The following is a 95,728-nucleotide window of genomic DNA, read 5'->3' on the forward strand; positions in this document are numbered from 1 at the left end:
GTCACTTTGAGTGCCCACACAGATTGTCTGATAAATTGTTAAAGAGCAGCTGCAACGCGGCTTTCAGCTCACCGTTGCGAGGTCCCGTATAATACGTTTTCCTCATGCAGAGTCAAGCGCTTATTTTGCTTTTCTCTGTCGGTTTTCAGCGTTGAACTTCATCACCGAAACCCTGCTGACCCGGCGGCTTGCTTGCCGTTGTTCCGTGTCAGTGGAGGCGCATTATAGGGAGTTCTGAGACGTTGACAAGCCCTGTTTTCAAAAAATTATTCAACCGTCTCTTTTTTGTGCAAAACGCCCTTAAAGCGGTAATTTTTCCAGCGTTGGGAAACCATAGCGATGCAGAACGGGTAAAAGTTGTTCTGTTTCTGCCGTCAGCGCCATGCAGAATGCTTTATTCTCGTCACTGGACTTCGCATCCGGCGCTTCATGCTCTAACAGCCAGGCGGTGCGGCGGGCAATCGCCGCGCCAGAATCGATAAGCCGCGTGCCCTCCGGCAGAACGCGCTGCAGCTCCTCCTGTAAAAGAGGAAAGTGGGTGCAGCCCAGCACCACCGTATCCGGCGGCTCCTGCATCCGCAGCCACGGGCGCAGGATACGGCGCAGCTCTTCTAACGGCACAGGCTCGCCATGCAGCTTCGCTTCCGCCAGCTCCACCAGCTCCGCCGACCCCAGCATCTCAATCCGACATTCATTGGCAAAGCGGTCAATCAGCTCACGGGTATAAGGACGCTTAACGGTACCGCGCGTCGCCAGCAGGCCAACAATACCGTTCGCCGTTAAGCGGGCGGCGGGCTTGATCGCCGGCACCACGCCAACGACGGGGAAAGCGAACTTTTCACGCAGGGCAGGCAGTGAGACGGTACTGGCGGTGTTACAGGCGATGACGGCCAGCGCCAGTGGATAGCGTTGCTGAACGGCAGTCACGATTTCCACAACGCGCTCAACGATAAACTCCTCGCTCTTCTCACCGTACGGGAAAGCGACGTTATCAAAAGCATAGATGTAATGCAGATTCGGCAGCAGCTGCCGAATCTCATTATAAACCGACAACCCACCGACGCCGGAATCAAACACCAGCACGGTGGGACGTGGATCAGAAGGTGTAGCTGCCAGACAAGGTGTATTCCCGTCCTGCAGATTGGTAGCCATAAACTGTCTCGTAATCTTTATCGAACAGATTGGCTATTTTACCACGAACTGTCAGGTGTGAGGTGACGGGATACGATAAACCGACATCCCAGAGGCTCAGACCGCCCATTTTGACATCGCGCCCATTGTCGTAGTCATCATCGTAACGCTTGCCGAGGTACTGATACATCACGTTCCAGTCAAGATCGTAGATCTGTCCGGTCAGTTCATACTTCACTTGTTGCTTCGCGCGGCGATAGAGTACCTTGCCAGTATCATCATCACGCGGATCGACATACTGCAACGTCAGATGATGCTCCACCGGGCCAGTCGTCACGTTCCCCGTCCACTCCAGACCTTTAATCGTGGCTGACTTCACGTTGATATATTGATTGTTTTTATAGTCGATCAGGTTTTGAATCTCATAATGATATGCTGAGATTCGCCAATCCAGCGGCCCCGTTAGCCCGTCAATTCCGGCTTCCCACTGTTTAGATTCTTCCGGCTTCAGGTTTGGGTTGGAAGCAATGCCAGGCCCATAAAACGAAGCAAAACGCGTCGCGCCATATTGCTGACCCAGTGACGGCGCCAGGAATCCGGTACCGTAAGAGAGCGTAGCCCGGTAGCCATCAATAAACTCCCAGCCTGCCGCAGTCTGCCAAGTACCGTGCCATCCGAACTGCTCGTCATGATCCTCACGTCCGGATGCTTCCAGGGTCACACTGTCAATCTGCTGCTGCCCGGTCAGGTAAAGACCGGTGGTATCGCGTTTGTAGGCATCAGACAATGTTGTGCTACTGGAGGTGAGCTTTTCTTGCTTCCAGTCGACGCCGCCACTAATCGCCCCGTGCCCAACCTCAATGTTATTACCCCACTGGATATAGCGCTGTTCCATATCATCCAGGGTGGTGCCCGCGGCATAGCGGCCAGCGTCGCTGCTGTAGTTGTAATCTTTGATGCGCTGATAGTTAGCAATCAGCTGGGAGGAATAGATACCGGAGCTGTAACGCAGACCCGTGTCCCAGGACTGCGTGTAATTCTGTCGTTCATCATTGCCGCCAACATAGCCATACGAGCCCTGATCGTAGTCAGTATTGGCTGTGTAACCATAGCCCCGGAAGAAACCAGAGAAGTTATCGTCAAACTTATGTTGCACACCGCCCAGGAAAAGCTTGTTACGATAGCCATCACGATCGCTGTCGCCGCTGTACGGCGAATTCGGCTGGACGTTAAAACCTTTTGTGGTCTGATAAGCACCAGCTGCAGTCACTACGGTATCGCCAAAACGTTTATTAATGGCGCCGTCATAAGTCTGATAACCGTTACTCCCCATTCCGACGTTAACCTGTGAACGGTCTGAATCGGTCATGGTGATAATGTTCACCACCCCACCGATCGCTCCGGAGCCGTAGACTGCGGAGCGCGGGCCACGGATGTATTCCACCCGCTGGACCAGCGAGATAGGGATCTGACTGATATCTACGCCATTGGAGATCCCCGGACGCGCCATCGGCACACCGTCGATCAGCACCAGCACGTGACGAGCCTCCGTCCCCCGAACATACAGCGAAGCGCTCTGCCCCATGCCGCCGTTGCGGGCAATATCGACCCCAGGAAGACGACGCATGACATCGTTTAAATCTTTGGACTGCCAGCGGTCGATATCATCGCGCGTCACAATGTCGGTCGGCGCCAGCACGGTATTGACCGGCTGTTGAAAACGGTTTGCTGTCACCACTAACGTATCTGAATTGCTATCCTGCGCCCAGCCGGAAAATGCCGTGACGGATAAAGCCGTCATCAGCGAAGCTTTTTTAATCATTGTAAAAGCATCCGAAACAGAAAAAGGATGCCGCTGGTTTTATCAGTTGCTCGCGACGATAAAACCCAGTGCGACGTATTCCGGCAGGTCTTCGGGCTTGGAGGCTGTTTCAAGAAATAATGACTTCCCACGGCTAGCCGCAGTGTCTGCACCGAGTGCGCTCATTTCTCACCTTCCTTACCGCTGCGCGTCAGCCCCAGATTTCCACTGGGTTCCCTTTTAACTCACAGGACCGGTAGGCGAATGCTACAATTAGAATCATATAGATGTCCAGACTGCTAATTATATTTCCCGCCACATTCGAAGCTGGACATCCCCAGCGCTTTCCCTACAATCCCCGCGTACTTATTTTATTCAGGATGCATCATGACCCCCGAACACCTTCCTACCGAACAATACGAAGCGCAGCTGGCAGAAAAAGTCGTCCGTTTGCAAACCATGATGGCGCCTTTTGCCGCGCCGGTTCCGGAAGTGTTTCGTTCGCCGGTCAGCCACTACCGGATGCGCGCCGAGTTCCGTCTGTGGCACGATGGCGACGATCTGTACCATATTATTTTCGATCAGCAGACCCGGTCGCGGATTCGCGTTGACAGCTTTCCGGCCGCCAGCGCGCTTATCAATCAGCTGATGACCGCCATGCTGGAGGGCGTGCGCAACAATCCCGTGCTGCGCCATAAGCTGTTCCAGATTGACTATCTGACCACCCTCAGCAACCAGGCGGTCGTTTCGCTGCTGTATCATAAAAAACTCGATGATACCTGGCGTGAGCAAGCGGAGGCGCTGCGTGACGCCCTGCGAGCCCAGGGACTCAATGTGCATCTGATTGGACGGGCGACCAAAACCAAAATCGAGCTCGATCAGGACTATATAGATGAACGTCTGCCAGTTGGCGGGCGAGAGATGATCTACCGTCAGGTGGAAAACAGCTTTACCCAGCCGAACGCGGCCATGAACATTCAGATGCTGGAGTGGGCGCTGGATGTCACCAAAGGGGCGACCGGTGACCTGCTGGAATTGTACTGCGGCAACGGTAACTTCTCGCTGGCGCTGGCGCGTAATTTTGATCGCGTGCTGGCCACCGAAATCGCCAAACCGTCGGTGGCTGCGGCGCAGTACAACATCGCCGCTAACCATATCGACAACGTGCAGATTATCCGCATGGCGGCGGAAGAGTTTACTCAGGCGATGAATGGCGTGCGGGAGTTCAACCGTCTGCAGGGTATCGATCTGCAGAGCTATCAGTGCGAGACCATTTTCGTCGATCCGCCGCGCAGCGGACTGGACAGCGAAACGGAAAAAATGGTGCAGGCCTATCCGCGCATTCTGTACATTTCGTGCAACCCGGAAACGCTGTGCCGCAATCTGGAGACGTTAAGCCAGACGCACAACGTCACCCGGCTGGCGCTGTTCGACCAGTTCCCGTACACCCATCATATGGAATGCGGCGTTCTGCTGACCCGGAAATAGGCCCAAAAAAACCGGCAATGTCATATTGCCGGTTTTTTTTACACCACTGGCGGCTTACTCGGCTGCCGTATTTTTGCGGTTACGCATCTTGTAGCCGATCCAGAAGACCATCGCGACGGACAGAACGGCCGGGAAGAAGTTAGAGCCGATATCCGGGTACTCCGCACGCACGACGGTGCTGTACAACAGTACCCCGAGAATAAAAAAGGCGGCGGCCAGGCCCGGAAGCCCAACGGGCATACTGCGATTCTGATAGCGCTGATGCAGACAGTAGACCGTCAGCAGCAGGGATAAAATCGGGAAGACGGAAAACGGAACTATCGAACTGAACAGCGCCGCAAAGGCGCCATTAATGGATAACCCGGCAATCAGCGCCAGCAGCAGCGTACCTTTATCTTGAACTGAGTGTTTCATTGCTCGTCCTTCACGTTATTCGGAATGATGTGACATTTTTTCTTGTTCACGGCGATACCAGTAATACGCGCCTTTCGAGATCATTCTGAGCTGCAGCACCAACCGTTCTTCCAGCTGCCGGCGCTGTTCAGGGCCGACATCCAGCGCTTCCGCGCCAGCGCTAAAGACGATGGTGACCATAGCTTCAGCCTGCGCTTCGGTGAAGGCGCGCGGCATATGGTTTTCGAGTTCTAAATAGTCGGCGAGTTCCGCGATAAAGTGCTGGATCTCGCGCGCGACGGCGGCGCGAAACGCCGCAGAGGTTCCCGAGCGCTCTCGCAACAGCAAGCGGAAGGCGTTCGGGTTGTTACCGATAAACTCCATAAAGGTGGAGACCGAGGTACGGATCACGCTGCCGCCTTTAGCAATTCTCTGGCGCGCCTGGCGCATCAGTTGGCGCAGCATCAGTCCGCTCTCATCGACCATCGTCAGGCCTAACTCATCGACATCGCGAAAATGACGATAAAAGGACGTCGGCGCGATCCCAGCTTCCCGCGCCACTTCGCGCAAGCTCAGGCTGGCGAAACTCCGCTCAGCGCTAAGTTGGCTGAATGCTGCTTCCACCAGCGAACGGCGGGTTTTTTCTTTTTGTTGTGCTCTTACGCCCATCACGATGTATGAATCCTTCCAATAGCCCTGCTGGCACTATACCAGAGATTAAAACTAATCGGTTTGCACTGGATTGTGAATGATTGTTTACGAGCCGTTTCTGCTTTTATGCCGCAAAAAAGCACAACGATAATTGGGTTAAAGCGCAGCGAATGTTATCATCGTGTTTATTTTATGTATAAAACAGGTGAGTAATGCCATGTCACACTCTTGGGATTATGATGCAATAGTGATTGGTTCCGGTCCTGGCGGCGAAGGCGCCGCAATGGGACTGGTGAAACAGGGAGTACGCGTTGCCGTCATTGAGCGCTACCATAATGTCGGCGGCGGTTGCACCCACTGGGGCACCATCCCGTCGAAAGCCCTCCGCCATGCCGTCAGCCGTATTATCGAGTTTAACCAAAACCCCCTCTACAGCGACCACTCCCGCCTTCTTCGCTCTTCTTTCGCCGACATCCTCAACCATGCCGACAGCGTCATCAACCAGCAGACTCATATGCGCCAGGGATTCTATGAGCGCAACCACTGTGAAATTCTGCAGGGCAATGCGCACTTCGTTGATGAACATACTCTGGCGCTGGAATGCCATGACGGCACGGTCGAGACGGTGACTGCGGAGAAATTCGTTATCGCCTGCGGGTCACGTCCCTACCATCCGGCCGATGTCGATTTCCACCACCCGCGCATCTATGACAGCGATTCGATTCTCAGCCTGCAGCATGAGCCGCGCCACGTGATCATTTACGGCGCCGGGGTGATCGGTTGCGAATACGCCTCGATCTTCCGCGGCATGGAGGTGAAGGTCGATCTGATCAACACCCGCGATCGTCTGCTGGCCTTCCTCGATCAGGAGATGTCAGACTCGCTCTCTTATCACTTCTGGAACAGCGGCGTGGTCATTCGCCACAATGAGGAGTATGAGAAAATTGAGGGGGTGGATGACGGCGTGATCATGCACCTGAAGTCCGGCAAAAAGCTGAAGGCCGATTGCCTGCTGTACGCCAACGGCCGCACCGGCAATACCGACACCCTGGCGCTGGAAAACATCGGTCTGCAGACTGACAGCCGCGGCCAGCTGAAGGTCAACAGCATGTACCAGACCGCCCTCCCGCACGTCTATGCGGTTGGCGATGTCATCGGCTATCCAAGTCTGGCTTCTGCCGCCTACGATCAAGGGCGCATTGCCGCCCAGGCGCTGGTGAAAGGCGAAGCCTCGGCGCATCTGATTGAAGATATCCCAACCGGGATCTACACCATTCCGGAAATCAGCTCCGTCGGGAAAACCGAGCAGCAACTGACGGCGATGAAAGTGCCGTATGAGGTGGGTCGCGCCCAGTTTAAACACCTGGCGCGGGCGCAAATCGTTGGCATGAGCGTGGGAACCCTGAAGATCCTGTTCCATCGGGAGACCAAGGAGATCCTCGGCATTCACTGCTTTGGCGAACGCGCAGCCGAAATCATTCACATCGGCCAGGCGATCATGGAGCAGAAAGGTGGTGGTAACACCATTGAGTACTTCGTCAACACCACCTTTAACTACCCGACCATGGCGGAAGCGTATCGGGTTGCCGCGCTGAACGGCTTAAACCGCCTGTTTTAACGCCTTGTCGAAATGGCCATCCATCGTACCGCGGATGGCCTCCGCCAGATGTTCATAGCGGCTGCGCAGCGGGGAGCCGGGACGGTAAACCAGGCCGATGGTTCGTCTTGGCTCTGGCTTAATGCACGGCAGATAGACCACGCCATCGCGTTTTCTTTCCTGCGGTACCGCCAGCGCAGGCAGCAAGGTAATGCCGCTGCCTGCCGCCACCATATTGCGTAGCGTTTCCAGACTGGTCGCCCGGAAGTGGGTATCTTCATCCGCTCCCGCTTCAAAGCAAAAGCCCATCGCCTGATCGCGCAGACAGTGGCCATCCTCCAGCATCAGCAGCTTTTCACCAGCCAGATCCGACATCGGCACGCGGTCGCGGTTCGCCCACGGGTGATCCTCATAGATAGCCAGCATCATCGGCTCATCAAACAGCGGCACCTCGATAAAGGCCTCGCTCTCTTTGACCAGCGCCAGAATGGCGCAGTCGAGCTTACCGCTGTCGAGCTGGGCCAGCAGCTGATGGGTCTGCGCTTCGTGCAGGTACATTTCCAGCTTCGGAAAGGTTTGGTGCAGCATCGGAATGATCTGCGGCAGCAGATACGGGCCAATTGTCGGGATCAAGCCGATGTGCAGCGGCCCGGACATGGTTTCCCCTTGTTGGCTTGCCATCTCCTTGAGCACTTTTACTTCGCGTAACACGGTACGCGCCTGATCCACCAGCAACAGCCCCGCCTGGGTAAACAGAACCTTACGGCTGGTGCGCTCCAGCAGCATGACGCCAAGTTCATCCTCGAGCTTGCGGATCTGTCCGCTGAGCGTCGGTTGGCTCACGTGGCATGAGTCAGCCGCCCGCCGGAAGTGGCGGTGTTCGGCGAGCGCTACCAGGTATTCAAGATCGCGAATATTCATTATTCATCCTCCATCGCCACGATAGTCCATGGCGATAGATAGCATAGCAACGAACGATTATCCCTATCAAGCTTTCTGTTCAATAATACGCCCATAGAGACGGTATACCTGTGAAAATCATTGGCCCGTCACACTGTTTCTCTACCCGAACAACTAAAGCCAACGTGAACTTTTGCGGACCTTGTGTCCGCTTTTTTTTTGCATAAAAAACCCGGCGTCATCAGGCTCGGCCGGGTTCAGAGAGGCGGATGCCAGAGAATTAGCTCAGGCGCGCTTTTGCGTCGCTGATAGCCTGCGCCACCTGCTGCGGCGAAACGCCGCCTTTCGCTGCGCGTTTATCGAGGCAGGACTGCAGAGACAGAATCGGATAAACATCGTCTGCGATGACCGGACTGAATTTCTGCAGATCGACCAGGGGCAGCGCTTCCAGCTGTTTCCCTTGCGCAATGGCTTCGACTACCGCCTCACCAACAATATGGTGCGCTTCACGGAACGGAACGCCTTTCGCCACCAGATAATCTGCCAGTTCTGTGGCGTTGGCATAGCCCTGCTGCGCCGCTTCCGCACAGCGCGGGCGCTTCACCTGGATGCCATCCAGCACCAGGGTCGCCATATGCAGACAGTCGAGCCAGGTATCCAGAGCGTCGAAAAGCCCCTCTTTATCTTCCTGCATGTCTTTGTTGTAGGCCAGCGGCAGGCCTTTCAGCGTCATCATCATGCCGGTCAACGCGCCCTGCACGCGGCCGCATTTACCACGAATTAATTCCAGCGCGTCCGGGTTTTTCTTCTGCGGCATCAGCGAGGAGCCGGAGGTCACGCGATCAGAAAGTTCGACGAAGTTCGCCTCGCCGGAGTTAAAGAAAATCAGATCTTCAGCAAAGCGCGACAGATGCACCATGCCGATAGACGCATCGGAAAGCAGCTCCAGAACATGGTCGCGATCGGAAACGCTGTCGAGGCTGTTGCGGGTGGCAGAGGCAAAGCCCAGCCAGCCGGCCAGCTGCTCGCGGTCGATTTCATACGCCGTCCCCGCCAGCGCGCCGCAGCCCAGCGGGCTAACGTCGAGGCGCTTCAGCGCGTCCTGCAGGCGGCTTTCGTCACGCGCCAGCATTTCAACATAGGCCAGACACCAGTGTGCGAACGTCACTGGCTGGGCACGCTGCAGGTGAGTGTACCCCGGCATCACCGCGTCCTGGTTATGCTGGGCTGTCTCCACCAGCGCGCTCTGCAGCTGGCGGTTCGCCGACAGCAGTTCGACAACGGTATCTTTGCACCATAGTTTAAGATCGGTGGCGACCTGGTCGTTACGGCTGCGCCCGGTGTGCAGTTTCTTGCCCAACTGGCCCACTTTATCGATCAGCTTGCCTTCCACCCAGCTGTGAATATCTTCGGCATCGCTGGCGAGGATTTGCTGCGGATTGGCGCGCACCTCTTCCAGCAGCACGTTCAGCGCTTCTTCCAGCTGCTGCTGTTCAGCGGCACTCAGAACGCCGACCGTTACCAGCGCTTTCGACCAGGCGACAGAGCCAACGATATCCTGCTCCGCCAGACGATAGTCGAAGCGCAACGAGTCGTTGAACTGTTTGAACCGTTGATCTGCTGCCTGTGTAAAACGCCCGCCCCAAAGTGCCATAACATGCTTCCTTTATTCGTTAGTTCTGCCGGCGGCATTGTGCCGCCCGGCCTACAGTCTGTAAGCCCGGCAGACGACGCGCCGCCGGGCATGAAATCTTAAGCCAGAATACGTGTGCCGATCGGCGTGCCGTTAAATAACGCTGGCAGCTGCTCGGCGTGACGCCAGGAGGCGATATCCACCGGACGGCCCAGGGCACGTGCGGCGTCAAGGGCCGCATTCACTTTAACAATCATGCCGTCAGTGATAATGCCCTGCTCGATCAGCTGCTCCGCTTTCTCGGCGGTCATCTCGGCAATGCGCTGTCCTTTACCGTCGAGGATACCGCTGACATCAGACAGCAGGATCAGATCCGCCCCCAGGGTGGCCGCCAGCGCTGTCGCCGCCTGGTCAGCATTGACGTTCATCAGCTGGCCTTCATCAGTCACCCCGATAGAGCTCACCACCGGCAGGTAACCGCCCGCCAGCAGGGTGTTGATCAGCGCCGGGGAGCCCGGCTGCGCCAGCCCGACATGGCCCAGCTCGGCATCCAGTTGCGTGACCTTCACGCTATCGCCATCGCCGAGGAACAGGCCTACCGAGGAAATACCATGTTTTTTCGCCCATGCCAGCAGCGTTTTGTTGGCGGTTCCCGCCAGCGCGCCGGTAATGATGTCAATCTGATCGGCAGGCGTAACCCGCAGGCCATTTTTCTTTTTCACTGGCAGATTAAGCTGCTTCATCAGCTCATCCACCACGCAGCCGCCGCCATGGACGATAATCAGCGGGCGCTGGTGCGCTTCACGGTAGTTAACCAGCGCGGTAAACAGGCGCTCCAGCGCCTCTTCGCTATCGAGTAATACGCCGCCGAGTTTGATAATTAATGGGTTCATCATCACACCTTAAATAAGAGACTGCGTCTCAGCGAAGCCGAAACGAATATTCGCGCACTGCACTGCCTGCGCTGCGGCGCCTTTCAGCAGGTTATCTTCAACCGCGACGACGATGAGATGGTCGTCCTGCACGGCAAAACCGATATCACAGAATGGCAGACCCTCGACGCTTTTCAATGCGGGTACGCCTTTATCATATAAACGTACCAGCGGTTTATCGGCGTAAGCTTTCTGGTAAACCGCTGCGATCTGCGCGTGGCCAACGCCCGGCTTCAGGCGGCAGGTAATGGTTTCAAGGATGCCGCGCTTAAAATTACCCAGGTGCGGGGTAAAAATCACCTTTGCCCCGAGGTGGCTGGCAATCTCCGGCTGATGGCGATGGTTAAATATGCCGTATGGCTGCAGGCTCACTTCACAGAAGCTATTGCCGATCGCGGCTTTACGACCCGCGCCGCTCACCCCGCTGGTGGCGTTGATCACCGGCCACTGGTTCAGATCCAGCAGATTGGCCTCAATCAGCGGCTTCAGCGACAGCTGCGCCGCCGTCGGATAGCAGCCAGGCACCGCGATTAACTGCGCTTCTTTAAGCGCATCCGCGCTCCACTCCGCCAGACCATACACCGCCTGTTTGAGCAGGTCGGGATGTTGATGAGTGAAACCGTAATATTTTTCGTAGAACGCCCCATCGTTAACGCGGAAGGCACCGGAAAGATCGAACACCACGCAGCCGGCGGCAAGGAACTGCGGCGCCAGGTCGTGACTCACTTCGTGCGCGGTGGCGAGAAACACCACGTCCACGCCAGCGCTGAATTCGCTGATATCGGACATCGGCTGCAGCGGCATATCGACAATGCCTTTGAGCTGCGGATGCAGGTCGGAAATTAATTTTCCCGCATCATTGCTTTGCGCGGAGACCGTCAAAGCGGTTATGTTCATATGCGGATGACGATTGATATAGGTCACCAGCTCTGCGCCGGCATAACCACTGGCACCCACAATCAGCGTATTTAACATTGGAAGCGCATCTCCTTACATTCGATGGGTTTTCTTACGCTCAACGATACTGTATTTTTATTCACAATAAATGCATGAATATTGATACTATCACGACCCAAGGTGTGTCAACAATGAAAAACAATTTACCGCCCTTTATCGAGATTTACCGCGCGTTGATCGCCACACCGTCCATCAGCGCGACCGAAGAGGCTCTCGATCAAAGCAATGAGTCTTTAATCAATTTGCTGGCAGGCTGGTTCCGCGATCTCGGCTTCAATGTTGAGATACAGCCGGTGCCGGATACGCGCCATAAATTCAACCTGCTGGCCAGCACCGGACACGGCGCCGGCGGCCTGCTGCTCGCCGGGCATACCGATACCGTGCCATTCGATGATGGCCGCTGGACGCGGGATCCGTTCACCCTCACCGAACACGATAACAAGCTCTACGGCCTCGGCACGGCTGACATGAAAGGCTTCTTCGCCTTTATTCTCGACGCCCTGCGCGATGTCGACGTCACCACGCTGAAAAAACCGCTGTATATTCTGGCCACCGCCGACGAAGAGACCAGCATGGCCGGCGCGCGCTATTTTGCCGAAACCACCCAGCTGCGCCCGGACTGCGCCATCATCGGCGAGCCCACCTCCCTGCAGCCGATCCGCGCCCACAAAGGACATATGTCCAACGCGATCCGTATTCAGGGCCAGTCCGGCCACTCCAGCGATCCGGCACGCGGAGTTAACGCGATTGAGCTTATGCACGACGCCATCGGCCGCATTATGCAGCTGCGCGATCTGCTAAAAGAGCGCTACCACTTCGAGGCGTTCACGGTCCCTTACCCAACCCTCAACCTGGGCGCTATCCATGGCGGCGATGCCTCAAACCGCATCTGCGCCTGCTGTGAACTGCATATGGATATCCGCCCGCTGCCGGGGATGACCCTCAACGATCTTAATGGTCTGTTGGGCGAGGCGCTGGCGCCCGTCAGTGAGCGCTGGCCGGGCCGCCTGACGGTCTCAGAGCTGCACCCGCCGATCCCCGGCTACGAATGCCCGCCGGACCATAAGCTGGTACAGGTGGTTGAGAAACTGCTCGGCGCGCAGACCGACGTGGTGAACTACTGCACCGAAGCGCCGTTTATCCAGACGCTATGTCCGACGCTGGTTCTTGGCCCAGGCTCCATCAACCAGGCCCATCAGCCTGACGAGTATCTGGAGACGCGCTTTATCAAGCCGACCCGGGAGCTGATTAGCCAGGTCGTCCACCACTTCTGCTGGCACTAAAATCGCCCTCTTTTTCCGCCCCGTTCTCCCGGGGCGGAACGGTGACGATCGTCACATTTCCATAAGCGATGCTTATCCAGCGCCCCCTGAATTAAATTTCGCAAATTACGGCGATTTACTCGTTTGCTGAAGCGATTTCGCAGTAATTGACGTGGGGGTATTTACGTGGCTTTATAAAAGACGGGTTGCTTATCCGTTGCTCACGTTCCAGCGCAGCGGATATAACAAAATAAAATGAGATGGGGTGTCTGGGGTAACATGAACGAACAATATTCCGCATTGCGTAGTAATGTCAGTATGCTCGGCAAGGTGCTGGGCGATACCATCAAGGATGCATTGGGAGAAAATATTCTTGATCGTGTCGAAACTATCCGTAAGTTGTCCAAATCTTCACGCGCCGGCAACGAAGCTAACCGCCAGGAGCTGCTGACCACGCTGCAGAATTTGTCTAACGACGAACTGCTGCCGGTTGCCCGTGCCTTCAGCCAGTTTCTGAATCTGGCGAACACCGCTGAGCAGTACCACAGCATTTCGCCGAATGGCGAAGCGGCCAGCAATCCGGAAGTCATTGCGCGTACCCTGAGAAAGCTCAAAGACCAACCCAATCTCAACGAAGACACCATCAAAAAAGCGGTGGAATCTCTGTCTCTGGAGCTGGTATTAACCGCCCACCCGACCGAGATCACCCGCCGGACGCTGATCCATAAAATGGTGGAAGTGAACAGCTGCCTCAAGCAACTGGACAATAAAGACATCGCCGACTACGAACACCATCAGCTGATGCGCCGTCTGCGCCAGCTGATCGCCCAGTCCTGGCATACTGACGAGATCCGTAAATACCGCCCGTCTCCGGTCGACGAAGCCAAATGGGGCTTCGCGGTGGTGGAAAATAGCCTGTGGGAAGGGGTGCCTAACTATCTGCGCGAGCTGAACGAACAGCTGGAAGCCAACCTTGGCTATCAGCTGCCGGTGGACTTCGTCCCGGTGCGTTTCACCTCGTGGATGGGCGGCGACCGCGACGGCAACCCGAACGTGACCGCTGACATCACCCGCCACGTGCTGCTGCTCAGCCGCTGGAAAGCCACCGATCTGTTCCTCAAAGACGTGCAGGTGCTGATCTCCGAGCTGTCGATGGTGGAGTGTACCGACGAACTTCGCGCGCTGGCTGGCGCCGAGGGTGCTCAGGAACCGTACCGTTATCTGATGAAGAAACTGCGCACTCAGCTGATGGAGACCCAGGCCTGGCTGGAAGCGCGCCTGAAAGGTCAGAAGCTGCCGAAACCGGCAGGACTGATCACTCAGAACGAGCAGCTGTGGGAGCCGCTGTACGCCTGCTATAAATCGCTGCAGGCCTGCGGCATGGGCATTATCGCCAACGGCGAACTGCTCGACACCCTGCGCCGCGTGAAGTCTTTCGGCGTACCGCTGGTGCGTATTGATATCCGTCAGGAAAGCACTCGCCATACCGAAGCGCTGGGCGAAATGACCCGTTACCTCGGGATCGGCGATTACGAAAGCTGGTCAGAAGCCGACAAACAGGCTTTCCTGATCCGCGAACTGAACTCCAAACGTCCGCTGCTGCCGCGTCAGTGGGAGCCAAGCGAAGAGACGCGCGAAGTCCTCGATACCTGCAAAGTGATCGCCGAGGCGCCGCGCGGATCGATCGCCGCCTACGTGATCTCGATGGCCAAAACGCCGTCCGACGTGCTGGCGGTTCATCTGCTGCTGAAAGAGGCCGGGATTGGTTTTGCTCTGCCGGTGGCCCCGCTGTTCGAAACGCTGGACGACCTGAACAACGCCAACGATGTCATGACTCAGCTGCTGAATATCGACTGGTACCGCGGCTTTATCCAGGGCAAGCAGATGGTCATGATTGGCTATTCTGACTCCGCCAAAGATGCTGGCGTGATGGCCGCCTCCTGGGCGCAGTACCAGGCGCAGGACGCGCTGATCAAAACCTGTGAGAAAGCCGGTATCGAACTGACGCTGTTCCACGGACGCGGCGGTTCCATCGGCCGCGGCGGCGCGCCAGCCCACGCGGCGCTGCTCTCGCAGCCGCCGGGAAGCCTGAAAGGCGGCCTGCGCGTCACAGAGCAGGGCGAGATGATCCGCTTTAAGTACGGCCTGCCGGAAGTGACCATCAGCAGTCTGTCGCTATATACCAGCGCCATTCTGGAAGCCAACCTGCTGCCGCCGCCGGAACCGAAAGCCGAATGGCGCGACATCATGGCTGAGCTGTCCGACGTCTCCTGCAAGATGTATCGCGGCTACGTACGTGAAAACAAAGATTTCGTGCCTTACTTCCGCTCTGCGACTCCGGAGCAGGAGCTGGGCAAACTGCCACTGGGTTCGCGTCCGGCAAAACGTCGCCCGACCGGCGGCGTCGAGTCGCTGCGCGCCATTCCGTGGATCTTCGCCTGGACCCAGAACCGCCTGATGCTACCGGCCTGGCTGGGCGCTGGCGCCGCGCTGCAGAAGGTGGTCGAAGGTGGAAAACAGAGTGAACTGGAAGCGATGTGTCGCGACTGGCCGTTCTTCTCCACCCGCCTTGGCATGCTGGAGATGGTTTACTCGAAGGCCGACCTGTGGCTGGCGGAGTACTACGATCAGCGCCTGGTGAAGCCGGAGCTGTGGGCGCTGGGTACCGAGCTGCGTAAGCTGCTGGCTGCCGACATCAACGTCGTGTTGGCCATCGCCAATGACTCCCATCTGATGGCCGACCTGCCGTGGATCGCCGAGTCTATCCAGCTGCGTAATATCTATACCGACCCGCTGAACGTCCTGCAGGCGGAACTGCTGCACCGTTCACGCCAGGCCGAAGAAGCAGGCAAGGACCCGGATCCGCGCGTTGAACAAGCGCTGATGGTCACCATCGCCGGCGTTGCCGCCGGTATGCGTAACACCGGCTAATCGAAGCCTCTCTCCCCCGGCCGCCCGGTCGGGGGATTTTCACCTGTTCTAGTGGTGCAGCATCTCATCAACGATCTGCTCTTTATGCAGCGCATATGGATAATAGGTCGGCCAGTTATCCATCTCTTTCAGCAACACCTCCTGTGATTCATTGCCCATGAAAATATGGAAATGCTGCGATTTACGCGGGCCAATAATATGGTCGCTGAACTGCACAAATTTCGGCGCGTTGGCATCGCCCTGCTGGCACTCAAACAGGTAACGTACGCCCTTCTTGCCGGAGGCGTAATGCAGAATTTTGTAGCCTGAATAGCGGTATTTGCAGCTGTTGACGGTCTCGCCAACGTGGAACTCAATCACATCATTTTCAATGCCAATCTGCTCCACATCGGTGGCGTAGCCCTTCTTATAATAAGCGCGATACTCCTCGACGCTCTTGCCGCCGGGCTTTTTCGCCTTCTGCTCCAGCACCGGATCGAGGTCGCCATTGAGCAGATACGGGTTTACCGACTGCCAGACGCCCTCCCAGTCGCTCAGCGCGCGGTCCTGCACATTTTTATCGGCAAAAATGCCTTCGCTGGCCTGACGCTCGATGTCGGTTAACGCCGGGCCATGGTTATGATTGCCGTGGGCAAACGCCTGGGCGCTGGCTAACGCCATGCCGAATCCAAAGGCCAGCAGGGGGATCTTTCTGGTCATTACTCTCTCCTGAGTTTGCTATCAATGGCGACAAATTGTTACGATATAACATATCTTATCTGAGAAGCAAGCGTGACTGGCAAGCGCTTTTACCGCTGGAAAAATGTCCGGTATGATGAAAGAGGTGATGCGCTGAACGGAAGAATGATGGACAACGATATCAATCAACTTATTGATTCATTCCTAAAAAAGCAGAATGGTATCGGCCGGGTCTATTTTGCCGGCGAGATGCGCTCGCCTGCTGAGCCGGTAGTGCAGGTTGATTTTCCCCGTCTGAACATCATCCTCAATGGGCAGTTGCCCGACCGGGCACTCGGCAAAAACGCCAGCCCTCTTGAGGCGAACGACGTGCTCTATATCCCTGGCGATAGCTGGAACTGCCCCCAGTGGCAGGCGCCCTGCCTGCTGTTAAGTCTCCTGTTCGATAAGCAGCGGCTGGAGTGCTCGCTGCAGCACTGGAATGGCAAGGCGATAACCGTTGTCGAAAAGCGGCAGGCGCTGCGCCGCGGGCCGCGCGTCGGTTCATTTCTGCTGCAGGCGCTCAATGAGCTCCGGATGCAGCCGCAGGAGCAGCGAACCGCCCGCAGCATTGTCGTCAGCCTGCTCAGCCACTGCCATGACCTTCTCGGCAGCCAGGCGCAAACCTCCTCGCGCAGCCAGGCGCTGTTTGAGGCGATCCGCCAGTACATGGACGCCCATTATGCAGAGCCGCTGAGCCGGGAATCGGTGGCCCAGGCGTTCTATCTCTCCCCCAACTATCTTTCTCACCTGTTCCAGAAATGCGGGCCAATGGGCTTCAATGAATATCTGAACCATATTCGTCTTGAACAGGCCCGTATGCTGCTGAAGGGCCACGATATGAAAGTGAAAGATATCGCCCACGCCTGCGGCTTCGCCGACAGCAATTATTTCTGCCGCCTGTTTCGCAAAACCACCGAGCGCTCGCCGTCTGAATACCGCCGTCAGTATCATAGCCAGTTAACGGAAATATCTTCTCCGGCCAAAAACTAGATTTTTGTGTGTTAAACCTGACTTTTGTGCGCGCTTTTATTGCTGCCCAACCCCACCATCGCCGATAAATGTGATCTAAATCATCCTTAATCGTGATGCGTACATTTATCCAGTTTTTGGCAAATTTGTCATCTGGCGGTCCTTCGAACGAAAGCCGTATGCTTACCTCAACGACAATATCGAATTAAGCATTGAGGAAAACACGATGGAACTCTATCTGGATACCGCCAACGTCGCCGAAGTGGAACGCCTGGCCCGTATTTACCCGCTGGCCGGGGTAACCACCAACCCGAGCATTATCGCCGCCGGTAAAACCCCGGTATGGGACGTGCTCCCACGCCTGCAGAAAGCCATCGGTCCGGAGGGCACCCTCTTCGCGCAGACCATGAGCCGCGATGCGCTGGGCATGGTGGAAGAAGCTAAACGCCTGAGCAACGCCGTGCCGGGCATCGTGGTCAAAATCCCGGTGACCGCCGAAGGCCTCGCCGCTATCAAAATGCTGAAGAAGGAAGGCATCCCGACTCTTGGCACCGCCGTCTACAGCGCTTCGCAAGGCCTGCTGGCCGCACTGGCCGGCGCAAAGTACGTCGCGCCTTACGTTAACCGCGTTGACGCCCAGGGCGGGGACGGCATCCGCATGGTGCAGGAGCTGCAATCACTGCTGGAAATGCATGCGCCCGAGAGCAAAGTGCTGGCGGCGAGCTTCAAAACGCCCCGTCAGGCGCTGGATTGCCTGCTGGCCGGTTGCGAAGCCATCACCCTTCCATTAGATGTAGCGCAACAAATGCTCGGCACCCCTGCGGTAGAGTCAGCCATAGAGAAGTTTGAACAGGACTGGAATAACGCCTTTGGCACGCTGAACCTGTAACCGGACCTGCGAGTCGCCTGCGGGCGGCAGCACGGTCATCGAGGAGGAATCGAAATGGATCGCATTATTCAATCACCAGGCAAATACATTCAGGGCGCAGGCGCCATCAAGCGCCTCGGCGACTATCTGAAGCCGCTGGCCGAACGCTGGCTGGTAGTCGGCGATAAGTTCGTACTGGGGTTTGCGGAAGAGATGCTGCGTAAAAGCCTGGCCGACGCTGGCCTGGCGGCCGAAATCGCGCCGTTTGGCGGTGAGTGTTCGCATAATGAAATCAATCGCCTGCGCGATATCGCCGGCAGCGCGAAGTGCACCGCCGTGCTGGGGATCGGCGGTGGTAAAACGCTGGATACCGCAAAAGCATTGGCTCACTTTATGAATGTGCCGGTGGCGATCGCCCCCACCATCGCCTCCACCGATGCGCCGTGTAGTGCGCTGTCGGTGATTTACACCGACGAAGGGGAGTTCGACAGCTACCTGATGCTGCCGCACAACCCCAACATGGTCATTGTCGATACGCAGATTGTTGCCGGTGCACCGGCCCGCCTGCTGGCTGCCGGGATTGGCGATGCGCTGGCCACCTGGTTCGAAGCCCGCGCCTGCTCCCGTAGCGGCGCCACCACCATGGCGGGCGGGAAATGCACTCAGGCGGCGCTGGCGCTGGCCGAGCTGTGTTACAACACCTTACTCGAAGAGGGTGAAAAAGCGATGCTGGCCGCCGAACAGCACGTGGTCACCCCGGCGCTGGAGCGAGTGGTGGAAGCCAACACCTACCTGAGCGGCGTGGGTTTCGAAAGCGGCGGCCTGGCGGCGGCGCACGCGATTCATAACGGCATGACGGCCATCCCTGACGCCCACCACTATTATCACGGGGAAAAAGTGGCGTTCGGTACCCTGACGCAGCTGGTGCTGGAAAATGCGCCGGTGGACGAAATAGAGACCGTCGCCGCGCTGTGCCACAGCGTTGGGCTGCCGATCACCCTGGCGCAGCTGGATATCAAAGGTGATATCCCGACCAAAATGCGCCTGGTGGCGGAAGCCGCCTGCGCTGAAGGCGAAACCATTCATAATATGCCGGGCGGCGTCGATTCAGACCAGGTCTACGCCGCGCTGTTGGTGGCCGACCAATACGGCCAGCGCTTCCTGCAGGAATGGGAATAAACCAGAGCAAAACACCCGGCATCAGCCGGGTGTTTTTTTATATTTATCTGCCGGACGCGTCGTCCACAGGCTGCGCGAAACGGCAAGCACTCAGGCCGGACGCACGCCCAGCGTATGGCAGATGGCGTAGCTCATCTCGGCGCGGTTCAGGGTATAGAAGTGGAAGTCTTTTACCCCTTCCCGGCTTAAAATCTTCACCATGTCCATGGCGATATTCGCCCCCACCAGCTGACGGGTTTCGGCGTCGTTATCCAGCCCTTCGAACATTTTCGACATCCACACCGGGATACGGACGTTGGTCATATCCGCAAACTTTTTCGCCTGTTTAAAGTTGGAGACCGGCAGGATACCCGGAATGATTTCCACGTCGATGCCCGCCGAGACGCAGCGATCGCGAAAACGCAGGTAGCTTTCCACATCGAAGAAGAACTGGGTGATCGCGCGGTTGGCGCCCGCCTCGACTTTACGCTTCAGGTTCAGCAAATCCGCCTGTGCGCTTTTCGCTTCCGGATGCACTTCAGGATACGCGGCGACAGAGATATCAAAATCGCCCACCTCTTTCAGCAGCGTCACCAGATCGGCGGCATACATATCCGGTTTACCGCTGCCCGGCGGCAGGTCGCCGCGCAGGGCGACGATATGGCGAATACCGTTGTTCCAGTAATCCTGAGCGATAGTACGCAGCTCATCACGAGTGGCATCGATACAGGTCAGGTGCGGCGCGGCTTCCAGACCAGTTCGCTCTTTAATGCCTTTGATGATGCTGTGCGTGCGATCGCGCTCGCCAGAGTTCGCGCCATAGGTTACCGAAACAAACTTCGGTTTCAGACTGCTCAGGCGATCGATGGATTTCCACAGGGTTTGCTCCATTTCACTGGTGCGCGGCGGAAAGAATTCAAAAGACACATTAATCTGGCCCTGGACTTCCGCCAGGCTCTGATTCAGGGCTTCCCGCTGATTGGCGTGAAAAAAGCTCATACCTTACCTCATCAATCGCATGTAATGGCTGTTATATTGCGAACTTCTATACGTTTAGACGTCCAGATGTAAAAATGACGGAAAAGCGCGCGGGCGTCAATAGAAAAATCTGCGTAAAGAGTGAGGAATAAGCCTCAAAAATGAAAAAATTCATCTTCCGCCGCTTTGCCAGCCGAAAGAGCTCGCTCTGCAGTCAATATGGGGTAGCACAATGTTCAGCCTGAGACTAGCGAGTCGTCAGGTGATCATCCAGCAGTGAGAGCCATTGCTGCACGGATTCCGCATGGTGAGGCGCATAGACTACCCCAAGGCTTAACGGCATGTTGTCGCCTTCAGCGACAGGACAGAACACCACCCCCTGACGCTGGATCGCGGAAAAGGACGCCGGCAGGAGGATCATGCCTTCCCCACGCGCAATACGCGCCAGCAGCACATCATGTTCGGCAGGCTCTTCCACGTAAGCGGGGGTATAGCCAGCCCGGTCAAAAATACGTCGCGTGTAGTCAAAGAAATCGGGATTGCGCTCGCGTTTAAACCAGAACAGCGGCCGATGATTGAGCGCGCGTAGCGTTAACGCTGGTCTGGCGGCTTCCGGCCAGGAGGCAGGCAATGCCGCGATGAGCGGCTCCTGATACGGCAAAGGATGTAGGTGCAGCCCTTCGGTATTCAGCGGCAGCGCGACCAGCGCCGCATCGAGTTTGCCTTTGCGTACCTGCTGAGCCAGCGCCGGTGAGGCGTGGCGGGTAATATGCAACGCGCGGGTATGATCGCTCAGCGCAGATTCAACGGCGGCGAAAATGCCCTGTTCGAAGGCCGTCGTCACGCCCAGACGCAGAGACGGCGGCGAGTGGGCGGCGAGCTCACTCAATGCCGCCAGCGTGCGTTCCTGGAGCGTCAGCAGAGGTTGAATCATCTCCAGCACCTCTCTACCCGCGTCGGTCAGGATCAAGCCTTTGCTGTGGCGCTGAAACAGCGTCACCCCCAGCTGCGCTTCCAGATGGCGGATATGGCAGGTCAGCGGCGGCTGCGAGATAAATAACCGCTGCGCCGCCCGGCTGATGTTATTTTCCTCCGCCACCACGGCAAAGGCGCGCAGCAGGCGAATATCCAGGGAATGTAATCGCGAAGTTGTCATACTGAAAAGGTATCACGAAAAGGGTATTACTCAAGTCCGGCACACTTCCCTACCCTTCCTCTCAACGCTTCATCACAGAGAGGAAAAAATGATGTCCAGCGAACGTTATATCACCGGTCAGGAAATGCTGCAGCGGGTGGATGGCCACGGCGGGGAAGCCGTCGTCGACAGCCTGCAGGATATCGCCCCCGATTTCGCCCGCTATCTGATTGAGTTCCCCTTCGGCGATATTTACGCCCGGCCGGGGCTCGATTTACGCAGCCGGGAAATCGCTACTATTGCCGCGCTCACCGCGCTGGGTAACGCCGCGCCACAGCTGAAAGTACACATTGCCGCAGGATTAAATGTCGGCCTGACACAAGAGGAGATTACGGAAGTGATCATGCAGATGGCGGTCTACGCCGGATTCCCGGCGGCGCTCAACGGCCTGTTTGCCGCCAAGGCGGTGTTTGCGGCGCACTAACAAAAAAGACCAGGCAGCGCCTGGTCTTTTTCTCGGAACTACAGCAGCTGTGCCAGACGGTTAATATCCGACTGGATCGCTCCGGCGGTCACATCGCGCCCGGCGCCGGGTCCGCGGATCACCAGCGGGTTATCGCGATACCAGCGGCTTTCGATGGCGAACACGTTATCGCACGGCAGCAGCGCCGCCAGCGGGTGCTCTTCACGTACCGCTTCCACGCCGACGCGTGCTTTGCCGTTAGCATCAAAGCGCGCCACGTAGCGTAGCACCAGCCCCATTTCGCGGGCCGCCTCCAGGCGCTGCAGCATTTGCTCGTTCAGCTCTTCGCCATTTTCAAAGAAGTGATCGACCGACCCCTCTTCGCAGTGGGCAGGGACCAGTGATTCCACACGGACCTGATCCGGTTCGATGTCATAACCCGCTTCCCGCGCGAGGATCACCAGCTTACGCATCACATCCTTACCGGACAGATCGACGCGCGGATCCGGCTCGGTCAGCCCCTGCTGCCAGGCCTGATCCACCAGGTCGGTGAACGGCACGGTGCCATCAAACTGCAGGAACAGCCAGGAGAGCGTTCCCGAGAAGATACCGCTCAGACCGAGGATGGTGTCGCCGCTGTCGATCAGATCGCGCACGGTATGGTTCACCGGCAAACCCGCGCCAACCGTAGCGTTATACAGCCAGTGGCGACCCGTCTTCTCAAACGCGTCGTGGATCTGGCGATATTTATCACTGCTGCTGGCGCCCGCCAGCTTGTTGGCGCTGATCACGTGGAAGCCATGGCTGGCGAAATCAAGGTACTGGTCGGCCAGCTGTTCGCTGGCGGTGACGTCCAGTACCACTAAATCATCGTACGGATGCGCGCGCATCCACAGGAACAGCGACTCTTCATCCTGCTCCACCGCTTCATCGTTGAAGAAGGCCAGCGCCCGGCTGGCATCCAGCCCGTCGTAGTTCAGCAGGCTGCGTTTACTGTCGACTACGCCGGCGAGAACAAACTCGAAGCCAGTGCGCGCCGACAGCGTAGTTTGTTCACGGGCAAACAGCTCCAGCCAGCGGGAGCCAATGTTCCCTTTGCCGAACAGCATCAGGCCAATACGCTTCTCTGCACGAAACAAGGTCTGATGCAGACCCTGGATCAGGCTTTCCGTTGGTCCGGCGCGCAACACGGCTACCAGACTGATCCCCTCTTCGGACTGCCAGGTGAACTCCACCGGTTGCCCTTTCAGTTGCTGCCAGAAACGATGGCAGTGCAGTGGGTTACGGGTGACACCCGCGCCCACCATCGCCACCAGCGCCAGCTTCTGACGCAGACACAGCTCGCCCGGCAGACCCGCTTCATCGAGCAGCTTCAGCGCGCTGTCGGCGACCTCGGAGGTATAGCAGAACTGCAGCAGCTTACGGTCGGCATGGACGCCAACGGCTAACGGGCGCAGCTGGGCGCGTTTGAGCAGGGCGTCCAGCTCTTTATGCGCCAGTTTGAAATCATGGCTGGCCGGCACCTGGAACTCCACCAGACAGACGTCATCATGGCTGGTGACAATCCGCGCGCCAGTACCCGAAGCCAGCACGCGCTCAATGCGCGTAGAACCCTGTTCCGGCGTATAGCTGCAACGTAACTGCAGATCGATATCGCTGGCGGACACCGGCTGCAGCGTGCGGGCGTGGAGCACTGGAGCGGCCAGACGCGCCAGCTCGCTGGCTTCATCCAGACGCAGCAGCGGCAGCAGACAGGCATCTTTGACCTTACGCGGATCCGCGCTGTACACCCCGGCGACATCACTCCAGATGGTGACGCGAGAGGCGCCCGCCAGCGCACCGATCTGCGTGGCGGAGTAGTCAGACCCGTTACGGCCCAGCAGGACGGTTTCCCCGGCCTGGTTGCGGGAGATAAAGCCGGTCACCACCAGACGCTTATTAGGATGTTGCGCCATCAGCTGTTGCAGCAGTGGATAAGATAATCCTTCATCCACCTGCGGCTGCGCGGCGCGTTCCGCACGCAGGAAAGCGCGCGCGTCCAGCCAGGCCGCTTCCATACCCAGTTGGTTAAGAACCGCCGCCATCAGGCGTGCGGACCAGACTTCACCATGGCCGACCACTTCCGCATAAACCGCTTCGGTAACCCCGCCATCAAGCAGCCCTGCCAGACGCTCAAGGTCATGGATGAAGGCGGCAATTAACGTGTCAGCCGCCGCCGGCTCCACCAGACCGCCAATCAGCTCGGTCTGATAACGGCGAAGCGACTGCTGAACCTGATGCGCAGCAAGGCGATCGCTCTGGCTAAGTTTAAGCCAGCTGATCAGCTGGTTGGTGGTGCTGCCAGCGGCGGAGACAACCATCATGTCGCCCGCCTGCGAATATTCCTTCATGATCCCCGCGACGCGCAGGTAACATTTCGCATCCGCTAAACTACTCCCACCAAATTTGTGCAGCTGACGACCCTTCGCCCCTGCCTGCGCAATCACACTCATTTTTATTCCTCGTTTGCTGCCCGGAAGCCATTTTCCAGGTCGGCAATTAAATCTTCACCATCTTCAATACCGGTTGAAATACGCAGAAGCGTTTCTGAAATTCCGGCGGCGGCACGCGCTTCAGGCGCCATGCCGGCATGCGTCATCGTTGCCGCATGGGAAATCAGGCTTTCAACGCCCCCCAGCGATTCCGCCAGTGTAAACAGCGACAGCCCGCTCAGGAAACGGCGCAGCGTCTGCTCGTCACCGTCCAGCTCGAAGCTTAACATTGCGCCAAAACCTTTTTGCTGACGCGCCGCAATTTCATGCCCCTGGTTTTCCGGCAGCGACGGATGATACAGCTTTTTCACCAGCGGCTGGGTTTTCAGATACTCAACAATCGCCAGGGCATTACGCTGCGCCACTTCCATACGCGGAGACAGCGTCCGCAGACCGCGCAGCAACAAATAGCTGTCGAAGGCGCCGCCGGTGACGCCAATATTATTCGCCCACCATGCCAGTTCGGTGACAGTCGCCGGATCGTTGGCAATCACCACCCCGGCAACCACATCGGAGTGGCCATTCAGGTATTTAGTACAGGAATGCAACACCAGATCGGCACCCAGCGCCAGCGGGTTTTGCAGCGCCGGGCTCAGGAAGGTGTTGTCCACCACGCTCACCGCGCCTGCCTCACGCGCCAGACCACAGATTTTCGCAATATCCACCACCCGCAGCAATGGATTACTTGGGCTTTCGACCAGCACCAGCTTCGGTTTTTCCGCCAACGCCGCCCGCAGCGCCTGCTCATCATTTTGATCGACGAACTGGACGCGATAACAGCCGCGCTTCGCCAGGCTGTCGAACAGACGGTAGCTGCCGCCGTAGCAGTCGTGCGGCGCCACCAGCAGATCGCCCGGCTTAAGGAACACCGTCGTCACCAGCAGGATCGCCGACATACCGGTATTGGTCAGCACCGCGCCGGCGCCACCTTCCAGCTCCGCTAAGGCGCGCTGCACCACATCACGCGTCGGGTTGCCGCGGCGGGAGTAGTCGTGGGCGCGAGGTTCATTAAAGCCGGTAAAGTTATAGGTACTGGAAAGGTGGATCGGCGGGACAACGCAACCGTACTGCTCGTCGTCATTTAAACCGCTACGCACTGCGATGGTGGCCTGTTTACGCGTCATGTTGGGAAGTTCCTGGGCTGAATCGGTGAAAAGTCAGGCTCCAGAGTAAACATTGTCACAATAGACGTCAATACATCTGGACATCTAAACTTCTTTGCGTATAGATTGAGCAAAGTGCAAATAGCCGTTAAAATTATATGCATTAGCGCACGTCGGTAGCGGCTTATCTCATGTTAGAAAGCGCGCTCATACGGTAAACTACGCGCAATTATAGCCCGGGCGGAATATTCTGGCCCTTCACTAATAAACAGAGGATTAAGGTATCTCATGGCTGAATGGAGCGGCGAATATATCAGCCCATACGCTGAGCACGGTAAGAAGAGTGAGCAAGTAAAGAAAATTACGGTTTCCATTCCTCTGAAGGTGTTAAAAATCCTCACCGATGAACGCACGCGTCGTCAGGTGAACAACCTGCGTCACGCGACCAACAGCGAGCTGCTGTGCGAAGCGTTCCTGCATGCCTTTACCGGACAACCGTTGCCTAACGATGAAGACCTGCGTAAAGAGCGCAGCGATGAGATCCCGGAAGCGGCGAAAGAGATTATGCGTGAACTGGGGATCGACCCGGATACGTGGGAATACTGAGTTGATAAAAAGGGCGGAAGCAATTTTCCGCCCTTTTTTGTGTCCCGCCCAGGCTGGCGAGAGGCACAAAAAAGCCGCCCTGAGGCGGCTTCTTCTGGCAACTTACTTGCTGCCCGGGATGCTGAAGCGCTTGTTGAAGCGGTCAACACGGCCACCGGTAGCAACATCACGCTGTTTGCCGGTGAAGAACGGGTGGCATTTACCGCACACGTCGAGGTTCAGGTCGTGACCAACGGTGGAACGGATTTTCATGACATTACCGCAAGAACAGGTAGCAGTAATTTCTTCGTATTTTGGGTGAATACCTTTTTTCATGGGAGAACCTCAGTTAAGGCCGCGTCGCTCTTCCAGCCCTAACGCCAGACACCACGCGATATTAATAATTTCCCGTCGTCTTCCACGCTGCTGACAGCGCGAAGCGTACGGTAATGGTCAATCTCCAATGCGGTATAAAGTGCATTGAAGGCGGCGAATCATACAGAATTTGACCAGCATATGCAAACTGATCCGCGCCGCCTTATCGTAATGTGTATACTATCCCGCCAGATTTCAAGTCAGGAAGATGACATGCCCGTCGCCCACGTTGCCCTACCCGTTCCGCTACCGCGCACCTTTGACTATCTGCTGCCTGATGGCATGACGGTCAAAGCGGGCTGTCGGGTGCGGGTGCCGTTCGGCAAACAGGAGCGGATCGGCATTGTCGCGGCGGTGAGCGAGCGCAGCGAGCTGCCGCTGGATGAACTCAAACCGGTCGCCGAAGCGCTGGACGACGAGCCGGTCTTCTCTGGCACCGTCTGGCGACTGCTGATGTGGGCGGCTGAGTATTACCATCATCCGATTGGCGATGTGCTGTTCCATGCGCTGCCCATTCTGCTGCGCCAGGGCAAACCCGCCAGCGCGACGCCGCTGTGGTACTGGTTCGCCACCGAGCAGGGGCAGGCTGTCGACCTCAACGGTCTGAAACGCTCCCCAAAGCAGCAGCAGGCGCTGGCGGCGCTGCGCCAGGGAAAGATCTGGCGTCATCAGGTTAGCGAACTGGAATTTAATGAAGCGGCGCTGCAGGCGCTGCGTGGCAAAGGGCTGGCGGAGCTGGCCTGTGAAGCGCCCGTCCTCACCGACTGGCGCAGCACGTATTCGGTTGCCGGCGAGCGCCTGCGTCTGAATACCGAACAGGCCACCGCCGTCGGGGCGATCCACAGCGCTGCCGATCGCTTCTCCGCCTGGCTACTGGCAGGCATCACAGGCTCAGGGAAAACGGAAGTCTACTTGAGCGTGCTGGAGAATGTACTGGCGCAGGGGCGCCAGGCGCTGGTGATGGTGCCGGAGATCGGCCTGACGCCGCAAACTATCGCCCGTTTTCGCCAGCGCTTTAATGCGCCGGTGGAAGTGCTGCACTCCGGACTCAATGACAGCGAACGTCTCTCGGCCTGGCTGAAGGCGAAAAACGGCGAAGCGGCCATTGTGATAGGCACTCGCTCCTCGCTGTTTACCCCGTTTAAAGATCTCGGCGTCATCGTCATCGACGAAGAGCATGACAGCTCCTACAAACAGCAGGAAGGCTGGCGCTACCACGCCCGCGACCTGGCGGTATGGCGCGCTCACAGCGAACAGATCCCGATTATTCTCGGCTCGGCGACGCCGGCGCTGGAGACCCTGCACAACGTCCGCCAGGGCAAATATCGGCAGTTAACCTTAAGCAAACGCGCGGGCAACGCGCGTCCAGCCCAGCAGCACGTGCTCGACCTGAAAGGACAGGTGCTGCAGGCGGGTCTGTCACCCGCGCTGATCAACCGCATGCGCCAGCATCTGCAGGCGGATAACCAGGTGATCCTGTTTCTTAACCGCCGCGGCTTTGCGCCGGCGCTACTGTGCCACGACTGCGGCTGGATCGCGGAGTGCCCGCGCTGCGACAGCTACTATACGTTGCACCAGGCGCAGCACCATCTGCGCTGCCACCATTGCGACAGTCAGCGCCCTATCCCGCGCCAGTGCCCTTCCTGCGGTTCCACACATCTGGTGCCGGTGGGTATCGGCACCGAGCAACTGGAGCAGTCCCTGACGCCGCTGTTCCCTGGCGTGCCTATCTCGCGTATCGACCGCGATACCACCAGCCGTAAAGGGGCGCTTGAGGAACATCTCGCCGCAGTCCACCGCGGCGGCGCGCGCATTTTGATCGGCACCCAAATGCTGGCCAAAGGCCACCACTTTCCGGACGTGACCCTCGTCTCCCTGCTGGACGTCGACGGGGCGCTATTTTCCGCTGATTTCCGCTCCGCAGAGCGTTTCGCTCAGCTCTATACCCAGGTCTCCGGACGAGCGGGCCGGGCAGGAAAACAGGGCGAAGTGATCCTGCAAACCCACCATCCGGAGCATCCTCTGCTGCAGACCCTGCTGTATAAAGGCTACGACGCCTTTGCCGAGCAGGCGCTGGCCGAACGCCAGACGATGCAGCTACCGCCGTGGACCAGTCACGTGTTGATACGTGCTGAAGACCATAACAACCAGCAGGCGCCGCTTTTTTTACAGCAGTTACGTAATCTCTTGCAGGCCAGCCCGCTGGCCGACGATAAACTGTGGGTGCTCGGTCCGGTTCCGGCGCTGGCGCCGAAGCGCGGCGGCCGCTGGCGCTGGCAAATATTGCTGCAGCACCCTTCGCGGGTGCGCCTGCAGCACATCGTCAGCGGTACGCTGGCGTTAATCAATACGCTACCGGAGGCGAGAAAAGTGAAATGGGTGCTGGATGTCGATCCTATTGAAGGGTAAGGCTTCTCTTGCGAGCCGGATCGAAAAATTCAACAAGCATCACGTTTTTCATGAAAATTCTGTAACTCACTGCCGCGACTATCTGATAAAAATGATGCAGCAGTTAGCGCGCAAGGGAAATGTCAGCGCCATTCAGCGAGGAGAAACCAGGTGAAGCCCAAAAAACAAGTGGTTGCCGCCACCATGAAAGACGTCGCCCTCAAGGCAAACGTTTCCACGGCAACCGTGTCCCGAGCGTTGATGAACCCTGATAAGGTGTCGCAAGCCACCCGTAACCGGGTCGAGCAGGCGGCGCTGGAAGTCGGCTATTTACCCCAGTCGCTCGGGCGAAATATGAAGCGCAACGAATCGCGGACGATCCTCGTGATCGTGCCGGATATCTGCGATCCCTTTTTTAGTGAAGTCATCCGCGGAATTGAAGTCACGGCCGCCGAGCACGGCTATCTGGTGTTAATCGGCGATTGCGCCCACCAGAACCAGAAAGAAAAAACCTTTATCGACCTTATTATCACCAAGCAGATCGACGGTATGGTGCTGCTCAGCTCGCGCCTGCCGTTCGACGCCAGCGTGGAAGAGCAGCGCAATTTGCCGCCGATGGTCATGTCGAACGAATTCGCGCCGGAGCTGGAGTTACCCACCGTCCACATCGATAACCTGACGGCGGCCTTTAACGCGGTGAACTATCTCCACGAACTGGGACACCAGCGTATTGGCTGTATAGCTGGCCCGGAAGATATGCCGCTGTGCCATTATCGTCTGCAGGGTTACGTGCAGGCGCTGCGTCGCAGTGGCATCACCGTCGATCCGCACTATATCGCTCGCGGCAACTTTACTTTCGAAGCCGGCGCCAATGCGCTGGAGCAGCTGCTGTCACAGCCGGTGCCGCCCACCGCGGTCTTCTGCCATAGTGATGTGATGGCGCTGGGCGCCTTGTCGCTGGCGAAACGCCGCGGCCTGAAGGTGCCGGACGACCTGTCGATTGTCGGCTTCGATAACATCGCGTTGTCTGAATTTTGCGATCCGCCGTTGACTACCGTTTCACAGCCGCGTTTTGATATCGGCCGTGAAGGAATGCTGCTATTACTTGAGCAAATGCAGGGTCATAATGTGAACAGCGGCTCGCGTCTGCTCGATTGCGAACTGATCGTTCGCGGCAGTACGCAAAAAATCAGACGATAACCATCAGGCTTTCGGGCCTGCTCTTCTGGTCAAAGGCCCGCCGCTTAAGTAACATGGCGGGCTGACGAACAAATATAAGACAGCGAAACGATAGTGGCACAACGAGATTATGTACGCCGCAGCCAACCGGCTTCTTCGCGGCGCAAAAAGAGCACTACCCGAAGCTCAAGGAATAAGCAAAGCAGCCTTCCGGCGATTTCACCGGCTATGGTGGCGATCGCGGCGGCGGTGCTGGTGGCCTTTATCGGTGGACTTTATTTCATTACGCACCATAAGAAAGAAGAAGCGGAAGCGATGCAAAATCGCCAGGCCGCCGGTAACGGCTTGCCGCCAAAACCGGAAGAGCGCTGGCGCTATATCAAAGAGCTGGAAAGCCGCCAGCCTGGCGTCCGCGCGCCGACCGAACCGACCGCCGGTGGCGAGGTGATGAAACCGGAACAGCTGACCGACGAGCAGCGCCAGCTGCTCGCCCAGATGCAGGCCGATATGCGCCAGCAGCCGACCCAGCTGACCGAAGTGCCGTGGAACGAACAAACCCCGGCACAGCGCCAGCAGACGTTGCAGCGTCAGCGTTTAGCACAGCAGCAACAGCAGGCGCAACAGCAGCAGTGGGCGCAAACTCAGCCGCAGGCCGTGCAGCAGCAGCCGCGCGTCCAGCAGCCGAAGCCGGTGCAACAGCAACAGCCGAAGCAGACCGCGTCGAACCAGCAGCCGTACCAGGATCTGCTGCAGACGCCGGCGCATACCAATACCACGCAGCCACGTACGCAGGCCGCCGCGCCGGTAACCCGCGTGGAGGAAGCGCCGAAAGCCGCCGAGAAGAAAGACGATCGTAGCTGGATGATCCAGTGTGGCTCCTTTAAAGGCGCCGAGCAGGCCGAAACCGTCCGCGCTCAGCTGGCTTTTGAAGGGTTTGCTTCACATATCACCACCAACAACGGCTGGAACCGCGTAGTCATTGGCCCGCTGAAAGGCAAAGAAAGCGCCAACGAGATGATCACCCGTCTGAAGATGGCCGGACACGCGAACTGCATTCGTCTCGCCGCCAGGGGTTGAAACCCTCAAAATCCCCCCCATCTATAATTGCATTCGGCCCCGCGGACAGCGCGGGGCCCCTGTTCCGCTTTTGCAACCAAGGGGTCTGCTCGTGACTACAATTGTAAGTGTTCGCCGTAACGGCCATGTTGTTATTGCCGGTGATGGCCAGGCCACGCTGGGCAACACCGTGATGAAGGGCAACGTGAAGAAAGTGCGTCGTCTGTATAACGACAAAGTGATTGCCGGTTTTGCTGGCGGCACCGCTGACGCCTTCACGCTGTTCGAACTGTTTGAACGTAAACTGGAAATGCACCAGGGCCATCTGGTGAAGGCCGCCGTTGAGCTGGCCAAAGACTGGCGAACCGATCGGATGTTGCGCAAGCTGGAAGCGCTGCTGGCCGTCGCGGACGAAAACGCGTCGCTTATCATCACCGGTAACGGCGACGTGGTACAGCCAGAAAACGATTTGATTGCTATCGGCTCCGGCGGTCCTTACGCCCAGGCCGCGGCCCGCGCGCTGTTGGAAAACACCGATATGGGCGCGCGCGACATCGCCGAGAAAGCGTTGGATATTGCAGGTGATATCTGCATCTATACCAACCATTTCCACACCATCGAAGAATTACCTTCTAAAGCGTAAGGATCTCCCATGTCTGAAATGACCCCACGCGAAATTGTCAGCGAACTGGACAAACACATTATCGGCCAGGACGCCGCCAAGCGTTCTGTTGCTATCGCCCTGCGTAACCGCTGGCGCCGGATGCAGCTTAACGAAGAGCTGCGTCATGAAGTCACGCCGAAAAACATTCTGATGATCGGCCCAACCGGCGTCGGTAAAACCGAGATTGCCCGTCGTCTGGCGAAACTGGCCAACGCGCCGTTTATTAAAGTTGAAGCGACCAAGTTCACCGAAGTGGGCTATGTTGGTAAAGAAGTAGACTCGATCATCCGCGATCTGACCGATGCGGCGATCAAAATGGTTCGCATGCAGTCCATCGATAAGAACCGTTACCGCGCGGAAGAGCTGGCGGAAGAGCGCGTGCTTGACGTGCTGATCCCACCGGCGAAAAACAACTGGGGCCAGGCTGAACAGCCGCAGGAACCCTCTGCTGCGCGCCAGGCGTTCCGCAAGAAACTGCGTGAAGGCCAGCTGGACGATAAAGAGATTGAAATCGATCTCGCTGCGGCGCCGATGGGCGTTGAAATCATGTCCCCTCCGGGCATGGAAGAGATGACCAGCCAGCTGCAGTCCATGTTCCAGAACCTCGGCGGTCAGAAGCAGAAACCGCGTAAGCTGAAAATCAAAGACGCGATGAAGCTGCTGATTGAAGAAGAAGCGGCCAAGCTGGTCAACCCGGAAGAGCTGAAGCAGGAAGCCATCGACGCTGTAGAACAGCACGGTATCGTCTTTATCGACGAAATCGACAAAATCTGTAAGCGCGGCGGCAACTCCTCCGGCCCGGACGTGTCTCGCGAAGGCGTACAGCGCGACCTGCTGCCGCTGGTTGAAGGCTGCACCGTCTCCACCAAGCACGGGATGGTTAAGACCGACCACATTCTGTTTATCGCCTCCGGCGCGTTCCAGGTGGCCAGTCCGTCCGATCTGATCCCTGAGCTGCAGGGGCGTCTGCCGATCCGCGTTGAGCTGAAAGCGCTGACCACCCATGACTTCGAGCGCATCCTGATCGAGCCGAATGCCTCCATCACCGTGCAGTATAAAGCGCTGATGGCGACCGAAGGGGTGAATATCGAATTCACCGAAGACGGTATCAAGCGTATCGCCCAGGCCGCGTGGCAGGTAAACGAAACCACCGAGAACATCGGTGCGCGTCGCCTGCACACCGTGCTGGAGCGTCTGGTGGAAGATATTTCCTATGATGCCAGCGAGATGAACGGCCAGACCGTCATTATCGATGCCGAATATGTGAGTAACCACCTGGATGTTCTGGTGGCAGATGAAGATCTGAGCCGTTTTATCCTATAATCCGGTGCAATGCATTTTCATCACTGTTGATGGGGGCTATAGCCCCCATTTTTATTGGCTAAAATAACTATGACTGATATCAGCCGTTCTCGGGCATGGCTGGAAAGCCTGCGTCCTAAAACGTTACCGCTGGCGTTTGCCGCGATTATTGTTGGCACCACCCTTGCCTGGCAGCAGGGCCATTTTGATCCCTGGGTTGCTCTGCTGGCGCTGATCACCGCTGGCTTGCTGCAAATTCTTTCTAACCTGGCGAATGACTATGGCGACGCAGTCAAAGGGAGCGATAAACCCGATCGCATCGGGCCGCTGCGCGGCATGCAGAAAGGGGTGATTACCCCCCAGCAGATGAAGCGCGCTCTCATCGTCACCGTCGCGCTGATCTGTCTGTTTGGTCTGGCGCTGCTGTGCGCCGCCTGGCAGAGTGTCGGCGATTTTATCGGCTTCCTTGTGCTGGGTGGCCTGTCCATCGTGGCCGCCATCACCTACACGGTGGGCACCCGCCCGTATGGATATATTGGCCTGGGTGATATCTCGGTACTCATTTTCTTCGGCTGGTTGAGCGTCCTTGGCAGCTGGTATCTGCAAGCGCACAATGTGGAAGCGGCCATTTTTCTGCCGGCGACGGCCTGCGGTCTGCTGGCGACCGCCGTGCTGAACATCAATAATCTGCGGGATATTGATAGCGACCGGCAGAACGGGAAGAACACCCTCGCCGTGCGCCTGGGCCCGGTCAATGCCCGCCGCTATCATGCCTGCCTGCTGTTCGGCGCCCTGCTGTGTCTGGCGCTGTTTAATCTGCTGGCGCTGCATTCAGCCTGGGGCTGGCTGTTTATTCTCGCCACGCCGCTGCTGGTGAAACAGGCGCGCTACGTCCTGCGCGAATCCGATCCGCTGGCGATGCGGCCGATGCTCGAAAAGACGGTTAAAGGGGCCTTACTGACCAACCTGCTGTTTGTCATCGGAATTATTGCCAGTAAGCTGATGGCTTAACTGACAAATATCAATTAACAATTGATGATTTTGCCAACAATGGGATTCGCGGGATATACTAAAAACTCTCGCAGCAACTGAACGTTAAGCCTATGAAATACGATACTTCCGAGCTTTGTGACATCTACCAGGAAGATGTCAACGTCGTGGAACCGCTGTTCTCTAACTTTGGAGGACGGTCGTCGTTTGGTGGACAAATCATTACGGTAAAATGTTTCGAGGATAACGGGTTGCTCTATGATCTGCTCGAGCAGAACGGCCGTGGTCATATTCTCCTGATCGACGGCGGCGGCTCAGTACGACGCGCGTTAATTGACGCCGACCTGGCGCGTCTGGCCGTACAGAATGAATGGGAAGGGTTAGTGGTCTATGGCGCGGTGCGCCAGGTTGACGACCTTGAGGAACTGGACATCGGCATCCAGGCGCTGGCGGCTATTCCGGTCGGCGCGGCTGGCGAAGGCATCGGCGAAAGCGACGTGCGCGTCAATTTCGGCGGGGTGACCTTCTTCTCCGGCGACCATCTGTATGCCGATAACACCGGGATGATCCTGTCGGAAGACCCGCTGGATATCGAATAAACCCTCCGCCATAAAAAAGGCCTTCTCCATGAGAAGGCCTTTTGTTTATCCGACGCGCAACTTAGTACAGTTTCTTCGCGCAATCCAGCCAGTCGTTCTTGAACGGACGCTTCATGTTCTCGATGGCATCGATGATGTCGTGGTGCACCAGCTTCTCGTTCTGGATGCCGACGCAACGGCCGCCATGGCCTTGCAGCAGCAGCTCAATTGCATAGGCGCCCATGCGGGAAGCCAGGATGCGGTCGTAAGGAACCGGGGAACCGCCGCGTTGAATGTGGCCGAGGACGGTGGCGCGAGTTTCACGCCCGGTTTCTTTCTCGATGTAGCTTGCCAGCTCGTCAACGTCGCACATGTGCTCGGTGATCGCCACGATAGCGTGTTTCTTACCTTTCGCGATACCGGCTTTGATTTCGGCCACCAGATCGTCACGGGTGTATTCCACTTCCGGCACCATGATGAACTCACAGCCGCCGGCAATCGCCGCCGCCAGGGTCAGGTCGCCGCAGTAACGGCCCATCACTTCCACCACGGAGATGCGCTGGTGTGAAGAAGAGGTGTCGCGCAGACGGTCAATCGCTTCCACCACGGTGCTCAGGGCGGTGAAAAAGCCGATGGTGTAGTCAGTGCCTTTGATATCGTTGTCGATGGTGCCCGGCAGACCGATGCACGGGAAGCCCATCTCGGTCAGGCGCATTGCCCCCATATAGGACCCGTCACCACCGATAACCACCAGCGCATCCAGGCCGCGCTTCTTCATGTTTTCGATAGCCACAGCGCGAATGTGTTCTTCGCGGAATTCCGGGAAGCGAGCGGAGCCCAGGAAGGTGCCGCCGCGGTTGATCATGTCGGAAACGCTGTAACGGTCGAGCTGAACCATACGGTCTTCATACAATCCGAGGTAACCGTCATAGATTCCAAAAACTTCCAGACCTTCCGTTAATGCCGCGCGCACAACGCCACGAATTGCTGCGTTCATGCCCGGCGCATCACCGCCACTTGTCAACACACCGATTTTCTTAATCATGACTACCTCTGAACTTAGGAAGCAAAAAATAATTCTGTTGCCTGAAGCGCTCCCTCACCAGGAGTGCACGACGCTAATGACAATAGTATATCAAACGCCTCAAGCTGAATTGATTCAGGTCAGACCAAACGGCGGTAATTTATACAAAAAATGCCGATCTGCCCCACATTTTTACATCGAGTTTACAGACTATAACCTAACGCTCAAAAAAGCCCTGCTGCGCCGCTGGCACCACAGAACTGGGATCCTGATGGATAATGACATCGGAACCCGGGAAACGGCGCAGAATCGCCTGCTCCACCTGGTCTGCAATCACGTGGGCTTGCACCAGCGGGAGGTTATCTTCCATTTCCAAATGAATCTGAATAAAGCGGGTCGGCCCTGACTGCCGCGTTCGTAGATCGTGCGCCCCGCGGATGCCGGGCCATGCGGTCACGATGGTGATAATGTCCTGACGCTCCTCGTCAGGCAAGGCGCGGTCGAGTAGTGACTGAACCGCCTCATAGCCCATCCGCAGCGCGCTATATAAAATATAGATGCCAATTCCTAAGGCAAACAACGCATCGGCGCGATGCCAGCCGTACCAGGAAAGGCCCAGCGCCACCAGAATAGCGCCGTTCATCATAACATCAGACTGATAATGAAGCATATCCGCCCGCACCGCCTGGCTCTGGGTTTTTCGCACCACCCAGCGCTGGAAGGTCACCAGCGCCAGCGTGCTGAACAGGGCGATCAACGTGACGACGACCCCGACGCCAGCGGCCTGCAGCGGCTCCGGACGCACCAGGTGCTGGATGCCGGTGAGAAACAGAAACAACGCCGAGCCGGAGATAAACATGCTTTGCGCCAGCGCCGCCAGCGATTCCGCTTTGCCGTGGCCAAAGGTATGCTCTTCATCAGCAGGTTGCAGCGAATAGCGAACCACCAGCAGGTTGGTCAGCGAGGCGGCAATATCCACCAGCGAATCCACCAGCGCAGCCAGAATACTGACTGAACCGGTATACCACCACGCAAAAATTTTGATCAAAAGTAACGCGGAGGCCATGGCCGTCGCGGCGATAGCGGCGCGGCTGACCAACCGGCCATAAGATTGATTCATATAGGCTCCTTCTCCTGCAATGCGCTTAGTATAACCTGAACTTGTGACGCTCACGGGATACGCGAAGAAGTTGATTTGCCGAAAAAAGGGCAAAAAAAACCCCCACATCATGTGGGGGAAGACAGGGATGGTGTCTATGGCAAGGAAAACAGGGTTTGTTACTGGGGTTGCAGGGTGTTGCTACTACTCGAAAGCATCATTGCTGAGCCTTTCTGCATCCTTGCAACCTCACGCAACTGATCCATACGTTGCTGGTGCTTAGCATTTAAAACCGCTTGCTGCTCTGGCGTAAGCAGGTGGTACATCTGGTTGCGGACCTTAGCCATTTCAACCTGGCGAGCAACCTGTTCCTGCGCCATCTTTTCTGCCTGAGCGCGCACAGCGTTTTCATCAAAATTTTCTGCGGTGACAAGGCGATGCATTGTCTCCATTTCGCTAACATTAACGGGGAGCCTGTCGTGGCGTGCCCGTTGCATAAGATCCCGTAACTGCTGACGTTGCTGCTCGGTTAAACTTATGCCGTCAAACATATGGCTCTGGCTACCGCGCTGTCCCCCTTCGTCTCCGGGGAGCCAGTTAACGCTGGTAACGACTTCAGCGGCCTGGCTATATGCACTTAGCGCCAGCGTTGAGGCCATGACGGCAGCGATAACATTGCGCATCACATACTCCCAAAACGTTTGTGTCGCGATTCAACGAGAGACAGTCTACGATTCAGGCTGCAAACATGCGTCAGGGGGTGTAAAACAACGTAAAGTCATGGATTAGCGGGCCTTGATGACGTAATTTCTGCCTCGGAGGTATTTAAAAGATGAATAAAATCCTGTTAGTTGATGATGACCGGGAGCTCACCTCCCTGTTAAAAGAGCTGCTCGATATGGAAGGTTTTAACGTGCTGGTGGCCCATGATGGGGAACAGGCGCTGGCCCTTCTGGACGACAGCGTTGATTTATTGCTGCTCGACGTAATGATGCCGAAGAAAAACGGTATCGATACGCTGAAAGAGCTGCGTCAGACACACCAGACCCCGGTTATCATGCTAACAGCGCGCGGGAGCGAGCTGGATCGCGTTCTCGGCCTTGAGCTGGGCGCGGATGACTATTTGCCTAAGCCGTTCAACGATCGTGAACTGGTGGCCCGTATACGCGCGATTCTGCGCCGTTCCCACTGGAGCGAGCAGCAGCAGACGACCGAAGCCGGATCGCCAACGCTGGAAGTGGATGCCTTAAGCCTGAACCCGGGCCGCCAGGAAGCCAATTTCGATGGTCAGACGCTGGAGCTCACCGGTACCGAGTTCACCCTGCTCTATCTGTTAGCGCAGCATCTCGGCCAGGTAGTGTCGCGTGAACATTTAAGCCAGGAAGTGTTAGGCAAGCGCCTGACGCCGTTCGACCGCGCCATCGATATGCATATTTCCAACCTGCGGCGTAAGCTGCCGGAGCGCAAAGATGGCCATCCGTGGTTTAAAACGCTGCGTGGCCGCGGGTATCTGATGGTTTCCGCTTCATGATTGGAAGTTTGACTGCACGCATCTTCGCCATCTTCTGGCTCACGCTGGCGCTGGTGTTGATGCTGGTGCTGATGTTGCCCAAACTGGATTCCCGGCAGATGACCGAGCTGCTGGAAAGCGAGCAGCGTCAGGGCATCATGATCGAGCAGCACGTCGAGGCCGAGCTGGCCAACGATCCGCCAAACGACCTGATGTGGTGGCGCCGTCTGTTTCGCGCCATCGATAAATGGGCGCCGCCGGGACAACGCCTGCTGCTGGTGACCAGCGAAGGCCGCGTGATCGGCGCAGAACGCAACGAGATGCAGATCATTCGTAACTTTATCGGCCAGGCCGATAATGCCGATCATCCGCAGAAAAAACGCTATGGCCGCCTGGAAATGGTGGGCCCGTTTTCCGTCAGGGACGGCGAGGATAACTATCAGCTCTATCTGATTCGTCCCGCCAGCACCTCCCAATCCGACTTTATCAACCTGTTGTTTGACCGGCCGCTGCTGCTGCTGATCGTCACGATGCTGGTCAGCGCCCCGCTGCTGCTGTGGCTGGCGTGGAGCCTGGCGAAACCGGCGCGTAAGCTGAAAAACGCCGCCGACGAAGTCGCCCAGGGCAACCTGCGCCAGCATCCGGAGCTGGAAGCCGGGCCGCAGGAGTTCTTAGCCGCTGGCGCCAGCTTTAACCAGATGGTCACCGCGCTGGAGCGGATGATGACCAGCCAGCAGCGGCTGCTGTCTGATATCTCGCATGAGCTGCGTACACCACTTACGCGCCTGCAGTTGGGCACCGCCCTGCTGCGTCGCCGCAGCGGTGAGAGCAAGGAGCTGGAGCGCATCGAAACCGAGGCGCACCGGCTGGACAGCATGATCAACGACCTGCTGGTGATGTCGCGCAATCAGGCCAAAAATGCCCTGGTCAGCGAGACGGTGAAAGCCAATCAGCTGTGGGGCGAAGTGCTGGACAACGCGGCGTTTGAAGCCGAGCAGATGGGTAAATCTTTCACCGTTGAGTATCCGCCGGGCCCCTGGCCGCTGTACGGTAATCCTAATGCGCTGGAAAGCGCGCTGGAAAATATCGTCCGCAACGCCCTGCGCTACTCACACACGAAGATTTCCGTCAGCTTCTCGGTGGATAAAGACGGGATTACGGTTAACGTCGACGACGACGGCCCGGGCGTCAGCCCGGAGGATCGCGAACAGATTTTCCGGCCATTCTACCGGACCGACGAGGCGCGCGACCGCGAGTCCGGCGGCACCGGCCTGGGGCTGGCGATTGTCGAAACCGCTATTCAGCAACACCGCGGTTGGGTGAAGGCCGACGACAGCCCGCTGGGTGGTTTGCGCTTAACCCTTTGGCTGCCGCTGTATAAGCGCACCTGACTCTGTCCCGGCTTGCGCTGCGCTACGCCGGGAGCATCCCCGAAAATACTCAATGTGGGGGAATTATTTCCCCCACAATCTCCGCGAACTATCCTCGATCTTACCGCTTAAACGTCGTTTCTGCAGCGTTCTGCTCCAGCTCACCGACAGGCCCGCAGCCGACAATAAACGATGATACTGATCATCATCAAACGGCATCTGCCAGGCAATCGCCCCGGCCTCATGGACACTGACATCGCTCAGCCGGGAAACCAGTTCTAGGGGCGCATCGCTGGAGACTTGCCCCCCGGCAATCACCCGATACAACCAGCCGGTCTTCCCGCTGTTTTGCACCAGCTGCGCCATATCACTGATCGCAAAATGAAAGTTGAGCTTGAAGCACGGCGATCGCGGCTGGGTGACCTGGATCAGCGCCTCGCCCCAGCGAAAGATATCGCCGATATAAACATTTTGCTCGGTGAGCCCGGTGGTGGAGAGGTTTTCGCCGAACGCCGGCGCGCAGAAGCGCTCGGCCTGCTGGGGGAATTCACGCATCCAGTCGGCATAGTGTTCGCGCGGATAGTGGCACAGCGCGCGGTCCGGCCCGCCGTGTATTTTCTTCTCCGCCTGCTCATCCCCATCGAGGCCGAGATCGCCGAGCTGCAATTCGCCATCGACCTGGATTTTGCCGATCGCGCTGGGGCGACTGCCCGCGTAGTCCCTGATTTTGCCGACAAAGACATTCACCGGATAATGCATGGCTGCTCTCCTTGCTACAGATATAAAAAAAGCGAGTCATCAGACTCGCTTCTCTCTTAGCGCAATGCAACCTTATTTTTTAGCGGCAAAACGCGCTGCAGCTTCGTCCCAGTTCACTACGTCCCAGAAGGCTTTGATGTAGTCCGGACGACGGTTCTGGAATTTCAGGTAATAAGCGTGTTCCCACACGTCCAGACCCAGGATCGGGAAGCCGGAAGCGCCGGAAATGGCTTCGCCCATCAGCGGGGAATCCTGGTTGGCGGTGGAGACAACGGCCAGTTTGTCACCTTTCAGGACCAGCCACGCCCAGCCAGAGCCGAAACGGGTCGCAGCGGCTTTTTCGAATTCCGCTTTGAAATTGTCTACAGAGCCGAAATCGCGCTCGATAGCCGCTTTCAGGTCACCCTGCAGGGTGGTGCCGGTTTTCAGGCCTTTCCAGAACAGGCTGTGGTTAGCGTGGCCGCCCGCGTTGTTACGCAGTACGGTCTTTTTGTCAGCCGGCAGCTGATCCAGCTTGGTGATCAGCTCTTCAGCGGACAGGTTAGCGAACTCCGGCAGGCTTTCCAGCGCGGCGTTGGCATTGTTCACGTAGGTCTGATGGTGTTTAGTGTGATGGATCTCCATCGTCTGCTTGTCGAAGTGCGGTTCCAGAGCATCGTAAGCGTACGGCAGGGATGGCAGGGTATAGCTCATAATCATCTCCATTATTGTCGAGCGGCTCAAGTGTTAACGCCGCGTAAGCAGTTTGTCCATTATAGTTAATTAAATGGTATTGAAAATGCTTATCAATGCCGTATTTTTCATATGGATATAACCAGAAGAAATACCCGTCATTTTGTGATGTAGAACAACTAATTAAGCCCATGGTTGCCAGGGTTCGCCATCCTGTGGCAACGGCTTGAAGGCGGCCAAAGCGGCTAATTTTTACACTCATCACATCGGAAGCCGCCGTCTCCGATAAAAAAAGATGAGGATAAAATCAATGAACCACGCGATTACGATGGGTATTTTTTGGCATTTGATAGGGGCCGCCAGTGCCGCCTGTTTCTATGCCCCGTTCAAAAAAGTAAAACACTGGTCGTGGGAAACCATGTGGTCGGTTGGAGGGATCGTCTCCTGGCTGATCCTGCCCTGGGCCATCAGCGCCACGCTGTTACCCGATTTCTGGGCCTACTACCGCTCCTTTAACGCCTCTACGCTGCTGCCGGTCTTTCTGTTCGGCGCCATGTGGGGCATTGGTAATATCAACTATGGCCTGACCATGCGCTATCTCGGCATGTCGATGGGAATAGGCATCGCCATTGGCATCACGCTGATTGTCGGCACGCTGATGACGCCGATTATTAACGGTCAGTTTTCGGTGCTGATGCACACCCAGGGCGGTCAAATGACGCTGCTCGGCGTGCTGGTGGCGGTACTTGGCGTCGGCATCGTCACCCGCGCGGGCCAGCTGAAAGAGCGCAAAATGGGCATCAAAGCCGAAGAGTTCAATCTGAAGAAAGGACTTCTGCTGGCGGTGATGTGCGGCATCTTCTCGGCAGGGATGTCGTTCGCGATGAACGCCGCCAAACCGATGCATGACGCCGCCGCAGCGCTCGGCGTCGACCCGCTGTACGCGGCGCTGCCAAGCTACGTAGTCATTATGGGCGGCGGGGCGCTGGTCAACCTCGGCTTCTGCTTTATTCGTCTGGCGAAAGTGAAGAACCTGTCAGTCAAAGCCGATTTTTCGCTGGCTAAACCGCTCATCATCAGCAACCTGTTGCTCTCCGCCCTCGGCGGCCTGATGTGGTATCTCCAGTTCTTCTTCTATGCCTGGGGCCATGCCAGCATTCCGGCGCAGTATGACTATATGAGCTGGATGCTGCACATGAGTTTCTACGTGCTGTGTGGCGGTCTGGTGGGTCTGGTGCTGAAGGAGTGGAACAACGCCGGTCGTCGTCCGGTGAGCGTCCTGAGCCTCGGCTGCGTGGTGATCATCATCGCCGCCAATATCGTCGGTCTGGGAATGGCCAGTTAACCACCGGGTCATCAGCCAGACAACGACGGTCTTCAGGCGGCGGCGCGACTGCGCTGCCGCCACTGCCCCGGCGACATGCCGATTTCCCGGCTAAAAACCACCGAAAAGTAGTTACTGTCCTCAAAGCCGCACTGCATGGCGATATCGCCGATTAAGCGCTCGGTATGCTGCAGCAGATACTGCGCATGGCAGATCCGCAGCTGGCGTAAATAGTGATTGATGGTCATCCCGGTTTGCTGGCGAAACTGCTGGCGAAGCGCCCGCTCGCTGCCGCCCTCCTGCTCGCAGAAACGCTCCAGAACAAAGGGGCGGCTGAGGCTGGCCGCCAGCGCGGCCAGCAGTTTGTCCAGCAGCGCTTCGCGCTGCGTCGCCGCGGGATCATCCGTCGCGTAGCGATGGCGCTGCAACGTCAGCGCCAGCTGGGCAAAAAGCAGTTCGGCCATCGCATTTCCCTGCGCGTCGCGCCGGGCGCACTCATGCTCAAGCTGGCTAATCACCTGGCGCGCCTGCGCCATACCTGTGCTGCCCATGCGCCAGTGGGGCTTCCACGGCGTGCCAAAGAGGCCAGGGATCGTCCCCGCCCAGTCAAAATTGAGCTGCAGCCGCTCCGGGCAATAGATGATGTTCTGCAGGACTAAATCATTAACCGAAGCATAGGAGTGTTTATCTTCGGCGCGAATATAGAACAGATCGCCGCGGGTAATGCGCCAGGGGCGATCGTTAAGGACGTGCAGCCCGTTGCCGCGCCACACCAGCACCAGCTCGCAGAACTCGTGGGTATGCTCGGCAAAAACGTTTTGCGGGTAGCGGTCAGCCACCGCCACTGCCTGCGTGGCGGAAGGGAAAAACTCCTCTTTACGTAGAATCAGACCGGCCACGGCTCACACTCCAAACGCGGATAAGGGCGCATTATTCGCGTTTTTAGCCCGCAATACGTTGACTCTTCTCGCGTTACTGAAGAATGGCGTCGCGGCCCTGGCGGATATCGCGCGGCGACCAGTCAAATTCGCGGCGAAAAAGCGTCGAAAAGTGGTTACTGTCGCCGAAGCCGCAGCGAAAAGCGATATCAGTCACGCTTTCATCGCTGTGGCGCAGCAGATGCCGGGCCTTCATCAGGCGCACCCGATTAAGATAGCGCTGCGGCGTCAGGCCGGTCTGCTGCTTCAGCTGGCGGTGCAGGGTACGCAGCGACAGCGAAAACTGCGCCGCCACCTCCTCCCAGCAGATCTCCTGGGCAAAATGATCTTCCAGCCAGGCCAGCAGCTGATTCAGCCGCGCATCGTTGTTGGTGGCCTCTTCCGCAAGGCTGCTTTTACGTAACAGCACCAGCAGCTGCATAAACAGGATCTCACGGCTGGCGACGGCATGGGTATCCGTTTCGCTCCCCATGGCCTCCATCTGCGCCACGATATGCCGAACCTGCTGCAGGACCGTCTGGTTCACCCGCCAGTGCGATGGGTAGTTCCCCTCCTGCTCCTGGGGCAGCAGTTGGCTGACCCCGGCGAGAAAACGAAACGCATCCGGCGCGCGATAGAGCACGTTGGTCAGACACAGGTTATCCGTATGCTCGTACAGATGCCGGTCGTGATCGCGAATAAAGCAGACCGAACCGCCGCCGATGGTATAGGGCTGACCATTGAAGACGTGAATACCCGTGCCCTGCTCCACGATGACAATTTCATGGAAATCATGGTGATGTTCCGGAAAGGCCGACTGAGGGAGGCGGGGTTCAATAGCCACCGTCGAGATCCCGGCCTTAAAGAAATCCGTACTGTGCAATATGGTCATGATGCCACCCTCGTAATGAGAAAAATTATCAGTCACCGGCTGATAGTAATGAAGGGTTGGCTATCCGGCCTTCAATTTTTGACCATGAAATTCGTAAATCCTGCCGCTTTTTCAAGAATCAGTCGGAAAGATACGGAACTGCGGACGCCATCACATCCCCCTCGCCACCCCCTAAAACCGCAAATTGTGATTTCCCTCACGGTCACCTTTGCTTTCTTGCCAGCGGCCAGTTTTGACTGTCCGTAGCGAGAAGGTGTCAGTAAGCGGCCTTTTTTAGACTGCGGACAATGATTTTAAGAAGGGTCTTTCCATGAGTATTCGTCATTGTGTCGCCGTCGATTTAGGCGCCTCCAGCGGGCGGGTGATGCTCGCCAGCTATCAGTCCGGGCCACGCGCCCTGACCCTGCGGGAAATCCATCGCTTCACCAACAGCCTGCAGAAGGTGGATGGCTTCGACTGCTGGGATGTGGATAGCCTGGAAGGCGAGATCCGTCGCGGGCTGGAGAAAGTGTGTGAGCAGGGCATCCTGATCGACAGTATCGGCATCGATACCTGGGGGGTGGATTATGTCCTGCTGGATAAGCAGGGCCAGCGCGTCGGACTGCCGATCTCCTATCGCGACGACCGCACCCAGGGCCTGCTACGTCACGCTGAAGAACAGCTGGGCCGGGCGGAGATCTATCGCCGCAGTGGTATTCAGTTTCTGCCGTTTAACACCCTTTACCAGCTGCGCGCCCTGGTGGAGCAGCAGCCGGAGCTGGTCAGTCAGGCCGCGCATGCCCTGCTGATCCCCGACTATTTCAGCTTCCGCCTGACCGGCAATCTGAACTGGGAATATACCAACGCCACCACCACCCAGCTGGTTAACATCAATAGCGATAGCTGGGATGAGACGCTGCTGAACTGGACCGGCGCGCCGTTGGCGTGGTTCGGAACGCCGACCCACCCCGGCAATGTGATTGGTCACTGGATCTGCCCGCAGGGCAACCGTATTCCGGTGGTCGCTGTCGCCAGCCACGACACCGCCAGCGCGGTGATCGCCTCTCCGCTGGCCGACCGTGATGCCGCCTATCTCTCCTCCGGCACCTGGTCGCTGATGGGGTTTGAGAGCCTGACCCCATACAACTGCGACGCGGCGCTGCAGGCCAATATCACCAACGAAGGCGGAGCGGAAGGCCGCTACCGGGTGCTGAAAAATATCATGGGCCTGTGGCTGCTGCAGCGGGTGCTGAAAGAGCAAAACGTCAGCGACCTGCAGGGGCTGATCGCCCGCACCGCCGCGCTACCGGCGTGCCGCTTCATGATTGACTGCAACGATGACCGCTTTATCAACCCGGCCAGTATGAGCGCCGAGATCCAGGCCGCCTGTCGCGATGCCGGGCAGCCCGTTCCTGAAAGCGATGCCGAGCTGGCGCGCTGCATTTTCGACAGCCTGGCGCTGCTCTACGCCCGGGTGCTTAACGAGCTGGCGGCGCTGCGCGGCCAGCCCTTCAGCCAGCTGCATATCGTCGGCGGCGGCTGCCAGAACGCGCTGCTTAACCAGCTGTGCGCTGACGCCTGCGGGATCGCCGTCGTGGCCGGCCCGATAGAAGCCTCCACCCTCGGCAATATCGGCATCCAGTTAATGACCCTCGACGAGCTGGCCAATGTCGATGAGTTTCGTCAAGTGGTGCGCGACAACGCGGCGCTCACCGCTTTTACCCCCAATCCTGATAGTGAAATTGCCCGTTTCGTGGCGCAGTTTCAGCCACAACAGACCAAGGAGCTTTGCGCATGACCACTCAACTTGAACAAGCCTGGGAAATTGCTAAGCAGCGCTACGCCGCCGTCGGCGTGGATGTCGAGGAGGCCCTGCGCCAGCTGGACCGTCTGCCCGTCTCCATGCACTGCTGGCAGGGTGACGACGTCGCCGGTTTCGAAAACCCGGCGGGAAGCCTGACCGGCGGCATCCAGGCGACCGGCAACTACCCAGGCAAAGCGCGCAATGCTGAAGAGCTACGCGCCGACCTTGAGCAGGCGCTGAGCCTGATCCCGGGACCAAAGCGTCTCAACCTGCACGCTATTTACCTGGAATCCGACGCGCCGGTAGCGCGCAATGAGATTAAGCCGGAGCACTTTAAAAACTGGGTTACGTGGGCGAAAGCCAACAAACTGGGGCTGGATTTCAACCCCTCCTGCTTCTCGCATCCGCTGAGCGCCGACGGCTTTACCCTGTCGCACGCCAACGATGAGATCCGCCAGTTCTGGATCGACCACTGCAAAGCCAGCCGTCGCGTATCCGCTTATTTTGGCGAACAGCTGGGTACCCCATCGGTGATGAATATCTGGGTGCCGGACGGCATGAAAGATATTACCGTTGACCGCTTCGCGCCGCGCCAGCGGTTGCTGAATGCCCTTGATGAAGTGATCAGCGAGAAGCTCGACCCGGCGCACCATATTGACGCCGTGGAGAGCAAGCTGTTCGGCATCGGCGCCGAAAGCTACACCGTCGGCTCCAACGAGTTCTATATGGGCTACGCCACCAGCCGCCAGACGGCGCTGTGTCTCGATGCCGGCCATTTCCACCCGACGGAAGTGATCTCCGACAAAATCTCTGCCGCCATGCTCTACATCCCGCGCCTGCTGCTGCACGTCAGCCGCCCGGTACGTTGGGACAGCGACCACGTGGTGCTGCTGGATGATGAAACCCAGGCCATCGCCAGTGAAATCATTCGCCATAACCTGTTTGACCGCGTGCACATCGGCCTCGACTTCTTCGATGCCTCCATCAACCGCATCGCGGCCTGGGTAATTGGTACCCGCAATATGAAAAAAGCACTGCTGCGTGCCCTGCTGGAACCGACCGCTCAGCTTCGTCAGCTGGAGAACGACGGCGATTACACCGCCCGCCTGGCGCTGCTCGAAGAGCAAAAATCGCTGCCGTGGCAGGCTATCTGGGAGATGTACTGTCAGCGTCACGACACGCCGGCGGGCAGTCAGTGGCTGGACAACGTGCGGGCTTATGAGAATGCGGTTCTGAGCCAGCGCGGGTAATGCACGGGCTTTCCCGGGTCGCGGCTGACGCCTTACCCGGGCTACGAACTGCGCGATGTTGCCAGAGCGCACCGAACAGTTCCCTCTCCCCTGTGGGGAGAGGGTTAGGGTGAGGGGCTACCCCCACCAAATCAACAGGAAAGACAAGACTATGCAGACCATTATCGACGCCTGGTTCGTCCAGGGCATGATCAAAGCCACCTCCGACGCCTGGCTGAAAGGCTGGGACGAACGCAACGGCGGCAACCTGACGCTGCGTCTGGATGAAGCGGATATCGAACCTTATGCGGCGGATTTCCACGCCAAACCGCGTTACATCGCCCTCAGCCAGCCGATGCCAATCCTGGCCAACCAGCCATTTATTGTCACCGGCTCCGGCAAATTCTTCCGTAACGTCCAGCTCGACCCGGCCGCTAACCTCGGCGTGGTAAAGGTCGACAGCGATGGCGCGGGATACCATATCCTGTGGGGCCTCACCGAGGATGCCGTACCGACCTCCGAGCTGCCGGCACACTTCCTGTCGCATAGCGAGCGCATCAAACTGACCGGCGGCAAAGACCGGGTGATCATGCACTGCCATGCCACCAACCTGATCGCCCTGACCTATGTTCTGGAGAACCACAGCGATCTGTTCACCCGCAAGCTGTGGGAAGGTAGCACCGAATGTCTGGTGGTCTTCCCGGACGGCGTCGGCATTCTGCCGTGGATGGTGCCGGGCACCGATGAAATCGGCCAGGCGACCGCCGAAACCATGCAAAAACACTCGCTGGTGCTGTGGCCATTCCACGGCGTCTTCGGCAGCGGCCCCACGCTGGATGAGACCTTCGGCCTGATCGACACCGCCGAGAAGTCCGCCGAAGTGCTGGTGAAAGTCTTGTCCATGGGCGGGATGAAGCAGACCATCACCCGCGAAGAGCTTATCGCCCTTGGCAAACGCTTCAACGTGCAGCCGCTGCAGTCCGCTTTAGATCTTTATCCATAACAACATCGCGCCCCGCTCACCGAGACGGGGCGAAACATCACCTGCAAACCCTACAAAACTAACTCATGTGGAGTAAAAGCAATGAAAACAAAGACAAGCTTGATCCTCACCGTTGCCGCCCTGGCGTTGTCCGGTTCCGCCTTAGCAGAAGTTAAGATCGCCCTTGTGGCGAAATCGCTGGGAAATGGCTTCTTCGAAGCCGCCAACGTTGGCGCCCAACAGGCAGCCAAAGAGTTAGGTGATGTCAAAGTGATCTACACCGGCCCGACCACTACCACCGCCGAAGCGCAGATCGATGTGCTGAACGGGTTGATCGCCCAGGGCGTGGATGCGATCGCCATTTCCGCCAACGATCCGGACGCCGTGGTACCGGTGCTGAAAAAAGCGATGCAGCGCGGCATCAAGGTGGTCTCGTGGGACTCCGGCGTGGCGCCGGCAGGCCGCCAGATCCATCTTAACCCCTCGAATAACGCCTTAATTGGCGAAACCAACGTCAAGCTCGCCGCCGATGCGCTGAAGGCGCTGAACGTTGAGAAAGGCGAGGTGGCCGTGTTAAGCGCCACCCCAACCTCCACTAACCAGAACATCTGGATTGAGGAGATGAAAAAGGTGCTGCCGCAGTATCCGTCCGTACAGCTGGTCACCGTCGCCTACGGGGACGATCTGTCGGATAAAAGCTACCGCGAAGCGGTGGGCCTGCTGAAATCATATCCGGACCTGAAAGTCATTGTTTCGCCGTCGTCGGTGGGCATTGTTGCCGCCGCGCAGGCGGTGAAGGATCAGGGCAAAATCGGCAAAGTCTATGTCACCGGGCTGGGGCTGCCGTCGGAAATGGCCGGCGCGATCAAGTCCGGCGCCAGCAAAAGCTTCGCCATCTGGAACCCGATTGACCTGGGCTACGCCGCCACCTATCTGGCCGACGATTTAGTCAAAGGCACGGCGACCAAAACCGAAGCCAGTATGGGCAAGCTGGGCAAAGTGAAGCTGGATGCTGAGGGGAATGGCGCGATGGCCGAGCCGTTCGTCTACGATGCGAGCAACATCGATAAGTTCTCGAAAATTTTCTAACCCTTGTTCCCTCACCCCGGCCCTCTCCCGGAGGGAGAGGGGGAAAGGCTGGTCCTCTGCACGATGTGGCCAGCGGACGCCGGACCGTTCCCACGCCCCTTTGGGGAGAGGGTTAGGGTGAGGGGTGATTTTTGTGGAGAACTATCATGTCAGCATCAACGCCACTGCTGTCGCTGAAGGGGATCACCAAGATTTTTCCCGGTGTGCGCGCCCTTGAGAACGTGCAGCTTGATCTCTGGCCCGGCAAAGTGACCGCCTTAATCGGCGAAAACGGCGCGGGGAAATCCACGCTGGTCAAAGTGATGACCGGTATTTATCAGCCCGAAGAGGGCGAGATCCTCTATAAAGCGATCCCTATTCATCTGCCAACGCCGGAATCGGCGCATAAGGTAGGGATCACCGCCATTCACCAGGAAACCGTGCTGTTTGACGAACTCTCGGTCAGTGAAAATATTTTCGTCGGCCAGTATCTGTATAAGGGACTGTTAAAAACGCTCGACTGGCCGGCGATGCACCGCAGAGCCAGCGAGATCCTCACCCGGCTGGAAGTCCAGATCGACCCGCGGGCCACGCTGAAAACCCTCAGCATCGCCCAGCGGCACATGGTGGCGATTGCCCGGGCGCTGGCTTTCGACGCCCAGGTGGTGATCCTCGATGAGCCGACCGCCGCCCTCTCCCAGCATGAAATCCTGGAGTTTTATCACATCGTTGAGCGTCTGAAGCAGGACGGCAAAGCGATCCTGTTTATCTCGCATAAGTTCGATGAAATTTTCGAGCTGGCCGATTATTACACCATCCTGCGCGATGGGGTGTACGTCAGCTCCGGGGCGATAAGCGACATCACCGAAGAGCGAATGGTGTCGATGATGGTGGGCCGGGCGATCACCCAAACCTACCCGAAAATCGACTGCACGCCCGGAGAAACGGTGCTGGAGGTGACTGATCTCTGTCATCCTACCGAGTTTGCCCATATCAGCTTCCGCCTGCGCAAGGGCGAAATTCTCGGCTTTTACGGCCTGGTGGGCGCCGGACGCACCGAGCTGATGCAGGCGCTCTCCGGTGTCTCGCGTCCCTCCTCCGGCGAGATCCGCCTGAACGGCAGCCCCATGCGCTTTCGCCAGCCCGCCGACGCCATCCGCGCGGGCATCGTCTGCGTGCCGGAAGAGCGGCAGAAACAGGGAGCGATCATCGCTCTGCCCATCGCCCAGAACATCAGTTTACCGCAGCTCAGCAAGCTCAATCCTAACGGCGTCCTGAACGACGCCCGGGAATGGCGGCTGGCGGACGAGTACGCCTCGCGCCTGCAGGTTAAAGCCTTCAGCTGGCGGCAGCCGGTGGAGACCCTCTCTGGCGGCAATCAGCAGAAAGTGGTGATCGGCAAATGGCTGGCGACCCACCCCGAGGTGATTATCCTCGACGAGCCGACCAAAGGCATCGATATCGGCTCAAAAGCCGCCGTGCATCAGTTTATGTCCGAGCTGGTCAGCCAGGGACTGGCGGTGATTATGGTGTCGTCAGAGCTGCCGGAAGTGATGGGCATGGCCGACCGGATTATCGTGATGCACGAAGGGCTGATGGTCGCCGAATACCAGGCCGGGGAAGCGACAGCGGAAACCATCGTTAGCGCGGCCAGCGGCATCGGCCAGGAGGCGGCATGATGGGACACGCATGGCTTAAACATCGCGAAGCGCTGCTGGCTTTGGTCATCATTTTGATGATCGGCGCCATCGGCAGCCGGGCGCCGTCGTTCGTTTCACCGGGCAATCTGGTGGAGATGTTTAACGATACCGCCATCCTTATCATCCTCGCCCTCGGGCAGATGATTGTGTTGCTCACCAAAGGCATCGATCTGTCGATGGCCGCCAACCTGGCGCTGACCGGGATGATCGTCGCCCTGCTTAACGCCCACTATCCGGGTATTCCGGTGGTGGCGCTGCTGGCACTGGCAACCCTGCTGGGCCTGCTGATGGGGATGATTAACGGCCTGCTGGTCTGGCGCCTCGGCATTCCCGCCATCGTGGTGACCCTGGGCACCATGAGCATTTATCGCGGCATTATCTTCCTGCTGACTGACGGCGGCTGGGTTAACTCACATCAGATGAGCGCTGATTTTCTCAGTCTGCCGCGCAGCGCGCTCCTGGGGCTGCCGCTGCTGAGCTGGTGCGCCATCGCCGCGCTGCTGCTGGTGGGTTATTTCCTGCGCTACAGCCGCACCGGCCGGGCCTTGTACACCGCAGGCGGCAACGCGACGGCGGCGTACTACACCGGCATTAACGCCGGAAAAATGCAGTTCGTCAGCTTCTGTCTCTCCGGCGCGCTGGCCGGCTTCTGCGGCTATCTGTGGATCTCGCGTTTCGCTGTCGCCTATGTCGACGTGGCGAACGGCTTTGAACTGCAGGTGGTCGCGGCCTGCGTGATCGGCGGTATCAGCACCATGGGCGGAAGCGGACGGGTGCTGGGCTGCCTGTGCGGCGCGCTGTTCCTCGGGGTCATCAATAACGCCCTGCCGGTGATCGGCATCTCGCCCTTCTGGCAAATGGCGATCTCCGGGGCGGTGATCGTCATGGCGGTGCTGCTCAACGAGCGCGGCAATCGCGGTCACGGGCGGTTAATCCTGCGCAACGCGGCGTTAGCCCGACAGAAACAGGCGGTGAAATCATGAGCAAGATGATGGTATCTGAAGAGATGAAAAACGCCCCGGCCGCGCCGTCGCGGCTGCGCCGCCTGCTGTGCTGGGAAGGGTTTTTACTGGCGGTCACCCTGGCGGTATTTATCGGCAACGCGGTGGCTTCCCCGTACTTCCTCAATATCTGGAACCTCTCGGACGCGACCTTTACCTTTACCGAGAAGGCGATCGTCGTCCTGCCGATGGCGATGCTGATTATCGCCCGGGAAATCGATCTGTCGGTGGCCTCGACGATGGCGCTCAGCTCAACGGTGATGGGCCTCTGCGCGGCAGCGGGGGTGGACACGCCGCTGCTGGTGGTCATCGGCCTGGGCGTAGGTCTGCTGTGCGGCCTGTTCAACGGCTTGCTGGTGACTCGCTTTAACCTGTCGTCCATTGTGATCACCATCGGCACCATGAGCCTGTATCGCGGCATCACCTATATCCTGCTGGGCGATCAGGCGCTCAATCACTATCCGGAGAGCTTTGCCTGGTTCGGCCAGGGCTACGTGTGGGGGGCGCTCTCTTTTGAGTTTGCGCTGTTTATCCTCCTCGCGGCCGCCTTCACCTTCCTGCTGCATAAAACCAACTTTGGTCGCCGGACCTACGCCATCGGCAATAACCCGACCGGCGCCTGGTTCTCCGGGATCAACGTTAAGCGTCATAACCTGGTGCTGTTCGCGCTGGTCGGGCTGATGGCCGGGCTGGCGGCGGTCCTGCTGACCTCACGGCTCGGCAGTACCCGCCCCACCCTGGCGATGGGCTGGGAGCTGGCGGTTGTCACCATGGCGGTGCTCGGCGGCGTCAATATTCTCGGCGGCTCCGGCAGCATGCCCGGGGTGATCATTGCCGCCTTTCTGATGGGGCTGGTGACCTTCGGCCTGAGCCTGCTGAACGTCCCCGGTATCGTGATGTCGGTGATTATCGGCGCCATGCTGATCGTGGTGATCTCCCTGCCGATTATGACCCGGCGGATGATGCAGCGAAGACGATGTTAATTTCCCCCTCACCCTGGCCCTCTCCCCAAGGGAGAGGGGACTGCCCGGCGCACGCAGGCAGCCTGTAGTCCGGGATCGGTTTTCCCCCTCTCCCTGCGGGAGAGGGCTGGGGTGAGGGGAAACGGATTTTCCAAAATCAACATTAAGGAGAATTATCATGAGTTTTATGTTGGCACTACCTAAAATCAGCCTCCACGGCGCAGGCGCTATCGGTGATATGGTTAAACTGGTGGCCGGTAAGCAGTGGGGCAAGGCGCTGATCGTCACCGACGGTCAACTGGTGAAGCTGGGCCTGCTGGACAGTCTGTTTTCCGCGCTGGATGAACAGCAGATGGCTTATCAGCTATTTGACGACGTGTTCCCCAACCCCACCGAAGCGCTGGTGCAGCAAGGCTACGCGGCTTACCAGGCGGCCCGCTGCGATTACCTGATCGCCTTCGGCGGCGGCAGCCCGATTGATACCGCCAAGGCGATAAAAATCCTCACCGCCAACCCTGGTCCCTCCACAGCCTACTCCGGCGTCGGCAAAGTGAAAAACGCTGGCGTGCCGCTGGTGGCCATCAACACCACCGCCGGCACGGCGGCGGAGATGACCAGCAACGCAGTGATTATCGATAGCGAGCGGCAGGTGAAAGAGGTGATTATCGACCCCAACCTGATCCCGGATATCGCCGTCGACGACGCCAGCGTGATGCTCGACATCCCGCCAGCCGTTACCGCCGCCACCGGCATGGACGCCCTGACCCACGCCATCGAGGCCTTTGTTTCCGTTGGCGCCCATCCGCTGACCGACGTCAACGCCCTCGAGGCCATTCGCCTGATCAACCTGTGGCTGCCGAAAGCGGTAGACGATGGACATGATCTGCAGGCCCGCGAGCAGATGGCCTTTGGCCAGTATCTGGCGGGCATGGCGTTCAACAGCGCCGGTCTCGGGCTGGTACACGCCCTGGCCCATCAGCCTGGCGCTACCCATAACCTGCCACACGGAGTGTGCAACGCCATCCTGCTGCCGATTATCGAAAACTTTAACCGTCCGAACGCGGTGGCGCGCTTCGCCCGCGTAGCGCAGGCGATGGGCGTCGATACCCGCGGCATGAGCGATGAGGCTGCCAGCATGGAGGCCATCAATGCCATCCGCACGCTGAGCAAACACGTAGGGATCCCCCAGGGTTTCAGCCAGCTTGGCGTCAGCAAAGCCGATATCGAAGGCTGGCTGGATAAAGCGCTGGCCGACCCTTGCGCGCCGTGTAACCCGCGCCCCGCCAGCCGCGATGAGGTTCGCGAGCTCTATCTGGAGGCCTTATGATCCGTAAAGCTTTCGTCATGCAGGTGAACCCCGACGCGCACGAGGAGTACCAGCGCCGCCATAATCCCATCTGGCCGGAGCTGGAGGCAGTGCTGAAGGACCACGGCGCGCACCATTACGCCATTTATCTCGATAAAGAACGCCATCTGTTGTTCGCGACGGTGGAGATTGAGTCGGAAGCCCGCTGGGAGGCGGTCGCCAGCACGGAAGTGTGCCAGCGCTGGTGGAAATACATGCGCGAGGTGATGCCCAGCAACCCGGATAACAGCCCGCTGAGCGCGGAGCTCAAAGAAGTGTTTTATCTGGCGTGAAAATAACCGGCCTCCCTCCAGACGGGAGGCCGGTCGATTAAACGGTCATCGCATTATCCCGAAGCGGCTCGGTTTTCGCCTTACCCGCTAACGTAAACGCTGAGATTAAGGTAACCGTCAGGGCAATACCGCCGAGGATCATATAGGTATCCTGAAAGCCGATCCGATCGTACATATTGCCGGCGAAGGCGGAGAGGAAGATCGCCGCCACCTGCTTGGCGAACTGGAAGCCCACCAGGTAAATGGTCGCCGACAGCCGGACATCAAACACACCGGTAATGTATTTAAAGGCGCCCACCAGCAGGAACGGCACCTCCAGCGCATGGAGCATTTTCAACGCTATGACTTCCGCGGCCGTAGTGGCGAAGGAAGAGCCAATCATTCTTGCCGCCATCACCATCCCGGCGATCAGCAGGGTATTCTTCGCCCCGATGCGGTTAATAATCCACGGCGAGCTGAACATAATGATGGCGTTACATATTTCTCCCGCGGTGGTGGCGAAACCAAAGGCGCGGGTGCCCGCTTCCGGGGTCGCGAAGAACGATTTAAAAAAGGTGGCGAACTGCTGATCAAAAACGTCATACACGCAGGCCACGCCGATGACATACAGAATAAACATCCACATCTTACGCTGGCGGAACATGCGCACCGCCGTTTTTAAATCGATCGCCGGGCGATTGGCGCCGAGCGAATCCATCACCTGCGCGGACTGACTGGCCTGCGGTTTGGCGATGGCCACCAGCACCACCAACAGCAGCGCGGCGGCCGACCCCATCCAGAACACCCATTCGGGATTAATGCTGAACAGCATTCCGGCGGTGGTCGCGCACAGCGCCCATCCCAGACAGCCAAAGGTGCGCGCCTTGCCGTATTCAAACCCGCTGTTGCGGCTTACCCGTTCGATATAGGCCTCCATCGCGCCGGCGCCTGCGGAGAATACAAAGCCGATATAGGCGCCGCCGCTCAGCGCCCCGAGCCAGATGTTGGTTTTCAGCAGCGGAGCGAAAACATAGAGGAAGAAGGGAGCAATCAGCACCAGCAGAACAGTCACGATCCACATCAGGTGTTTTTTCAGCCCCAGCTTGTCAGAGATCACCCCGAGGACCGGCTGGAAACAGATGGCGAACAGCGACAGGCTGGAGAAAACGAGGCCGGTTTCGGTTTTATTCAGGCCGATGACGTCCGACAGCCAGATCGGCAGAAACGGAAAGCAGGTGGCCATGATGAAGAAGTAGAGAAAGAAGAACAGCCCGAAAATCCAGAAGTTGGGGTTGTTTTTGTGGGTACAGACGGTCGGGTTCATTATATTTTCCTCAAGAAGGGCCGCGACGCGGCCCGATACCATCACACGCGTTGCAGGCCAATCAGAATGGCGCTTTCCGGGTCGAGGATGGGCAGCGCCAGCCCCGCCTGCTGTAGCCACTCACCGCTCACCGTCTGCGGCGTCGTCATCCATGCCGGCAGCTTCCGCATGGTGTGGCCACCCTCGCCGGTTATCTGAATGTTCGGATGATCGAGGAGCGTCACCTGATAGCGGGCGCTCGCCTCCAGCCCCGCCAGGCGCAGCGGCGCCATCAGGGTGTAGTCCGGCATCGCCAGCTGGCTGACGAGGAAAATCGCCTGCGCTTTATCCGGGCTGACGACGCCATGGGCAAGGGTGGTAGCGTCCGGCATATCCATCCGCCACTGCACGCCGTGATGGATCACGTCGCGCCACTGTTTATGTAAGGCCGCATATTTCCGGTATCCGGCGCGCTCTTCTTCATCAGCGCTCACCGGATCCAGCTCAAGTCCCATATGACCAAACAGCGCCGTCAGGCCGCGGAAGGCGATACTGTGCTGGCGGAAGGTGGCATGACAGTGGCGATTGCCAATATGCGCGCCCATCACCTCCGGCGGGAAGAAGTAGCTCATGCCGCGCTGGATGGTGTTGCGCTCAAGGGCGTCATTATTGTCAGACGCCCAGAAGCGATGGCTGCGCTTGAGGACTTCATAATCGATCCGCCCGCCCCCGGAGGAGCAGGATTCAAATTCAATGTGCGGGAAACGGGCCACCAGCGTATCCAGCAGGCGGTAGAACTGGCGCGTTTGCGCGTCCGCGGCGGCGCGTCCCTGATGCCCAGGCTGCACCAGCTCGCGGTTCATATCCCACTTCACGTAGTCCACCGCGTGCTCGCCCAGCAGCCAGCTCATCCGCTCCAGCAGATAATCAAACGCTTCCGGAATGTTGAGATTCAGGACAAACTGATGGCGGCCGGTCAGCGGGGTATAGCCCGGCAGCGCCAGCACCCAGTCCGGGTGCGCCCGGTACAGATCGGAGTCCGGGTTAATCATTTCCGGCTCCACCCAAATACCGAATTCCATCCCCAGCGATTTCACGTGATCAATAACCGGCGTCAGGCCGTAGGGGTATTTTTTCTCATCAAGATACCAGTCCCCAAGCGCCGCCCAGTCGTCGTTGCGCCCTTTAAACCAGCCGTCATCGATAATAAAGCGCTCGACGCCCAGCGCCGCCGCCTCGTCAGCCATACGCATGATGTAGTCCGGGTCGTGGTCGAAATAGATCCCCTCCCAGGTGTTGAGATGCACCGGACGCGGCTTGTTGCCCGGGAAGCGAATAATCCGTTCGCGCAGATAACGATGGAACTGCTGGCTCATGCCGTTCAGCCCGTTCGCCGAGTAGCTGGCATACAGGTACGGCGTCCACAAGGTTTCCCCTTCCGCCAGCGCCATTTCGCCCGGCAGATAGAGCGCCTCGGCCTGCAGATAGCGACGGCCATCGGTTTTCACCTCCGTCCGCAGGCGATGGTTACCGCTCCAGGCCAGATGTACGCCCCAGACTTCACCCTGCATCTCGCTAAAGGCGCGGCTGCCGGTGATCAGGGCCGGGAAATGTTCGTGAGAGGTGCGCCCGCGGCGGTTCTCCAGCACAAAGCTGTCGTGCTCCAGCGTCAGGCGGTGAGGCTGAAACTCGCGGATCCAGCGGCCATGGAAAGCCATCACCTCGCGAGCGCGTTCGGCGACCGGCAATGTGACCGCCAGGCGATCCACCTGCCATGGGCTGGCGCGCAGATTGGTCACGCCATGGCGCACGATCAGCACGCCGCTGGCATCCAGCGCGATCTCGCTGTGCAGACGCAGGCCGGCCTGTGGATCTTCGCTGACCAGGGTCAGCGTCTGGCCCTCGTGCCGCACTTCGCTGGTGGTGAACAGCGGAGAGGCATCCAGACCCTGACGATGGCCTTCAATGCCCGGCGCGCCAAACAGGCCATGGCCCAGCTCCGCCATTAAGGTCACTGGCGAATCGACATCCAGTCTGCCGTTGGCGACCGGGCGCGTCAGGCTGTCGGCATCCTGCGGTGAAAAGTGGCTTAAATGTGGCCCCCAGTAGACAATTTCGGCGAAAGGGCGAGTTTTAATGACAACATCGGCACCGGCACTTTGCAGGTGAATCAGCGAATCAGACATCAGACATCTCCATAACAAGGAATGTCTTACTGTTGATCCGAAACGTTTCGGATGCCAACCAAAACGTTTCGGATCCGTGATCGGCTTCAGAATTACGGGTTAAAAAGGGGTCAGGTCAGGCAGTTTCGCCGGGGATGAATTCGGGCTGCCAGAGCACCTGCAGCGAGGCCAGATCCTCGCCAGCAATTAAGCGGCGGACCATATCGGCAATCTGCCGTCCCACACCCTGCCGCGTGGACTGGATCACCGCGGCAACGTCGGTCTCAATGATGCTGTCCTGCGGCAAGCCGTCATACACTACTAAGGCGACGCGGTTGTCACCGGTCAAACGCCCCAGATGGGCGAGCGCCATCGCGGCGCCATCGCCATGGGTGTTGCAGTCGGTGATAATCGCGGTAGGCGGCTCCGGCAGGCGCAGCAACTCCAGCGTGGCCTGATAGCCGCCGCGGCGCGTCGCCGGCACGCTACGCAGCCATGCATCGGATAACCCCGCCTCGCGCAGAGCATCGAGATAGCCGTTACGCCGTTGCAAAATAAACGCCTGATTGTTGTTCTCACCCAGCAGAGCGATACGCTGGTGGCCCTGTTGAATCAGATGGCGGGTGGCGCGGCAGGTGCCGGCATAGTTATCGAAATCAAACCAGGCGTAGGGCTGTGCCAGGCGGCTACGGCCAAGCGCCAGAAACGGAAAGCCTGAGGCCTGCAGCTGCGCCAGCCGCGGATCGTCATCCAGGGTATGGGCCACGATTAAAGCGTCGACGCGACGGCCCTGCACCATGCGCATATATCCATGTTTATCCGCCTGTTCATCATCGGCGATCAGCAACAAATCAATGTCATGGCGCGCCAGCTCATGGCTGATCTCCCCAACCATCTCAAGAAAAACGTTATTGTTGAGCGGCGCGGGGCGGACAGGAAAGACGAGACCAACGGCATCAATGGTGCCCATTTTCAGACGGCGGGCGAAAGTGTTGGGGCGATAGCCCCGGCGCTGCGCTTCAGCCTCAACCCGGGCGCGGGTCTCCTGTGACACATCGTCATAGCCGTTCAACGCCCGGCTGACGGTCGTGACGGAGATCCCAAGTTGTTTGGCAATGGCTTTCAGCGACATAAAAATCCCTGTTTTCGCATAGGAAAGCTAGTTTCCCGCAATATGGCTATGACGTCCAGCGAGCGCGCGTCCCCCGCCGACGCGATGTCAGTTTTGCTCAGCGATCAGCAGAGCCTGCGTATCCGGCTCCAGCGCCTGAAAAACATGCTCCTGATCCGCCGGGTAGCAGATATAGTCGCCCTCGCCGAGCTCTTCCGGCGCCGACGTCAGCCCTACCCGCGCCCGCCCCTGGGTGACGATAATATGTTCCACCGAGCCTGGCGGATGCGGATGCGAAATACGATCGGCGCCGGGCTGGGTTAACAGTAAATAGATGTCCCGACGCGCGCCTGGCGGACAAGCGGCCAGCAAAATGGCCTGATAGTTCGCCTGCTCCGCCACCACCTTTGTCCCCTCTCCGCGGCGGATCACCTGCGTTTTGTTCACCTGCGGCTCAAGCAGGCGGGCAAACGGGATATCCAGCGCCACGCAGAGCGACCACAGCGTTTCCAGACTCGGATTGCCGTTGCCGGACTCCAGTTGCGATAGCGTGGATTTTGCGATACCCGCCCGACGCGCGACTTCCGCCAGCGAGAGACCGGTCCGCGCCCGCTCCCGCACCAGGCTTTTGGCAATAACGCTGATTGGCTGTGTCATACCCGCCCCTTTGTTTTTTATATCGAACGATTCGTTCGTCTTGAAAAACGTTCATTATGTGTTCATTATAATGGGAAATCGTTCGATATGGCTAAGTGATATGAAACAAACTCTCTCCAGTCTCAGCGGAGACACGATAAAAGCGATCGTTTTGGTCTGCCTTGCCGTCGGGGTGGTGGGCATGTCCTATGGGTCGCTGGCGGTGGCTTACGGCTTCCCTTTATGGGTGCCGCTCTTGCTTTCGGTGTCCGTGCTGGCAGGCGCTTCTGAATTCATGTTTATCGGCATTATCGCCAGCGGCGGTAGCCCACTGGCCGCCGCTGCCGCTGGCCTGTTAGTCAACGCGCGCCATATCCCGTTCGGAGTGACCGTGCGCGAACTGGTTGGTCGGCGCGCCTTAAGCTTTATCGGGTGCCACATTATGAACGACGAGAGCGTGGTCTTTGGCTTGTCGCAGCCCACCCCCGCGCAGCGCAAAGCGGCCTACTGGCTGTGCGGCGCCGGCGTCGCGCTGATCTGGCCCCTCGGCACGCTAACCGGCGCGGCCGTCGGCAAACTGCTGCCAGCGCCGGAAACCATCGGGCTTGATGCGGTCTTCCCGGCGATCCTGCTGGCGCTGGTGATCCCGGCCTTTAAAAACCGCACTACGCTGATCCGCGCCGCCAGCGGCGCCGCACTGGCGCTTGCCGCCGTACCGTTTGTGCCCACCGGGCTGCCGGTGCTGCTTTCGCTGTTTGGTTTACTGTCGAGGAAAAAATAATGGGCAATATGACGCTGTTTATCGCCGGTATCGCCATCCTGTCGCTGGGAACCTATCTGATGCGCCTCGGCGGCGCGAAGCTCGGCAATCGGCTGGCATTTTCCGAGCGCTCGCAGGCGCTGCTTTCCGATGCGGCGACGGTGCTGCTTTTTTCCGTCGCCCTGGCCACCACCTTCTATGAAGGGGCGCATTTCGCCGGCATGGCGCGCGTTCTGGGTGTGGCTGTCGCCGTGTTCCTCGCCTGGCGCAAGGTCCCGCTGATCGGCGTGATTATCGCCGCCGCCGTGGTGACCGCGCTGCTGCGCCTGGCGGGTATGCCTTAGGGCGGGTAAGCGTAATCCGCCAAACCGGCGTGCTTTCCAGCGATCGTGCCTTCAAGCCAGTGAATAATCGGTTTTATCTCCAGCGGATACCGCTGGTCTATCGTCAATACGGGCCCTAAAGACATGGGCTGCGCCCGCCCGGCCAGCTGGGCCAGCTCCGGCAGATACTCCTCGCCGGGGTGGCCCGGCGGCCGCGTCGCCAGCCGCGAGGCATAGCGTGCGACGGCCAGCTCCGGGGTAATATGGTTCCAGATCTCAATTACCTGCTCCACGCCCGCCTGCTGTAGCAGTCTCTGCAAGGTCTCCCGCGGCTGAAAACCGAACCAGGCGTCGATCAACCAAACCATGCTGGCAGGCGACGCGCCGACAATCGACCAAATCACCTCATACGCCGCACAGCCCAGCTGGCGATTCATCGGCCGGTCGACAGGGGCCAGGCGCGCCATAAACGGCTCTTTGATGCCGTCGATCGTCAACACTGGCAGACTAAAGGTCTCCGCCAGCAAACGGGTGATGGTACTCTTCCCCGACGCCGGAATGCCGTTGATTAATATGGCCGTTTTGCAGCCTGGGGTCAGATGTCTGTTCATAGTAATGCGACGACCTCCTCCCGGCTGCGGGCCGTCCGCAGTTTGGCCATGGTGTCATTGTTATCCAGCAGCGCGACGATGGAACGGATGCCCTCCTCGATATGCGCATTGCTGTCCCGGGCACCAAACATAATAACAATGTCCGCCTTTTCACTGTCCGCAAACGGGATGGGCTTTTTCAGCACCACCAGGCTAAAGCAGTTGCGTCTGACGCCGCACTCGGGGCGGGCATGGGGGATGGCAATCCCTTCATCAAAAACGTAATAAGCGCCATGATTCAAGGTATTATCGATCACCGCCTGGCTATATTCCGCCGAAATAAAGCCTTTCGCCTCCAGCGGGCGGGCAGCCAACTTTATTACCCGCTGCCAGTCGGATTCCACAACGCCAACCTGAATGGCATCGGCCTCAATAAGCAGTTCTTTTATGGTCATTCTCTGTTCCTAGATATTGCGACGAATAATATTGCGTAAATTATCAATCTGCAGAAACAGCGCATCGATATCCTGCCGGTGGCTCTTACTCTTGGCATATACCGATAATGCCCGGTTGTAAGTCAACATCAATGTTTTTTGCACGTCGCTATTATCGGGCTGGCGCTGTAATTCGCCTTCCAGTCTGGCGATCTCTTCCGCCAGCTGACGGGACTGTTGATCATAATCCTGCAGCGGGTTTTGCTCTTTTTTCCACAGCGTTTTCAATGATTCAAACATAGCAAGCTCCCTCCCTGGCGGAAGACAGGGCAACAAAAGATATGTGTCGGTAAAAACGCTATTTAAATAGCGCCATTTTTTCCATTAATACGGCAGTCACTGCCTGGTTGGCGGGAATTAAAAATTTCCGTACGCTGTCATTTACTTTTCCTTTCTCGAACGTTGATTTACAGCGGTCGACCCACTGCACGTTCATTTCCGTTCCGACGTTCACTTTATTAATCCCTTCAGTGACGGCCAGCCGCATATCGTCGTCACTAACGCCTGTGCCGCCATGCAGCACCAGCGGCACGCCAGTCGCTTCGCTTATCGCCTTCAGCCGCGCATGCTGTATCTGCGCTTTACCGGTGTACAGGCCATGCACAGTGCCCACCGAGACGGCCAGCATATCGACCTGCGTCTCCTCCACAAAACGTTTCGCGTCGTCGACGGTAGTAAAACAGATATCTTCGGCAGCCACCGCTTTTCCATCCTCTGACCCGCCGATCGCCCCCAGCTCACCTTCTACCGTAATATTCCGCGGCCGGGCCATTTCCACCACAATCCGCGTGTTACCGATATTTTCCTCGAGGCTTAAGTGAGACCCGTCGTACATCACCGAAGAAAAGCCCGCATTCATTGCCGTCTCGATGGCTTTAATATCGGAGCAGTGATCGAGGTGCAGGCAGGTCGGGATATTTTCACTGTCTGCTAATGAACGCACGGCATCGACCAGTAACCGATACCCCAGATACTCTGCGGTACCGGTTGATATTTGGATCATTAATGGGCTGTGGCTGTTTTGCGCGGCTTTGAAAAAAGCCGGTAACATCTCAATACAGTGCAAGTTAAACGAGCCAATCGCTTTAAAATTTCTTTCCTGAGCGATGTTTAAAATCTCATTAAAATTATACAGACTCATGAACATTTTCCCCTTTCGGCTTAGCGGATTTACCGTTTACAAACCATGCCAGTGCGGCGACAAACACAATAAACAAGGCGACAAAGAGCCAGTTATTCTGGAAGGCGTGGCCTAATACCAGACCGGAGCTGATGACGTCAGAATCGCTGAAGGTGACGCCCGTAAAGCCGTAGCTCTCCAGCATGGGCACCAGAATAGCCGGCAGAAAAGTGATAAACAGACCGTGGATAACCCCGCCGATCATCGCCCCGCGACGTCCGCCCAGCGCATTACCAAATACCCCTGCCGTACCGCCGGCGAAAAAGTTGGTTAACAGCCCGGGGAGGATCATCGCCAGACCGAACATCGGGAAAACCAGCATGCCGATAATCGAGCCGACAGTCGTCGCCAGAAATCCGACAATCACCGCATTTGGCGCATAGGGAAACAGCACCGGGCAATCGAGAGCAGGCTTTGCATCCGGGACAATACGCATCGCGATACCGCGAAAAGCCGGCACCAGCTCATTGAGTAATAAACGCACACCGCTATAGAGGACAAAGACCCCGGCGACAAACTGAATGGACTGCATGAAGGCATACATCAGGTAATTAATGCCGCCGGAGAATTGCGCGATGTACTGCGGCCCCGCCGCAATAGCCGGGATGAGATACATCGGCACCATCACCACCGCCATGGCCAGATAGGTATCCTGCAGAAACTTAAAGTTATCAGGCAGTTCGAGATCTTCCGTGGAGCGAGAGCCTTTTCCGACAACTTTAGCGACCGCAGCCTGCACCAGATAGCCGATGGTACAGAAGTGCCCCAGGGCCACATCGTCAGACCCGGTAATGCGCCTGACCACCGGCTGAGCCAGGGCCGGCATTAAGACCGCCATCACACCGCCGAAGATACCCCCGGTTAAAATCAGCGGTACGCCAGTGAGCCCGGACTTATAGCCAATCACAGCCCCAATTGTCGCCATCCACAGCAGCGCCTGGCCGGTCAGGAAAATATATTTTAGCGGCGTCAGACGGGCGATAATAATGTTGACAGCAAAGATCACCAGCAGCGTCAGCGCCACTTCCGAACCTAATTCCCGATTCGCTAACCCGGCGATGGCGGCCACATCGGTAATATAGCCTTTCATGCCAAACCCCTGGGTGAAGATATCATTCAGGAAGGTCAGGGTGGCGACAATGATGTTTATCCCGGCCATCATAATTAAGAAACCGAGCAGCGTTTTAAATGTCCCTTCCGCGGTTTTGCCTGGCGATTTCTTTTGCAGGATCAGGCCAAGCATGGCAATAAAAGCAATAAGGATGGATGCCTGGCCGAGTAAATCCTTAACGATAAACGCAACGAAGCTATTCATAATCAGCCACCTTCAGATGACGTTCTTTTAAGAATGCGACGATCTTGGTTTCAATCTCCTCTTTATCAGTAAGTTTATTCAATACCACGACACGTTTAATTTCTTCTTCACTGGCATCGGCGGTTAAGATGTCGGCAAAGGTTTTTTGCGTCAGAATCATATCCGATTTAAAGGCCCCAGCTTCGGAAACGGTGGTGTGTTCAATATGAGCGGGAATTTCCAGCTTCTTTAAAACTGCCTTCGCCGTCATTTCAATGGCAAAGCTTGAACCGAGGCCGCAGCCACATACGCATAAAATTTTCAGCATGGAGGGTCTCCTCAAATAATATTGAGTTGCTTGGCAAGTTTATAATGATGTCCTTCAGTATCGACCAGACGTTTTTTCATACTGACTAGATCAATCGGAATTGGTTTGTTACTGGAATTAATTATTATGGCTTTATTTTTCATACCTGACTGAATACAGCGAACCACTTCACTGGCCATAATGGTACCCTGATAAATCTCTTCACAGGTTGGATCACCGCTGCGTAAACCATAGCCGACGATCGTTTTACGGATACGGACACCTATTTGTGGTTCCAGCTGTTTAATCATGGTATCAATCGCCCCCTGAAAGCCGGGAGAGTACTCTTTGGTATAGCCTTCTGAGCAGAGGATCACGACGCTATTTTGCGTGCTCAGCTTCCGGGTAATCCGTTCCGCAAGCATGGTCAGCGGCATCTGTGCCTCCGGGATCAGGGCAATATCAGCATTACATTTAATGGCAGACTGTAACGTTAGTTCTCCACAATAGCCTCCTAATATCTCAATCATAAAAACCCGACCCGGCAGCGCTCTTCCGGTATTTCTTAAACGGGAGACTTCTTTAATAATTTGCTCACAGGCCGTGGAAAAACCAATCGTATAATCACTGCCATACACATCATTATCGATAGTCATCCCGACACCAAAGCAATTAATCTCAAATTCACTAAGGGTATTCAGAAACTGCAGGCTGCCATCCCCCCCGGCCATAATGAGCACATCAATACGCAGAGATTTAAGTTTTTTAGCAATGCTTTCATATTCACTGCGCTGCAGTTTGCGACTGGTTCGCCCCGAGGTAATGATCGGCACCGCGGTAATGGAGAAATCAACCAGATCGCGCCACGCCATATCCTGATGACTTTTCTCCAGTAGCCCTGGAATACCGCCATTAAACAGCGTGATATCGGCATTAGCCTGCCTGGCTACCTGGAATATAAAATTATTCATTCCCGAAACATCCCCGCCGCTAATAACGATGCCAATTTTCATGACGCTTCCTCGCTCATTTGCCTGACAACATTTTTCCCTGAGTACAAGCCTTCTATTTGCAATAAAGATCACATAATGCGTATTAAATTACGTCAGTGAATGGTTGACAGTAGCAGTGACATGCTTATTTATGTGATAAACATCTCATTTAAAGAGGGTGATCGCCATCGCTTTCTGTTTTTAATATCTTTATATTTCATAGCGTTAAAATATCGAGATATTCAGGCGTGCAGACCTTTCCTTTGCCGTTAATATAGGGATTTAAGAAAAGAACGGAAACGTGATTACTGCCACATTTTTTTCGTAGCAGAGGGGAATATCGGGTAATTTCGCCGATGCGGGAAGTGAAACAAAAAAAGCGCCCTAAGGCGCTCTTTCGACAGTAACTTTATGCTTATTTGTTCAGTTCCGCAGTCATATGCACGCGGTTGCCGGTAAAGGCTTCGGTAATTTTGTAAGACGAAGCGCCAGCAGCCTGCGCCTGAGCAGCGATTTTCGCTTCCGCACCATCCATCGTGGCAGCGGTGGCGGTCACGGTTTCAGCAGCGAATGAACCAAAAGAAGCGGCCAGTGCGATTACTGCGACAAAAGTTTTGATGCTTTTCATGATATAAACCCTTTCATTTAGTTGTTTAGATAAGGCGCCGTGCCTTGATGTGTTAAATAGTAGCCCGCACATCGCTAAACAAAAAGCGGAAGGATTTGCTGTCATTGTTCAAATTTATTGATCGATATTTAACCCGCAATTAAACGCTGCGGATGGGTGTAAACTGTCGCCCTGCCCGGCTTGCAAAAGCCCACCAGCGTCAGATTGCAGCGCTCGGCCACTTCCACCGCTAAGGTGGTGGCCGCCGAGACCGCGAACAGGATCTCGACGCCGCACATCGCGGCCTTCTGCACCATTTCATAGCTGGCCCGGCTGGAGACCAGCGCGGCGCCATGCTGCCAGTCCTCGCCAATTTCCGCGCGCTGGCCCAGCAGTTTATCCAGGGCGACATGCCGGCCAACGTCTTCAAAACCGCCCGCCAGCTCGCCAGTCGTCCTGACCCAGGCAGCCGCATGGGTACAGCCGGTGAGCCGGCCGACCGGTTGAAAGTCGTTAAGATGCGCCAGGGAGTGGTCGAGGTTAGCTAGATCGAACGTCTGAGTGAACGGTAGCGGCTGAACTGGCTTACCAATATCATTGAGCTGCTCGACGCCGCATACCCCGCAGCCGGTGCGCCCGGCCAGCGCGCGACGCCGGGCTTTGAGCCCCATAAAACGTCGGCTGGAGAGCTCAATCTGTACCTCAAGGCCATTGCACACCGATACCACGTCCATGCCGAAAATCTCCCGCCGATGCTCGATAATCCCTTCGGATAAGGAAAAGCCGACGGCGAATTGTTCCAGGTCTTTCGGCGTGGCCATCATCACCACATGGGAGATACCGTTGTAGACCAGCGCGACGGGAATTTCTTCGGCTAACTCGTCTGGCTGAGGGTGTTGCAGATCCTCGCGTTTCCAGAGGGAGACCTGGCGATATCCTGTGACATTCGTCACATTTTTGATTTGTTCGAGAGGCTTCTTGTTCACTTTGCTTTAACCGTATTGGAACAGGCATACACACAATGTGGTATTCTGTTTTTATCCCTTCAGGAATGAGGGAAATTAGCCCTAATTCTGAACCTTTGCGGCCTTCACCGCAAAGCAAATAACTACATGTGACAATGTCGAAACAAGGAGCGAACCATGCAGGTCAGCAGAAGGCAGTTCTTTAAGATCTGCGCTGGCGGTATGGCGGGAACCACGGCAGCAGCGCTGGGCTTTGCCCCGGCAACTGCGCTCGCGGAGACACGGCAGTACAAATTGCTGCGCACGCGCGAAACCCGTAACACCTGTACATACTGTTCTGTCGGCTGTGGGCTGTTGATGTATAGCCTCGGCGACGGCGCAAAAAACGCCAAAGCATCCATTTTCCATATCGAAGGCGATCCGGATCATCCGGTTAACCGTGGTGCGCTCTGCCCGAAAGGGGCCGGTCTGGTGGACTTTATCCATTCTGAAAGCCGCCTGAAATTCCCGGAATATCGCGCGCCAGGTTCCGATAAATGGCAGCAAATCAGCTGGGACGAAGCGTTTGATCGCATCGCCAAGCTGATGAAAGAGGACCGCGACGCCAACTTTATCGCGCAAAACGACGCCGGCACCACCGTCAACCGCTGGTTGACCACCGGGATGCTGTGCGCCTCCGCCTCCAGTAACGAAACCGGCTATTTAACGCAAAAATTCACCCGCGCCCTCGGGATGCTGGCGGTGGATAACCAGGCGCGTGTCTGACACGGACCAACGGTAGCAAGTCTTGCTCCAACATTTGGTCGCGGTGCGATGACCAACCACTGGGTGGATATTAAGAACGCCAACCTGATCGTGGTGATGGGCGGTAACGCCGCAGAAGCGCATCCGGTGGGGTTCCGCTGGGCGATGGAAGCCAAAATTCATAATGGCGCCAAGCTCATCGTTATCGATCCGCGCTTTACGCGTACGGCATCGGTGGCAGATTTCTATACCCCGATTCGTTCCGGTACCGACATTACCTTCCTGTCGGGTGTGATCCTGTACCTGCTGAATAACGAAAAATTCAACCGCGAATACACCGAAGCCTACACCAACGCCAGCCTGATCGTGCGTGAGGACTACAGCTTCGACGACGGGCTGTTCAGCGGCTATAACGCAGAAAAACGCCAGTACGACAAAACCAGCTGGAACTATGAGCTGGATGAGAACGGCTTCGCCAAACGCGATACCACGCTGCAACATCCACGCTGCGTCTGGAACCTGCTGAAGCAGCACGTTTCTCGTTATACCCCGGATGTAGTCGAAAACATCTGTGGTACGCCGAAGGCCGACTTCCTTAAAGTTTGCGAATACATTGCCGAAACCAGCGCGCCGGATAAGACCGCGTCGTTCCTGTATGCTCTCGGCTGGACCCAGCACTCCATCGGCGCACAGAACATCCGCACCATGGCGATGATCCAGCTGCTGCTCGGCAACATGGGAATGGCGGGCGGCGGCGTCAACGCCCTGCGCGGTCACTCCAATATCCAGGGTCTGACCGACCTCGGCCTGCTCTCCACCAGCCTGCCGGGCTACATGTCGCTGCCGAATGAAAAACAGGCCGACCTGCAGACCTACCTGACAGCTAACACGCCGAAGCCGCTGCTGAAAGACCAGGTCAACTACTGGGGCAACTATCCGAAGTTCTTCGTCTCCATGATGAAAGCCTTCTTCGGCGACAAAGCTACGGCAGAAAACAGTTGGGGCTTTGACTGGCTGCCGAAGTGGGATAAGAGCTACGACGTTCTGCAGTACTTCGAGATGATGAATCAGGGCAAAGTGAATGGCTATATTTGCCAGGGCTTTAACCCGGTCGCCTCGTTCCCGAACAAAAACAAGGTTGTCGCTTCCCTGTCGAAGCTGAAGTTCCTTGTGACCATCGACCCACTCAACACCGAAACGTCCACCTTCTGGCAAAACCACGGTGAGTCGAACGATGTTGACCCGTCGAAAATCCAGACCGAAGTGTTCCGCCTGCCCTCCACCTGTTTCGCTGAAGAGAACGGGTCGATCGTCAACTCCGGCCGCTGGCTGCAGTGGCACTGGAAAGGCGCGGACGCCCCGGGGATCGCTGTCACCGATGGTGAAATCCTCGCCGGTATCTTCACTCGCCTGCGTAAGATGTATGCCGACGAGGGTGGCCCGGCGCCGGAGCCAGTGCTCAACATGACGTGGAACTACTCCACGCCGCATGAGCCGGCGTCGGAAGAAGTGGCGATGGAAAGCAACGGTAAAGCGCTGGCGGATATCACCGACCCGGCGACCGGCGCGGTGATCGTTAAGAAAGGGCAGCAGTTGAGCTCCTTTGCCCAGCTGCGCGATGATGGCACCACCTCCAGCGGCTGCTGGATCTTCGCCGGTAGCTGGACGCCAGACGGCAACCAGATGGCGCGCCGCGATAACGCCGATCCGTCAGGCCTCGGCAACACGCTGGGTTGGGCCTGGGCCTGGCCGCTCAACCGCCGCATCCTGTATAACCGCGCCTCCGCGGACCCGCAGGGTAAACCGTGGGATCCTAAGCGTCAGTTGCTGAAATGGGATGGCGCGAAATGGGGCGGCGTGGATATTCCGGACTACAGCGCCGCCGCGCCTGGCAGCGACGTCGGTCCGTTTATCATGCAGCCGGAAGGGATGGGCCGTCTGTTCGCTATCGATAAGATGGCGGAAGGACCGTTCCCGGAACACTACGAGCCGTTTGAAACGCCGCTGGGGACTAACCCGCTGCATCCAAACGTGGTCTCTAACCCGGCCGCTCGCGTCTTCAAAGGCGATCTCGAGCAGATGGGCAAAGCGGACAAATTCCCGTACGTCGGCACCACTTACCGCCTGACCGAACACTTCCACTACTGGACCAAGCACGCGTTGCTTAACGCCATCGCGCAGCCGGAGCAGTTTGTGGAGATCGGTGAAAAACTGGCGAATAAGCTCGGCATCGGCCACGGCGATACCGTGAAAGTTTCCTCTAACCGCGGATATATCAAAGCCAAGGCAGTGGTGACCAAGCGTATTCGCACGCTGAAAGTTGACGGTAAGGATATCGATACCATCGGCATTCCTATTCACTGGGGCTATGAGGGCGTAGCGAAAAAAGGCTTTATTGCTAATACCCTGACGCCGTTCGTCGGTGATGCAAATACGCAGACACCGGAGTTCAAAGCTTTCCTCGTGAACGTGGAAAAGGTGTAACGGAGACGACTTATGGCTTATCAATCGCAAGATATTATTCGTCGTTCCGCGACTAACGGTTTCACCCCCGCGCCTCAGGCGCGGGACCACCAGCAGGAGGTGGCGAAGCTTATCGACGTCACCACCTGTATCGGCTGCAAAGCCTGTCAGGTGGCCTGCTCCGAATGGAACGATATTCGTGATGAAGTCGGTCACAACGTCGGGGTGTATGACAACCCGGCGGACCTGACCGCCAAGTCATGGACGGTCATGCGCTTCTCGGAAGTGGAACAAAACGACAAGCTGGAATGGCTCATTCGCAAGGATGGCTGCATGCATTGCGCGGACCCGGGCTGCCTGAAGGCCTGCCCGTCAGAAGGCGCGATCATTCAGTACGCCAACGGTATCGTCGACTTCCAGTCCGAGCAGTGCATCGGCTGCGGCTACTGTATCGCCGGCTGTCCGTTCGATGTACCGCGTCTGAACCCGGAAGACAACCGCGTCTACAAATGTACCCTGTGCGTAGACCGCGTGACCGTCGGCCAGGAGCCTGCCTGCGTGAAAACCTGTCCGACCGGCGCAATCCACTTTGGCTCCAAAGAGGATATGAAAACGCTGGCCGGTGAACGCGTGGCTGAGCTGAAAACCCGCGGTTATGACAATGCGGGCCTGTACGATCCGGCCGGCGTCGGCGGCACCCACGTCATGTACGTGCTGCACCATGCCGACAAGCCGAATCTGTACCATGGCCTGCCGGAAAACCCGGAGATCAGCCAGACCGTGAAGTTCTGGAAAGGCATCTGGAAACCGCTGGCGGCCGTCGGCTTCGCCGCGACCTTCGCAGCCAGTATCTTCCACTACGTCGGCGTCGGTCCGAACCGCGCGGAAGAGGAAGAGGACAACCTGCATGAAGAGAAAGACGAGGTGCGCAAATGAAAAGACGTGACACCATCGTGCGCTACACGGCGCCGGAACGCATCAACCACTGGGTCACCGCCTTCTGCTTCGTCCTGGCGGCAGTGAGCGGGTTAGGCTTTTTCTTCCCGTCCTTTAACTGGCTGATGCATATTCTCGGTACGCCGCAGCTGGCGCGTATTCTCCACCCGTTCGTCGGGGTGGTGATGTTCGCGTCGTTTATCATCATGTTTTTCCGTTACTGGCACCACAACCTAATCAATCGGGATGATATCTTTTGGGCGAAGAATATTCGTAAGATCGTCGTCAACGAGGAGGTGGGCGATACCGGGCGCTATAACTTCGGCCAGAAATGCGTGTTCTGGGCGGCGATTATTTTGCTGGTACTGCTGCTGGTGAGCGGTGTGATCATCTGGCGTCCGTATTTTGCGCCGGCTTTCTCAATCCCGGTGATCCGATTTGCGCTGATGCTGCATTCATTTGCCGCAGTGGCGTTAATTGTGGTTATCATGGTGCATATCTACGCCGCCCTCTGGGTGAAAGGCACCATTACCGCGATGGTGGAAGGCTGGGTTACCAAAACGTGGGCGAAGAAACATCACCCGCGCTGGTACCGAGAGGTCCGCCAGAAACAGGAAAAGTCATCTGAATGAGTATTCGCATAATCCCGCAAGACGAGCTGGGTTCGAGCGAGAAACGCACGGCGGAAGCAATTCCGCCGTTACTGTTCCCCAGGCTGAAAAATCTTTATAACCGCCGCGCTGAACGCCTGCGTGAGCTGGCCGCCAACAACCCGCTGGGCGATTACCTGCGCTTTGCCGCGCTGATCGCCCATGCCCAGGAAGTGGTGCTGTACGACCATCCGCTGCAGATGGATCTGACGGCTCGCATTAAAGCGGCCAGCGAACAGGGTAAACCGCCGCTGGATATCCACGTTCTGCCGCGCGACAAGCACTGGCACAAGCTGTTGCACTCGCTGATTGCCGAGCTGAAGCCGGAAATGAGCGGCCCGGCGCTGGCGGTCATTGAGAATCTGGAAAAAGCCTCTGAGCAGGAGCTGGAGCAGATGGCCAGCGCGCTGTTTGTTTCCGACTTCGCCTCCGTCAGCAGTGATAAAGCGCCGTTCATCTGGGCCGCGTTGTCGCTCTACTGGGCGCAGATGGCCAGCCTGATCCCGGGGAAAGCGCGCGCCGAATACGGCGAACAGCGTCAGTTCTGCCCGGTATGCGGCTCGATGCCGGTCTCCAGCATCGTGCAGATCGGCACCACTCAGGGGCTGCGCTATCTGCACTGCAACCTGTGCGAAACCGAGTGGCACGTGGTGCGCGTCAAGTGCAGCAACTGTGAACAGAGCCGCGACCTGCACTACTGGTCGCTGGACAACGAGCAGGCAGCGGTGAAAGCCGAAAGCTGTGGCGACTGCGGAACCTACCTGAAGATTATGTATCAGGAGAAGGATCCGAAAGTCGAAGCCGTCGCCGACGATTTGGCGTCCCTGGTGCTCGACGCCCGTATGGAACAGGAAGGCTTCGCCAGGAGCTCAATTAACCCGTTCATGTTCCCCGGCGAAGGGGAGTAAGTTCTGCGGTGTGATTTCGGGCGGCTCTTGCCGCCCGCTTTCCTTCTTGCGATACGAGCGTAGTCAGGAATGACTCACCCGCGTCACTGACTGTCATCAGAGACCAGCCTTTGGCTCGACACACTCGTTTTAGACGAGTTTGTCGCTCCCTTGTCGTCCTCCTGCCACTCGAATTATTCAGGGTGTAGTTCGTACGGCGTGACTACGCCAGGAATACCGGCAAAATCCTTCGTATTCCGCGTAATCAGTTCCAGACGATGGAGTTGCGCCGTCGCCAGAATGATGGCATCCGGCAGCTTAAGCTTATACTCCTGCCGCAGCGCAACGCTTCGCTCTGCAATATCCTGTGAGATGTTAATGATATTAAAGGTGCTTAGCGCCATTCGCGTACGCTGCTCCTGGTGATATTTTTTAGCGCCAACCATCACCTCCATCCAGGTAATCAGACTGATCGCATTCTGCGGTGGCCAGGCCTCCAGCGCCTGTTTGGCTTCGCGACGCCCGCTAAATAAATCAATAAGAATATTGGTATCAAAAAGCGCAGATCCGGAGGTCATTACCACTCCTTGCGTAGCTGACGTTGATATTCCATGCCGTCTTCTTCGCAGTCTTGCCACAGACCCAGCGCACTGGAGATGGTATCTTTAGCTCGATCTTGTTTCTCCAGATATTGTTCAACCGCTTCACGTAACAGTTCCGCTCGCGGAATGTTACGCTGCACTTTGAGGTCATCGAGACGTTGAATGACATCGTCTGATAAATCGAGAAGAATTCTGCCCATATCCCTTTCAGCCATCATGCTCATATATACCTCAAGTATATCACCAGTGATGAAGTTATGAGCAATCTACAGCTTTTGAAATCGGAAACAAAAAGGATTTTGCCAGGTAAACGCTTTTTTGCGAGCCGCTTTCCATAATGCACAGGCGACCTCAACAGGCCTGTATTTTCGCCATAATCCAGGCTATAACACTGGATATTAAAACAGTACAAGGAACTACATATGGCGCTGGAGAAAGGGATTGCTTCGCTGGTTGAGGCATTTATTGCGGCAGGTCGTCCGTCATCGCGCGATCAACATATTGATGATCGGAGGGCCGGCTATATCGCCAGTGCGGTACTCGCCGGGGAGACGGAAACGCGAGTGCGGGTGGAGGATATCACCCTGGAGGGGATGCACTTCCGCGTCGTTTCACCGCCCACTGCCGACGGCCTGCTACCCACGCTTATCTACTACCACGGCGGCTGTTTTGTCAGCGGCGGCTTTACCACCCACGATAACCAACTCCGTCAGTTAGCCATGTTCAGCGGTTGCCGGGTGATCGCTGTACAGTACCGCCTGGCGCCGGAGCATACCTTTCCGGCGGCGCACGATGATGCAGAACGAGGTGCTACGATTATTCACCAGCACGCAAAGCAGCTTGGCGTTGATGCCTCGCGTATCACGCTGGCCGGCGACAGCGCCGGCGGGCACCTCGCCCTGGTCACGGCTCTGCGCCTGAAAGCGAAAGCGGCGTGGAATCCTGCACAACTGATTCTGATTTATCCGATGCTTGACCCCACCGCCAGCATGGCGAGCTACCTCAGCAATGGCGATGACTATGTGATTACCCGGGACACGCTACTGAGCGGCTACGAAATGTACCTCGCCTCGACGCCGGCAAACCATCCGGATGCCAGTCCGCTCTGGCGCGAAGATTTTCACGGGCTGCCACCGGTGCATATTCTGACGGCGGAGTTCGATCCTTTACGCGATGAGGGCGAAGTGCTGTACCGAAGGCTGACGGAGCAAGGGGTGGAGAGTTCCTGTCAGCGTTATCTGGGGGTGATCCACGGCTTCTTTCAGCTGGGTGGCGTCAGCCACGCCGCGCGTGATGCTATGCGGGATATCGCCTGGCGTGTGGCATCGCCAGGACGATAACGGCCAGAGGGCACTTACTCTTCCTCGTTGCCGCCCTCTTCGTACGAACCAAAAGGCTTCGCCGGCAGCACGATGTAGATCCCCTCGAAAACCGCACCCTGTTTATCATCGCCAAAAAGCTCCACCTGCATTTGCACGCGGGCTTTACGCCCACGCGCCAGGCGGTCGAGGTCGCCGCTCAGCGATCCCAGGTCGGCGATGGCGCTGGGGCGGCCGCTAATGGGCTGACTGTATCGAATATGCGCATCCGCCAAAATGATGGTGCCCCCCAGATGCCGCTCGCGCAGCATCAGCCAGATAAGTCCCCATCCGGTCAGGGTCGCTAACGAAAACAGGCTACCGGCAAACAGCGTATGGTGCGGATTCTGGTTCCCCGCTTCCGGCATGGTGGTTATAAATTTCTGCCCGGTGTACTGCTGAATGCGTACGCCCATTTTTTCACTCAGCGGGATATGCTGATACCACGCCTGCTGGAGCTGCGCGCACCAGTCGCCACGGTGCAAAATATCGTCCAGCGACGCGATCGGTTTAATCATCAGAAAATGACGGATCGGCGTGGTGGTCGGGGTAGTGATCTCCCCCTGATTGACAAAGCCAAGCTTGGCGAAAAACTCCACCGCATCTTCGCGGGCGCTACAGGTGACCCGCTTCACCCCTTCCTGACGCGCTACCGACTCGAGGGTCATCGCCATCAGCGTCCCCAGCCCTTTATCCTGTACGGAGGGATGAACGGCCATAAAGCGAATGGAGGCTTCATTTTCCGCATTGATATACAGTCGGCCGACGGCAACCAGATTGCCCTCTTCATCCACCACCATCTGATGATGCGCCATCGCATCCCAGGCGTCGCGTTCCGATCCTTTTGGCTGATGCAGCGGCTTACGCAGCATCTCCCAGCGGAACTGGTAGTAGCTCTCTAACTCTTCTGCTGTTTGCGGTACACGAAGGTGATACATAGTCGTACTCTCTTTTGTTACCCGCAGCCTGCCCGGAAGCTGGGTCATACCTGCAACCAAAAGGTCACGGGACCATCATTGACCAAAGAAACCTGCATATCCGCAGCGAATCTTCCGGTCTGGGTGTTCATTTCCTGCTGGCGACAGCGGGCGACGAAATACTCATATAGCGCCTCGGCGCGGTCAGGGGCAGCGCCTTTCGAGAAACTCGGTCGCATCCCCCGCTCGGTATCCGCCGCCAGCGTAAATTGCGAAACCACCAGCACGCTGCCGCCCGCCTGCTGGACATTCAGGTTCATTTTCCCGTCCGCATCGCTGAAGATGCGGTAGCCCAGCACCCGTTCACAAAGGCGATTCGCCTTTTGTTCATCATCGTCTTTCTCGACGCCCAGCAGCACCAGAAGCCCCGGACCAATTTCGCCCGTCACTTCATCCTCCACGGTAACGCTTGCACGGGATACGCGTTGAATTAATGCAATCATGGTTGTTCTGTTTCTTCTGTTTTAAGTTTGCGGTATTCACCGAGAGTGACAGTAATTTCAGCGCCAAGCAAGACGATACACCAGGTCCAGTACACCCAGACGAACAAAATCGGCACCACCGAAATCACGCCATAAATTAACTGATAGGACGGAAAGGTGGTGATATAGAGGGCAAACGCTTTTTTACCTGCCTCGAACAGCAGCGCTGCCACCAGCGCCCCGATCACTGCATCGCGGTTACGCACCTGGGTGGTCGGTACAATACTGTAGAGCAGCCAGAATGCCGCCCATGAAAGGATCAGCGGGAAGAGGCGGAGTAGATTATCAATCACGCCGTCCAGATCGCTCGCCCAGCGCAGCGACAGCAGATACGAACTGATCGCCAGGCTGGCGCCTGCCAGCAACGGGCCAAGAGTCAGGATCATCCAGTAAACGGCAAAGGAGTAAACTTTGGGACGGCTGCGCGTGCTGCGCCAGATGGTGTTTAGCGCGCTGTCGATCGAGTACATCAGCAGCAGCGAGGTGACGATCAGGCCAAACGCGCCTACGGCGGTCATACGGCTGGAGTTAGCCACGAACTGTTCGATATACCCCTGAATCACATCCCCGGTCGCCGGAATAAAATTGGCGAAGATAAAATGGCGAATCTGCACGCTGACTTCGGAAAACATGGGAAAGGCCGCAAACAGCGCGAACACGACGGCTATCAGCGGCACCAGGGAAAGTAATGACACATAGGCGAGGTTCCCCGCCAGAGTCGTCATATGGTCTTCATCAATGCGCCGCCACAGCAGCTTAAGCCAAGCCAGCAGCGGCCGGGTATGGTGGTGTAATTTTTGCTGAACGGTTTTTAGCATAGCTGATTCGCGAAATAGTCAGGGATGGTCTTCTTCCCGGTCACCAGAATACTGGTGATCCCTAACCGGTTGGCCCCTGCTATATTATCGACGTTATCATCAAAAAAGACCGTATCTGCGGCGGAAAATCCCTCTTCTTCCAGTACTCGCAGATAAATTTCCGCTTCAGGCTTACGCAATCCCATCTCCTGTGACAGATAAATGCGATCGGCGGCAGCGCGCACTTCCGGGTATTCATCGGGCCAGAATGTGGTGTGAAGACGATTGGTATTGGAGAGCACCACCACCCGATGCCCCTGGGCACGAAGTTTATGCATGATGGTAATTACCTCCGGGCGCAGCGCGACAAATACCGCCTGCCAGCCGTGAGCAAACTGCTCATAGCTGAGGGACATATTCATTTCATGACACATGGCGGCGGCAAAGTCTTCATCGCTAATCTCGCCACGCTCATGCTGGTGGAAAGCCTCTCCCATGGTGAAATGCTGCTTCAGCGTCGCCAGCGGGATGCGGGTTAAATCACTCCAGGCTCCCAATACCCGGTTGAAGTCAATGTCGACAATCACATTACCTAAATCAAAGATATAGAGCATTTTTGTCTCCTTCCGCGCCGTGGAAAATTAACTTTAGCGGGAAAGGCAGGATTTGACTATTGACGTATGATGCAGGAATGAAAAAAAGAAACCCCGCCGGAGAGGCGGGGTTTAGCGAACAACAAGAAGAAAAATTACTCTTCTTTTGCACCGCGCATTGCGCGTTTACGGTCGTTCTCAGTCAGGTGACGTTTACGGATACGGATAGACGTAGGGGTCACTTCTACCAGTTCGTCGTCATCGATGAACTCCAGAGCCTGCTCCAGGGTCATCTTAATCGGCGGAACCAGAACCGTTGCTTCGTCAGTACCGGACGCACGCATGTTGGTCAGTTTCTTACCGGTCAGGCAGTTTACCGTCAGGTCGTTAGAGCGACTGTGAATACCGATGATCTGGCCTTCGTAAACTTCAGCGCCGTGGCCGAGGAACAGCTTACCGCGATCCTGCAGACCGAACAGGGCGAACGCAACCGCTTTACCCTGACCGTTAGAGATCAGTACGCCGTTGTTACGCTGACCCACTTCGCCCGGACGAACGTCGTCGTAGTGGCTGAAGGTGGAGTACAGCAGACCGGTACCAGAAGTCATGGTCATGAACTCTGAACGGAAGCCGATCAGACCACGGCTTGGGATCACGTAGTCGAGACGTACGCGACCTTTACCGTCTGGATTCATGTTTTTCAGGTCGCCTTTACGCTCGCCCAGCGCCTGCATGACAGAACCCTGGTGCTGCTCTTCGACGTCCAGCGTCACGTTTTCGAACGGCTCTTGTTTACGGCCATCGATTTCGCGGAAGATAACTTTCGGACGGGAAACCGCCATCTCGAAACCTTCACGACGCATGTTTTCAATCAGAACGGACAGGTGCAGTTCACCACGGCCGGAAACGCGGAACGCATCAGCGTCTTCGGTTTCTTCAACGCGCAGCGCCACGTTGTGCACCAGCTCTTTGTTCAGACGGTCCAGGATCTGGCGAGAGGTAACGAACTTACCTTCTTTACCGCAGAACGGCGAGGTGTTGACGTTGAAGAACATGGTTACGGTCGGCTCATCAACGGACAGTGCCGGCAGCGCTTCGACATTCTGCGGATCGCAGATGGTGTCGGAGATGTTCAGCTCGCCCAGACCGGTGATCGCGATGATGTCGCCAGCTTCGGCTACGTCACTCTCGATACGCTCCAGACCCAGGTGAGTCAGCACTTTACCGACTTTACCGTTACGGGTTTTGCCTTCGCTATCGATGATAGTGACCTGCTGGTTCGGCTTCACTTTACCGCGTTTGATGCGGCCGATACCGATGACGCCAACGTAGTTGTTGTAGTCCAGCTGGGAGATCTGCATCTGCAGCGGACCGTCAAGGTCAACGTCCGGCGCCGGCACGCGATCAACAATCGCCTGGTACAGCGGGGTCATGTCGTCAGCCATGTCTTCGTGGTCCAGGCCCGCGATACCGTTCAGCGCGGACGCGTAAACGATCGGGAAGTCCAGCTGTTCGTCGGTCGCATCAAGGTTAACGAACAGGTCGAAGACCTGATCGACAACCCAGTCCGGACGGGCGCCCGGGCGGTCAACTTTGTTGATGACCACGATCGGCTTCAGGCCGTGGGCAAAAGCTTTTTTGGTCACGAAGCGCGTTTGCGGCATCGGGCCATCAAAGGCATCGACCACCAGCAGCACAGAGTCAACCATGGACATAACACGCTCAACCTCACCTCCGAAGTCGGCGTGCCCTGGGGTATCAACGATGTTGATACGGTAATCATTCCATTTGATTGCGGTGTTTTTCGCGAGGATGGTAATCCCACGCTCTTTCTCCAAATCGTTGGAGTCCATCACACGTTCTTGTGCTTCAGTACGTGCGTCGAACGTACCGGATTGCTGTAGCAGCTTGTCAACCAGGGTAGTTTTACCATGGTCAACGTGCGCGATGATGGCGATATTACGCAGATTTTCGATCACAACTTTGCCTCAGGCATTAGAAATAGCGCGTTATTGTACACGTATTAAGCGAAGGACTGAACAGGATCACAAACATCCTCCGCAAACAAGTATTGCAGAGTTTCTTTGTGACCGCTTTCACGGAGCGATAAAAGGGCACCGTAACAAAAATTGCACCAAAATGGTGCTCAATGTTCACACTGAGGCACTACTTTGGTGCATTATCTCCATCATGGTGCAGTCCTTTTGCACTATGGTGCGCATGATACAGCGTTTTATAGGGCATTTAAAAGTTGGCACAGATTTCGCTTTATATTTTTTAAGGCAACAACGCCACTTTTAAGCAGTATGAAGTTTTCGTTACCACGACGACAATGACCAATCCGGGAGAGTTTAAGTATGTCCGCTGAACACGTTTTGACGATGCTGAACGAGCACGAAGTGAAGTTTGTCGATCTGCGCTTCACCGATACCAAAGGTAAAGAACAGCACGTCACGATTCCGTCTCATCAGGTAAATGCCGAATTCTTCGAAGAAGGCAAAATGTTTGATGGCTCCTCGATCGGTGGCTGGAAAGGTATCAACGAATCTGACATGGTCCTGATGCCGGACGCTTCCACCGCGGTCATTGACCCGTTCTACGAAGAACCGACCCTGATCATCCGCTGCGATATCCTCGAGCCAGGCACCCTGCAGGGCTATGACCGTGACCCGCGCTCCATCGCGAAACGCGCTGAAGAGTACCTGCGCGCCACCGGCATCGCTGACACCGTCCTGTTCGGGCCAGAACCAGAATTCTTCCTGTTCGACGACATCCGTTTTGGCGCCTCTATCTCCGGCTCCCATGTCGCGATCGATGACATCGAAGGTGCGTGGAACTCCTCCACCAAATACGAAGGCGGTAACAAAGGTCACCGTCCGGGCGTGAAAGGGGGTTACTTCCCGGTTCCGCCAGTAGACTCTTCTCAGGATATCCGTTCCACCATGTGTATGATCATGGAAGAGATGGGCCTGGTTGTTGAAGCTCACCACCACGAAGTGGCTACCGCAGGTCAGAACGAAGTGGCAACCCGCTTCAACACCATGACCAAAAAAGCGGACGAAATTCAGATTTACAAATACGTTGTTCACAACGTCGCTCACCGCTTCGGTAAAACCGCGACCTTTATGCCGAAACCAATGTTCGGCGATAACGGCTCCGGCATGCACTGCCATATGTCTCTGGCGAAAAACGGGACTAACCTGTTCTCCGGCGACAAATACGCAGGTCTGTCTGAGCAGGCGCTGTTCTACATCGGCGGCGTAATCAAACACGCTAAAGCTATCAACGCCCTGGCGAACCCGACCACCAACTCCTACAAGCGTCTGGTCCCGGGTTACGAAGCGCCGGTTATGCTGGCTTACTCTGCGCGTAACCGCTCTGCCTCCATCCGTATTCCGGTGGTGACCTCTCCGAAAGCGCGTCGTATCGAAGTGCGCTTCCCGGACCCGGCTGCCAACCCGTACCTGTGCTTTGCGGCGCTGCTGATGGCTGGCCTTGATGGTATCAAGAACAAAATCCATCCGGGCGAAGCAATGGACAAAAACCTGTATGACCTGCCGCCGGAAGAAGCGAAAGAGATCCCGCAGGTTGCAGGCTCTCTGGAAGAAGCCCTGCAGGCCCTGGATGCTGACCGCGAGTTCCTGACGGCTGGCGGCGTGTTCACCAATGACGCTATCGATGCTTACATCGCCCTGCGTCTGGAAGAGAACGACCGCGTACGCATGACTCCGCATCCGGTTGAGTTCGAACTGTACTACAGCGTCTAATTTTGCTGTAAATCCAGGGTATGTCGTGTTGTGGCGCGGGATGCCCGGGATATTTTGTTGCCGTGGAAACTTTCAGCCCATCTCAGGATGGGCTTTTTTCTCCACCAACACGCTGATCTCGCGAGCTTTTTACCGATAAAAAGCTATACTGCACTAAATTGGTGCACTCTTTTTCAGGAGACTGTCGAATGGCAACAGGCACACTGCCCGATGCTGGGCAGATCCTCAACTCTCTTATCAACAGTATCTTACTGGTCGATGATGACCTGGCGGTGCACTTTGCCAATCCTGCGGCGCAGCAGCTGCTGGCGCAAAGTTCACGCAAGCTGTTTGGCACCCCGTTACCTGAGCTGTTGAGCTATTTTTCGTTGAATATCGGACTGATGCAGGAGAGCCTGCAGGCGGGCCAGGGGTTTACCGATAACGAAGTCACGCTGGTTATTGATGGCCGCTCGCACATCCTGTCGCTGACCGCCCAGCGGCTGCCGGAAGGCTTTATTCTGCTGGAAATGGCGCCGATGGATAACCAGCGCCGCCTGAGCCAGGAGCAGCTGCAGCACGCGCAGCAGGTCGCCGCCCGCGATCTGGTCCGCGGCCTGGCACATGAGATAAAAAATCCGTTAGGCGGCCTGCGCGGCGCGGCACAGCTGCTCAGCAAAGCCCTGCCCGACCCGACGCTAACGGAATATACCAAAGTGATCATCGAGCAGGCTGACCGGCTGAGAAATCTGGTCGATCGCCTGCTTGGGCCACAGCATCCGGGCATGCACGTTACTGAAAGTATCCATAAAGTCGCCGAGCGGGTAGTGAAACTGGTCTCCATGGAGTTACCGGACAACGTGAAGTTAATCCGTGATTACGACCCCAGCCTACCAGAGCTGCCCCACGACCCGGATCAAATTGAACAGGTGTTGCTGAACATCGTCCGTAATGCGCTGCAGGCGCTGGGGCCGGAAGGGGGCGAAATTGTTCTCCGCACCCGCACCGCTTTCCAGCTGACGCTGCACGGGGTGCGTTATCGCCTCGCCGCACGTATTGACGTTGAAGATAATGGCCCGGGTATTCCGCCCCATCTCCAGGATACGCTGTTTTATCCGATGGTCAGCGGCCGCGAAGGTGGTACCGGCCTGGGCTTATCTATCGCCCGCAGCCTTATCGATCAGCACTCCGGCAAAATTGAATTCACCAGCTGGCCGGGTCATACCGAATTTTCGGTATACCTGCCTATTCGGAAGTAGAGGTGTTTATGCAACGAGGGATAGCCTGGATCGTTGATGACGATAGCTCCATCCGCTGGGTGCTTGAACGCGCGCTCACCGGAGCCGGCTTGAGCTGCACAACGTTCGAAAGCGGCAATGAGGTGCTAGATGCCCTCACCACCAAAACCCCGGATGTACTGCTGTCAGATATCCGTATGCCGGGAATGGATGGTCTGGCGCTGCTCAAACAGATTAAGCAGCGTCATCCGATGCTTCCGGTCATCATAATGACCGCGCATTCCGATTTGGACGCTGCGGTCAGCGCTTATCAGCAAGGCGCGTTTGATTATCTGCCCAAACCTTTTGATATTGATGAAGCCGTCGCCCTGGTCGACCGGGCGATAAGCCACTACCAGGAGCAGCAACAGCCGCGAAATGCGCCGATAAGCAGCCCAACTGCCGACATCATCGGCGAAGCGCCGGCAATGCAGGATGTCTTTCGCATTATTGGCCGTTTGTCGCGATCATCCATCAGCGTGCTGATTAATGGCGAATCCGGTACCGGTAAAGAGCTCGTCGCTCACGCCCTGCATCGTCATAGTCCACGTTCAAAAGCGCCGTTTATCGCACTGAATATGGCGGCAATACCCAAAGACCTGATTGAGTCCGAGCTGTTCGGGCATGAAAAAGGGGCCTTTACCGGCGCCAATACCGTCCGCCAGGGACGCTTCGAACAGGCTGACGGCGGCACGCTATTCCTGGATGAAATTGGCGATATGCCGCTTGATGTCCAGACTCGTCTGCTGCGCGTGCTGGCGGATGGCCAGTTTTATCGCGTGGGCGGTTACGCGCCGGTGAAGGTCGATGTGCGGATCATCGCCGCCACCCACCAGAACCTGGAACAGCGCGTGCAGGAGGGGAAATTCCGTGAAGATTTGTTCCACCGCCTGAACGTGATCCGAGTGCATTTACCGCCGCTGCGCGAGCGCCGGGAAGATATTCCACGCCTGGCCCGCCATTTTCTGCAGATAGCCGCCCGCGAGCTCGGTGTTGAAGCCAAACAGCTGCATCCGGAAACGGAGACAGCGCTGACACGCCTGGCGTGGCCTGGCAACGTCCGTCAGCTGGAAAACACCTGTCGCTGGCTCACCGTCATGGCCGCCGGCCAGGAGGTACTGACGCAGGATCTGCCGAGCGAACTGTTTGAGACCACGGTTCCGGACAGCCCGACGCAGATGCAGCCCGACAGCTGGGCGACGCTGCTGGGTCAGTGGGCCGATCGGGCGTTGCGATCCGGTCATCAAAACCTGCTCTCAGAAGCGCAACCCGAAATGGAGCGCACGCTGCTGACGACCGCCCTGCGCCATACCCAGGGGCACAAGCAGGAGGCTGCGCGTCTGCTGGGATGGGGTCGTAATACCCTGACGCGTAAGCTAAAAGAGCTGGGAATGGAGTAGTGATTAACGGCATGATGAAAATTAGCCGTTCAGCGCAAAGTGCTGCTATTTTGTACTTTACTGTTCCGATGAGTTGAGTATGATCGTGCCCGGCATTAGGGGAGAGCATCATGTTTGAATCACTGGTGAGTATGATATCGAGCGGCGCCGCAGCCAGTCACACGCCACAAACGGCAGTCGCTGCCGTGCTGTGCGCTGCGCTGGTCGGGCTGTTCAGCTAATGGTTCCCCTCTCCTGCGGCCGCGGGAGAGGGGAAAACATTAAATGACCCGGGAGAACTGTTGCATCCGAGCTTTTTGCCGTAGATAGGCATCAAAGCACATGCAGATATTGCGGATCAGCAGTCGGCCTTTCGCCGTCACCTGAATGGCCTTATCATCCACAGCCACCAGCCCGTCATGCGCCAGCGGCGCCAGCAGCTTCAGGTCTTCGGCAAAATAAGACTGAAAATCCACATCCCACTGCGCCTCTACAGCCTCAATATCCAGACGGAAATTACAGATCAACGCCTTAATCACGTCGCGACGTAAACAGTCATCGCGGGTTAACGCGATCCCGCGCCATAGAGCGTCCCCTTGCTCTGCCACCTGCTGGTAGTACAGCTTCAGCTCTTTTTGGTTCTGGGCGTAGCTGTCACCAATCATGCTGATCGCGGACACGCCCATCCCCAGCAGATCGGTATCCCCCTGGGTGGTGTAACCCTGGAAATTGCGGTGCAGTATGCCATGACGTTGCGCGACCGCTAATTCATCGTCTGGGCGAGCAAAGTGGTCCATGCCGATAAACTGATAGCCTGCCGCCGTCAGCGAGCCGATGGTCTCCTGGAGGATCTCCAGCTTCTGTTCAGCGGAGGGGAGATCGGCATCTTTAATTTTGCGCTGTGCGGCAAAGAGCGTGGGCAGATGCGCATAGTTAAACACGCTCAGGCGGTCAGGATTGAGCTCGGCGACCTTTTGCAGGGTAAAGGCGAAGCTCTCCGGCGTTTGCTTCGGCAGGCCGTAGATGAGGTCGATATTGGTTGAGGTAAAACCAATCTCCCGCGCATGGTGGAGCAAATCAAAGATGAACGCTTCGTCCTGCTCACGGTTAACCAGGCGCTGAACCTCTTTATTGAAGTCCTGCACGCCCATACTCAGGCGGTTGAAACCCTCGGTGCGTAAATGATCGAGGACATCCAGCTCGATCTCACGTGGATCGACCTCAATGGAAATCTCGGCTTCCGCGCTGAAATGGAAGTGGCTGCGCAACAGATCCATCAGGCGACTGATTTGCGCCTTATTGAGATAGGTTGGCGTGCCGCCACCCCAGTGCAGTTGTTTAACCTGGCGACTGGCAAACAGCGGCGCGCGGTGGATGATCTCCTGTTCAAGGACATCGAGATATTGATCGGCCTTATGCTGCTGGCGGGTGACTATCTTATTGCAGCCGCAGAAATAACACAGCTTATGGCAAAACGGGATATGCACGTACAGCGACAGGGGACGCTGTGGGTAACGGGCCACAGCGGCATCGAATTCCGCCGCGCCAAATTGCGGTGAAAACTCCAGCGCGGTGGGATACGAGGTATAGCGCGGCCCGGAATAGTTATATTTCTGGATCAGGGCCAGATCCCAGTCGATTATCTGCTCAGACATGCTCACTCCTTCCGATGGTGCCGCCGACGGGTACGCCGTCCCGGCCCCACCGCACCGCGGGTCATGAGCCGGTTGCGCAGCCATTTCTGACGCCGCGACAACCGTCGTAGTTTAACGAATAACCACAGCAGATAACATATAACCAGAAGGGTTATAAGCAGTACCGGGAATCCGATGGGATGCAAATGTTAGTTTCCACCCTTCAGCAGACGCATCATATCTTCCTGACGCTCTTCCTCTTCTTCATCTTCGTCATCGTAAGAGAGGCCGAGCTGCTGCATCAGCTCATCAATGCGATCCAGTTTGGCGTCCACCCAGCTCTGCTCTTCAGCATTCAGGGTGCCCCCCTCTTCCAGACGTTCCAGCAGCGCGTCCAGGCGCTCATCATTCTCCAGCAACTCCAGCTCAGCCTGCGGTGAAAGCATAGGTTTCTCGCTCTTTGGTTTATGCTGCTTGGGGGCTGGGGTGCTGCTTTCGCTCACGCCCAGCGGGATCGGTTTTTTACTGCCGACGCGCGGGTCTTGCGTCTGGCTCTGTTTTTTGCCCGCTGAAGCCGCATCGCCGCCGTTCGCGCGACTGCCTGCCGCGTGGCCACGATGTTTCTTCTGCCGTTTGCGATCGCGAGCTTCCTGATTTAACTCTTCACGCGACTTGCGGCCGGATTTGCCACGGGTGGCGGATGTCGGTTTTTTCATGGTGTGTAATCTTCAGACAGTATTATTCAGTATAGAATTGAGGCGGAATCTAGCAGAAAGCAAGCAAAGAAAAAAGGCGACAGATTACTCTGTCGCCTTTTTCCTCACTGACCACCCTTAACGGGCTTCTTCTTTCCCTGTTCGCTAACGACTTACCCTGTCTTTCCCTTAGCGTCCAACGGTCCCTGTTTCTTCCTTTTCCCTTTGAAACGTCTCCAAGACGCGCGTCATCCTGACTATCCTGTGGTCTTCGCCTCCTGGCGCTTCCTGACCCCTCGTCCTGAGTCTTAATCCTTTCAGCATCCCCGCCGTTGTGTATTACTTTACCCTGTTGACAAAAATCGACAACCAGCCAGGCCGTTAAAAAAACATTTTCAGATTTCTCTATTTTTATAACTTGTTTTTTTTCAGTTAATTACATCTGTATCGTCTTATTTTTCTCAGGTATGTCCTATACGAAGAATAGTCAATGTCTCACAAACCATATGGTTTTTACTTACAGGAACGGCGTGCGGTAAAAACAGCCTTTTTCTGCTGTTCAGGTATAATCCCTGCCATAGCCTGTTTTAACGGAGACGACCGTCTTGACCAACTGGAATTATCAACTGACGCACTTTGTCACTAGCGCGCCAGATATCCGCCATCTTCCTGCCGATACCGGCATTGAAGTGGCGTTCGCCGGCCGCTCCAACGCGGGAAAATCCAGCGCGCTAAATACGCTGACCAACCAGAAGAGCCTGGCGCGTACCTCCAAAACTCCTGGACGTACGCAGCTGATTAACCTGTTCGAAGTCGCCGAGGGCAAACGCCTGGTTGACCTGCCCGGCTATGGTTATGCGCAAGTACCTGAAGAGATGAAGATCAAGTGGCAGCGCGCGCTGGGAGAGTACCTGGAGAAACGTCTGTGCCTGAAGGGCCTGGTGGTGCTAATGGATATTCGCCACCCGCTTAAAGATCTCGATCAGCAAATGATCGAGTGGGCGGTAGAAAGCGATATTCAGGTGCTGGTGCTGTTGACCAAAGCCGATAAGCTCGCCAGCGGCGCGCGTAAAGCGCAAGTGAATATGGTGCGTGAAGCGGTACTGGCCTTCAATGGCGATATTCAGGTTGAACCTTTCTCTTCGCTGAAAAAATCTGGCGTGGATAAGCTGCGACAGAAGCTGGATAGCTGGTTTAACGAAATCCCGCCGCAAGAAGCCGTTGAAGACGCCGAGTAACCCCCGCTTTTTCCGGATAACGGCGCGTAGCGCCCTATCCGGACGTTCATATTACGCACTTTTAACTGCATCAAACTTTTCTTTCGCGCAATAAAAAACGCCCCGGTCATAAATGACCGGGGCGGCTAAAATATTCAGCCAAATCCGATTACGTGAAGTAAAAGGTCTGAAAGATAGAACATCTTACCTCTGTACCCTACGCGATTAACTCTACTCTTCTTTCGCTCACGGATAAAGCATTTTTTGTAGTTTTTTTTCACTATTTACATAGCAAATTCAAATGATCCTCACAAAACGCTATAAGTTATGTTGCTTACTTACAGAAAATCGCTTTGCGCTTTGTATACTTAGTGCGCTTGATCCCAGTTTTCGCCACTACCGACTTCCACCAGCAGCGGCACCGCCAGCGTAGTGCTGTTCTCCATCAGTTCATGGATTTTTTTCGACACGGCATCGAGCTCATCTTTATGCACTTCAAAGACCAGTTCATCGTGAACCTGCATGATCATCCGCACGCGAGGTTGCTCCTTCCGCAGCCATTCATCAACAGCAATCATCGCCCGCTTGATAATGTCTGCCGCTGTCCCCTGCATCGGGGCGTTGATCGCCGCACGTTCCGCGCCGGCGCGACGGGCACCATTGCTGGATTTAATATCCGGCAGATAGAGTCGACGGCCATCCAGCGTTTCAACATACCCTTGCTCTTTCGCCTGAGCGCGGGTGCGCTCCATATACTCCAGGACGCCCGGGTAACGCTCGAAATAAAGATCCATATACTTCTGTGCTTCTTTACGCGGGATGTTCAGCTGGCGGGCCAGGCCGAAGGCGCTCATGCCGTAGATCAGACCGAAGTTGATGGCTTTCGCACTGCGGCGCTGTTCGCTGCTGACGCTGTCCAGTGGTAAGCCAAACACTTCAGCCGCCGTCGCCCGGTGAATATCTTTCCCTTCAGCGAAGGCGGTCAGCAGGCCTTTATCCCGCGACAGGTGCGCCATAATACGCAGTTCGATTTGCGAGTAGTCCGCTGAGACAATGACGTAATCTTCCGGCGCGATAAACGCCTGGCGAATGCGCCGTCCTTCTTCGTTACGCACTGGAATATTTTGCAGGTTTGGATCGGTAGACGACAAACGGCCAGTGGCAGTGACCGCCTGATGATAGGAGGTATGCACGCGCCCCGTTTTAGGGTTAATCATCAGCGGCAGTTTATCGGTATAGGTCGACTTCAGTTTCGCCAGCCCGCGATACTCCAGAATCACTTTTGGCAACGGATAATCCAGCGCCAGCTCCTCCAGGACCTCTTCAGACGTGGATGGCGCGCCACCCGGCGTTTTCTTCAGCGGCTTGATACCCTGTTTCTCAAACAGGATCGTTTGCAGCTGTTTAGTGGAGGAGAGATTAAACGCTTCCCCGGCAATCTCATGTGCGCGCTGCTCCAGCTCAACCAGACGCTGGGCGATCTCCTGGGAATGCGCATGCAGCACGGCAGGGTCGATTTTCACGCCATTGCGCTCAACCCGAGACAGCACCGGCACCAGCGGCATTTCGATATGCTTAAAGATATTCAGCGGACCTTCATGCTGCTGCAGCTTCGGCCACATCTTCAGATGCAGCTGGAGCGTGACGTCGGCATCTTCCGCCGCGTAGCGGCCAGCCTCCTCCAGTGCAATCTGGTTAAAGGTGAGCTGGTTCTTACCTTTACCAGCGATCTCTTCAAAGGTAATGGTTTTATGCTTCAGCCAGCGGTCGGAAAGACTGTCCATATCGTGGCGGCCCGCCACGCTGTCGAGAATGTAGGATTCCAGCATGGTATCGAACGCAATCCCGCGCAGCTCAATGTCATAGTTGGCCAAAATACCGCGATCGTATTTGAGATTTTGCCCGACCTTGAGCAGCTTCTCATCCTCCAGCAGCGGTTTAAGTAACGCCAGTACGCGCTCGCGGGGGATCTGATCCGGTGCATCAAGATAATCATGCGCCACAGGGACATAGGCGGCCACGCCAGGCTCAACAGCGAATGAAAGACCGACCATATTGGCAGAGATATTATCCAGGCTGTCGGTTTCCGTATCAAAGGCAAAGAGCGGCGCTTGCTTCAGCTTATCGATCCAGGTGACCAGCGTGGCCTCATCAAGGATAGTGACGTAGTGCTCTGCTGAAAGGGCGGAGGCCGGTTCATCCTCTGCTTCTGCCTGTGCCGCTGCCGCAGGCTCTGCAGGTTTAGCGGCCGGTTTGCCGCCCTTCGCTTGCAGCCATTTCCCGGCCTCGACGTCGGTTGTCCAGCGCTTAAACTCATACTGCCTGAACAGCGCCAGCAGATCGTCAGCCGCCGGAGGCTGCACCTCCAGCTCTTCGCACGTGAGCTCCAGCTCGACGTCGGTTTTAATGGTCGCCAGCTGATAAGAGAGATAAGCCACGTCCTTGTTCTGCTCCAGCTTCGCCGCCATCGTTTTCGCGCCGCGGAAGCTCAGTGCAGCAATTTTCTCCGGTTCCGCATACAGCGTATCAAGGCCGCCAAGGCCTTGCAGCAGCGCCTGGGCGGTCTTCTCGCCCACGCCCGGCACGCCAGGAATGTTATCCGAAGAGTCGCCCATCAGTGCCAGGAAATCGATAATCAGCTCCGGCGGGACGCCATACTTGGAGACCACCTCATCCGGTCCAAGGATGGTGTTAGTCATGGTATTGATTAGGGTGATCCCCGGCGTCACCAGCTGAGCCATGTCTTTATCACCGGTGCTGATCAGCACCGGACGACCCGCCCTTTCCGCTTCCCGCGCCAGGGTGCCAATCACATCGTCGGCTTCAACACCCGGAACCGCCATTAGCGGCAGCCCCATCGCTTTCACCATCTTATGCAACGGCTCAATCTGCGCGCGCAGATCGTCCGGCATCGGCGGGCGGTGGGACTTGTAATGTTCGAACAATTCATCACGGAAGGTTTTCCCTTTCGCATCAAAGACCACGACGGCGTGAGTCGGTTGATACTGCAGGATCAAACTGCGCAGCATATTCAGTACGCCGTACATAGCCCCGGTCGGCTCCCCTGCGCTGTTAGTCAGCGGCGGAAACGCATGATACGCCCGATAAAGATAGGATGAGCCGTCAACGAGGATGAGAGGGTTTTCTGGGATCTGAACCATAATTTCCGTGCCTGTTTATCAGATTATGGGTAAAGGATGCCACAGACGGGCATGAAATCCTGAATTTTTCCCGCATTTCGCGGAAAAGATTCAACGATCGTCGCGATCGCATAAGAACTTTGCTTGTGGATAACTTTGTGTATAGTTTTACAGCGTCAGCTTTACCGCCCCTGAAAATAAATGAACAAATACTATTACTCTTTATATATCAGTTAATTAAAAACAGATCGACGATCCTGGCATCAATTTGATGACCCAATGTTCCATGTGGATAGAAGATCCTTGTTTTTTTCTGTTCTCGTAAGACCCGTCATTTGCCGCGTTTTCTGGTAAAATCAGCCCCTTGCGCAGCTTAAAGGCGCTCTTTGTCAGCCTAACTTTCTGAATAAACTAACTATGTCGAGATTACTCGCTGCGATAACACTTCCGCTGAGTATCGCCTTAACCATCTTAGTCACCATTATCTGCTCTGTACCGATCATCGTCGCCGGGCTGATTAAACTGCTGGTCCCCATTCCAGCGGTATGGCGCTCTATATCTGTTTTTTGCAATTTTATGATGTATTGCTGGTGCGAAGGGCTGGCGCTGCTGTTGCATCTCAATCCCTGGCTTAAATGGGACGTCGAGGGTCTGGAAGGCTTAAATAAAAAGAACTGGTATCTGCTGATCAGTAACCACCATAGCTGGGCAGATATCGTGGTGCTGTGCGTGCTGTTCCGCAAGCATATTCCGATGAATAAGTACTTCCTTAAACAACAGCTGGCGTGGGTACCCTTCATCGGCCTCGCCTGCTGGGCGTTGGATATGCCCTTTATGCGCCGCTATTCACGCAGTTACCTTATTAGACACCCGGAACGCCGCGGTAAAGATGTCGAAACCACCCGCCGTTCATGTGAAAAATTTCGCGCGCATCCGACGACTATCGTCAATTTTGTGGAAGGCTCGCGTTTTACCGAAGCCAAAAAGCACGAGACGCGCTCGCCTTACGATAACCTGCTACCGCCTAAAGCGGCAGGTATCGCCATGGCGTTAAACGTGCTCGGTTCGCAGTTCGATAAACTACTGAATGTCACGCTGTGCTACCCGGAGAATAATACAAAGCCGTTTTACGATATGTTAAGCGGCCGCCTGACGCGCATTGTAGTACGTATCAATCTGGTTCCTATTGGTGAAGAGCTGCACGGCGATTACGTTAACGATAAGAACTTTAAGCGCGGCTTCCAGCGCTGGCTCAATGGGCTATGGGAAGAGAAAGACCGTCAGTTGACTGACATCATGCGGGACAAAGAAAGGTAGTCACTGCCAGAATAGCTAAGGTAACGCCGGTCAGTGACCGGCGTTTTTTTTATTTCTTCTCTACCAGTTGCTTCACGGTATCCGCATACTGAGCGACGAAGACATCCATATTGCTGGTGTCCATCCCCTGCGGGTTCAGCTGGTATTTACCATTAACATACATAGCCGGTACCCCCTGCAGCTGCAGATCGGCTGCCGCTTTCTCTTGCTGAGCGACCAGAGATTTCACCACGAAGCTATTCCATGCGGCATCGTAGTCTTCCCCTTTCACGCCAGCGTCGACAAACACTTTACGAATGTCAGCCACGCTCTGCACGGTCTGGGTTTTCTGCACGGCTTCGAACATCGGCGCAGTAATTTTATCTTCAACACCCAGCGCGATGGCCACCGCCCACGCCTGCGTCAGATCCTTGCCCAGAGGGCCCAGGAACTCAACGTGGTATTTGGTCATTTTGGTGCCTTCCGGCAGTTTCTGACGCACATTGTCAGAAACATGCAGCACTTCTTCAAACTGGTAGCAGTGCGGGCAGTAGAATGAGAAGAACTCGAGCACCTGCGGCTCGCCAGCAATCGGCTTATCAAGGGTAATGTACTGCTTGCCATCGGTGATCTGGGCAGCGGATGCACTAAAAGCCAGAATCATACCAGCCAGCGCCAGCCAAACTTTTTTCATGATTTACTCTCTCCTGGATATATCACATTAATACATTGGCGTTAACTGAAGCGGGGGTTCCTGTAGAACCTTCACCTGCTCAAGAAAAGTCGACGTCTGCCCCCGCCAGTAATCCTCCCCGGTTAACCAGGGGAAATTGACCGGGAAAGCGGGATCGTCCCAGCGTCTGAGCAACCACGCCAGATAATAAACCAGTCGCATAGCGCGTAAAGGTTCAATTAGCGCGATTTCATCGCTGTTAAAGGGGCTGAATTCCTCATAGGCCTCGACAATGGTCTCCAGCTGCATACGCTGTTCAGCCTTATCACCGTTGAGCAGCATCCACAGATCCTGAATCGCCGGGCCGGTTCGCGCATCGTCTAAGTCGACAAACAGTGGCCCGTCGCGCCAGAGGATATTACCCGCATGGCAGTCACCGTGCAGGCGTAACGTGTTCCCGCGGCCGTGCCATTGCTCCATGACGGCAGCAATGAGTTTATCGGTCGCCTTCAGGAAATCGGCCTTCAGGCCAGAGGGGATCAGCGTCGCCTGTTCAAACACCTGGCGCGGTTCCAGCAGGTACTCCTGGACGCCAATTTCCGGGCGGGCAGTAAAGCGCTGTTTGCGGCCCGTCTGGTGCAGGCGCCCCAGATAGCGGCCAACCCATTCCATCTGATCAAGGTTATCCGCTTCAAACTGACGACCGCCAAGGCTTGGGAAAACGGCAAAGTAGAATCCCTGATGCTGATGAAGCGTGCTGTCGTTAAAGAAGAGCGGCGCAGCAACGGGCACTTCATCTTCTACAAGCTGAAGCGCAAACTGGTGTTCTTCAAGGATCTGTTCTGCGGACCAGCGCTCAGGACGATAGAACTTTACCACATAGCGATGGCGCTCTTCGTCCTGGAACTGATAAACGCGGTTCTCATAGCTGTTTAGCGGGGTGAGACCGGAGTCCACCCGCATACCCAGATCGAATAACCCATCGATAATGGTATCCGGGCGAAGCGTCTGAAAAGTAAAAGCCTTATCGTGCATCCTGACTTCCGATAATCGTACGAATAGTTCAGGATATCATCTCATTGCACTTTACGCGGCAGCGCTTACAACCTTTTACTCTTTTATTACCCCGCGGGCGCGCAGCAGCGCGGTTTTAAAGTCCTCTTCATAATCCTTCTGAATACCGGGAATGACAGCATCTTTAGAAGAGTCACGCATCTTCAGGTGATAGATCAGAATATCGTCGGAAAGATCGCTCAGTTCGCCATCATAGCCAGCCTCTTTCGCCAGTTTCTGCAAAAATTGCATCAGATTCAGTTCAGGCTCTTTCTGCCAGGCAGGCTGGAGGAGTTCAATTACTTCATTCAGACGTTTACATTTCATGGTCATGCTCCTTACTCTTGATAGGGACAAGTTAACAGGGTCAATCCCACAATGAAAGAGGCGATATTCAGATGCAAAGCGAGGCGATAACCGGCGTCGTGCTGGCAGGCGGCAAAGCCACGCGAATGGGCGGCATTGATAAAGGATTACAGGCGCTAAATGGTCGCCCTCTCTGGCGTCACGTCGCGGAGACATTAGCCCCGCAGGTAGATGAGTTAGTCATTAGCGCCAATCGTCATCTTGAACAGTGGCGTGCCAGCGGATATCCGGTCTTTCGAGACATACAGGAGGGTTATCAGGGGCCGCTGGCCGGAATGCTTGCTGTGATGCAGCAGGTCGCGAGCCCATGGTTTGTTTTTTGCCCCTGCGACACGCCGTTCATTCCATCCTTTTTGGTGGAGCGCTTTATCCAGCAGAAAGGGGCCGCACCGGTCGTTTGGGCCCATGACGGCGAACGGGATCATCCCGCCGTTGCATTAGTTCATCGTCAAATCATTCCGGAACTGGAGGCTTATCTGGCTCATGGAGAGCGCAGGGTGATGGTCTTTATGCGACAAGTGGGTGGGCGCCCGGTGAATTTCAGCGATGTGAAATCAGCGTTCATCAATGTAAATACGCTTGAAGATTTGCAGCAGATGCAGGAGCCATCATGACCCCATTACTGGCGATCGCCGCATGGAGCGGTACCGGAAAAACAACATTATTAAAGCGTCTTATCCCTGAGCTTTGCGTCAGAGGTCTGCGTCCCGGGCTGATAAAACATACCCATCATGATATGGACGTCGATAAGCCCGGCAAAGATAGCTATGAATTACGTAAGGCGGGCGCTGCGCAGACTATTGTCGCCAGCGAACAGCGCTGGGCGTTGATGACGGAGACGCCAGAGACGCCGGGATTAGATCTCACGTGGCTTGTCAGTCGAATGGATGTCAGCAAACTGGACCTGGTTTTAGTGGAGGGGTTCAAACATGAACCCGTGCCGAAGATCCTACTTTTTCGGCAAAACAGCGGCCATCGTGTAGAAGAGCTGATAATTGATGAACATACCATCGCCGTGGCCAGCGATATGCCCATCGCGACCTCGCTTCCGCAGTTGGATTTAAATGATATTCAACAGATCGCGACATTTATTGCGAATTGGTTAGAGAGGCATTAGCAGTTTATCGGTAGGGTTGCTTCTTAACACAGACGTTAATGAATGGCATCGGCAGACAGGGGCCTCCCCGGAGGCGGTGCTGCGCACCTTGTCCGGGCTACGGATCGTGCAGGGCGGGTGCGAATCCGTAGCCCCGGTAAGCACAGCGCCACCGGGGAGATATACCCCACACAGCAAAAAACCCCGCACCTTTCGGCACGGGGTTCTTGTTAAAACGCAAAAACAAAAAGCTCAGTCTTTCGGCTGAGCTTTCTGCTTTATTTGATGCCTGGCAGTTCCCTACTCTCACATG

General features: G+C 56.7%; 91 protein-coding genes and 1 riboswitch. Of the genes, 43 read left to right on the top strand and 48 right to left on the bottom strand.

Features of this window, described 5'->3' with window-relative positions; translation table 11 throughout:
- Positions 1–300: 300 nt before the first annotated feature.
- Together murI and btuB are read right to left on the bottom strand one after the other, a co-directional pair.
- Positions 301–1,152, bottom strand: coding sequence for a glutamate racemase (murI, locus tag AS136_RS22920; protein WP_008807849.1), 852 nt, complete (start codon positions 1,150–1,152; stop codon positions 301–303).
- Complete coding sequence (btuB, locus tag AS136_RS22925) at positions 1,097–2,953, bottom strand: TonB-dependent vitamin B12 receptor BtuB (protein ID WP_004187300.1); 1,857 nt, start codon at positions 2,951–2,953, stop codon at positions 1,097–1,099. Before btuB ends, murI begins: the two co-directional genes overlap by 56 nt.
- Before the next feature lie 65 nt (positions 2,954–3,018).
- Positions 3,019–3,205, bottom strand: a riboswitch (cobalamin riboswitch).
- Positions 3,206–3,319: 114 nt separating this feature from the next.
- On the opposite strand from btuB, the gene trmA reads away from it, so the two are divergent.
- Positions 3,320–4,420 (top strand): tRNA (uridine(54)-C5)-methyltransferase TrmA, encoded by a 1,101-nt coding sequence (gene trmA / locus AS136_RS22930; protein ID WP_049008664.1) that lies wholly within the window; start codon positions 3,320–3,322, stop codon positions 4,418–4,420.
- A gap of 54 nt (positions 4,421–4,474) precedes the next feature.
- Here the strand turns inward: trmA and AS136_RS22935 are convergent, their stop codons facing one another.
- Both AS136_RS22935 and fabR read right to left on the bottom strand, forming a co-directional pair.
- Positions 4,475–4,834, bottom strand: a complete 360-nt coding sequence (locus tag AS136_RS22935) for a YijD family membrane protein (RefSeq protein WP_004203691.1) — start codon at positions 4,832–4,834, stop codon at positions 4,475–4,477.
- 15 nt (positions 4,835–4,849) lie between these two features.
- Positions 4,850–5,485, bottom strand: coding sequence for an HTH-type transcriptional repressor FabR (gene fabR / locus AS136_RS22940; RefSeq protein WP_004151856.1), 636 nt, complete (start codon positions 5,483–5,485; stop codon positions 4,850–4,852).
- 196 nt (positions 5,486–5,681) lie between these two features.
- Between fabR and sthA the strand changes: the two genes are divergently transcribed.
- A complete protein-coding gene (gene sthA, locus AS136_RS22945; protein WP_032731557.1) occupies positions 5,682–7,082 on the top strand; it encodes a Si-specific NAD(P)(+) transhydrogenase in 1,401 nt (466 codons plus the stop codon).
- Here sthA and oxyR read toward each other — a convergent pair.
- The 4 genes from oxyR to argC form a co-directional block, all read right to left on the bottom strand.
- Complete coding sequence (gene oxyR, locus AS136_RS22950; RefSeq protein ID WP_008807853.1) at positions 7,065–7,982, bottom strand: DNA-binding transcriptional regulator OxyR; 918 nt, start codon at positions 7,980–7,982, stop codon at positions 7,065–7,067. The two genes, sthA and oxyR, sit on opposite strands and share 18 nt — an antisense overlap.
- A 259-nt stretch (positions 7,983–8,241) precedes the next feature.
- On the bottom strand, positions 8,242–9,615 hold the full coding sequence (gene argH, locus AS136_RS22955) for an argininosuccinate lyase (RefSeq protein ID WP_063267037.1): 1,374 nt from the start codon (positions 9,613–9,615) through the stop codon (positions 8,242–8,244).
- A gap of 98 nt (positions 9,616–9,713) precedes the next feature.
- Entirely contained in the window at positions 9,714–10,490 is a 777-nt protein-coding gene (gene argB / locus AS136_RS22960; protein ID WP_086070891.1) for an acetylglutamate kinase, read from the bottom strand.
- Between the two features lie 6 nt (positions 10,491–10,496).
- Positions 10,497–11,501 (bottom strand): N-acetyl-gamma-glutamyl-phosphate reductase, encoded by a 1,005-nt coding sequence (gene argC / locus AS136_RS22965; RefSeq protein ID WP_038421955.1) that lies wholly within the window; start codon positions 11,499–11,501, stop codon positions 10,497–10,499.
- Between the two features lie 113 nt (positions 11,502–11,614).
- Between argC and argE the strand changes: the two genes are divergently transcribed.
- Together argE and ppc are read left to right on the top strand one after the other, a co-directional pair.
- Positions 11,615–12,766 (top strand): acetylornithine deacetylase, encoded by a 1,152-nt coding sequence (gene argE / locus AS136_RS22970; RefSeq protein ID WP_012969211.1) that lies wholly within the window; start codon positions 11,615–11,617, stop codon positions 12,764–12,766.
- Between the two features lie 258 nt (positions 12,767–13,024).
- A complete protein-coding gene (ppc, locus tag AS136_RS22975) occupies positions 13,025–15,676 on the top strand; it encodes a phosphoenolpyruvate carboxylase (RefSeq protein WP_008807858.1) in 2,652 nt (883 codons plus the stop codon).
- Between the two features lie 48 nt (positions 15,677–15,724).
- Here ppc and zinT read toward each other — a convergent pair whose 3' ends face one another.
- On the bottom strand, positions 15,725–16,375 hold the full coding sequence (gene zinT, locus AS136_RS22980) for a metal-binding protein ZinT (RefSeq protein WP_032736929.1): 651 nt from the start codon (positions 16,373–16,375) through the stop codon (positions 15,725–15,727).
- 72 nt (positions 16,376–16,447) lie between these two features.
- Here zinT and AS136_RS22985 point away from each other — a divergent pair, with 72 nt between their 5' ends.
- From AS136_RS22985 to gldA, 3 genes are all read left to right on the top strand, one after another.
- Positions 16,448–17,386, top strand: a complete 939-nt coding sequence (locus AS136_RS22985) for an AraC family transcriptional regulator (RefSeq protein ID WP_227538963.1) — start codon at positions 16,448–16,450, stop codon at positions 17,384–17,386.
- A 205-nt stretch (positions 17,387–17,591) separates the two neighbouring features.
- Positions 17,592–18,254, top strand: coding sequence for a fructose-6-phosphate aldolase (gene fsa, locus AS136_RS22990; RefSeq protein ID WP_012543262.1), 663 nt, complete (start codon positions 17,592–17,594; stop codon positions 18,252–18,254).
- A 54-nt stretch (positions 18,255–18,308) separates the two neighbouring features.
- The gene (gene gldA, locus AS136_RS22995) at positions 18,309–19,412 is read left to right on the top strand and encodes a bifunctional L-1,2-propanediol dehydrogenase/glycerol dehydrogenase (protein WP_016162055.1); all 1,104 of its coding nucleotides are present in this window, start codon (positions 18,309–18,311) and stop codon (positions 19,410–19,412) included.
- Positions 19,413–19,502: 90 nt separating this feature from the next.
- Here gldA and metF read toward each other — a convergent pair whose 3' ends face one another.
- Together metF and AS136_RS23005 are read right to left on the bottom strand one after the other, a co-directional pair.
- Positions 19,503–20,390 (bottom strand): methylenetetrahydrofolate reductase, encoded by an 888-nt coding sequence (gene metF / locus AS136_RS23000; RefSeq protein ID WP_008807863.1) that lies wholly within the window; start codon positions 20,388–20,390, stop codon positions 19,503–19,505.
- A 226-nt stretch (positions 20,391–20,616) separates the two neighbouring features.
- Positions 20,617–21,525 carry a LysR family transcriptional regulator gene (locus tag AS136_RS23005; RefSeq protein WP_063267038.1) on the bottom strand — a complete coding sequence of 303 codons (909 nt, stop codon included), beginning with the start codon at positions 21,523–21,525 and terminating at the stop codon, positions 20,617–20,619.
- 91 nt (positions 21,526–21,616) lie between these two features.
- On the opposite strand from AS136_RS23005, the gene AS136_RS23010 reads away from it, so the two are divergent.
- On the top strand, positions 21,617–21,988 hold the full coding sequence (locus tag AS136_RS23010; RefSeq protein ID WP_008807865.1) for a carboxymuconolactone decarboxylase family protein: 372 nt from the start codon (positions 21,617–21,619) through the stop codon (positions 21,986–21,988).
- 38 nt (positions 21,989–22,026) lie between these two features.
- On the opposite strand, the gene AS136_RS23015 is transcribed toward AS136_RS23010, so the two are convergent.
- Both AS136_RS23015 and metB read right to left on the bottom strand, forming a co-directional pair.
- Positions 22,027–24,459, bottom strand: a complete 2,433-nt coding sequence (locus AS136_RS23015) for a bifunctional aspartate kinase/homoserine dehydrogenase II (protein ID WP_063267039.1) — start codon at positions 24,457–24,459, stop codon at positions 22,027–22,029.
- A gap of 2 nt (positions 24,460–24,461) precedes the next feature.
- Positions 24,462–25,622 carry a cystathionine gamma-synthase gene (gene metB / locus AS136_RS23020; protein ID WP_008807867.1) on the bottom strand — a complete coding sequence of 387 codons (1,161 nt, stop codon included), beginning with the start codon at positions 25,620–25,622 and terminating at the stop codon, positions 24,462–24,464.
- A 267-nt stretch (positions 25,623–25,889) separates the two neighbouring features.
- On the opposite strand from metB, the gene metJ reads away from it, so the two are divergent.
- Positions 25,890–26,207, top strand: a complete 318-nt coding sequence (metJ, locus tag AS136_RS23025) for a met regulon transcriptional regulator MetJ (RefSeq protein ID WP_004107547.1) — start codon at positions 25,890–25,892, stop codon at positions 26,205–26,207.
- Between the two features lie 102 nt (positions 26,208–26,309).
- Here the strand turns inward: metJ and rpmE are convergent, their stop codons facing one another.
- The gene (gene rpmE / locus AS136_RS23030) at positions 26,310–26,522 is read right to left on the bottom strand and encodes a 50S ribosomal protein L31 (RefSeq protein ID WP_008807868.1); all 213 of its coding nucleotides are present in this window, start codon (positions 26,520–26,522) and stop codon (positions 26,310–26,312) included.
- Between the two features lie 252 nt (positions 26,523–26,774).
- Here rpmE and priA point away from each other — a divergent pair, with 252 nt between their 5' ends.
- The 7 genes from priA (at position 26,775) to rraA (ending at position 34,739) form a co-directional block, all read left to right on the top strand.
- Positions 26,775–28,970 carry a primosomal protein N' gene (gene priA / locus AS136_RS23035; protein WP_008807869.1) on the top strand — a complete coding sequence of 732 codons (2,196 nt, stop codon included), beginning with the start codon at positions 26,775–26,777 and terminating at the stop codon, positions 28,968–28,970.
- A 150-nt stretch (positions 28,971–29,120) separates the two neighbouring features.
- On the top strand, positions 29,121–30,149 hold the full coding sequence (cytR, locus tag AS136_RS23040) for a DNA-binding transcriptional regulator CytR (RefSeq protein WP_004203676.1): 1,029 nt from the start codon (positions 29,121–29,123) through the stop codon (positions 30,147–30,149).
- 93 nt (positions 30,150–30,242) lie between these two features.
- Positions 30,243–31,205, top strand: coding sequence for a cell division protein FtsN (gene ftsN / locus AS136_RS23045; protein WP_071599441.1), 963 nt, complete (start codon positions 30,243–30,245; stop codon positions 31,203–31,205).
- A gap of 91 nt (positions 31,206–31,296) precedes the next feature.
- Positions 31,297–31,827 (top strand): ATP-dependent protease subunit HslV, encoded by a 531-nt coding sequence (hslV, locus tag AS136_RS23050; protein WP_002882918.1) that lies wholly within the window; start codon positions 31,297–31,299, stop codon positions 31,825–31,827.
- Positions 31,828–31,836: 9 nt separating this feature from the next.
- On the top strand, positions 31,837–33,171 hold the full coding sequence (gene hslU / locus AS136_RS23055; RefSeq protein ID WP_063267040.1) for an HslU--HslV peptidase ATPase subunit: 1,335 nt from the start codon (positions 31,837–31,839) through the stop codon (positions 33,169–33,171).
- Positions 33,172–33,240: 69 nt separating this feature from the next.
- Positions 33,241–34,161 (top strand): 1,4-dihydroxy-2-naphthoate polyprenyltransferase, encoded by a 921-nt coding sequence (menA, locus tag AS136_RS23060; protein ID WP_048963694.1) that lies wholly within the window; start codon positions 33,241–33,243, stop codon positions 34,159–34,161.
- Positions 34,162–34,253: 92 nt separating this feature from the next.
- The gene (gene rraA, locus AS136_RS23065) at positions 34,254–34,739 is read left to right on the top strand and encodes a ribonuclease E activity regulator RraA (protein WP_002882913.1); all 486 of its coding nucleotides are present in this window, start codon (positions 34,254–34,256) and stop codon (positions 34,737–34,739) included.
- A 61-nt stretch (positions 34,740–34,800) separates the two neighbouring features.
- On the opposite strand, the gene pfkA is transcribed toward rraA, so the two are convergent.
- From pfkA to cpxP, 3 genes are all read right to left on the bottom strand, one after another.
- Positions 34,801–35,763 (bottom strand): 6-phosphofructokinase, encoded by a 963-nt coding sequence (pfkA, locus tag AS136_RS23070; protein ID WP_002882911.1) that lies wholly within the window; start codon positions 35,761–35,763, stop codon positions 34,801–34,803.
- A 196-nt stretch (positions 35,764–35,959) separates the two neighbouring features.
- Positions 35,960–36,862 (bottom strand): CDF family cation-efflux transporter FieF, encoded by a 903-nt coding sequence (fieF, locus tag AS136_RS23075; RefSeq protein WP_008807873.1) that lies wholly within the window; start codon positions 36,860–36,862, stop codon positions 35,960–35,962.
- Positions 36,863–37,020: 158 nt separating this feature from the next.
- Entirely contained in the window at positions 37,021–37,524 is a 504-nt protein-coding gene (cpxP, locus tag AS136_RS23080) for a cell-envelope stress modulator CpxP (protein ID WP_004178004.1), read from the bottom strand.
- A 149-nt stretch (positions 37,525–37,673) separates the two neighbouring features.
- On the opposite strand from cpxP, the gene cpxR reads away from it, so the two are divergent.
- Positions 37,674–38,372 carry an envelope stress response regulator transcription factor CpxR gene (cpxR, locus tag AS136_RS23085; RefSeq protein WP_002882901.1) on the top strand — a complete coding sequence of 233 codons (699 nt, stop codon included), beginning with the start codon at positions 37,674–37,676 and terminating at the stop codon, positions 38,370–38,372.
- On the top strand, positions 38,369–39,742 hold the full coding sequence (gene cpxA, locus AS136_RS23090) for an envelope stress sensor histidine kinase CpxA (RefSeq protein WP_008807874.1): 1,374 nt from the start codon (positions 38,369–38,371) through the stop codon (positions 39,740–39,742). The genes cpxR and cpxA overlap by 4 nt, the downstream gene beginning before the upstream one ends.
- Positions 39,743–39,805: 63 nt before the next feature.
- On the opposite strand, the gene yiiM is transcribed toward cpxA, so the two are convergent.
- Together yiiM and sodA are read right to left on the bottom strand one after the other, a co-directional pair.
- A complete protein-coding gene (gene yiiM, locus AS136_RS23095) occupies positions 39,806–40,480 on the bottom strand; it encodes a 6-hydroxyaminopurine reductase (RefSeq protein ID WP_063267041.1) in 675 nt (224 codons plus the stop codon).
- Between the two features lie 72 nt (positions 40,481–40,552).
- On the bottom strand, positions 40,553–41,173 hold the full coding sequence (gene sodA, locus AS136_RS23100) for a superoxide dismutase [Mn] (protein WP_004203668.1): 621 nt from the start codon (positions 41,171–41,173) through the stop codon (positions 40,553–40,555).
- A 289-nt stretch (positions 41,174–41,462) separates the two neighbouring features.
- Here sodA and rhaT point away from each other — a divergent pair, with 289 nt between their 5' ends.
- Positions 41,463–42,497 (top strand): L-rhamnose/proton symporter RhaT, encoded by a 1,035-nt coding sequence (gene rhaT / locus AS136_RS23105; RefSeq protein WP_050887617.1) that lies wholly within the window; start codon positions 41,463–41,465, stop codon positions 42,495–42,497.
- Positions 42,498–42,529: 32 nt separating this feature from the next.
- Here rhaT and rhaR read toward each other — a convergent pair whose 3' ends face one another.
- Together rhaR and rhaS (AS136_RS23115) are read right to left on the bottom strand one after the other, a co-directional pair.
- Complete coding sequence (rhaR, locus tag AS136_RS23110) at positions 42,530–43,375, bottom strand: HTH-type transcriptional activator RhaR (protein WP_008807878.1); 846 nt, start codon at positions 43,373–43,375, stop codon at positions 42,530–42,532.
- Between the two features lie 73 nt (positions 43,376–43,448).
- Positions 43,449–44,285, bottom strand: coding sequence for an HTH-type transcriptional activator RhaS (rhaS, locus tag AS136_RS23115; RefSeq protein WP_008807880.1), 837 nt, complete (start codon positions 44,283–44,285; stop codon positions 43,449–43,451).
- A gap of 310 nt (positions 44,286–44,595) precedes the next feature.
- On the opposite strand from rhaS (AS136_RS23115), the gene rhaB reads away from it, so the two are divergent.
- From rhaB to rhaM, 9 genes are all read left to right on the top strand, one after another.
- Positions 44,596–46,062: a rhamnulokinase gene (rhaB, locus tag AS136_RS23120; RefSeq protein WP_032756526.1), complete on the top strand. Its 1,467-nt coding sequence runs from the start codon at positions 44,596–44,598 to the stop codon at positions 46,060–46,062.
- Positions 46,059–47,318: an L-rhamnose isomerase gene (rhaA, locus tag AS136_RS23125; protein WP_012543272.1), complete on the top strand. Its 1,260-nt coding sequence runs from the start codon at positions 46,059–46,061 to the stop codon at positions 47,316–47,318. The genes rhaB and rhaA overlap by 4 nt, the downstream gene beginning before the upstream one ends.
- 151 nt (positions 47,319–47,469) lie before the next feature.
- Positions 47,470–48,300 carry a rhamnulose-1-phosphate aldolase gene (rhaD, locus tag AS136_RS23130; protein WP_008807883.1) on the top strand — a complete coding sequence of 277 codons (831 nt, stop codon included), beginning with the start codon at positions 47,470–47,472 and terminating at the stop codon, positions 48,298–48,300.
- Between the two features lie 81 nt (positions 48,301–48,381).
- Positions 48,382–49,368, top strand: coding sequence for a rhamnose ABC transporter substrate-binding protein (gene rhaS, locus AS136_RS23135; protein WP_008807884.1), 987 nt, complete (start codon positions 48,382–48,384; stop codon positions 49,366–49,368).
- Between the two features lie 146 nt (positions 49,369–49,514).
- Positions 49,515–51,026 carry a sugar ABC transporter ATP-binding protein gene (locus tag AS136_RS23140; protein ID WP_016162048.1) on the top strand — a complete coding sequence of 504 codons (1,512 nt, stop codon included), beginning with the start codon at positions 49,515–49,517 and terminating at the stop codon, positions 51,024–51,026.
- Positions 51,023–52,030, top strand: coding sequence for an ABC transporter permease (locus AS136_RS23145; protein WP_162823417.1), 1,008 nt, complete (start codon positions 51,023–51,025; stop codon positions 52,028–52,030). Before AS136_RS23140 ends, AS136_RS23145 begins: the two co-directional genes overlap by 4 nt.
- Positions 52,027–53,031: an ABC transporter permease gene (locus AS136_RS23150; protein WP_023340872.1), complete on the top strand. Its 1,005-nt coding sequence runs from the start codon at positions 52,027–52,029 to the stop codon at positions 53,029–53,031. Before AS136_RS23145 ends, AS136_RS23150 begins: the two co-directional genes overlap by 4 nt.
- 157 nt (positions 53,032–53,188) lie before the next feature.
- Positions 53,189–54,337, top strand: coding sequence for a lactaldehyde reductase (gene fucO, locus AS136_RS23155; RefSeq protein ID WP_063267042.1), 1,149 nt, complete (start codon positions 53,189–53,191; stop codon positions 54,335–54,337).
- Complete coding sequence (rhaM, locus tag AS136_RS23160; RefSeq protein ID WP_002882870.1) at positions 54,334–54,648, top strand: L-rhamnose mutarotase; 315 nt, start codon at positions 54,334–54,336, stop codon at positions 54,646–54,648. The genes fucO and rhaM overlap by 4 nt, the downstream gene beginning before the upstream one ends.
- A 37-nt stretch (positions 54,649–54,685) precedes the next feature.
- Here the strand turns inward: rhaM and AS136_RS23165 are convergent, their stop codons facing one another.
- From AS136_RS23165 to AS136_RS23180, 4 genes are all read right to left on the bottom strand, one after another.
- On the bottom strand, positions 54,686–55,951 hold the full coding sequence (locus AS136_RS23165; RefSeq protein WP_023323425.1) for an MFS transporter: 1,266 nt from the start codon (positions 55,949–55,951) through the stop codon (positions 54,686–54,688).
- A gap of 41 nt (positions 55,952–55,992) precedes the next feature.
- Entirely contained in the window at positions 55,993–58,116 is a 2,124-nt protein-coding gene (locus AS136_RS23170; protein WP_023323424.1) for an alpha-galactosidase, read from the bottom strand.
- Between the two features lie 115 nt (positions 58,117–58,231).
- A complete protein-coding gene (locus tag AS136_RS23175) occupies positions 58,232–59,227 on the bottom strand; it encodes a substrate-binding domain-containing protein (protein WP_008807891.1) in 996 nt (331 codons plus the stop codon).
- Positions 59,228–59,314: 87 nt separating this feature from the next.
- Positions 59,315–59,863 (bottom strand): helix-turn-helix domain-containing protein, encoded by a 549-nt coding sequence (locus tag AS136_RS23180; protein ID WP_002882865.1) that lies wholly within the window; start codon positions 59,861–59,863, stop codon positions 59,315–59,317.
- 100 nt (positions 59,864–59,963) lie between these two features.
- Between AS136_RS23180 and AS136_RS23185 the strand changes: the two genes are divergently transcribed.
- On the top strand, positions 59,964–60,623 hold the full coding sequence (locus AS136_RS23185; protein WP_008807892.1) for an AzlC family ABC transporter permease: 660 nt from the start codon (positions 59,964–59,966) through the stop codon (positions 60,621–60,623).
- A complete protein-coding gene (locus AS136_RS23190; RefSeq protein ID WP_008807893.1) occupies positions 60,623–60,946 on the top strand; it encodes an AzlD domain-containing protein in 324 nt (107 codons plus the stop codon). The genes AS136_RS23185 and AS136_RS23190 overlap by 1 nt, the downstream gene beginning before the upstream one ends.
- Here AS136_RS23190 and AS136_RS23195 read toward each other — a convergent pair.
- The 9 genes from AS136_RS23195 to fdhD all read right to left on the bottom strand — a co-directional run bounded on the left by AS136_RS23195 (position 60,943) and on the right by fdhD (position 67,375).
- Positions 60,943–61,536, bottom strand: coding sequence for a P-loop nucleotide/nucleoside kinase family protein (locus tag AS136_RS23195; protein WP_008807894.1), 594 nt, complete (start codon positions 61,534–61,536; stop codon positions 60,943–60,945). The genes AS136_RS23190 and AS136_RS23195 overlap by 4 nt on opposite strands.
- Positions 61,533–61,970: a PTS sugar transporter subunit IIA gene (locus AS136_RS23200; protein ID WP_008807895.1), complete on the bottom strand. Its 438-nt coding sequence runs from the start codon at positions 61,968–61,970 to the stop codon at positions 61,533–61,535. The genes AS136_RS23195 and AS136_RS23200 overlap by 4 nt, the downstream gene beginning before the upstream one ends.
- Positions 61,971–61,979: 9 nt before the next feature.
- Positions 61,980–62,249, bottom strand: coding sequence for a hypothetical protein (locus tag AS136_RS23205; RefSeq protein WP_002882858.1), 270 nt, complete (start codon positions 62,247–62,249; stop codon positions 61,980–61,982).
- A 58-nt stretch (positions 62,250–62,307) separates the two neighbouring features.
- Positions 62,308–63,150, bottom strand: coding sequence for a class II fructose-bisphosphate aldolase (locus tag AS136_RS23210; protein WP_008807896.1), 843 nt, complete (start codon positions 63,148–63,150; stop codon positions 62,308–62,310).
- Positions 63,137–64,504 carry a PTS sugar transporter subunit IIC gene (locus AS136_RS23215; protein ID WP_004203642.1) on the bottom strand — a complete coding sequence of 456 codons (1,368 nt, stop codon included), beginning with the start codon at positions 64,502–64,504 and terminating at the stop codon, positions 63,137–63,139. The genes AS136_RS23210 and AS136_RS23215 overlap by 14 nt, the downstream gene beginning before the upstream one ends.
- Positions 64,497–64,811, bottom strand: coding sequence for a PTS sugar transporter subunit IIB (locus AS136_RS23220; RefSeq protein ID WP_004151864.1), 315 nt, complete (start codon positions 64,809–64,811; stop codon positions 64,497–64,499). Before AS136_RS23220 ends, AS136_RS23215 begins: the two co-directional genes overlap by 8 nt.
- Before the next feature lie 11 nt (positions 64,812–64,822).
- Positions 64,823–65,803, bottom strand: coding sequence for a 6-phosphofructokinase (locus AS136_RS23225; RefSeq protein WP_063267043.1), 981 nt, complete (start codon positions 65,801–65,803; stop codon positions 64,823–64,825).
- 394 nt (positions 65,804–66,197) lie between these two features.
- Positions 66,198–66,410, bottom strand: coding sequence for a YdgH/BhsA/McbA-like domain containing protein (locus AS136_RS23230; RefSeq protein WP_004127125.1), 213 nt, complete (start codon positions 66,408–66,410; stop codon positions 66,198–66,200).
- A 128-nt stretch (positions 66,411–66,538) separates the two neighbouring features.
- Entirely contained in the window at positions 66,539–67,375 is an 837-nt protein-coding gene (fdhD, locus tag AS136_RS23235) for a formate dehydrogenase accessory sulfurtransferase FdhD (protein WP_008807900.1), read from the bottom strand.
- Positions 67,376–67,531: 156 nt separating this feature from the next.
- Between fdhD and fdnG the strand changes: the two genes are divergently transcribed.
- Genes fdnG through fdhE form a run of 4 tightly spaced genes read left to right on the top strand, consistent with a single transcriptional unit; the run spans position 67,532 to position 73,055 of the window.
- The gene (gene fdnG, locus AS136_RS23245) at positions 67,532–70,582 is read left to right on the top strand and encodes a formate dehydrogenase-N subunit alpha (RefSeq protein ID WP_086512137.1); all 3,051 of its coding nucleotides are present in this window, start codon (positions 67,532–67,534) and stop codon (positions 70,580–70,582) included.
- Between the two features lie 12 nt (positions 70,583–70,594).
- A complete protein-coding gene (gene fdxH, locus AS136_RS23250) occupies positions 70,595–71,497 on the top strand; it encodes a formate dehydrogenase subunit beta (protein WP_002882822.1) in 903 nt (300 codons plus the stop codon).
- Positions 71,494–72,129: a formate dehydrogenase cytochrome b556 subunit gene (gene fdoI / locus AS136_RS23255; RefSeq protein WP_008807902.1), complete on the top strand. Its 636-nt coding sequence runs from the start codon at positions 71,494–71,496 to the stop codon at positions 72,127–72,129. Before fdxH ends, fdoI begins: the two co-directional genes overlap by 4 nt.
- Positions 72,126–73,055: a formate dehydrogenase accessory protein FdhE gene (gene fdhE / locus AS136_RS23260; protein ID WP_004150358.1), complete on the top strand. Its 930-nt coding sequence runs from the start codon at positions 72,126–72,128 to the stop codon at positions 73,053–73,055. Before fdoI ends, fdhE begins: the two co-directional genes overlap by 4 nt.
- A gap of 173 nt (positions 73,056–73,228) precedes the next feature.
- Here the strand turns inward: fdhE and AS136_RS23265 are convergent, their stop codons facing one another.
- Both AS136_RS23265 and AS136_RS23270 read right to left on the bottom strand, forming a co-directional pair.
- A complete protein-coding gene (locus AS136_RS23265; RefSeq protein WP_008807903.1) occupies positions 73,229–73,612 on the bottom strand; it encodes a type II toxin-antitoxin system VapC family toxin in 384 nt (127 codons plus the stop codon).
- Positions 73,612–73,854, bottom strand: coding sequence for a ribbon-helix-helix domain-containing protein (locus tag AS136_RS23270; RefSeq protein WP_004150355.1), 243 nt, complete (start codon positions 73,852–73,854; stop codon positions 73,612–73,614). The genes AS136_RS23265 and AS136_RS23270 overlap by 1 nt, the downstream gene beginning before the upstream one ends.
- A 204-nt stretch (positions 73,855–74,058) precedes the next feature.
- On the opposite strand from AS136_RS23270, the gene AS136_RS23275 reads away from it, so the two are divergent.
- A complete protein-coding gene (locus tag AS136_RS23275) occupies positions 74,059–74,976 on the top strand; it encodes an alpha/beta hydrolase (RefSeq protein ID WP_063267044.1) in 918 nt (305 codons plus the stop codon).
- Between the two features lie 14 nt (positions 74,977–74,990).
- On the opposite strand, the gene fabY is transcribed toward AS136_RS23275, so the two are convergent.
- From fabY to typA, 5 genes are all read right to left on the bottom strand, one after another.
- Entirely contained in the window at positions 74,991–75,932 is a 942-nt protein-coding gene (fabY, locus tag AS136_RS23280; RefSeq protein WP_012543287.1) for a fatty acid biosynthesis protein FabY, read from the bottom strand.
- Positions 75,933–75,976: 44 nt separating this feature from the next.
- The gene (dtd, locus tag AS136_RS23285; RefSeq protein ID WP_008807906.1) at positions 75,977–76,414 is read right to left on the bottom strand and encodes a D-aminoacyl-tRNA deacylase; all 438 of its coding nucleotides are present in this window, start codon (positions 76,412–76,414) and stop codon (positions 75,977–75,979) included.
- Entirely contained in the window at positions 76,411–77,271 is an 861-nt protein-coding gene (locus AS136_RS23290; protein ID WP_008807907.1) for a virulence factor BrkB family protein, read from the bottom strand. Before AS136_RS23290 ends, dtd begins: the two co-directional genes overlap by 4 nt.
- Positions 77,265–77,864, bottom strand: coding sequence for a glucose-1-phosphatase (gene yihX, locus AS136_RS23295; RefSeq protein ID WP_008807908.1), 600 nt, complete (start codon positions 77,862–77,864; stop codon positions 77,265–77,267). The genes AS136_RS23290 and yihX overlap by 7 nt, the downstream gene beginning before the upstream one ends.
- A 134-nt stretch (positions 77,865–77,998) precedes the next feature.
- Positions 77,999–79,822: a ribosome-dependent GTPase TypA gene (gene typA, locus AS136_RS23300; protein WP_008807909.1), complete on the bottom strand. Its 1,824-nt coding sequence runs from the start codon at positions 79,820–79,822 to the stop codon at positions 77,999–78,001.
- 378 nt (positions 79,823–80,200) lie between these two features.
- On the opposite strand from typA, the gene glnA reads away from it, so the two are divergent.
- The 4 genes from glnA to AS136_RS28340 all read left to right on the top strand — a co-directional run bounded on the left by glnA (position 80,201) and on the right by AS136_RS28340 (position 84,487).
- Entirely contained in the window at positions 80,201–81,610 is a 1,410-nt protein-coding gene (gene glnA / locus AS136_RS23305; protein WP_004203622.1) for a glutamate--ammonia ligase, read from the top strand.
- A 188-nt stretch (positions 81,611–81,798) separates the two neighbouring features.
- Complete coding sequence (gene glnL, locus AS136_RS23310; RefSeq protein ID WP_063267045.1) at positions 81,799–82,848, top strand: nitrogen regulation protein NR(II); 1,050 nt, start codon at positions 81,799–81,801, stop codon at positions 82,846–82,848.
- A gap of 8 nt (positions 82,849–82,856) precedes the next feature.
- Complete coding sequence (glnG, locus tag AS136_RS23315; RefSeq protein WP_008807911.1) at positions 82,857–84,266, top strand: nitrogen regulation protein NR(I); 1,410 nt, start codon at positions 82,857–82,859, stop codon at positions 84,264–84,266.
- A 110-nt stretch (positions 84,267–84,376) separates the two neighbouring features.
- Positions 84,377–84,487, top strand: a complete 111-nt coding sequence (locus AS136_RS28340) for a YshB family small membrane protein (protein ID WP_004152951.1) — start codon at positions 84,377–84,379, stop codon at positions 84,485–84,487.
- A 39-nt stretch (positions 84,488–84,526) separates the two neighbouring features.
- Here AS136_RS28340 and hemN read toward each other — a convergent pair whose 3' ends face one another.
- Together hemN and yihI are read right to left on the bottom strand one after the other, a co-directional pair.
- Positions 84,527–85,900 carry an oxygen-independent coproporphyrinogen III oxidase gene (hemN, locus tag AS136_RS23320; protein WP_008807912.1) on the bottom strand — a complete coding sequence of 458 codons (1,374 nt, stop codon included), beginning with the start codon at positions 85,898–85,900 and terminating at the stop codon, positions 84,527–84,529.
- Between the two features lie 188 nt (positions 85,901–86,088).
- Positions 86,089–86,595 (bottom strand): Der GTPase-activating protein YihI, encoded by a 507-nt coding sequence (gene yihI / locus AS136_RS23325; RefSeq protein ID WP_008807913.1) that lies wholly within the window; start codon positions 86,593–86,595, stop codon positions 86,089–86,091.
- 584 nt (positions 86,596–87,179) lie between these two features.
- Here yihI and yihA point away from each other — a divergent pair.
- Complete coding sequence (yihA, locus tag AS136_RS23330) at positions 87,180–87,812, top strand: ribosome biogenesis GTP-binding protein YihA/YsxC (protein ID WP_008807914.1); 633 nt, start codon at positions 87,180–87,182, stop codon at positions 87,810–87,812.
- A 134-nt stretch (positions 87,813–87,946) separates the two neighbouring features.
- Here yihA and spfP read toward each other — a convergent pair whose 3' ends face one another.
- Positions 87,947–87,994, bottom strand: a complete 48-nt coding sequence (spfP, locus tag AS136_RS29415) for a small protein SpfP (protein WP_071892919.1) — start codon at positions 87,992–87,994, stop codon at positions 87,947–87,949.
- Between the two features lie 165 nt (positions 87,995–88,159).
- Entirely contained in the window at positions 88,160–90,952 is a 2,793-nt protein-coding gene (gene polA / locus AS136_RS23335; protein ID WP_012543290.1) for a DNA polymerase I, read from the bottom strand.
- Positions 90,953–91,348: 396 nt separating this feature from the next.
- Here polA and AS136_RS23340 point away from each other — a divergent pair, with 396 nt between their 5' ends.
- Positions 91,349–92,248 (top strand): acyltransferase, encoded by a 900-nt coding sequence (locus tag AS136_RS23340; RefSeq protein ID WP_008807916.1) that lies wholly within the window; start codon positions 91,349–91,351, stop codon positions 92,246–92,248.
- Between the two features lie 49 nt (positions 92,249–92,297).
- Here the strand turns inward: AS136_RS23340 and dsbA are convergent, their stop codons facing one another.
- The 3 genes from dsbA to AS136_RS23355 form a co-directional block, all read right to left on the bottom strand.
- Positions 92,298–92,921, bottom strand: coding sequence for a thiol:disulfide interchange protein DsbA (gene dsbA / locus AS136_RS23345; protein ID WP_008807917.1), 624 nt, complete (start codon positions 92,919–92,921; stop codon positions 92,298–92,300).
- 27 nt (positions 92,922–92,948) lie between these two features.
- Positions 92,949–93,935, bottom strand: a complete 987-nt coding sequence (locus AS136_RS23350) for a serine/threonine protein kinase (RefSeq protein WP_008807918.1) — start codon at positions 93,933–93,935, stop codon at positions 92,949–92,951.
- Between the two features lie 75 nt (positions 93,936–94,010).
- The gene (locus AS136_RS23355) at positions 94,011–94,280 is read right to left on the bottom strand and encodes a YihD family protein (RefSeq protein ID WP_002882612.1); all 270 of its coding nucleotides are present in this window, start codon (positions 94,278–94,280) and stop codon (positions 94,011–94,013) included.
- A 71-nt stretch (positions 94,281–94,351) separates the two neighbouring features.
- Between AS136_RS23355 and mobA the strand changes: the two genes are divergently transcribed.
- Together mobA and mobB are read left to right on the top strand one after the other, a co-directional pair.
- Positions 94,352–94,933: a molybdenum cofactor guanylyltransferase MobA gene (mobA, locus tag AS136_RS23360; RefSeq protein ID WP_016162032.1), complete on the top strand. Its 582-nt coding sequence runs from the start codon at positions 94,352–94,354 to the stop codon at positions 94,931–94,933.
- Positions 94,930–95,436, top strand: coding sequence for a molybdopterin-guanine dinucleotide biosynthesis protein MobB (gene mobB, locus AS136_RS23365; protein ID WP_016162031.1), 507 nt, complete (start codon positions 94,930–94,932; stop codon positions 95,434–95,436). Before mobA ends, mobB begins: the two co-directional genes overlap by 4 nt.
- Positions 95,437–95,728: the final 292 nt, after the last annotated feature.

The sequence above is a fragment of the Klebsiella sp. D5A genome (assembly GCF_001620885.1).
In the GTDB taxonomy this organism is placed as follows: domain Bacteria; phylum Pseudomonadota; class Gammaproteobacteria; order Enterobacterales; family Enterobacteriaceae; genus Klebsiella; species Klebsiella variicola.

Bases quoted from the DNA above. Each gene is read 5' to 3' on its own strand.
- sthA (WP_032731557.1), top strand. From the start codon at position 5,682: ATGTCACACTCTTGGGATTATGATGCAATAGTGATTGGTTCCGGTCCT.
- metJ (WP_004107547.1), top strand. From the start codon at position 25,890: ATGGCTGAATGGAGCGGCGAATATATCAGCCCATACGCTGAGCACGGT.
- cpxP (WP_004178004.1), bottom strand. From the start codon at position 37,524: ATGCGCAATGTTATCGCTGCCGTCATGGCCTCAACGCTGGCGCTAAGT.
- rhaS (WP_008807884.1), top strand. From the start codon at position 48,382: ATGAAAACAAAGACAAGCTTGATCCTCACCGTTGCCGCCCTGGCGTTG.
- AS136_RS23290 (WP_008807907.1), bottom strand. From the start codon at position 77,271: ATGCTAAAAACCGTTCAGCAAAAATTACACCACCATACCCGGCCGCTG.
- AS136_RS23275 (WP_063267044.1), top strand. From the start codon at position 74,059: ATGGCGCTGGAGAAAGGGATTGCTTCGCTGGTTGAGGCATTTATTGCG.
- rhaM (WP_002882870.1), top strand. From the start codon at position 54,334: ATGATCCGTAAAGCTTTCGTCATGCAGGTGAACCCCGACGCGCACGAG.
- fdoI (WP_008807902.1), top strand. From the start codon at position 71,494: ATGAAAAGACGTGACACCATCGTGCGCTACACGGCGCCGGAACGCATC.
- rhaD (WP_008807883.1), top strand. From the start codon at position 47,470: ATGCAGACCATTATCGACGCCTGGTTCGTCCAGGGCATGATCAAAGCC.
- sodA (WP_004203668.1), bottom strand. From the start codon at position 41,173: ATGAGCTATACCCTGCCATCCCTGCCGTACGCTTACGATGCTCTGGAA.
- mobB (WP_016162031.1), top strand. From the start codon at position 94,930: ATGACCCCATTACTGGCGATCGCCGCATGGAGCGGTACCGGAAAAACA.
- dsbA (WP_008807917.1), bottom strand. From the start codon at position 92,921: ATGAAAAAAGTTTGGCTGGCGCTGGCTGGTATGATTCTGGCTTTTAGT.
- rhaS (WP_008807880.1), bottom strand. From the start codon at position 44,285: ATGACCATATTGCACAGTACGGATTTCTTTAAGGCCGGGATCTCGACG.
- fabY (WP_012543287.1), bottom strand. From the start codon at position 75,932: ATGTATCACCTTCGTGTACCGCAAACAGCAGAAGAGTTAGAGAGCTAC.
- AS136_RS23355 (WP_002882612.1), bottom strand. From the start codon at position 94,280: ATGAAATGTAAACGTCTGAATGAAGTAATTGAACTCCTCCAGCCTGCC.
- metF (WP_008807863.1), bottom strand. From the start codon at position 20,390: ATGAGCTTTTTTCACGCCAATCAGCGGGAAGCCCTGAATCAGAGCCTG.
- glnG (WP_008807911.1), top strand. From the start codon at position 82,857: ATGCAACGAGGGATAGCCTGGATCGTTGATGACGATAGCTCCATCCGC.
- AS136_RS23185 (WP_008807892.1), top strand. From the start codon at position 59,964: ATGAAACAAACTCTCTCCAGTCTCAGCGGAGACACGATAAAAGCGATC.
- AS136_RS23265 (WP_008807903.1), bottom strand. From the start codon at position 73,612: ATGACCTCCGGATCTGCGCTTTTTGATACCAATATTCTTATTGATTTA.
- rpmE (WP_008807868.1), bottom strand. From the start codon at position 26,522: ATGAAAAAAGGTATTCACCCAAAATACGAAGAAATTACTGCTACCTGT.
- btuB (WP_004187300.1), bottom strand. From the start codon at position 2,953: ATGATTAAAAAAGCTTCGCTGATGACGGCTTTATCCGTCACGGCATTT.
- trmA (WP_049008664.1), top strand. From the start codon at position 3,320: ATGACCCCCGAACACCTTCCTACCGAACAATACGAAGCGCAGCTGGCA.
- rhaB (WP_032756526.1), top strand. From the start codon at position 44,596: ATGAGTATTCGTCATTGTGTCGCCGTCGATTTAGGCGCCTCCAGCGGG.
- AS136_RS23195 (WP_008807894.1), bottom strand. From the start codon at position 61,536: ATGAACAGACATCTGACCCCAGGCTGCAAAACGGCCATATTAATCAAC.
- AS136_RS23220 (WP_004151864.1), bottom strand. From the start codon at position 64,811: ATGCTGAAAATTTTATGCGTATGTGGCTGCGGCCTCGGTTCAAGCTTT.
- cpxA (WP_008807874.1), top strand. From the start codon at position 38,369: ATGATTGGAAGTTTGACTGCACGCATCTTCGCCATCTTCTGGCTCACG.
- argH (WP_063267037.1), bottom strand. From the start codon at position 9,615: ATGGCACTTTGGGGCGGGCGTTTTACACAGGCAGCAGATCAACGGTTC.
- rraA (WP_002882913.1), top strand. From the start codon at position 34,254: ATGAAATACGATACTTCCGAGCTTTGTGACATCTACCAGGAAGATGTC.
- AS136_RS23145 (WP_162823417.1), top strand. From the start codon at position 51,023: ATGATGGGACACGCATGGCTTAAACATCGCGAAGCGCTGCTGGCTTTG.
- AS136_RS23230 (WP_004127125.1), bottom strand. From the start codon at position 66,410: ATGAAAAGCATCAAAACTTTTGTCGCAGTAATCGCACTGGCCGCTTCT.
- AS136_RS23340 (WP_008807916.1), top strand. From the start codon at position 91,349: ATGTCGAGATTACTCGCTGCGATAACACTTCCGCTGAGTATCGCCTTA.
- AS136_RS28340 (WP_004152951.1), top strand. From the start codon at position 84,377: ATGTTTGAATCACTGGTGAGTATGATATCGAGCGGCGCCGCAGCCAGT.
- fsa (WP_012543262.1), top strand. From the start codon at position 17,592: ATGGAACTCTATCTGGATACCGCCAACGTCGCCGAAGTGGAACGCCTG.
- AS136_RS23015 (WP_063267039.1), bottom strand. From the start codon at position 24,459: ATGAGTGTGATTGCGCAGGCAGGGGCGAAGGGTCGTCAGCTGCACAAA.
- polA (WP_012543290.1), bottom strand. From the start codon at position 90,952: ATGGTTCAGATCCCAGAAAACCCTCTCATCCTCGTTGACGGCTCATCC.
- yiiM (WP_063267041.1), bottom strand. From the start codon at position 40,480: ATGCATTATCCGGTGAATGTCTTTGTCGGCAAAATCAGGGACTACGCG.
- fucO (WP_063267042.1), top strand. From the start codon at position 53,189: ATGAGTTTTATGTTGGCACTACCTAAAATCAGCCTCCACGGCGCAGGC.
- glnL (WP_063267045.1), top strand. From the start codon at position 81,799: ATGGCAACAGGCACACTGCCCGATGCTGGGCAGATCCTCAACTCTCTT.
- glnA (WP_004203622.1), top strand. From the start codon at position 80,201: ATGTCCGCTGAACACGTTTTGACGATGCTGAACGAGCACGAAGTGAAG.
- fdhE (WP_004150358.1), top strand. From the start codon at position 72,126: ATGAGTATTCGCATAATCCCGCAAGACGAGCTGGGTTCGAGCGAGAAA.
- AS136_RS23210 (WP_008807896.1), bottom strand. From the start codon at position 63,150: ATGAGTCTGTATAATTTTAATGAGATTTTAAACATCGCTCAGGAAAGA.
- AS136_RS23215 (WP_004203642.1), bottom strand. From the start codon at position 64,504: ATGAATAGCTTCGTTGCGTTTATCGTTAAGGATTTACTCGGCCAGGCA.
- argE (WP_012969211.1), top strand. From the start codon at position 11,615: ATGAAAAACAATTTACCGCCCTTTATCGAGATTTACCGCGCGTTGATC.
- hemN (WP_008807912.1), bottom strand. From the start codon at position 85,900: ATGTCTGAGCAGATAATCGACTGGGATCTGGCCCTGATCCAGAAATAT.
- AS136_RS23200 (WP_008807895.1), bottom strand. From the start codon at position 61,970: ATGACCATAAAAGAACTGCTTATTGAGGCCGATGCCATTCAGGTTGGC.
- AS136_RS23270 (WP_004150355.1), bottom strand. From the start codon at position 73,854: ATGATGGCTGAAAGGGATATGGGCAGAATTCTTCTCGATTTATCAGAC.
- AS136_RS23010 (WP_008807865.1), top strand. From the start codon at position 21,617: ATGTCCAGCGAACGTTATATCACCGGTCAGGAAATGCTGCAGCGGGTG.
- AS136_RS23170 (WP_023323424.1), bottom strand. From the start codon at position 58,116: ATGTCTGATTCGCTGATTCACCTGCAAAGTGCCGGTGCCGATGTTGTC.
- AS136_RS23175 (WP_008807891.1), bottom strand. From the start codon at position 59,227: ATGTCGCTGAAAGCCATTGCCAAACAACTTGGGATCTCCGTCACGACC.
- cpxR (WP_002882901.1), top strand. From the start codon at position 37,674: ATGAATAAAATCCTGTTAGTTGATGATGACCGGGAGCTCACCTCCCTG.
- fdxH (WP_002882822.1), top strand. From the start codon at position 70,595: ATGGCTTATCAATCGCAAGATATTATTCGTCGTTCCGCGACTAACGGT.
- metB (WP_008807867.1), bottom strand. From the start codon at position 25,622: ATGACGCGTAAACAGGCCACCATCGCAGTGCGTAGCGGTTTAAATGAC.
- pfkA (WP_002882911.1), bottom strand. From the start codon at position 35,763: ATGATTAAGAAAATCGGTGTGTTGACAAGTGGCGGTGATGCGCCGGGC.
- argC (WP_038421955.1), bottom strand. From the start codon at position 11,501: ATGTTAAATACGCTGATTGTGGGTGCCAGTGGTTATGCCGGCGCAGAG.
- AS136_RS23225 (WP_063267043.1), bottom strand. From the start codon at position 65,803: ATGAAAATTGGCATCGTTATTAGCGGCGGGGATGTTTCGGGAATGAAT.
- zinT (WP_032736929.1), bottom strand. From the start codon at position 16,375: ATGACCAGAAAGATCCCCCTGCTGGCCTTTGGATTCGGCATGGCGTTA.
- menA (WP_048963694.1), top strand. From the start codon at position 33,241: ATGACTGATATCAGCCGTTCTCGGGCATGGCTGGAAAGCCTGCGTCCT.
- argB (WP_086070891.1), bottom strand. From the start codon at position 10,490: ATGATGAACCCATTAATTATCAAACTCGGCGGCGTATTACTCGATAGC.
- hslU (WP_063267040.1), top strand. From the start codon at position 31,837: ATGTCTGAAATGACCCCACGCGAAATTGTCAGCGAACTGGACAAACAC.
- AS136_RS23205 (WP_002882858.1), bottom strand. From the start codon at position 62,249: ATGTTTGAATCATTGAAAACGCTGTGGAAAAAAGAGCAAAACCCGCTG.
- ppc (WP_008807858.1), top strand. From the start codon at position 13,025: ATGAACGAACAATATTCCGCATTGCGTAGTAATGTCAGTATGCTCGGC.
- AS136_RS23190 (WP_008807893.1), top strand. From the start codon at position 60,623: ATGGGCAATATGACGCTGTTTATCGCCGGTATCGCCATCCTGTCGCTG.
- rhaT (WP_050887617.1), top strand. From the start codon at position 41,463: ATGAACCACGCGATTACGATGGGTATTTTTTGGCATTTGATAGGGGCC.
- fieF (WP_008807873.1), bottom strand. From the start codon at position 36,862: ATGAATCAATCTTATGGCCGGTTGGTCAGCCGCGCCGCTATCGCCGCG.
- AS136_RS23140 (WP_016162048.1), top strand. From the start codon at position 49,515: ATGTCAGCATCAACGCCACTGCTGTCGCTGAAGGGGATCACCAAGATT.
- AS136_RS23150 (WP_023340872.1), top strand. From the start codon at position 52,027: ATGAGCAAGATGATGGTATCTGAAGAGATGAAAAACGCCCCGGCCGCG.
- rhaA (WP_012543272.1), top strand. From the start codon at position 46,059: ATGACCACTCAACTTGAACAAGCCTGGGAAATTGCTAAGCAGCGCTAC.
- mobA (WP_016162032.1), top strand. From the start codon at position 94,352: ATGCAAAGCGAGGCGATAACCGGCGTCGTGCTGGCAGGCGGCAAAGCC.
- AS136_RS23350 (WP_008807918.1), bottom strand. From the start codon at position 93,935: ATGCACGATAAGGCTTTTACTTTTCAGACGCTTCGCCCGGATACCATT.
- AS136_RS23180 (WP_002882865.1), bottom strand. From the start codon at position 59,863: ATGACACAGCCAATCAGCGTTATTGCCAAAAGCCTGGTGCGGGAGCGG.
- gldA (WP_016162055.1), top strand. From the start codon at position 18,309: ATGGATCGCATTATTCAATCACCAGGCAAATACATTCAGGGCGCAGGC.
- dtd (WP_008807906.1), bottom strand. From the start codon at position 76,414: ATGATTGCATTAATTCAACGCGTATCCCGTGCAAGCGTTACCGTGGAG.
- yihX (WP_008807908.1), bottom strand. From the start codon at position 77,864: ATGCTCTATATCTTTGATTTAGGTAATGTGATTGTCGACATTGACTTC.
- AS136_RS22935 (WP_004203691.1), bottom strand. From the start codon at position 4,834: ATGAAACACTCAGTTCAAGATAAAGGTACGCTGCTGCTGGCGCTGATT.
- priA (WP_008807869.1), top strand. From the start codon at position 26,775: ATGCCCGTCGCCCACGTTGCCCTACCCGTTCCGCTACCGCGCACCTTT.
- murI (WP_008807849.1), bottom strand. From the start codon at position 1,152: ATGGCTACCAATCTGCAGGACGGGAATACACCTTGTCTGGCAGCTACA.
- oxyR (WP_008807853.1), bottom strand. From the start codon at position 7,982: ATGAATATTCGCGATCTTGAATACCTGGTAGCGCTCGCCGAACACCGC.
- AS136_RS23005 (WP_063267038.1), bottom strand. From the start codon at position 21,525: ATGACAACTTCGCGATTACATTCCCTGGATATTCGCCTGCTGCGCGCC.
- AS136_RS23165 (WP_023323425.1), bottom strand. From the start codon at position 55,951: ATGAACCCGACCGTCTGTACCCACAAAAACAACCCCAACTTCTGGATT.
- yihI (WP_008807913.1), bottom strand. From the start codon at position 86,595: ATGAAAAAACCGACATCCGCCACCCGTGGCAAATCCGGCCGCAAGTCG.